At 64.5% G+C, this 115,343-nt stretch carries 98 protein-coding genes and 1 riboswitch (2 of these 99 cut by a window edge); of the genes, 46 read left to right on the plus strand and 52 right to left on the minus strand.

Annotated features, from left to right (window positions below; translation table 11 throughout):
- Nucleotides 1-332, plus strand: the 3' portion of a protein-coding gene (locus tag O4220_RS04020; RefSeq protein ID WP_269602317.1) for a CG0192-related protein. 235 nt of this gene lie to the left of the window's left edge; the window shows 332 of its 567 coding nt (coding positions 236-567); the start codon falls outside the window, past its left edge; its stop codon occupies nt 330-332.
- 53 nt (nt 333-385) lie between these two features.
- On the plus strand, nt 386-1,579 hold the full coding sequence (locus tag O4220_RS04025; protein ID WP_269602318.1) for an FAD-dependent monooxygenase: 1,194 nt from the start codon (nt 386-388) through the stop codon (nt 1,577-1,579).
- On the opposite strand, the gene O4220_RS04030 is transcribed toward O4220_RS04025, so the two are convergent.
- The 15 genes from O4220_RS04030 to O4220_RS04100 form a co-directional block, all read right to left on the minus strand.
- The gene (locus tag O4220_RS04030; RefSeq protein ID WP_269602319.1) at nt 1,576-2,469 is read right to left on the minus strand and encodes a siderophore-interacting protein; all 894 of its coding nucleotides are present in this window, start codon (nt 2,467-2,469) and stop codon (nt 1,576-1,578) included. The genes O4220_RS04025 and O4220_RS04030 overlap by 4 nt on opposite strands.
- A gap of 47 nt (nt 2,470-2,516) precedes the next feature.
- Entirely contained in the window at nt 2,517-4,334 is a 1,818-nt protein-coding gene (locus O4220_RS04035) for a siderophore-interacting protein (RefSeq protein WP_269602320.1), read from the minus strand.
- 51 nt (nt 4,335-4,385) lie between these two features.
- Nucleotides 4,386-5,426, minus strand: a complete 1,041-nt coding sequence (locus tag O4220_RS04040; RefSeq protein WP_052078010.1) for an ABC transporter substrate-binding protein — start codon at nt 5,424-5,426, stop codon at nt 4,386-4,388.
- A gap of 72 nt (nt 5,427-5,498) precedes the next feature.
- Nucleotides 5,499-6,326, minus strand: coding sequence for an ABC transporter ATP-binding protein (locus O4220_RS04045; RefSeq protein ID WP_269602322.1), 828 nt, complete (start codon nt 6,324-6,326; stop codon nt 5,499-5,501).
- Entirely contained in the window at nt 6,323-7,387 is a 1,065-nt protein-coding gene (locus O4220_RS04050) for a FecCD family ABC transporter permease (RefSeq protein ID WP_269602323.1), read from the minus strand. Before O4220_RS04050 ends, O4220_RS04045 begins: the two co-directional genes overlap by 4 nt.
- On the minus strand, nt 7,384-8,448 hold the full coding sequence (locus O4220_RS04055; RefSeq protein WP_269602324.1) for an iron chelate uptake ABC transporter family permease subunit: 1,065 nt from the start codon (nt 8,446-8,448) through the stop codon (nt 7,384-7,386). Before O4220_RS04055 ends, O4220_RS04050 begins: the two co-directional genes overlap by 4 nt.
- A 5-nt stretch (nt 8,449-8,453) precedes the next feature.
- The gene (locus O4220_RS04060; RefSeq protein ID WP_269602326.1) at nt 8,454-9,725 is read right to left on the minus strand and encodes a lysine N(6)-hydroxylase/L-ornithine N(5)-oxygenase family protein; all 1,272 of its coding nucleotides are present in this window, start codon (nt 9,723-9,725) and stop codon (nt 8,454-8,456) included.
- Complete coding sequence (panD, locus tag O4220_RS04065; protein WP_269602327.1) at nt 9,722-10,138, minus strand: aspartate 1-decarboxylase; 417 nt, start codon at nt 10,136-10,138, stop codon at nt 9,722-9,724. The genes O4220_RS04060 and panD overlap by 4 nt, the downstream gene beginning before the upstream one ends.
- Nucleotides 10,138-11,484, minus strand: a complete 1,347-nt coding sequence (locus O4220_RS04070; protein WP_269602328.1) for a salicylate synthase — start codon at nt 11,482-11,484, stop codon at nt 10,138-10,140. The genes panD and O4220_RS04070 overlap by 1 nt, the downstream gene beginning before the upstream one ends.
- A gap of 104 nt (nt 11,485-11,588) precedes the next feature.
- Complete coding sequence (locus O4220_RS04075) at nt 11,589-13,481, minus strand: siderophore-interacting protein (RefSeq protein ID WP_269602330.1); 1,893 nt, start codon at nt 13,479-13,481, stop codon at nt 11,589-11,591.
- A gap of 63 nt (nt 13,482-13,544) precedes the next feature.
- Nucleotides 13,545-14,615, minus strand: a complete 1,071-nt coding sequence (locus tag O4220_RS04080) for an ABC transporter substrate-binding protein (protein WP_269602331.1) — start codon at nt 14,613-14,615, stop codon at nt 13,545-13,547.
- 80 nt (nt 14,616-14,695) lie between these two features.
- Nucleotides 14,696-22,327, minus strand: coding sequence for a non-ribosomal peptide synthetase (locus O4220_RS04085; protein WP_269602333.1), 7,632 nt, complete (start codon nt 22,325-22,327; stop codon nt 14,696-14,698).
- Complete coding sequence (locus O4220_RS04090; RefSeq protein ID WP_269602335.1) at nt 22,328-25,690, minus strand: non-ribosomal peptide synthetase; 3,363 nt, start codon at nt 25,688-25,690, stop codon at nt 22,328-22,330.
- Entirely contained in the window at nt 25,687-27,339 is a 1,653-nt protein-coding gene (locus tag O4220_RS04095; RefSeq protein ID WP_269602336.1) for a (2,3-dihydroxybenzoyl)adenylate synthase, read from the minus strand. The genes O4220_RS04090 and O4220_RS04095 overlap by 4 nt, the downstream gene beginning before the upstream one ends.
- 38 nt (nt 27,340-27,377) lie before the next feature.
- A complete protein-coding gene (locus O4220_RS04100) occupies nt 27,378-30,905 on the minus strand; it encodes an amino acid adenylation domain-containing protein (protein ID WP_269602337.1) in 3,528 nt (1,175 codons plus the stop codon).
- Between the two features lie 250 nt (nt 30,906-31,155).
- Here O4220_RS04100 and O4220_RS04105 point away from each other — a divergent pair, with 250 nt between their 5' ends.
- Complete coding sequence (locus O4220_RS04105; RefSeq protein ID WP_269602338.1) at nt 31,156-32,223, plus strand: ABC transporter substrate-binding protein; 1,068 nt, start codon at nt 31,156-31,158, stop codon at nt 32,221-32,223.
- Here the strand turns inward: O4220_RS04105 and O4220_RS04110 are convergent.
- Nucleotides 32,210-32,635, minus strand: coding sequence for an HIT family protein (locus tag O4220_RS04110; RefSeq protein ID WP_269602339.1), 426 nt, complete (start codon nt 32,633-32,635; stop codon nt 32,210-32,212). The genes O4220_RS04105 and O4220_RS04110 overlap by 14 nt on opposite strands.
- 67 nt (nt 32,636-32,702) lie before the next feature.
- Here O4220_RS04110 and O4220_RS04115 point away from each other — a divergent pair, with 67 nt between their 5' ends.
- Nucleotides 32,703-33,509 (plus strand): HAD-IIA family hydrolase, encoded by an 807-nt coding sequence (locus O4220_RS04115; protein ID WP_269602340.1) that lies wholly within the window; start codon nt 32,703-32,705, stop codon nt 33,507-33,509.
- Here O4220_RS04115 and purB read toward each other — a convergent pair whose 3' ends face one another.
- Nucleotides 33,510-34,934: an adenylosuccinate lyase gene (gene purB, locus O4220_RS04120; protein WP_269602341.1), complete on the minus strand. Its 1,425-nt coding sequence runs from the start codon at nt 34,932-34,934 to the stop codon at nt 33,510-33,512.
- Nucleotides 34,935-35,034: 100 nt separating this feature from the next.
- Here purB and O4220_RS04125 point away from each other — a divergent pair, with 100 nt between their 5' ends.
- Nucleotides 35,035-35,685, plus strand: coding sequence for a DsbA family oxidoreductase (locus O4220_RS04125; RefSeq protein ID WP_269602342.1), 651 nt, complete (start codon nt 35,035-35,037; stop codon nt 35,683-35,685).
- A 107-nt stretch (nt 35,686-35,792) separates the two neighbouring features.
- Here the strand turns inward: O4220_RS04125 and O4220_RS04130 are convergent, their stop codons facing one another.
- Nucleotides 35,793-36,431: a TetR/AcrR family transcriptional regulator gene (locus O4220_RS04130; protein WP_052065041.1), complete on the minus strand. Its 639-nt coding sequence runs from the start codon at nt 36,429-36,431 to the stop codon at nt 35,793-35,795.
- A gap of 49 nt (nt 36,432-36,480) precedes the next feature.
- Between O4220_RS04130 and O4220_RS04135 the strand changes: the two genes are divergently transcribed.
- The gene (locus tag O4220_RS04135) at nt 36,481-37,512 is read left to right on the plus strand and encodes a GntG family PLP-dependent aldolase (protein ID WP_332112797.1); all 1,032 of its coding nucleotides are present in this window, start codon (nt 36,481-36,483) and stop codon (nt 37,510-37,512) included.
- Between the two features lie 65 nt (nt 37,513-37,577).
- Here the strand turns inward: O4220_RS04135 and O4220_RS04140 are convergent, their stop codons facing one another.
- The 5 genes from O4220_RS04140 to O4220_RS04160 form a co-directional block, all read right to left on the minus strand.
- A complete protein-coding gene (locus tag O4220_RS04140) occupies nt 37,578-38,726 on the minus strand; it encodes a pyridoxal phosphate-dependent aminotransferase (protein ID WP_269602346.1) in 1,149 nt (382 codons plus the stop codon).
- 103 nt (nt 38,727-38,829) lie between these two features.
- A complete protein-coding gene (locus O4220_RS04145) occupies nt 38,830-39,666 on the minus strand; it encodes a DUF559 domain-containing protein (RefSeq protein WP_269602347.1) in 837 nt (278 codons plus the stop codon).
- 175 nt (nt 39,667-39,841) lie between these two features.
- Entirely contained in the window at nt 39,842-41,092 is a 1,251-nt protein-coding gene (gene purD, locus O4220_RS04150) for a phosphoribosylamine--glycine ligase (protein ID WP_269602348.1), read from the minus strand.
- Nucleotides 41,093-41,170: 78 nt separating this feature from the next.
- The gene (locus O4220_RS04155; RefSeq protein WP_269602349.1) at nt 41,171-43,207 is read right to left on the minus strand and encodes a glycosyltransferase family 39 protein; all 2,037 of its coding nucleotides are present in this window, start codon (nt 43,205-43,207) and stop codon (nt 41,171-41,173) included.
- Nucleotides 43,204-44,460, minus strand: coding sequence for a bifunctional glycosyltransferase family 2/GtrA family protein (locus O4220_RS04160; RefSeq protein WP_269602351.1), 1,257 nt, complete (start codon nt 44,458-44,460; stop codon nt 43,204-43,206). Before O4220_RS04160 ends, O4220_RS04155 begins: the two co-directional genes overlap by 4 nt.
- A 158-nt stretch (nt 44,461-44,618) precedes the next feature.
- Here O4220_RS04160 and O4220_RS04165 point away from each other — a divergent pair, with 158 nt between their 5' ends.
- On the plus strand, nt 44,619-45,044 hold the full coding sequence (locus O4220_RS04165; protein ID WP_269602352.1) for an HIT family protein: 426 nt from the start codon (nt 44,619-44,621) through the stop codon (nt 45,042-45,044).
- Between the two features lie 10 nt (nt 45,045-45,054).
- Here O4220_RS04165 and O4220_RS04170 read toward each other — a convergent pair whose 3' ends face one another.
- Entirely contained in the window at nt 45,055-45,579 is a 525-nt protein-coding gene (locus tag O4220_RS04170) for a winged helix-turn-helix transcriptional regulator (RefSeq protein ID WP_269602353.1), read from the minus strand.
- Nucleotides 45,580-45,653: 74 nt separating this feature from the next.
- On the opposite strand from O4220_RS04170, the gene O4220_RS04175 reads away from it, so the two are divergent.
- Nucleotides 45,654-47,069: an MFS transporter gene (locus O4220_RS04175; RefSeq protein WP_269602354.1), complete on the plus strand. Its 1,416-nt coding sequence runs from the start codon at nt 45,654-45,656 to the stop codon at nt 47,067-47,069.
- Here the strand turns inward: O4220_RS04175 and O4220_RS04180 are convergent.
- Nucleotides 47,052-47,708, minus strand: coding sequence for a response regulator transcription factor (locus O4220_RS04180; RefSeq protein ID WP_269602355.1), 657 nt, complete (start codon nt 47,706-47,708; stop codon nt 47,052-47,054). The genes O4220_RS04175 and O4220_RS04180 overlap by 18 nt on opposite strands.
- Nucleotides 47,705-49,369 carry a sensor histidine kinase gene (locus O4220_RS04185; protein WP_269602356.1) on the minus strand — a complete coding sequence of 555 codons (1,665 nt, stop codon included), beginning with the start codon at nt 49,367-49,369 and terminating at the stop codon, nt 47,705-47,707. The genes O4220_RS04180 and O4220_RS04185 overlap by 4 nt, the downstream gene beginning before the upstream one ends.
- A 169-nt stretch (nt 49,370-49,538) precedes the next feature.
- On the opposite strand from O4220_RS04185, the gene O4220_RS04190 reads away from it, so the two are divergent.
- Genes O4220_RS04190 through O4220_RS04200 form a run of 3 tightly spaced genes read left to right on the plus strand, consistent with a single transcriptional unit; the run spans nt 49,539 to nt 52,502 of the window.
- The gene (locus O4220_RS04190) at nt 49,539-50,918 is read left to right on the plus strand and encodes a CitMHS family transporter (protein ID WP_269602357.1); all 1,380 of its coding nucleotides are present in this window, start codon (nt 49,539-49,541) and stop codon (nt 50,916-50,918) included.
- A gap of 34 nt (nt 50,919-50,952) precedes the next feature.
- Nucleotides 50,953-51,363: a universal stress protein gene (locus tag O4220_RS04195; RefSeq protein ID WP_269602358.1), complete on the plus strand. Its 411-nt coding sequence runs from the start codon at nt 50,953-50,955 to the stop codon at nt 51,361-51,363.
- Nucleotides 51,360-52,502 (plus strand): AbrB family transcriptional regulator, encoded by a 1,143-nt coding sequence (locus O4220_RS04200; protein WP_269602359.1) that lies wholly within the window; start codon nt 51,360-51,362, stop codon nt 52,500-52,502. The genes O4220_RS04195 and O4220_RS04200 overlap by 4 nt, the downstream gene beginning before the upstream one ends.
- Here the strand turns inward: O4220_RS04200 and O4220_RS04205 are convergent.
- Both O4220_RS04205 and O4220_RS04210 read right to left on the minus strand, forming a co-directional pair.
- Nucleotides 52,482-53,864, minus strand: a complete 1,383-nt coding sequence (locus O4220_RS04205; RefSeq protein WP_269602966.1) for a sensor histidine kinase — start codon at nt 53,862-53,864, stop codon at nt 52,482-52,484. The genes O4220_RS04200 and O4220_RS04205 overlap by 21 nt on opposite strands.
- A 26-nt stretch (nt 53,865-53,890) precedes the next feature.
- The gene (locus tag O4220_RS04210) at nt 53,891-54,598 is read right to left on the minus strand and encodes a response regulator transcription factor (protein WP_269602967.1); all 708 of its coding nucleotides are present in this window, start codon (nt 54,596-54,598) and stop codon (nt 53,891-53,893) included.
- An 84-nt stretch (nt 54,599-54,682) separates the two neighbouring features.
- Between O4220_RS04210 and O4220_RS04215 the strand changes: the two genes are divergently transcribed.
- From O4220_RS04215 to O4220_RS04250, 8 genes are all read left to right on the plus strand, one after another.
- Nucleotides 54,683-55,687 (plus strand): permease, encoded by a 1,005-nt coding sequence (locus O4220_RS04215; RefSeq protein WP_269602360.1) that lies wholly within the window; start codon nt 54,683-54,685, stop codon nt 55,685-55,687.
- Complete coding sequence (locus O4220_RS04220; RefSeq protein WP_269602361.1) at nt 55,684-56,424, plus strand: TIGR03943 family putative permease subunit; 741 nt, start codon at nt 55,684-55,686, stop codon at nt 56,422-56,424. Before O4220_RS04215 ends, O4220_RS04220 begins: the two co-directional genes overlap by 4 nt.
- Before the next feature lie 45 nt (nt 56,425-56,469).
- Nucleotides 56,470-56,532, plus strand: a riboswitch (guanidine-III (ykkC-III) riboswitch).
- A gap of 12 nt (nt 56,533-56,544) precedes the next feature.
- Entirely contained in the window at nt 56,545-56,859 is a 315-nt protein-coding gene (locus O4220_RS04225) for a DMT family transporter (RefSeq protein WP_269602363.1), read from the plus strand.
- 32 nt (nt 56,860-56,891) lie between these two features.
- Entirely contained in the window at nt 56,892-57,695 is an 804-nt protein-coding gene (locus O4220_RS04230) for an ABC transporter (RefSeq protein ID WP_269602364.1), read from the plus strand.
- Between the two features lie 195 nt (nt 57,696-57,890).
- Nucleotides 57,891-59,027, plus strand: coding sequence for a multiple monosaccharide ABC transporter substrate-binding protein (chvE, locus tag O4220_RS04235; RefSeq protein ID WP_032376324.1), 1,137 nt, complete (start codon nt 57,891-57,893; stop codon nt 59,025-59,027).
- Nucleotides 59,028-59,035: 8 nt separating this feature from the next.
- On the plus strand, nt 59,036-60,574 hold the full coding sequence (mmsA, locus tag O4220_RS04240; protein ID WP_269602365.1) for a multiple monosaccharide ABC transporter ATP-binding protein: 1,539 nt from the start codon (nt 59,036-59,038) through the stop codon (nt 60,572-60,574).
- Entirely contained in the window at nt 60,571-61,899 is a 1,329-nt protein-coding gene (gene mmsB, locus O4220_RS04245; protein ID WP_269602366.1) for a multiple monosaccharide ABC transporter permease, read from the plus strand. The genes mmsA and mmsB overlap by 4 nt, the downstream gene beginning before the upstream one ends.
- A 75-nt stretch (nt 61,900-61,974) precedes the next feature.
- Complete coding sequence (locus O4220_RS04250) at nt 61,975-62,997, plus strand: LacI family DNA-binding transcriptional regulator (protein ID WP_269602367.1); 1,023 nt, start codon at nt 61,975-61,977, stop codon at nt 62,995-62,997.
- Here the strand turns inward: O4220_RS04250 and O4220_RS04255 are convergent.
- On the minus strand, nt 62,991-63,644 hold the full coding sequence (locus O4220_RS04255; RefSeq protein WP_269602368.1) for a hypothetical protein: 654 nt from the start codon (nt 63,642-63,644) through the stop codon (nt 62,991-62,993). The genes O4220_RS04250 and O4220_RS04255 overlap by 7 nt on opposite strands.
- On the minus strand, nt 63,641-64,036 hold the full coding sequence (locus O4220_RS04260; RefSeq protein WP_269602370.1) for a hypothetical protein: 396 nt from the start codon (nt 64,034-64,036) through the stop codon (nt 63,641-63,643). The genes O4220_RS04255 and O4220_RS04260 overlap by 4 nt, the downstream gene beginning before the upstream one ends.
- A 58-nt stretch (nt 64,037-64,094) precedes the next feature.
- Between O4220_RS04260 and O4220_RS04265 the strand changes: the two genes are divergently transcribed.
- Nucleotides 64,095-65,291, plus strand: coding sequence for a PEP/pyruvate-binding domain-containing protein (locus O4220_RS04265; protein ID WP_269602371.1), 1,197 nt, complete (start codon nt 64,095-64,097; stop codon nt 65,289-65,291).
- Nucleotides 65,288-65,899 carry a histidine phosphatase family protein gene (locus O4220_RS04270; protein ID WP_269602372.1) on the plus strand — a complete coding sequence of 204 codons (612 nt, stop codon included), beginning with the start codon at nt 65,288-65,290 and terminating at the stop codon, nt 65,897-65,899. The genes O4220_RS04265 and O4220_RS04270 overlap by 4 nt, the downstream gene beginning before the upstream one ends.
- 42 nt (nt 65,900-65,941) lie before the next feature.
- Here the strand turns inward: O4220_RS04270 and O4220_RS04275 are convergent, their stop codons facing one another.
- On the minus strand, nt 65,942-67,513 hold the full coding sequence (locus O4220_RS04275) for a PucR family transcriptional regulator (protein WP_269602373.1): 1,572 nt from the start codon (nt 67,511-67,513) through the stop codon (nt 65,942-65,944).
- A gap of 99 nt (nt 67,514-67,612) precedes the next feature.
- On the opposite strand from O4220_RS04275, the gene pruA reads away from it, so the two are divergent.
- The 3 genes from pruA to O4220_RS04290 all read left to right on the plus strand — a co-directional run bounded on the left by pruA (nt 67,613) and on the right by O4220_RS04290 (nt 70,462).
- A complete protein-coding gene (gene pruA, locus O4220_RS04280; RefSeq protein WP_269602374.1) occupies nt 67,613-69,262 on the plus strand; it encodes an L-glutamate gamma-semialdehyde dehydrogenase in 1,650 nt (549 codons plus the stop codon).
- Nucleotides 69,259-70,203 carry a proline dehydrogenase family protein gene (locus O4220_RS04285; RefSeq protein WP_269602375.1) on the plus strand — a complete coding sequence of 315 codons (945 nt, stop codon included), beginning with the start codon at nt 69,259-69,261 and terminating at the stop codon, nt 70,201-70,203. The genes pruA and O4220_RS04285 overlap by 4 nt, the downstream gene beginning before the upstream one ends.
- 70 nt (nt 70,204-70,273) lie before the next feature.
- Nucleotides 70,274-70,462, plus strand: a complete 189-nt coding sequence (locus O4220_RS04290) for a hypothetical protein (RefSeq protein WP_032405716.1) — start codon at nt 70,274-70,276, stop codon at nt 70,460-70,462.
- A gap of 170 nt (nt 70,463-70,632) precedes the next feature.
- On the opposite strand, the gene O4220_RS04295 is transcribed toward O4220_RS04290, so the two are convergent.
- Both O4220_RS04295 and O4220_RS04300 read right to left on the minus strand, forming a co-directional pair.
- A complete protein-coding gene (locus tag O4220_RS04295; RefSeq protein WP_269602376.1) occupies nt 70,633-71,031 on the minus strand; it encodes an STAS domain-containing protein in 399 nt (132 codons plus the stop codon).
- 216 nt (nt 71,032-71,247) lie between these two features.
- On the minus strand, nt 71,248-71,727 hold the full coding sequence (locus O4220_RS04300) for a MarR family winged helix-turn-helix transcriptional regulator (RefSeq protein ID WP_037154039.1): 480 nt from the start codon (nt 71,725-71,727) through the stop codon (nt 71,248-71,250).
- A gap of 148 nt (nt 71,728-71,875) precedes the next feature.
- On the opposite strand from O4220_RS04300, the gene O4220_RS04305 reads away from it, so the two are divergent.
- On the plus strand, nt 71,876-73,942 hold the full coding sequence (locus O4220_RS04305) for an MMPL family transporter (protein ID WP_269602968.1): 2,067 nt from the start codon (nt 71,876-71,878) through the stop codon (nt 73,940-73,942).
- Nucleotides 73,939-74,568, plus strand: coding sequence for a lipocalin family protein (locus O4220_RS04310; RefSeq protein WP_269602378.1), 630 nt, complete (start codon nt 73,939-73,941; stop codon nt 74,566-74,568). The genes O4220_RS04305 and O4220_RS04310 overlap by 4 nt, the downstream gene beginning before the upstream one ends.
- Before the next feature lie 102 nt (nt 74,569-74,670).
- Here O4220_RS04310 and O4220_RS04315 read toward each other — a convergent pair whose 3' ends face one another.
- Nucleotides 74,671-75,291, minus strand: coding sequence for an FKBP-type peptidyl-prolyl cis-trans isomerase (locus O4220_RS04315; RefSeq protein ID WP_269602379.1), 621 nt, complete (start codon nt 75,289-75,291; stop codon nt 74,671-74,673).
- A gap of 34 nt (nt 75,292-75,325) precedes the next feature.
- Complete coding sequence (locus O4220_RS04320) at nt 75,326-76,180, minus strand: SDR family oxidoreductase (protein ID WP_269602380.1); 855 nt, start codon at nt 76,178-76,180, stop codon at nt 75,326-75,328.
- Nucleotides 76,181-76,300: 120 nt separating this feature from the next.
- Between O4220_RS04320 and O4220_RS04325 the strand changes: the two genes are divergently transcribed.
- Entirely contained in the window at nt 76,301-76,675 is a 375-nt protein-coding gene (locus O4220_RS04325) for a winged helix-turn-helix transcriptional regulator (RefSeq protein ID WP_269602381.1), read from the plus strand.
- On the opposite strand, the gene O4220_RS04330 is transcribed toward O4220_RS04325, so the two are convergent.
- Nucleotides 76,676-77,026, minus strand: a complete 351-nt coding sequence (locus O4220_RS04330) for a VOC family protein (protein ID WP_269602383.1) — start codon at nt 77,024-77,026, stop codon at nt 76,676-76,678. It abuts the gene before it with no gap.
- A 114-nt stretch (nt 77,027-77,140) separates the two neighbouring features.
- Here O4220_RS04330 and O4220_RS04335 point away from each other — a divergent pair, with 114 nt between their 5' ends.
- On the plus strand, nt 77,141-77,713 hold the full coding sequence (locus O4220_RS04335; protein ID WP_269602384.1) for a DUF6764 family protein: 573 nt from the start codon (nt 77,141-77,143) through the stop codon (nt 77,711-77,713).
- A gap of 312 nt (nt 77,714-78,025) precedes the next feature.
- On the opposite strand, the gene O4220_RS04340 is transcribed toward O4220_RS04335, so the two are convergent.
- The 3 genes from O4220_RS04340 to O4220_RS04350 form a co-directional block, all read right to left on the minus strand.
- Entirely contained in the window at nt 78,026-79,045 is a 1,020-nt protein-coding gene (locus O4220_RS04340; RefSeq protein ID WP_269602386.1) for a hemolysin family protein, read from the minus strand.
- The gene (locus tag O4220_RS04345) at nt 79,042-80,448 is read right to left on the minus strand and encodes a hemolysin family protein (RefSeq protein ID WP_269602387.1); all 1,407 of its coding nucleotides are present in this window, start codon (nt 80,446-80,448) and stop codon (nt 79,042-79,044) included. The genes O4220_RS04340 and O4220_RS04345 overlap by 4 nt, the downstream gene beginning before the upstream one ends.
- A 120-nt stretch (nt 80,449-80,568) precedes the next feature.
- A complete protein-coding gene (locus tag O4220_RS04350; RefSeq protein ID WP_269602388.1) occupies nt 80,569-80,976 on the minus strand; it encodes a universal stress protein in 408 nt (135 codons plus the stop codon).
- A 113-nt stretch (nt 80,977-81,089) separates the two neighbouring features.
- Here O4220_RS04350 and O4220_RS04355 point away from each other — a divergent pair, with 113 nt between their 5' ends.
- Genes O4220_RS04355 through O4220_RS04365 form a run of 3 tightly spaced genes read left to right on the plus strand, consistent with a single transcriptional unit; the run spans nt 81,090 to nt 84,131 of the window.
- The gene (locus O4220_RS04355; RefSeq protein WP_269602389.1) at nt 81,090-82,079 is read left to right on the plus strand and encodes a Bug family tripartite tricarboxylate transporter substrate binding protein; all 990 of its coding nucleotides are present in this window, start codon (nt 81,090-81,092) and stop codon (nt 82,077-82,079) included.
- Entirely contained in the window at nt 82,076-82,609 is a 534-nt protein-coding gene (locus tag O4220_RS04360; RefSeq protein WP_269602391.1) for a tripartite tricarboxylate transporter TctB family protein, read from the plus strand. The genes O4220_RS04355 and O4220_RS04360 overlap by 4 nt, the downstream gene beginning before the upstream one ends.
- A 16-nt stretch (nt 82,610-82,625) precedes the next feature.
- The gene (locus O4220_RS04365; protein ID WP_269602392.1) at nt 82,626-84,131 is read left to right on the plus strand and encodes a tripartite tricarboxylate transporter permease; all 1,506 of its coding nucleotides are present in this window, start codon (nt 82,626-82,628) and stop codon (nt 84,129-84,131) included.
- A gap of 66 nt (nt 84,132-84,197) precedes the next feature.
- On the opposite strand, the gene O4220_RS04370 is transcribed toward O4220_RS04365, so the two are convergent.
- Both O4220_RS04370 and O4220_RS04375 read right to left on the minus strand, forming a co-directional pair.
- Entirely contained in the window at nt 84,198-85,271 is a 1,074-nt protein-coding gene (locus O4220_RS04370) for an alkene reductase (RefSeq protein ID WP_269602393.1), read from the minus strand.
- A 112-nt stretch (nt 85,272-85,383) separates the two neighbouring features.
- A complete protein-coding gene (locus O4220_RS04375; RefSeq protein ID WP_269602394.1) occupies nt 85,384-87,564 on the minus strand; it encodes a glutamine synthetase III in 2,181 nt (726 codons plus the stop codon).
- A gap of 207 nt (nt 87,565-87,771) precedes the next feature.
- Here O4220_RS04375 and O4220_RS04380 point away from each other — a divergent pair, with 207 nt between their 5' ends.
- Nucleotides 87,772-88,239 (plus strand): polyketide cyclase, encoded by a 468-nt coding sequence (locus tag O4220_RS04380; RefSeq protein WP_269602395.1) that lies wholly within the window; start codon nt 87,772-87,774, stop codon nt 88,237-88,239.
- 25 nt (nt 88,240-88,264) lie between these two features.
- On the plus strand, nt 88,265-88,705 hold the full coding sequence (locus O4220_RS04385) for an SRPBCC family protein (RefSeq protein ID WP_269602396.1): 441 nt from the start codon (nt 88,265-88,267) through the stop codon (nt 88,703-88,705).
- Nucleotides 88,706-88,709: 4 nt separating this feature from the next.
- On the opposite strand, the gene O4220_RS04390 is transcribed toward O4220_RS04385, so the two are convergent.
- A complete protein-coding gene (locus O4220_RS04390) occupies nt 88,710-89,531 on the minus strand; it encodes a class I SAM-dependent methyltransferase (protein ID WP_269602397.1) in 822 nt (273 codons plus the stop codon).
- A gap of 136 nt (nt 89,532-89,667) precedes the next feature.
- Between O4220_RS04390 and O4220_RS04395 the strand changes: the two genes are divergently transcribed.
- Both O4220_RS04395 and O4220_RS04400 read left to right on the plus strand, forming a co-directional pair.
- Nucleotides 89,668-90,555: a DUF5996 family protein gene (locus tag O4220_RS04395; RefSeq protein ID WP_269602398.1), complete on the plus strand. Its 888-nt coding sequence runs from the start codon at nt 89,668-89,670 to the stop codon at nt 90,553-90,555.
- 128 nt (nt 90,556-90,683) lie between these two features.
- Nucleotides 90,684-92,036 carry an MFS transporter gene (locus tag O4220_RS04400; RefSeq protein ID WP_269602399.1) on the plus strand — a complete coding sequence of 451 codons (1,353 nt, stop codon included), beginning with the start codon at nt 90,684-90,686 and terminating at the stop codon, nt 92,034-92,036.
- A 90-nt stretch (nt 92,037-92,126) separates the two neighbouring features.
- On the opposite strand, the gene O4220_RS04405 is transcribed toward O4220_RS04400, so the two are convergent.
- The 4 genes from O4220_RS04405 to O4220_RS04420 all read right to left on the minus strand — a co-directional run bounded on the left by O4220_RS04405 (nt 92,127) and on the right by O4220_RS04420 (nt 97,230).
- Complete coding sequence (locus O4220_RS04405) at nt 92,127-93,569, minus strand: fatty acid desaturase family protein (RefSeq protein ID WP_269602400.1); 1,443 nt, start codon at nt 93,567-93,569, stop codon at nt 92,127-92,129.
- Nucleotides 93,570-93,593: 24 nt separating this feature from the next.
- A complete protein-coding gene (locus tag O4220_RS04410; protein ID WP_269602402.1) occupies nt 93,594-94,691 on the minus strand; it encodes a ferredoxin reductase in 1,098 nt (365 codons plus the stop codon).
- Nucleotides 94,692-94,789: 98 nt separating this feature from the next.
- Nucleotides 94,790-96,286, minus strand: a complete 1,497-nt coding sequence (locus O4220_RS04415; RefSeq protein ID WP_269602405.1) for an FAD-dependent oxidoreductase — start codon at nt 96,284-96,286, stop codon at nt 94,790-94,792.
- A 38-nt stretch (nt 96,287-96,324) separates the two neighbouring features.
- Entirely contained in the window at nt 96,325-97,230 is a 906-nt protein-coding gene (locus O4220_RS04420) for an AurF N-oxygenase family protein (protein ID WP_269602406.1), read from the minus strand.
- Between the two features lie 153 nt (nt 97,231-97,383).
- Between O4220_RS04420 and O4220_RS04425 the strand changes: the two genes are divergently transcribed.
- The 8 genes from O4220_RS04425 (at nt 97,384) to O4220_RS04460 (ending at nt 105,546) form a co-directional block, all read left to right on the plus strand.
- Entirely contained in the window at nt 97,384-98,907 is a 1,524-nt protein-coding gene (locus O4220_RS04425) for an adenylate/guanylate cyclase domain-containing protein (RefSeq protein ID WP_269602408.1), read from the plus strand.
- 115 nt (nt 98,908-99,022) lie between these two features.
- Nucleotides 99,023-99,688, plus strand: a complete 666-nt coding sequence (locus tag O4220_RS04430; protein WP_269602410.1) for an HAD-IA family hydrolase — start codon at nt 99,023-99,025, stop codon at nt 99,686-99,688.
- A gap of 25 nt (nt 99,689-99,713) precedes the next feature.
- Nucleotides 99,714-100,925, plus strand: a complete 1,212-nt coding sequence (locus O4220_RS04435; RefSeq protein ID WP_269602412.1) for a sedoheptulose 7-phosphate cyclase — start codon at nt 99,714-99,716, stop codon at nt 100,923-100,925.
- Nucleotides 100,922-101,716, plus strand: coding sequence for an O-methyltransferase (locus tag O4220_RS04440; RefSeq protein ID WP_269602413.1), 795 nt, complete (start codon nt 100,922-100,924; stop codon nt 101,714-101,716). The genes O4220_RS04435 and O4220_RS04440 overlap by 4 nt, the downstream gene beginning before the upstream one ends.
- Nucleotides 101,713-102,999 (plus strand): ATP-grasp enzyme, encoded by a 1,287-nt coding sequence (locus O4220_RS04445; protein ID WP_269602414.1) that lies wholly within the window; start codon nt 101,713-101,715, stop codon nt 102,997-102,999. The genes O4220_RS04440 and O4220_RS04445 overlap by 4 nt, the downstream gene beginning before the upstream one ends.
- Nucleotides 102,999-104,021, plus strand: a complete 1,023-nt coding sequence (locus O4220_RS04450; RefSeq protein ID WP_269602415.1) for a D-alanine--D-alanine ligase family protein — start codon at nt 102,999-103,001, stop codon at nt 104,019-104,021. The genes O4220_RS04445 and O4220_RS04450 overlap by 1 nt, the downstream gene beginning before the upstream one ends.
- Nucleotides 104,018-104,770 (plus strand): TauD/TfdA dioxygenase family protein, encoded by a 753-nt coding sequence (locus O4220_RS04455; RefSeq protein ID WP_269602417.1) that lies wholly within the window; start codon nt 104,018-104,020, stop codon nt 104,768-104,770. The genes O4220_RS04450 and O4220_RS04455 overlap by 4 nt, the downstream gene beginning before the upstream one ends.
- Nucleotides 104,767-105,546 carry a YoaK family protein gene (locus tag O4220_RS04460; RefSeq protein ID WP_420030310.1) on the plus strand — a complete coding sequence of 260 codons (780 nt, stop codon included), beginning with the start codon at nt 104,767-104,769 and terminating at the stop codon, nt 105,544-105,546. The genes O4220_RS04455 and O4220_RS04460 overlap by 4 nt, the downstream gene beginning before the upstream one ends.
- 12 nt (nt 105,547-105,558) lie before the next feature.
- Here O4220_RS04460 and O4220_RS04465 read toward each other — a convergent pair whose 3' ends face one another.
- Nucleotides 105,559-106,173: a TetR/AcrR family transcriptional regulator gene (locus O4220_RS04465; protein WP_269602419.1), complete on the minus strand. Its 615-nt coding sequence runs from the start codon at nt 106,171-106,173 to the stop codon at nt 105,559-105,561.
- An 80-nt stretch (nt 106,174-106,253) separates the two neighbouring features.
- Here O4220_RS04465 and O4220_RS04470 point away from each other — a divergent pair, with 80 nt between their 5' ends.
- Nucleotides 106,254-107,186 carry a DAPG hydrolase family protein gene (locus O4220_RS04470; RefSeq protein WP_269602420.1) on the plus strand — a complete coding sequence of 311 codons (933 nt, stop codon included), beginning with the start codon at nt 106,254-106,256 and terminating at the stop codon, nt 107,184-107,186.
- Here the strand turns inward: O4220_RS04470 and O4220_RS04475 are convergent.
- From O4220_RS04475 to O4220_RS04490, 4 genes are all read right to left on the minus strand, one after another.
- Entirely contained in the window at nt 107,183-107,758 is a 576-nt protein-coding gene (locus O4220_RS04475) for a hypothetical protein (protein WP_269602421.1), read from the minus strand. The genes O4220_RS04470 and O4220_RS04475 overlap by 4 nt on opposite strands.
- 28 nt (nt 107,759-107,786) lie before the next feature.
- Nucleotides 107,787-108,722, minus strand: coding sequence for a pirin family protein (locus tag O4220_RS04480; RefSeq protein ID WP_269602422.1), 936 nt, complete (start codon nt 108,720-108,722; stop codon nt 107,787-107,789).
- 80 nt (nt 108,723-108,802) lie between these two features.
- Nucleotides 108,803-109,144: a GNAT family N-acetyltransferase gene (locus tag O4220_RS04485; RefSeq protein WP_269602423.1), complete on the minus strand. Its 342-nt coding sequence runs from the start codon at nt 109,142-109,144 to the stop codon at nt 108,803-108,805.
- A gap of 55 nt (nt 109,145-109,199) precedes the next feature.
- On the minus strand, nt 109,200-110,462 hold the full coding sequence (locus O4220_RS04490; protein ID WP_269602424.1) for a ricin-type beta-trefoil lectin domain protein: 1,263 nt from the start codon (nt 110,460-110,462) through the stop codon (nt 109,200-109,202).
- Between the two features lie 421 nt (nt 110,463-110,883).
- On the opposite strand from O4220_RS04490, the gene O4220_RS04495 reads away from it, so the two are divergent.
- Nucleotides 110,884-112,125 carry an ATP-grasp domain-containing protein gene (locus tag O4220_RS04495; protein WP_269602426.1) on the plus strand — a complete coding sequence of 414 codons (1,242 nt, stop codon included), beginning with the start codon at nt 110,884-110,886 and terminating at the stop codon, nt 112,123-112,125.
- 41 nt (nt 112,126-112,166) lie between these two features.
- Nucleotides 112,167-114,191 carry a hypothetical protein gene (locus O4220_RS04500; RefSeq protein ID WP_269602969.1) on the plus strand — a complete coding sequence of 675 codons (2,025 nt, stop codon included), beginning with the start codon at nt 112,167-112,169 and terminating at the stop codon, nt 114,189-114,191.
- Here O4220_RS04500 and O4220_RS04505 read toward each other — a convergent pair.
- Nucleotides 114,173-115,343, minus strand: the 3' portion of a protein-coding gene (locus O4220_RS04505; protein ID WP_269602427.1) for a ricin-type beta-trefoil lectin domain protein. 80 nt of this gene lie beyond the right edge of the window; the window shows 1,171 of its 1,251 coding nt (coding positions 81-1,251); the start codon falls outside the window, past its right edge; the stop codon is at nt 114,173-114,175. The genes O4220_RS04500 and O4220_RS04505 overlap by 19 nt on opposite strands.

Raw genomic sequence — 115,343 nt, forward strand, 5'->3', positions numbered from 1 at the left:
CCGAGGCCTATCTCGTTGCCACGATGGACCATTCGGTGCTGGGCACGCGTTGGGTCTACGACGGCGTCGGAGACCCGGTGTACGTGACAGTGACCACCGCGGCCATCGTCGACGGCGCCGAACAGGCGGAACTGGTGGTGCACTCGCCCGATGGTTCTCGAACGGTACGCGAATCCACTACGCGGGTCCGGGGTACCGGTGGGCACCCGTCGACGTCACCGCGCCTGTATGTCCGCCGGGTGATCGACGCTACTGCCACCGAGCTGCCACACCTGTCCGGTACCTGGCCCGGCCAGGAGGCTCCGATCCCGCTCGTGGAGTTGCATCCCTGAGCAGTACCCGTCCGGGTGATTGAACGACCACCCGCCCGGGCATTACCGCCCTCATGACTTCTCGTGTTCTCGTCACCGGTGCCAGCATCGCCGGACCCACGGTGGCCTTCTGGCTCGACAAAGCCGGCTACGACGTCACCGTCGTCGAACGCGCTCCACACTTGCGGCACGGCGGCCAGAACATCGACGTTCGCGGATCGGGCCGTGAGGTGCTGCGCCGGATGGGCATGGACGCGACGTTGCTCGCCAACGGCACCACCGAGAAGGGCACCCGGTTCGTCGACGACAACGATGCCACCATCGCCGCTTTCCCGGCCGGCGACGGCTCCTACGACGGACCGACGGCGGAGTTGGAGATTCTGCGCGGCGAGTTCGCTCGGATTCTCGTGGAATCAGCCGGTCCGAGAACCGAGTACCGATACGGCGATCGCGTGGTCGGCGTGGCTCAGGATGCCGACGGCGTCGATGTCACGTTCGCGTCGAACGCATCGGAGAGGTTCGATGTCGTCCTATTTGCCGACGGGATCCGTTCCAGCAGCAGAGAATTGGCGTTTCCTGGCGAGGCCGAAACCACGCCGGTCGGCCTGTATACCGCCTACGGGGTGTTGCCGAAGGGGCCGAGCGACGACGGCTGGTGGCGTTGGTGCAACGCCCCCGGATCCAGAGTCGCCAATCTTCGCCCGGACAACCTCGGCACGACGCGTTTCAGCCTGTCCTGGGTGTCCGACGACGGCGGGTACGAAGGCGCGTCCACCGAAGAGGTCATTGCCGCCTTGCGCGCGAAGTTTGCCGACGTCGGCTGGGAAGTGCCCCGAATTCTCGACTCGCTCGGACCGGATTCGGAACTCTACGTCGACTACCTCGCGCAGGTGAAGGCCCCACGTTGGTCGAACGGCAGAATCGGGATGCTCGGCGACGCCGCCTGGTGCGCAACGCCGTTGAGCGGAATGGGCACCACGTTGTCGGTCACCGGTGCCTACGTCCTCGCCGGTGAACTCGCCCGGGCCGAGGACCATCGCGCCGGCTTCGAGGCCTTCGAGACGCGGATGCGGCCGTTCGTCGAGCAGGCTCAGAAGCTGCCGCCCGGCGTGCCTCGCGTCGCGCATCCGAAGACCGCTGCGGGAGTGGCCGCGTTCCGCGGGGTACTTCGCCTCGCCGGATCCAAGCCCGTGCAAGCGGTCACCAGCAAATTCCTCGGTCCCGACGCGGCGACGTTGGAATTGCCGCACTACGTATTCCAGGGTTAGAGCCCGACCCGCTCGAGCAGCGCGTCGAATGCCTCACTGGCTTCCTGCTCGGTGCGGCCGGATTCGATGACGCCGTTGTAGACCGCCAGCGCTTCTTCCTGGTACTGCTTGTACTTCTCGAGCCACTTCTCGGAATCTGCCCGCCAGTATCCGATGATGTCGAAATGCGCTATGTCGTAGCCCAATTCCTTACGGAAGTACTTGCGCACCCGACGCGAGGACGACGCCTCACCGGCGAACCACACGTAGCCGCGTCCTTCGGGTAATGGGTACGCCAACGCGGCGTCGTCGAGAACGCTTGCGCTGTCTCCGTTTCCGGAACCGATGCGCCAATCGAACGTGACGTCGGCCGCGGTTTCGATGGATTGGATGTCGCCGCGCTCGAGCACCTCGACGATGGCGTGAGCCTTGGCCCCGGCCGGCAACTGTTCGACGAGCCGCCCGAGTGCGGGCAACCCGGTCATGTCGGCCACCAGCAGCAGCCATTCGACGTCGGCGGGAGGCGAGTACCAGGATCGCGGACGCGTGAAAAGCACCGTCTGCCCCGGGGTGGCCTGCTGCGCCCAGGTTGCCGCGACCCCACCCTCGTGTGCGAAGAAGTCGATGGTCAATTCACCGCGTTCCTCGTCGAGACGGCGAATGGTGTAGTTGCGGCCCTCCGGTGCGTTCTCGAGACCGTGGAACCACCACACGCCGTCGACCTCGGTCATCGGCGGCGGCGTCGTTTCCCCCGCCCGAGGGAAATAGACACCGACACATTCGTCGGGCACCCCGAGTGTGCGGTAGCCGGCGACATGCTCGCCGCCGAACGTCACGCGCACCATGTGCACGGTCAGCCGTTCCACCGCAACGACGTCGGCGTAGTAGAAGCCAACCGATCCTTCACTCATCTTCGTCCTCGATACATATCTCGTCGTTTCTTCCGAGAACCCTCAGGCTAACCCCGGTAAGCATGTCCGCCGAACTCGGCGATGGTCGAGCCCCAACCCAACGATCCGAAACGGGGCGGCTCGAACCCCGACCCGACGACCAACTCCCGTACTTCCGCTGCAGTGCGACGACCCGAGCCGTACAGACACAGCCGCAACAGGTCGTCCTCTGTGTCGTGGTCATCGGTGGTGTCGGGATCGAGCAGGTCGGTGATCAGCACCACCCGCCGCCCCGAATTCCCCAGTGCCTTCAGCAGCACTCGGGCATCGGCGTCGGGGTGAGAATCGAGCACGTCGGCCGCGATCACCAGATCGACAGGCTCGGCCAACGGAACGAATTCACTGGCGTCGATGCGTTCGACCAGGTCCCGACGCGACGGAGCCACATCGGCTGCCGTGCGATCGCCCTGAGCGGGGAGTCCGACGAGACGTAGCGTCAGGTCGGGGTGCATGCGCGCCAGAGTATCCGCGTACACACCACCGCCCTCGCCGTAGATTGCGACGGTCCGCATTCCCTCCAGGTCGACTGCATCGGGCAGCGCGGGCGCTAGATACACGGCACCGAATGCTGCTTCTTCGTGAAAGTCAGCGGCGAACCCGTACTCGCTCATCTTGTCGACGAAGCCGTGCTGCCGCGCCGGTGCCCCGCTACGTACGGTGTCGAGAAGGCCGAGGAACGCCATGTCCAGTCGTGAATGAATCCTGTCGAAATTCAACGACCGAGTGACGAAGGCGTCCGGGTCGCTGAGAAGCGCACCCATCTCGGAGAGTCCGAAACGGGTGCCGTCGGTGGTCAACAGTCCCATCAGAACCAGATGCCGCAGTAGCTTGGCGCTGGCACCGGGATGCGTCGAACACTGGGCTGCGATGTCCGACGGCGTGCCCGCCCCGCCGTCGATCGCGGCGAAGATACCGACGGTGACGGCGGTACGAATGGCGAACGGCGGCAACAACTCCGACAATTCGTGCAGCTGGGCATCGGGATCCGACTCCGCCGATGATCCGACGGCTGCGATCTCGCGTCGCTTCCAGTACCCGGTGATCTCGACGAATTGCTTCGCAATTTCCTTGTCCACCTTGGCCCAGCGACGCAGGGGTTTGATCGTCGACGCCTCCCCCGCCACCCACAGGTATGGCTGTCCGGGACGCCACTGCGCACGCTGCACCGTCTCCACCAAGCGTGACTCGCCGCCACTGTCGGTCCGACAGAGCCAGGTGATATCCACCGGCGCAGCGCTTGTCAGCTCTTGCCGGTGTGCGTGCTCGGAAACCTCGATGACCACCGTGGCAGGTAGATCGGCGGGCAACTTCTCCAGACAGTGCGCGATTGCGGGCAACGCAGTCTCGTCGCCGGCGATCAACATCCAGTCGACGCCGACGGGCAGTCCGGCCGAATGCTTGGGTCCGGCAACGAGAATCTTCTCGCCGGGCCGGACCGTGTCGGCCCAGTCGGCTGCCAGTCCACCCTCGTGGGCGGCGAAGTCGAGAGCCATCTCGCGGCGCACGTCATCGAAACGGCGCACCGTGTAGGTCCGGCCGTACGGGAACGATCCCGGTGGCCAGTCGACCGTTCCGTCACCCGCGTTCTCGGGCACCGGAAACGGCAGCTTACCGGTGATCGGATCCACCGGAAGGACTTTGACGTCGTCATCGAATCCGGTGCTACACACCGGTGGCAGCTCGACGCCGTCACGCACATGCGCATCCATCGACGGACCGCCCACGACGACGCGCCGCATCCCGGGCGTCACGTCTTCCACGGCCAGTACGTCGAGTTCCCGCACACAGATCGGAAAAACTCGAAGCTCGCGGACGGTCCCCGCCATCGAGGGCTCTCCTTCGGTCGAACGAATACGGTTGTTTCGTAACGATGTCGGCTATCCGGCGAACATCTGCTGGACGAGATCGAGCGTGCCCATCACGCCGTCGTAGTCCGGGCGGTAGCTCGTGGCCGGAAGCTCGTACACCGTGCCGGACGTGAAAGCAGGTAGAGCGGCGTAGGCCGGATCTCCTTGCAGCTCGGCCAGACTGCGCCCGGCAACCGGAACCACGAACATCACCGGCGCACTCGCGATCGGCGCGAGCAGTTCGGGGCTGACCACAAATGAATCACCCGAGCCGTACAGCTCCGGGTTGTTCGCTTTGGTCATGACGTCGTCGGGCTCGAATCCGACCGACTCGAGCAACGTGGGCAATGCCGCGGTCTGCGGAATGAACGAGGGCTCGTTCGTGCTCAACGAGAGCAGGTACGACACCGGCGCGCCGGGAACGGCGATCGAATCCTTCACCTCGGAAACCCTGTCTTCGTACGCCGTCATCAGTGCCTCGACCTTGTCGGATTCACCGGCAGCCTCGGCGACCTCCTCGAGCTCGCCCTGCCAGGTAGTGACGCTCGACGGGACCAGGACGGTCGGTGCGATCTGGGTCAACTGCTCATATGATTGCTGCGCCAGAACAGCTGCGAAGCCTTGCCCTCCACCGATGATGAGATCGGGCGCGGCCTGTGCGATGGCTTCGAGGTCGAGCTGATCTCCGGCCGGCAACTCCAGAGTGCCTTGTGCCTGCGCCTTCTCGGCCCACTGCGGCGGAAAACCGCCGTCGAGATTGGTCACTCCGAGCAGCCGAGTGTCGGCGATGGTGACGGGAGCATCGAGAGTGAACAGGTAGCCCGCCAGGCCCGCGGACAGCACCGCAATGCGCTGGGGGTCCGCCGGAACGGTCACCTCGCCCTGGTCGGTCGAGATCACCCGGGTGTCACTCGTAGATGTTCCCGCTCCCTCGTTCGATGCGGGCTCGGAGCTGCAGGCGGCCGAGCCGAGGGCGACGAGTGCCGCCGAGGCGAGGGCAACGACGCGAAGGGCCCGTCGCTCGGTATGGGTACGGCGACGGCCTGCTTCGGGCTGCTTCCAACTCGGCACTGATGGATCCTTTCGAGATCTTCACTCGAACCCGAAGGTCCGTTTTGCCGAGTGTAAACCAAGGCTTACCTACTATGCGTCGGCGGTATCGCCGATCGTCGTCGTTCTCACCCGAGGAACCACCCGAGGAATCACCAACGGAGTGTGTGATTCCGGATCGTCGATGATGAGGCACGGCAGTCCGAACACCGACTCGACCAGCTCGGCGGTGACGATCTCCGCAGGCGAACCTTCGGTGACCACCGCGCCGTCCTTCATCGCGATGATGTGATCGGCGTACCGGCAGGCGTGGTTGAGGTCGTGCAGCACGGCGACCAGAGTGTTGCCGTTCTCACGTGGCAGTGTGGCCAACAAGTCGAGAAGCTCGATCTGGTGGGCAATGTCGAGGAACGTCGTCGGCTCGTCCAAGAGCAACAGCGGCGTCTGTTGCGCGAGAACCATTGCCACCCATACTCGTTGCTGCTGTCCACCCGACAGTTCGTCGACCTGCCGGGCCGACAGCGACGTCACGCCGGTGGCGTCCATGGCCTGGACCACCGAAGCCTCGTCTGCCGTCGACCACTGCCGGATCAACTTCTGATGCGGATATCGTCCTCGCGCAACGAGATCGGCTACCGAAATACCGTCGGGGGCGATCGAGGTCTGGGGTAACAGGCCGAGGCGTCGAGCCACTTCCTTCGCCGGATACGACGAAATCTCTTTGCCGTCCAGCAGAACGGCTCCTCGCGAGGGCTTCAGTAGCCGTGAGAGTGCCCGCAGCAGCGTCGATTTGCCGCAGGCATTGGGCCCGACGATGACGGTGAACTTGCCGTCGGGAATCGCAACGGTCACGTTCTCGATGATCACGCTCTTGTCGTATCCGACCGTGATCGTGTCGGCGTGCAGCCGACGCTCACTCACTGCTTTCTCCCTTCACGAGCCAGCAACCACACGAAATATGCGCCGCCCACCGACACGGTCACGACACCGACCGGCAGCTGAGTCGGGGCGAAGACGCGCTGTGCGACAACGTCGCTGACCACCAGAAGCAGCGCCCCCATACAGGCCGCGGGTACCATCGCCACTCCCGATGTGCCGGTGAGCCTGCGCGCGAGTTGGGGCGCAGCGAGCGCGACGAACGAGATGGGTCCCGCGGCCGCAGTGACCAGTGCGATCAACGCGACGCCCAGAAAAACCAGCATCAGACGCGTCGGTTCGGCGCGCACTCCGAGCGCTCGTGCCGCGTCGTCCCCCATCTCCAACATCGGCAGCCGACGTGACAGCACTGCCAGGCACGGGGCGATGACGGCCATCACCACCAGTGCAGGCACCACCTGCGCCCACCCCAGTCCGTTGAGACTGCCCGCGCCCCAGACGGCGGCCGCGATCGCGTCGGCCAGATCGGCCTTCACGACCAACCAGGTGTTGATCGAGGCCAGTATCGCGCTGACGCCGATCCCGACGATGATCAGCCGAAAGCCCTGGACCCCACGCTTGTATGCGAGGAGATACACCGCTGCGGCCGTGGCCAGTCCGCCCACGAGCGCGCCCGCTCCGGTCTGGTAGTAGCCGCCACCGAGAGTGAGGATGACCACGAGCGCGCCGGTGTACGCGCCGGTGGCGAATCCGATGATGTCGGGGCTGCCCAACGGATTGCGCGTCAACGATTGAAAGACCGCACCGGATACACCGAGGGCGGCTCCGAACAGGAAAGCCAAAACCACCCGCGGAAACCGCCACTCCATGACGATGATCTCGGTGATGCGCGAGGAGTGTCCGAACACCGCGGCGAGCACCTCGTTCGGCGGAATGTAGAAGTCACCCGTGCCGACCGCAACGACGGCGACCGCGACGGTCACCAGCAGCAGTGCAGCGCAGACCGCCACCGTTCGGAGGTCGATTCGGCCGTCCACCCGATCACGCAGTCGAACGATCCACAGTCGCCGTCCGAAGTCCACCTTGCCGCGCTGCCCTAGGGTCACAGTCCGCTCGCCTTCTTCCGGCGGACCAGCACGATCAGTACCGGAGCGCCGACGAATGCGGTGACTATGCCCACCTGCAGCTCGCCGGGGCGAATCACGATGCGCCCCACCACGTCGGACAGCAGTAGTAGCCCCGGTGCCGCGAACACCGTGTAGATCAGAATCCAGCGCTGATCCGGCCCGACGAACCACCGCACCATGTGCGGGATCATCAGACCGACGAACCCGATGGGCCCGGCCGCTGCGGTCGCGGCACCGGCGAGCAGAGTCACCGCGACCACACCGATGATGCGCGTGCGAATCACTCGCGCCCCCAACGACTGCGCCAGATCGTCGCCGAGTGCCATCGCGTTGAGCGGACGTGCGACGAGGGCGGCCAGGAACAGCCCGAGTGCGATGAAAGGACCAGTTGCCGTAGTGATGTCCAGGCCGCGTCCGGCCAATGATCCTGCGCTCCAGAACCGCATCCTGTCGAAGGCGTCCGGGTCGAGGAGCAGCATGCCCGAGGTGATGCCGCCGAGTACCGCGCCGAGCGCAATTCCGGACAGCGTCAGGCGAATCGGCGTTGCGCCCGCTCGCCCCATCGAGCCCAGGGCGTACACCGCGACCGCGGCGAGCGCGGCGCCGGCGAACGCGAACCAGATGTAGGAGTCGATACCGGTGAAGCCCAGCACGCCGACGGCGATCGCTACGAAGAATGCCGCTCCGGCGTTGACACCCAGGATGCCCGGATCGGCCAGAGGATTTCGCGTCATCGCCTGAATCAGTGCACCGGCAACCCCGAGCGCGGCTCCGACTAGAAGGCCGAGAACCGTTCTCGGCAGCCGTAGTTCGCGGACGATCACGGAGTCGGTCGAACCGTCGGGAAAGAACAGGCCGTGCCACACCGAACCGAGAGGGATGTATTCGGTACCCACCGCGATACTCACCAGGCACAGCGCGGCGAGGATTCCGATGACGACGAACAACCCCGCGGCCCGCCGCGCATTCGTGCGAGCGAGACCGACGACTTCGGCCGGAACGCCTCGCTGTTCCGGCTCGTCGCCCACGCTCGTCCGCACCCGATTCACACCACCGTTCGCACCCTCGTGCTCACGGCGGACTTCACGATCTCACCGCTGCGAACAGCGATGTTGGACAGCAGCGACGAGGTCAGACCGTGTGTGTGCTCGGTCCCGCCCTGCAGATAGATCGAACCTGCGCTCGGTTCACGCATGACGAGCCGATAGTCCCGCGTCACGCGCGGACCGCGAGTGTCGAACTCGACGCCGTCGAACAGCGGACCGAGGATCTCGGGGAGATCGAGGGACGTGAAGCCGGTGGCATAGACGACAGCGTCGCACAGTACGTCCTCGGTCAGCCCGGTAGGGCCGTGCTCGACAGCAGCCCGGACGCCGGACGGCTCCTCGACGGCGTCGACCAATCGAGATGCTCCGTGCACGAACAGCCGGCGCGCCCCGCTGACTCGTTCGGCGTACTCACGCGCGTACAGCTCTTCGATCAGCGGCAGATCGACCGCGGAATAGTTCGTGCCGCGGTGATAGTGCAGCAGCTGGTCACGCAGCGTGTGCGACGACGAATAGAAGTCGTCGACGGCCGTCGGATCGAAAATGCGATTGGCGTAGGGGCTGTCGTCGGCCGGGCTGTACCCGTACTTGCGGAGCACCGCGTGCACCGAGGAATCGCGGTAGGTCGAGTGCAGGTAGTCCACCACCTCGGCGGCGCTCTGCCCGGCACCGACGACGACGAACGTGCGATGCGTCCGCGACGGCAGTCGGTCCAAGTGCCCGAGCAGGTCGTGATTGTGGAATTGCCGTGCCGACGCGGTCACCCCGTCGGGCAGGGTCGCGGTCAAACCGCCGGCCAGCACGATGTTTCGGCCGCGCACGGTGCCGCTTCGTCGGCCCTCGGTGCGGACGCCGAAACCGTCACCGGTGTCGACGATGTCGACCGCTCGGGTGCCGTGGTGCACGGTCGCGTCGACCTTGCCTGCGGCCCAGGACAGGTAGTCGTGGAACTCGAGCCGGCTAGGGAAGAACGTCTGCAGATTGATGAAGTGGTTGAGTCGGCCTTGCTCGGACAGGTAGGCCAGGAACGTGTACTCGCTGCTGGCGTTGCGCTGGGTGGCCAGGTCCTTGAGGAACGAGATCTGCATCGTCGTCCCCGGCAACAGCATTCCGGGATGCCAGGCGAATTCGTCCTTGGACTCGATGAAGCACGAGGTCAGCCGCTCGGTCGGCGCGCACGTTCGGTTGTGTTCTTCGATTGCGATGGCCAGACCGAGATTGGACGGCCCGAATCCGACTCCGACGATGTCGTAGTTCTCGTGCGACGTCATCGAACGCTCGCCCCCGACATCTGATCGAGTGCGCCCGGAACCGGCTCGGACGGATCGACTCCGAGGGCCACGATCTCGTTGGCAGAGTCGACGTGCACCACCGAGGGACTGTGCGCCGACAGCTCCGAATCTTCCACCTGCCGGAACGACATGATGATCACCAGGTCGCCCGGGGAAACCAGATGCGCTGCGGCACCGTTGATTCCGATGACGCCGGAACCGGGGTGTCCTTCGATCACGTATGTCACCAGGCGCGCGCCGTTGGTGATGTCGACGACGTGGACCTGCTCGCCCTCGATCAGATCGGCGGCGTGCATCAGAGTGGAGTCGATGGTGATCGAGCCGACGTAGTGCAGATCGGCATGAGTGACCCTGGCGCGGTGGATCTTTCCACCCAACATGGTGCGATGCATCAGGCGTCTTCCTCCTTCTTGCGGACGAGATATGGGGCAACGCTGGCGAGCTTCTCGCAGGTTTCGTCGAATTCGCGATCGGGTGTCGACTGGCCGACGATGCCGGCGCCGGCACGCAACCATGCCGATCCGCGTTGCTCGTAGACTGCTCGAAGTACCAGCGCGGCTTCGAGTTCCCCCGAGGACGATGCCCTCAGGACGGCACCCGAGTACAGACCACGGGGCGGGTCGTCGAGCCTCCCGATTGCCTCTATGGCCTCCCGTTTGGGGATTCCCGACGCCGTGACGGCCGGGAACAGCGCCCCGAAGGCGTCCCAGCAGGACAGGTCCTCACGCAGGCGTGCACGCACGGTCGATGCGAGGTGTTGGACGCTTCCACGCTCGCGCACGCTCATGAAGTCCGAGACCGCGGTCGACCCAGGGCGCGCGATGGATTCGAGCTCCTCGAACGAGGTACGAACGGACACAGCATGTTCGGTGATCTCCTTGGGATCCTGCTCGAGATCGGTCTTCGCTGCGGAGTCGGCCTCGGACCCGAGACCGAAGGCCCGCGTGCCCGCCAGCGGTTCGGTGGTGACCACGCCGTGTGCGTCGACGGAGGCCACCAGCTCCGGGCTGAAGCCGGCTGCGCGCAGGTCGCCCAGGTGCAGCAGGAACGAGCGAGCCGGGGTGTTCGCCGCGCGCCCGGCCCGGTAGGTGCCCGGCATGTCCAGATCGAACGGAATGCGCACCGTGCGAGAGAGAATCACTTTGGCGTAGTCGCCGCGGTGAATTTCCGTGACGGCCTGCTGTACGCGAGCGCGATAGTCGTCGAGATCTCCGCCGACATCGAGCGAATGCATTGTCGGCGGCTCCTCGGCGGAGGCGTCCGCGAGTACGGCCAGCACCGCGGCGCGGTCCTCCTCGCTCCCGGTCACCTCGACGTCGTCATGGTCGGCACCGAATCGGACCTCGACGCGGGGCACGACCAGATGGCCGAGCACCTCGTCGGAGTCGCTGGAGCCCGTCACACCGTGCAGGTGGGCCGCGAACCCGAATCCGACGAACCCGTACGCATTCCAGGATTCTCGGGTCAGACCGTCGCAGGCCTCCCGCAGCGCCGTCGACGGATTGCCGGACCACCGACGCACCGTCGGCCCGCCGCTCCCCCACGTGGTCGTGACGACATCCGGTTGCAGGACGATGCGAGCGACCACGCCGCCTGCGAACACCCAGCGTCCTCTGTCCTCGTACACGACGTACTCGTCGAACAAGCCGGACTCGGCCAACGTGACCACCGTCTGCAAACCGTGCTGCAGGATGGTGGTCTCGGCCGTGCCCGACGCCGTCTCTTCGACAACGGTCATTGTGTGTGCACTCCTGACGGTGATTCGGTCCTGGACCGCGCATCGCGCGCAACCGACATGCCCTGGGCATTGCTGCGCGCCTTCGATAGGCAACGCTAACCTAACTAGTCCTGGCGCACAACGGCTTCGGGCGCACGCTGCAGATCGAGGACCGCGATACCCCAGCCGACGAGACGAGATGCGGTCACCACCAGGCCTGCTGCGGTTGCCACCGACTCGAACTCGGCTCTGGTTCGCACTCCACTGCCATGCATACAGAGCATCAACAGATCGAACTCGGCCTGATCCTCGTTGATCGCGCCGTCGTCCGACAGACGTTCCACCACAATCAGTTTCCCGCTCTCGGACAGGCCTGCCGCCGCGCTCGCCAGCAGCAACGCCAGATCGTCGTCGCGGTAGTGGCCGGTGACCTCGAGCAACAGGTACGCGTCGAACCCACCCGTGGGGTTGGTGCGCGGTTCGGACACGACACTCTGAGCGCATTCGATCACGCGCCCGTGCAGTTCCGGCCACTTCTGCAGATCTCGTCGGACGAGGTCGAGTTCACTGGGTAATCCGAGAACGGTTGCCGACATCGCGTCGTGGCCCGTCAGGATCGAGCCGAGCACCACCCCGGATGCGGCACCGGTCACCGCCAACGTGGACACGCCGCCGAACGAATAATCCTGGACCAGAGCAGGACCCAGGAACGCTGCCTCGTCCGCAATGTGGTTGTGGTGCAATTCCGTCAGCCGAGGCGAGCCGGCGAGGTCCTCGCTCAACGTCTTGCCGGTCAGCAGGCTCGCACTGGCAGCACCGGTGCGCAGGCTCTCGACGAGTCCGGTGATCGACAATTCCACTCGCGCCTCGATACCGTCGAAATCCAGCCAGTGCGAGATCCAGTCGTCACCGAGCATGGCTTCACCGATATCGGCGAGGATCACGCCGCCGTCCGAATCCTCGGTGAGCACGTCGACGGACCGCAGGTAGCGGACGAATTTCGCCAGGGCCCGCGCATCGGTGCCGGTAGCCGTGGCCAGTTCGTCGACGGTGCGTATGCCGCGGGAGACATGCAATGGGATACGCAACGTGTTGGCGGCCCTGATAGCAAAGGGGGAGAACATCTCCGCTCGTTCGGCGAGCCTGTCGAACGGTTCGGATTCGCGGGCGTTCAGATCGGGAACCTCCGGATCGTCCGCGCGGGTGAGAACCTCTGCGCGACGCCAGTAGCCGGTGACCTCGACCATCTCCGGCGGCATCGCCCGATCCTCGCGCAGGTATCGCCTGATGCCTTTGAGTGCTGTGGATTCGCCTGCTACCCAGGCGAACACAGTTCCCTCCCACCAGGGCGCATTACGTACGGCTGTTTCCAGCAGGTCTCCGGTGCCTGCAATCGCGCCGTCGCGGTGGACCCAGGTGATCTCGGCGTCGGCGGCCGTCGGCAGCGGTAGTTCTCGCTCGGCGTCGGCCACCTCGACGAACACCCGAATTCGCTCACCTGCTCCGGCTTCGTCGAGGTAGCGAGCAACAGCAGGCAACGCGGTCTCGTCGCCGACGAGCAACACCCAATCCACCTCGGCGGGTGCGTGACCCGAGCGCACCGGGCCCAGGAGTGGGATGGAATCACCCACGGCGCAGCGACGCCCCCACGTCGACGCGATTCCGGTGTCGTGAGTGACGAAATCGAGAGTCAGTTCGGCAGTCTCGGCATCGACGCTGCGCACGGTGTAGTTGCGGGTCAGTGGCCGCGGCTCCCGCGGCCACTCCACCGTGCGCTCGTGTTGCACCGGTAGAGCCATCGTGCCGTTGTCGTCGAGCGGGAAGAACAGGCGGACGAAGTCGTCGAATCCCTCGCTACGCAGCGCCGGAAAGTCGAAGCCGTCTCGCGAGAATTCCCGCAGCTGCGGCCCACCCAACACGATCCTGCGCATTCCCGAACTGAGTTGCTGCGTGTCGATCACGGTGGCCGTTCGGATGACTTCGGGAAAGACGACCTGAAGTCGATGAGACCTTGCCACTGTGAAACACGCTCCTTCGCGAAAATGCAGATGTGTGGTGCGTCGGGTGGGCCTGCGCTCGGATCAGCCCTGGACGTTCTCGGCGGCGGTGTTCAGCGCCGATGCCACGTCGTCGAGGATGTACGGAATGGTGAGCACCGTCAGGCCACCGAACGCGAAGTTCTTGTCGACGCTGAGACTTTCGGTGGATGCGGTACGACCCTGCGCCAGCACGGGCTGAGAGGCCACAGCCGGCTCGGCCAGAAAAGCACCGAGCGATTCTTTGTCGTAGGCGACGACGAACAGCACATCCGACTTCAGCAGAGAGGCCTGCTCGAGGCTGAGCTCGAAGTACACGGCATCGGGATCCTTGGTCGGGTCGGCCTCCTGAATGGTGGGCTCGTTCACCAGCCCGAGCTGTTCGAGGAACTCGACACGGACGTCGTCGTCCTTGCTGACGGCGAACGTACCGGGAGCATTGGGGAGTGCGATGGTGACCGTCTTGCCCTGCAGCGCCGGATACTTCGCGGCCGCGTCGGAGATGGAACCTTCGACTCCGGAGACCAGATCTGCGGCCTCCTTCTCCTTGCCGAGGGCCTTGCCCGCGATGGTGAGCTGGTCTTCCCACGAGGTCGTCCACTGCTCGTCCGGGTACGCGACGACCGGTGCGATGTCGGAAAGCTTGTCGAACTCTTCCTGGGTCAATCCCGAGTACGGGGCGAAGATCAGATCCGGGGCGGCGGCGGCGAACTGCTCGACCGGGACCGCTCCGGTTCCGTCACCGGTCAGCAGCGTCGGGGTCTCGCCACCCAGGTCGGCGAGCGCTTTCGCGTCCCACGGCAAGATGCCGCGGTCGTCCGCTCCGTACTGCGCGCCGTCGAAGGTCGGCATGGCGACGGGTACGACTCCGAGGGCGAGAACGGCGTCCTGGTTGGACCAACCCCAGGTGGCGATGCGCTTCGGAGCCTCGGGGATCGTCGCGGATCCGAGTGCGGAATCGATGGTGACCGGAAATGCAGATTCCGACGCAGCGGTGGTGGACTCGGTTGCAGGCGCTTCCTCGGTACTGCTGCAGCCGGCGGCGAGAGCGATGGTGAGCCCTCCGGCGAGCGCAATCGACGCGGCGCTCCTCATCCACTTCGTACGAACCTTCATCGTTGCTCGGCACCTCTCGACTCGACCACGCACTGCTGCGTCCCACACCCGACCGGGTGAGGCGACTGACAAGGTAGCACTTATGAGGTAACCCTTGCCTCACTAGGCGCATCGGAAGCGAGAATTCGACACGCTGCGGACACCGTGTCGTGCCACAGCGTCGCAAGCGTCTCGACGCCGTCGAGCACCTCCTCGGGCCAGGTCATCGTCACCCCCAGTACCGACGAGCCGTGCTCGTCGTGGATGTAGCTGTCCACGATCAGCGCATAGCTGCAGGGTGTCGCCACACCGGGGGTCGAGTCGAGACTGCTACGCAACCGGCTGGCACCGAACGGCCCGCCGGTCGACGCGTCGAAACGACCGAGGTAGTTGAATTCGATTGCTGCATCGGGGGTTCCACGCAGCACTTCCTCGGCATCGCCGCCCATCCACCGCAGCATTCCGTAGGTGGATCCATCCCCCGGCACGGACTCCCTCGACGCCCTCGCCGATTCGGCCAATTCACGCAGAACAACCTCCGCGGCAGCGGGATTCGCCTCGTGCGCGATCAGTGTGCGGTGATCCCCACTCTGCGCGGTGATGCGCAGCGGGAACACTGCCGTGAGCCAGCCGACCACCGAGGAACCGTCCACCCGATCCGACGCGACCCCCGTCCGGCCGTGGCCTTCGACGTCCACCAGGAACGACTGCGTGGTCGTGATCTCGCTGTCGATCCACTCCGCCGTCGCGGCTGCGAATGTGGCCAACAACAGGTGTTCGACAGAGACGCCGAGGCGAACTGTGGCGGCCGACAACAGGTTCGCGCTCTCGTCCTCCCGCAGCGCGAAGTCGACGGAGCGCACGCGGGCACCCGTATCGACCGCCGGGTCGAGCGGACGCGTCAGAGGGATCGATGTCGCTCCGTCGCCGATGCTCGCCCAGTAATCGAGGTCGGCGAGAACCCGAGGTGCGGTTGTGAGAGCGAGCACCTCGTGCGCCCACTGCCGCATCGACGGATTGATCGGGCGTCGCTCGGTGGCTGTCTGCTTCCACAGCGCTTTCCACTGCGCGACCAGATCGGGCAACAGGATCCGCCAGCTCACGCCATCGACCACGAGGTGATGCAACGTGATCAGCAGCTCACCGGACGATTCGGGGTCGGATCGGTGTCGCAGCCACACGATGTCGACCATCCTCGCGTCGGACGGGTTCAATCGGGCACGCGCAGCTCGTGATTCGACGCCGACACGGGTGGCCAGCTCGGACTCGGTCAGTCCGTCGACGTCCTCGATGCGGATCCACCGACGCACGTCGGCAGTGCCGTCGGGCAACACCGTGAAGATCGACTCGGAGCCGGGATTGCGTTCGAAGCACGAGTTCAGAATCGGATGCCGGTCGGTCAACAGCGAGACCAGCTCCGTCATCGAGTCTTCGGTGAGCGACGCCGGGGCCTCCAGCAACACCGCCTGCGAGATCTCGTCGATGGGCCCGTCGAGCGCGTCCATCCACCGCACTATGGGTGTCAACGGCACCATTCCGTACGGATCGATCGTGACGACCTCGGTCTGCGCCCCTGTCGAAACAATCTCTTCTGCAATACTTTCCGGTGTCCGGAGTGACACGATGTGCCGCGGCGACACCGGGAGGCCCGCCGACCGGAGCCTCGCCGCCAGCTCCATCGCCATGATGCTGTCGCCGCCCAGGTCGAAGAAGTCGTCGTCGGCACCGACCTCGGTCACGTGCAACACCGCGGCTGCGGCCACGGCGATCTGCCGCTCCGCATCGGTATTCGGGGGACGTCCGGAGCGCGCCGCGAGCTCGGGTTCGGGCAGTGCAGAAGCATCGAGCTTGCCGTTCGGCAGGACCGGAAACGCATCGAGCACGGTCAGCGACGCCGGCACCATGTACGACGGCAGCAGACCGCGCAGGCGGGCACGAACGACACTCGAATCCAGCGAATGTCCCTGTTCCGCCACCACATAGCCGATAAGCACGGCAGTCCCGTTCTCGGAACCTCGCACCACCACCCGCGCGTCGGCCACGGCGTCGAACTCGCGGAGCCGGACCTCGACCTCGCCCACTTCGACGCGGTGACCGCGAATTTTCACCTGATCGTCCGAGCGGCCCCCGTACCGCAGTGTGCCGTTCTCGGTCCACGCAACGAGGTCCCCGGTCCTGTAGAGCCGCGTGCCGTCTGCCGTGAAGGGATCGGCGACGAATCGGTGTGCCGTGCGCCCCGACGCATTCCGGTATCCCCGCACGACGCCGGGCCCGGCGAGGTAGAGCTCGCCGAACACGCCGGGCGGCACCAGTCGAAGACTTCTGTCCAGCACATAGGCCTGCATGTTGGTCACCGGCCGGCCTATCACCGGATCACTCGACAGTTCGGTGGAGGTGTACACCGCATCGACCGTCGCTTCGGTCGGCCCGTAGAAGTTGTACGCCACCAGGTTCTGCATGCTGCGCAACCGATTCCACAGCTCGGCGGACACCGCTTCTCCCCCGACCCCGACCGTCGAGAGTGTGTCGATCGAACCCGATCTCATCATCTGCTCGAGCAACGACGGCACGACCTCGATGAAGTCTGCCGACAGCGCAGTCAACCGAGCAGTCAGTTCCACCGGGTCGAGAACTGTCTCGGGATCGATCAAATGCAGTGTGTGGCCGCCGAACAGCCACAGCTGCGGCTGCCAGGACGCGTCGAAGGCCATCGACCATGCGTGCGCCACGTTCAGAGTCGACTTACCCGCGCGTCGGGCAGCCGGTTCGTGCACGTTCTCGCGATGCGAGTGGTACAGGTTCGTCAGGCCACGGTGTGGCACCAGAACGCCCTTGGGCACCCCGGTCGTGCCCGAGGTGTAGATCGAATACACGGGGTGGTCGGGATGCAACGGTGCCCGCCGTTCGGCATCGGTGATGCCTACCGAATCAGCGGGTGAAGCACCAAGCGATGCAACGGAATCCGTGGTCACCGTGACCACCGGCTGTGCGTCGTCGAGAATCTGGCTGGTGCGGTCGGCCGGCCAGTTCGGATCGATGGGCAGATATGCGGCCCCGGACTTCATCACGCCGAGGATGGCCGCCATCGTGATCACTGTGCGCGGGGCCAGAACGGCCACGAGGTCCTCGGCACCCACGCCGGCACCGATTAGCCAGCGTGCGGTTCTGTTGGACACGCAGTCCAACTCGGCGAACGTCAATGCCGTGGTGGCGTCCTGAACGGCAATCGCATCGGGCTGCAGTGCCACCTGTTCGGAAAAGAGTTCGACCAGCGTCTCGGACGGATAGTTGCGCGCGATGCCGGCCTGCTCGGCGGTGAGCCGGTACGCCGTTGCCGCGTCCACGAGGGGCACCGACGCAATGAGTGGATCCCCCGCCTCGGCAAACGTCCGAAGCACCGCCGTCATGGCCGACGCCACCGCACGTGCACGCTCGACCGATACGGCGTCGCTTCGGTATTCCACCACCAACCGCAGTTCCTCGCCCGGAAAAACCGTCAACGTCAACGGGTAGTGCGTCACCGTGTGGAACCCGGCGACCGAGACCGAGAAGTCCTCGGTATCGACACCCGAGGTATCGGCGGCAGCGAAGTTCTCGAACACCACGAGGGTGTCGAACAGCGTTCCCCCTCCCGGGGCCTTCTGGACGTCTGCGAGACCGACGTGATGATGTGCGGCCACGGCGACGGAGAAATCCCGGAGGCCCGCGAGAACCGACGACACGGTGGCGTCGGGCCCGATGTCGACGCGCACCGGGATGGTGTTGATGAACAACCCGACCATGTCGCCGACGCGGTTCAGGTCGGTCGGGCGTCCCGACACCGTGGATCCGAACACCACCGATCCGGAATCGGTGAACGCCGACAGCACTACGGCCCATGCCGCATTGATCAATTCGCTCGCCGTCACCGATCGACGACGAGCGGATGCGGCCAGGCGTGCAGAGTCCTGCGCATCCCACCGCATCTCGATCTCTCGAGCCTCGGATCGCTCCACGGACGGCGACGCGGTCGGGGCCAGGATTGTCGGCACCACGTCGGCACCGAGCGCTCGACGCCACACATCGATGGACGAGCCGTCCCGCCGCGACAGCCATCGAAGGTAGTCATCGAACGACGCCGGAGCCGGTAGATCCCGGCCACGGTAGAGCATGAACAACTCGGTACCGACGGTCCCCATCGACCAACCGTCGACAAGAAGGTGATGCACGGTCAGTACCACTCGATGCAGCTGTTCTCCGCAGTCCAGCAGGAGAACTCGCACCAGGGGGCCGTACTCGATGTCGAAGGTGCGTCGATCCTCGTCGATCAGAGCGCGCGCCGAGGGCGAATCCGGATCGTCGACCGTGTGCCTGCGCACGTGCACTCGTTCCGTATCGCGGACCGCGACGGTGGTCCCGGAATTCAGGGTGAGAAAGCGTGAGCGCAGAGCCGGGTGGCGGTCGGACACTGCGTCGAGCGCGTCTTCGAGTTTTCCGAGGTGCAGCTCGCCTCGTACCTCGAACTCGGTGGCGATGACGTAGATTTCCTCGAGTCCGTCCCCTGCAGCGACCGACTGGAATGCCAGCCCCTGCTGCAGCGGAGTCGCCGGACGTGCGAGCTCGGGATCGATACCGAGTGCGTTCAACTCGGTCAGGTCCTGTGCGTCCAGTAGCGGCGCAGCGGTCTCGGGTTCTGCTGTAGCGCTCTCAGTTTTGGCGTTTCGAGCTCGCTCGACCAGTCCAGCGACAGTGCGGCATTCGAAGACGTCGGCGGTCGAAATCACCAATCCGGCACCCCGTGCGTGATGAACCATGGTGATGGCGGTGATGCTGTCGCCACCCAGCGCGAAGAAGTCGTCGTCGACCCCGATCGACTCGGCACCAGCACGAGTCGCATCGGCGAACAGGTCGACGAGGCAACGCTCGTCGTCGGTGACAGCTGCTCGTGACCGGCTCGGTCCGTTCTCGGGAATCCCGCGCCGCGTCAGCGTCACCAGGTCCGTCTTGCCGTTGGGTGTACTCGGTAAGCGGTCGATCGCTACCCAGAACGCCGGCACCAGATATTCGGGCACCCGGCGCCGCAGGACATCGCGTAGTGCGGCGGCATCGACATCGCCGGGGGTCACGTACGCGACGAGCACGGTTGCGCCCGCGTCGTCGGTCACCGCGACCACGGCGCACGCATCCACGGATTCGATATCGGCAGTGAGGTTTTCGACCTCTCCCAGCTCGACGCGATGGCCCCGGACCTTGGCCTGCCGGTCGGCACGTCCCAGGAACTCGAGCGCACCGTCGTCGAGGATGCGGGCGCGGTCACCGGTGCGATACATCCGACCGCCGTCCCCGCCCGGGTCTGCGACGAACCGTGCGGCGGTCTCGGCCGGTTTACCGAAATATCCGCGGGCGAGCTGCACGCCCGAGACGTAGAGTTCACCGCCGATCCCTGTTCTCAGCGGACGCAGTCGGTCGTCGAGCACGCCGAGGACCGTGTTGTCCACCGCCGTTCCGATGACGGCCGGGTCGCCTGCGACCCTGTGCACGGCAACGTCGCCCGCCACCTCGGAGGAACCGTAGGAGTTGTGCACCGACGCTTCGGGGGTGGCGCGTCCGATCGCATCGATCGTGTTGCTGGTCAACGGCTCTCCGCTGAGGATCCAACTGGTGACCGAACCGCATTCCTGCGGCGCGGTTGTCGACAATACTGCAGCGAGTGACCCGACGGCGGTGATCTGCTGGGCCCCGGATCGAGCGAGAAGCTCGACCAAGGCACTCGCATCGGCATACTCGTGATCCTGCGCCAACACCAGACGTTGGCCCGCGAGAATTCCGGTCAGCAGTTCGGTTGCTCCGTCGATGAACGACAGCGAGCTCTTGGCAATCCGATTCGTGGGACCGCCCCACTTCAGCGTCGCCCAGTGCAGACGATTGGCCAGCGCGCTTCTGGTTCCCAGTACTCCCTTGGGCATACCGGTCGAACCCGAGGTGTACACCAGATAGGCCCCGCACTCGCCCGGGATGCTTCGAGCGAACGGTTCTTCCACCACCTCGATAGCCGAGCTCGAATCGATTCTCGTCGCGGTCTCGAGAGCGGTCAGCGCGGTAGGGGTGGCATCGTCGACCAACAGAATGTCGTGGCGGGAATCTGCGAGCACGTAGTCGATGCGCTCCCGCGGGTAGCGAATGTCGATGGGGACGAAGACCGCACCCACGTCGATGGTCGCCAACAGTGCGGCCACCATATCGACGCCCCTGCCGAGAGCGATAGCGACGCGGCTCTCGGTCCCGATACCCCGGCTGCGTAGCCGGGTCGACACCTCGGCCACCCGGGATCGAAGGTCGATGTATTTGATCGCGTCCCCGCCGACCGTCAACGCGATGTCCTCGCTCGACTGCGCGAACCTGTCCGCAAGGGCCGCCTCCAGCGTCGACACCTGCCGAGACGCTCCGACGCTGCACCCCTGGCCGTCGGGGGCCGAGAGGAGCTGCGGCACATCGACGTCCGGACGGCTCGTCATCCGGTCGAGCATCTCGACGAAAGTCTCGGCGCACAACGTGGCCGAACGATGATCGACGGCTGCGTCGTCGTGCAGCACGAAAGCCCACAGAGCAGGGTCGGGACCGACGATCAGAGCCATCGGGAAACTCATGTGAGCGCCCAGCACCGTGACCTCGTCGACGGCCGCGCTCGCTTCGGAGGGCAGTGTCGGATAGTTCTGATACACGACGATCGTGTCGAACAGCTCAGTGCCGCTCACGGTTCCGGCGATCTCGGACAGCCCGAGAAATCGGTGCTCCTCCAGGTCGAGGTGATCTGCCTGCAGGCGATCGACAACATCCGCGACGGATTCGCTCGTACCGAATCGAATCCGAACGGGCACGGTGTTGAGCAACAGACCGACCATCGCCTCGGCACCGTCGAGATCGAACGGCCTCAGTGACGCCGCCATTCCGAACGACACGTCGCCTGCTCCGGTCCGAGCCGCGAGCATCGACGCCCAGGCAACCTGCACCACCACGTTCGTCGTCGCACCACGGCTGCGCGCATAGCTCGCCACACGCAGCGCCAGAGTCTCGTCGATGTCCAGATCGATGCGTGAGCACGAATTCGATTGCGGTGCATCGCCGGCGATCAGTGTGGGGCGCTCGAAGCCGTCGAGGTGATCCGCCCAGTGCGCCCTGGCAGCGTCGCGGTCCTGACCTGCAGTCCAGACAAGGTAATTGCGGTAGTCCGGTGCCGACGGCAAGGCAGCCGACTCCCCGCCCTCGTAGAGAGCGACGAGCTCACGAACGAAGATCGCCTCGGACCATCCGTCCATCAGGGCGTGATGGTAGGTGATCAGCACCCGCGGCGACCGAGGATCGGTGGAGTACGCGAAGCGGATCAACGGCCCGTCGAAGAACGCGAATCCGGCGGACCTGTCGCGGGCCAGATGATCGTTCCAGTCACCTTCGACAGCTGTCGGTTCCGGTGTCGACGCGCGCGGAACCACCCACACCAGATCACCGTTGCGACGCTGACGCAGTAACGCTTTGATGTTCGGATGACGCTCGAGTAGGTGCTCGAGAGCGAGAGTGAGGCGGTCGAACCGAACCGAGGCGGTCAGGTCCAGCACTGTCTGAGAGAGATACGGATCCTGTTTCGCTGCAGCAAGACTCGACTGCAGATACATACCGACCTGCAGCGCCGTGAGCGGTAGAACCGCAGCGATCTTGGATTGCGGCGTTGCCGCGGACTCGGCCGTCGTGTTCGTCACTCACATACTGCTTTCGAATTCGTCGAGCTCGTCCTGGGACAGATCCACGCTGGCCGCCTCGGCAGATACCGCAGGGCGGTCAGTGTCCTCGGTGACGAGCTCCGCCCCGAACATCCGCACCGTTCGCTTTCGCATCACCTCGCGCGGTGCCAGCGGGATGGACGCCTTGCGCGCCCGGGACGCCACAGCGAGGGAGGTGATGCTGTCGCCGCCGAGGGCGAAGAAATCGTCGTCGATACCAACCCGGGTGACCCCGAGAACCGCCTCGACGATCTCGCACAGCATCGTCTCCACCGGAGTGCGCGGCGGCACGAACGTACCGCCTCCTGCCGCATCGACAGCCGGGAGAGCCCGTACATCGAGCTTGCCATTGATGGTCATCGGAATACGCTCCAACGCAGCGAACAACGTGGGAACCATGTACTCCGGCAACACTGCCGCCAGCTCGTCCCGAATCGATCCGAACAACTCGGAACGGTCCTCGGACGCTACGCCGTCCGTGGGGACCACGTACGCCGCGAGCGCACGAGTACCCGCGCCGATCTCCACCGCCCGAACCACCGCGCCCGCAACTGCATCGCAGTTCGCCACTGCCCGTTCGACTTCTGCTGTTTCGACTCGATACCCACGGATCTTCACCTGGTCGTCGGCGCGGCCCAGGTAGTCGAACAGGCCGTCGGGCCTGATCCGAACCAGATCGCCGGTGCGGTACATCCGCTCACCCGGCGCCCACGGATCTGCGACGAATCTGGTTGCCGTCTGGCCGTATCGGTGCAGATAGCCGCGGGCCAGACCCACACCGGACAAGTGCAGCTCACCCACGGATCCCACCGGAACGGGTCGCAGCCACTGGTCCAGTACGTATGCGCGCGTACCGAGGATCGGCCCACCGATCGACGGGCTGCTGCTCTGCCGCGTGCCGGCACCGAGCGCGTTGATCGTGTACTCGGTGGGGCCGTACAGGTTGTATCCGACGTCTCCCAGTTGCTGCCACAACGAATCGGGAACTGCCTCCCCGCCGAGGAGGACCAGTGGAATCCGATGCCCGTCGTGCTCGTTCAGCAGTCCCAGATCCAGCAGATGCCCGGCATACGTGGGCGTCACGTTCACCACGTCGATCAGGTTCTGCTCGCAGTATCGCGCCAATGCCTCACCGTCGCGACGCAATTCCTCGTCACAGACGTGGACCTCGTGGCCTTCGACGAGCCACAGCAGCTCTTCCCACGACATGTCGAAGGAGAACGAGACGGTGTGCGCGATCCGCAGCGTCCGATCCCCGGCCGCGGCAATGGTGGGGACGAAGATCTCGTCTCGGTGGTTGATCTGCATGTTCGTCAATCCCCGATACGGGGTGACGACGCCTTTGGGCGTGCCGGTCGAGCCCGAGGTGTAGATGACGTAAGCCGGGTGCTCGAGACGACCGGGTGTACCGGGTGCGAACGGACCGCGGGCGAACTGCGAGGGGTCGACGCGGATCGACAATTCCGTTACCACCGAGGGGTCGTCGACGATCATCACGGTGGCGTCGGTCGTCAGCTCACGCGACTGCGTTTCGGTGGTCGTCACCAGGATCGCCGGCTTCGCATCGGCCAACATGACGTCGAGTCGATCGTTCGGGTAGTCCAGTTCGAGGGGGAGGTAGGCCGAGCCGGTGCGCAGTACCGCGAACAACGCCACCACCATCTCTATCGACCGCGGGAGCGCGAGGGCGACAATACGCTCCGGGCCGGCACCGCGGCGCAGCAGAGCAACCGCACACGCACTGACCCGAGAGTCCAGTTCTCCGAACGTCACTCGTTCGTCTCCGAACACCAGCGCCGTCGTCTGTGGGACGGCCGCGGCGCGGTCGGCGAGCAACTCGGCGATCGTGGAATCGCGCAGCCGCTCGAGCCTGTCGCCGAAACCGTTGTCTGCGATGCTCGCCGACTCGGAGGCCGGTGCTGGCCACCGTGAGATCGGCAGATCGGATTGCTCGGCAACGGTGTTCAAGGCGTGCTCGAAAGAATCGAGCAGGTAGCTCGCTCTCTCGTCGTCCACCGACGCCGGCAGGTAGGTCACCGACAGGTTCAGTTCCCTCCCGGGGTCGACGGCAATCGACACCGGGAACTCCGAGCCGTCGACGGTCGAGATGTGCCGCACCTGCCGCTTCGGTGCGCCGGCCGGATCAGCTGCTGGACCGGCTGCGTTCCGCAGCACCAGCAGGGTGTCGAACAGCGCACCCGCACCGATCGCCTTCTGAATAACGCCGAGGCCGAGTGTGTCGTGCGGCATCAGATCCAGTCGCTGATCCTGCACCTGCGCAGCGATTTTTGCGGTTGTGTCCGATCCCTGCGCCGCGACTCGAATCGGCACGGTGCTGATGAACGCCCCGATCGCGCGCTCGGACCCCGGCACCTCCATCGGTCGGCCGGCGACGGCGGTGCCGAAAACCACGTCGGATCGACCGGATACTCGCATCAGCACACTTGCCCAGGCGGCAGCAAGCATTGTGAACAGTGTCGAGCCCGACTCGCGGGCAATGGTGTCGAGCCGGCCCGATGCCACCGCCGACAGTCGCCGTTCAATCCGCCGAGGAGGCTCGTCCTCGCCATCGGCCGCTCCGGCCACGAGTGTAGGGGTGTCGACATCGGCGAACCAGCGTTGCCATGCCTGCTCGGATTCGGAGCGGTCGCGAGAGATCAACCAGCGCAGGTACTCCCGATAGCCGTGATCGATGTGGGTGTCTGCGCCGTCGTGCAGCTCGAGAACACGAGAGACCAGCAACGCCGAGGATCCGCCGTCGAAACAGCCGAACCAGTAGGTCGTCAGCAGACGGTCGACGCCGCCGGGGAGGTGCACGAGAGTCAGCCTGAACAGTGGGGGTGCGTCGATGTCGAATGCCCGGTCACGGTCGTCGGCGAGTACCCGGTTCCACGCCGCGTCCACCTCGTTCGCAGAGCTGTCACCCAGGTCTATCACCGTCAGTGGTGCTTCGACGGACGACAAGACGACCTGGACCGGTGCCTCGCCCTCAGGGGTGACGAACGCCGTGCGCAGCGCCGCGGTGTTGTCGACCACCGATTGCAGAGCACGCCTTACCTTGTCGCCGTCCAGAACCCGATCGACCTCAACGACGGTCCGAACGGTGTAGAGCCCGGCAGCGTGTGCGTCGACGCCGACCTGATAGACCAACCCGAGCTGCAGCGCAGACAGCGGCCACACATCGTCGATGGATCCGAATCGTGCTCTCAGCGCATCGAATTCGGACGATTCCAGGTTCGCGAGAGGACCGCGTTCGACCTCGGCGGTCTCACTGCCCCGGGCGCGCCGCAGCCGATCCTGGAGCAGTCGACGCTTGACGTCGTCGAGATCCACCGGGTTCATCGGCTCGCCTGCCGCTCGGTGGACTGCCTGACGAGCAATGCCTTGTCCACTTTTCCGATTGCGGTGACCGGAAGCGACGTTCGTGCCACCACCCGGTCGGGTAGCTTGAACCCGGCGCAGCCTGCGTCGGTCAGGAATGCCCGCACCTCGGCAACGGTCGGAACGCTGTCGTTCCGGGCGCTGCCGTTCGGCACGATCACAGCGCAGATGCTCTCGCCCACAGCGGGATCGGGTACGCCTATCACCGCTACTCGGGCTACTCCGTGGTGTGTGAGCAAGAGATCCTCCAGCTCGTCCGCTGCGACGTTCTCACCGTTTCGGGTGATGACGTCCTTGATCCGACCGGTGACGACCAGGTGTCCCGACGGCAGCGCGCGAACCTGGTCTCCGCTGCGGTAGAAGCCGGCGGGGGTGATCGCCGTTGTATTGTGTTCCGCCGCAGCGTAGTAACCGTTGATGGTGTACGGACCGCGGGTGAGCAGCTCGCCTACGCCGCCGGCCGGGACGTCGTTGCCGTCGGCGTCGACGATTCTGATCTCGTCGAACTCGGACAACGGACGCCCTTGGGTGCCGATCACCACGTCCGGTCCGTCGCCTGGCCGCGTGTAATTCAACAGGCCCTCGGCCATCCCGAACACCTGCTGCAACCGGCACCCGAGGGCCGGCTCGACCAGCTTGGCGACCTCGGGGGTCAACTTCGCGCCACCGACCTGCAACAACCGCAGACTGGACAAGTTCGCCTCCTCCCATTCGGTGGCCTCACACCACAGATGCGTCAACGTCGGCACGAGGGCGGTCACCGAGACTCGATACTTCTCGATCAGCGCGAACACCTGATCGGGGCTGGCACTACGGGAGAAGACCACCGTCGCTCCGACCCCGAGCGCACCGAGCAGCCCCGGACACGCGAGCGGAAAGTTGTGGGCAGCGGGCAGAACCGCGAGATACACGTCCTCGGAGGTCAATTCGCAGACATCTGCGCTCGCCCGCGCGTTGAACTCGTAGTCGTTGTGGGTACGCGGAATCAACTTCGGCAGACCGGTCGTTCCGCCGGATACCAACAACACTGCAATATCCGCGGCAGATGCACGTGGAAATTCCCGTGGCGCACCGACGACGGCAGACAACAAACTGTGCGACCCGCTCGGGTCGCACGAACCATCGACGAAGACGTCCCGAATGCTCGGAACCGACTCCACTGTCTCGTCGGCGAGCGCTCGGTAATCGAAGTTTCCGTCCCGCTCCGTGATCACGTACGCCACAGCCTTCGATGTGGCTGCAAGATGAACGATTTCGCGGCGTCGGTGTGCGGGCAGAGTGAGCACGGGAATCGCGCCGCACTCGAGCAACGCGAACAACACAACTGCGAACGCCACCGAATTGGGTAGTTGCACCACAACCCGATCACCCGGCTCGATACCGCGGTCGGCAAACCCTGCAGCGGTCGCACGTACACGCGAATACAGCTCGTCGTACGTCAGCTCCTCGCGCTCGTCGACGACCGCGCGACGAGAGCCGAACCGGTCTACCCACGACGTGAACATGTCGGAAAGCGTTGTCTCGCGCCAGAGTCCGGCATCGAGGTACGTCTGGGCACGGCCCGAGTCGAACGGTACGAAGTCGGCATCGTTCTCGATGACTGTGTGCACTGTGGGTTCCCGATCGTGGAAGGGTAAGTGGTGTCGAGTCAGGGCGTGCGCTGCTGATCGAGTGCCGCCAGCAGTTGGTCCTCCGACATGGATTCGATCGACACGTACATCTCTGCCGTCGCCTCGAGCAGCTCGGTATCGCCTGCCGCGACGATCATCGACTCCGCCAACCCCGATACCGTCGGGGCAGCGAACAGCATCCTCACCGTGACGGACGTGATGTCGAAGGCCGCGCGGGTTCGGGCGACGATCGTGGTCGCGAGGACGGAGTCGCCGCCCAGCGCGAAGAGGGTGTCGGTGACCCCTATCTCGTCGACGCCGAGCACCGTCTGCCAGATCGAGGCGAGTGCGCGTTCGAGGTGGGTTCTTGGGGCTACTCGCGCCTGCACCCGCTCGGTATCACCTGCTGCGCGGCACCGTTCGACGATGGCCGCAGAATCGATCTTGCCGTTCACGGTGAGCGGCAAGGCTCGCAGTGCCACCGTCCGTTCCGGCACCATGTGTGCAGGCAGTCGCTCGGCAGCCCTGGCGATGATGCCCGCAACGGTCTCGTCCGGATCCGCGTCGCGATCGGCGAGCACCACTGCTGCCATCACCGCTGCAGCTCCGACCCGGTCGACGACCGCTGCGGCAGAGGCGACTTCGGCGTCGTCGCACAGGACGGACTCGATCTCGCCGAGCTCGATGCGGAATCCGTTGATCTTGATCTGATTGTCCACGCGGCCAACGAATTCGACCATGGACCCGGTCTCGACCATCGGGCCCGTGCCGTAGCGAACCAGATCACCGGTGCGGTACCAGCGGTAACCATCGGCGTCGACGAACCGCTCGTTCGTACGCTCGGGATCGCCCAGGTAGCCGTCGGCGAGACCCACGCCCGCGACCCACAGCTCACCGGGTACCCAGTCCGGCACCTGGTGCCCACGCGCATCGACCACCCGAAGCGCCATGGACCCGAGCGGCACACCGAACGGGACTGTGCGCCAGCTCGGATCGACGTCCAGGACCTCACAGATGCTGTTGTGGATCGCGGTTTCCGTAGCGCCACCTAGTCCGGCGAACCGACATCCAGGTACCGCCGCCGTCAGCCGGCGGTAGAGGTCGATACCCACCTTGTCGCCGCCGAGCATGACGACCTCGAGCGAACCGCCGAGATCCTCACCGGTGGACAGAATCATGTCCAGCAGCGGCGGTACGCAGCTGATCACCGTGACTCGATGCGCACGGATCAGAGTGGCCCAGCGCTGCGGATCCTTGCGCTCGTGTTCTTCGATGAGCACGGCCGTACCACCGGCCACGAACACCGAGAACAGGTCGAAGGTGCACAGGTCGAAGTCCAACTCGGACAGACACAACGGACGGTAGCCCTCGTCCAGCTCGAATCGTCCGATCAGGTCGCTGATCGTGTTCATCGCGGCACGATGCGAGACCACGACACCCTTCGGTTCGCCTGTCGAACCGGACGTGAAGATCATGTACGCGGGAGCGGTGTCGGGTCCGAGATGCGGTGCGGACAGCGGCTCCCCGAGGACGGCGTCGGAAATGGTCATTCCGCAGGCTCCACTCCCGGCCACAGTGAGGCCGTCGTCACCCGATCCCCCGATCGTCACCGCAAAGCCGGCTTTTCCAGCGATCAGCGCAGCCCGACTCGCCGGTTGGTCGACGCCGATCGGCACGTACACCCCACCTGCGGCAAGCACACCGAGCACTGCGATGACCTGGTCGGGCCCCTTCGGCAGCGTGACCCCTACGGTGTCACCCACTGCAACCCCGCGATCTGTCAGTGTCGCAGCCACTCTCAGCGCACGGTCGCACAATTCGCCGTAGGTCATCGACTCGTTCTCGCCCCACTCGAGAGCGATCGCGTCCGGTCTTCTGGCCGCCCGGTCGAAGAAGGCACGGTGCAGGGTGTCGGTCCCGGCTGCCGGCACGGCATCCGTGCGCGGTACGTCGGCGGCCGGGGTCCGCGAGAGAAGTTGACGCGACGGCGCCAGCTGACCCACCGGTTCGGTCCAGACGGCATCGTCGTCGCCGACTATGCCGCGAACGAGAGTCTCGAAGGCGTCGAACATCGCCTCGGGAACCCCTGGCAGGAACTCGTTCTCGCGAATGTCCCAATTGACCAGCACGCCGCCGTCGAGCTCGGTGATCTGTGCGTCCAGAACCACCTGCGGTCCCTGCGACATGATCCACACCGGGTCCCCGAACACCTCCCGCGCACGGCCGTCGAACAGCTCGCCCAATCCGAGCGCACTGGTGAAGACGACGGGCGCGAGTACCGGTTCCCCTCTGCGACGACCAAGGTCGCGAAGTACCTCCACACCGGAGTAGTCGACGTGCGAGGCGTCCTCGTGCAGGCGTACCCGCAGCTGCCGGGACCGCTCCGCGAACGAAAGGTCCTCGCTCAGATCGACATCCAACATGACCGAGGACGAGAAGTCGCCGACCAGTTCGCCGACGGCCGGGTGCGTCGGGGCACGGTCGAACATCGGAACGTTGAGCAGGAATCGCTGTTCACGTGACCACGCCCCGACCACCTCGGCGAAGGCCGCTGCCACCGCGACCGCCGGGGTGACACCGTGCGCACGAGCCTGCGACTGCAATTGTGAATATGCCTGCGTCTCGAGATGAAACGCCCGCCGTGTTGCCACGGGTGAGCCTGAATCACGTTCGAGCAGAGGAAGAGTGGGCGCTCCGGGCAGAGAATCGAGTCGGTCGGACCAGTACCGTTCGGCCTGCTCCCGAGCGTTGCGACGATCGTCCGGCCGGTCGGTGAGGTAACGCTCGTAGCTGTAGTCGATGGTGGGGAGTGCCCGACCGTCGTATGCCTGCGCCAGATCTGCGACCAGAATGCGAAAGCTGACGGCGTCGCCTGCGATCATGTCCATGTCGAGATGCAGCCGAGTTCGACCGTCCGGCAGCAGCGACAGGTCTGCCGAGAACACTTCTCCGGCTTCGATATCGAGCATGTGGTGGGTCAATCGAAGTCGGGTTCGTTCCAGTTCGGCTGCTGCGTCGTCCGCGCTCCGCAGATCGTGGACCGTCAACCCTCGCCACCCTGGGGTGGACTCGATCACTTGCTGTCCGTTGTCGGTGATCCGAGCCCGCAGCATGTCGTGCCTGCGGGTCACGGCGTCGAACGCGTTGCGCAGTCGATCGGGATCGACCCCTTCGCCGTCGAACTCGGTGTACAGGTGCGGAGCGACGCCGCCGAACCGCTGCTCTGCACTGCGGCCGATCCAGTAGGCATGCTGGAGCACGGCGAGGTCGAAGCTGCCGGTGTCGAGTCGGTTCGACTCCGATGCGCGGGCCGTGGGCGCGGGTACCGGTTCGTTTGCTGCACCGACCAGTTCGGACCAGGCCGAGACCGTGGGCCGCGCAGCAAGATCGGCGAAGGTCACCGCCCTACCCTCTTTGCGGAATCTGCCGACCAACCGCATCAGCACGATCGATTCCAGTCCCAACTCGAACAAATTCGCGTCGAGCGACACGGCCGCGGGCTCGGTGCCGATCAGTTCTGCGACCTGCGCCCGCAGTTCTTCGGTCCCGATTCCGTGCGGATCCATCCGGTGTGTCCCTTCGATCGGCTGCACTGCGTCGTACTGGGCGTGACCAGGAGTTTCGCCACCTGACGTCCATAAGGAAAGGCTACCCTCGCTTAGTCGACCCTGAGGAGGCTAACATCTGTCGGCACGGAGAAGTGGACTGCACCTGCACCACCGCACGCGGCTTCCGGCCGCCAGACCAAGACGAAAGCGACACATGATCTCTCATCGAATACGCAGCACCGGCCGGTTCGGGTCCCGCCCACGTGTCTTGACCGGGAGCATTGCGGTCCTCGTATTTTTCACTGCCGCAGCATGCAGCAGCGACACCACCGAACCGGAAGACCGCGGCGCACAGATCGTCGATCTGAACGCGAACCCCGCCGCGTGCGGCGAGAACGACCGCGTCGATGCAGTCGACCGCGCGTCCGGACCGTTCACGTACACCGACGGCCGCGGACGGACCATTTCGCTCGATACTCAGCCGACCAGAATCATCGCCGACGAAGAATCGGCAGCAGCGCTCATGTCGTATGGCATCAGGCCCATCGCCATCTGGTCGACGACCCCGATGTCCACCAGCCCCATTCTGAGCTGCTCCGATCTCGCCGGCATCGAATCGGTCGGCGAGAGCTGGGGCGCATTCGATTTCGAGAAAGCCGCCGGCCTCGAACCGGATCTTGTCATCGGTGAGTTCAACCCACGATTCGGCCAATTCGGCAAGCTGACCACCACGGCCGACTCGTCCAAAGCCGACACGATCGATCAGCTCGCTCCGACTCTCGGGGTCACCTTGGACACGACATCGACCGCGAAGACCATCGAGAACTACGCCGGACTCGCGTCCTCGCTCGGCGTCGACCTCGACACCCCGCAACTGGCAGACATCAAGGCCGACTACGACGCTGCCGTCGACAACTTCAAGAAGGTTGCCTCCGAACACCAGGACCTCACCGGAGTCGGAGTCTGGCCCCTCGACGTCGCGTACGTCCTCGATCCGTCTGCGGATCCGGACTTCAGCGACTACGAAAGCTGGGGCTTGAAGATGTACACCCCCGACGGCACCGACGACGGTTACTGGAAGAAGGTGTCCTGGGAGAACGTGTCGAGTGTCGACGCCGATGTCGCATTCGTCTACCACGACGTTGCCAACGCAGCTGATGTGAAGCTGGCCGACATTCCCAGCCGCTACCCCGGTTTCGACACCATCGCCGCCGTCGACAAGCAACAGATGGTGCTGTGGGACTACGGCGCCAACAAGAGCTACAGCCGCTACACCAACACGATCAACGTCTACGCGGACGCACTGTCCAAGGCGCAGAAGGTCACTGCCGAGTAATCGCGGCCGCGATCTCCGCAGCTCGTCGGTCGAGTTCGGAACGCTGCGGAGACGACGGTCGGGCACGGAGGCCGAAGCCGTCGCCGATCATGCGTGGGATGACGTGCAGGTGCACATGGAAAATTTCCTGGCCCGCCACCGTGCCGTCGGCGAGAAACAGGTTGACGCCGGCGACACGTGGATTGCTCGCTCGCACAGCGGCGGCCACTTTCTGCCCCACGACGAACAGGTGGGCACCGACTTCCGGCGGCAACTCCGCCAGCGTCCGGAACTGCTGCTTGGGCACCACGAGCACGTGCCCGGTGGTGAGCGGCCGAATGTCCATGAACGCGATCACTGTCTCGTCCTCGTGGACGCGAGAGGACTCGGCCGTCCCGGCGATGATCTCGGCGAAGATTGTGTATGGATTCACAGTCTCCGAGCCTAGGCGCTGGTCCACTGACGCTGCGGTGGCCGGACCCGGAGACTACTGTTTGCCGATGGGTATCGGCGGGGTTCTTTTCGACATCGACGGCGTTCTGGTGACGTCGTGGCAGGCGGTGCCCGGGGCCGCGGAGACGCTGAAGTTTCTGGACAGCAAGGACATTGCCCGCGCATTCTTGACCAACACCACGTCGAAGACGCGCGAGCAGATCGCCGGAGCGTTGCGCGATGTCGGACTGGACGTCCATTCCGACGAGATCGTCACGGCCGCGTCGCTCACCGCGGATCATCTGCGCGAGAACTATCCGGATGCGCGGGTGGTGCTGATCAACAACGGTGAGATCGCGGGCGACATGCCGGGAATCGAGTTCGTCGACGAGACGTCCGAGGATCCCGACGTCGTGGTGGTCGGCGGTGCCGGGCCGGAATTCACCCACGAACGCCTCAGTCGCGTCTACGACTGGCTGTGCCGCGGCATACCCGTCGTCGCAATGCACAGGTCGTTGATGTGGAGCACGGGAGCCGGTCTGCGCATCGACACCGGCATGTATCTGGCCGGAATGGAACAGGCGTCGGGGCACACCGCGAAGGCCATCGGGAAGCCGGCTCCGTTGGGCTTCCGGACGGCATCCGAGCGGATGGGCGTCGACCCGGACGACGTCGTCATGGTCGGCGACGACCTGGACAACGACGTTCTCGCCGCCCAGGTCGTCGGCATGACGGGAGTGCTGGTGCGCACCGGAAAGTTCCGTCAGGATGTTCTGGATCGTCGCAGCACGGACGAATTCGCGATGGAGCCCGACCACGTGATCGACTCGGTCGCCGACCTCCCCGAGGTCCTGAACCGACTGGTCCTCTCCTGACTACAGAATGGGCGACGGGCTGTAGGACGCTCCGCCCGGGAACTTCGCGATCAACCGCTCCACGGCCGAGACGACAGCACTGACCTGGGCGTCGGCCGCGCCGATGAAGGCAGTCTTGTCCGCCAGTGCAGCATCGAGGGCAGCCCGATCGAGTGGGAGTCGATCGTCGGCTGCCAGTCGGTCGAGCAAGTCCGGTTCCTGTCCCTGCTCACGCATCGCCAGTGCGACGGCGACGGCGTGTTCCTTGATCGCCTCGTGCGCGGTCTCGCGGCCGACGCCTGCGCGCACGGCGGCCATGAGCACCTTCGTCGTCGCGAGGAACGGCAGGTATCGGTCGAGTTCCTTGGCGATGACGGCCGGGTAGGCACCGAATTCGTCGAGCACCGTCAGGAACGTCTCGATGAGACCGTCGATGGCGAAGAACGCGTCGGGCAGGGCGACGCGACGGACGACGGAACAGAAGACGTCGCCCTCGTTCCATTGCGCGCCGGCGAGCTCGGCGGCCATCGATCCGTAGCCGCGCAGCACCACCTGCAGGCCGTTGACGCGCTCACACGAGCGGGTGTTCATCTTGTGCGGCATCGCCGACGAGCCGACCTGTCCCGGCTGGAAGCCTTCGGTGACGAGTTCGTGGCCGGCCATCAATCGGACGGTATGCGCGAACGACGACGGCCCGGCACCGATCTGGACCAACGCGGAGACGACCTCATGATCGAGCGAGCGGGGATAGACCTGGCCGACGCTGGTGAGCGTGTGCCGGAAACCGAGGTGATCGGCGACGATGCGCTCGAGTGCGACGAGCTTGGCGGAGTCGCCGCCGAAGAGATCGAGCATGTCCTGCGAGGTGCCCATCGGGCCCTTGATCCCGCGCAGTGGATAGCGCGCGATCAGTTCCTGAACCCGGGCCAGTGCCAGCAGCAGCTCGTCCGCTGCGGAGGCGAAACGCTTTCCCAGCGTCGTCGCCTGAGCAGCAACATTGTGGCTGCGCCCGGCCATGACGAGCGAGGAGTACTCGGCAGCTCGTTCGGCCAGCCGCTTCGCAACAGCGACGCCGTGCGCGTGCACGTGTTCGAGTGAGCGCAGGATCTGCAGCTGCTCGACGTTCTCGGTGAGGTCGCGACTGGTGAGGCCCTTGTGGATGTGCTCATGGCCGGCGAGGGCGTTGAACTCCTCGATGCGCGCCTTGACGTCGTGCCGGGTGACCCGCTCACGCTCGGCGATCGACGCGAGATCCACCTGGTCGACGACGGCTTCGTAGTCGTCGATCGCAGCGTTGGGGACGTCGACTCCGAGGGAGGACTGCGCGCGCAGCACGGCGATCCACAACTGGCGTTCCAGGGCGATCTTGTGCTCCGGCGACCACAGCTGCACCAGTTCGGGACTCGCGTAACGGGTGGCCAGGACATTCGGGATGCTCACGAGCATCCAGCTTACGTGGCGCAGTTGTCGGTCCCGGAAGACGACTGCACTGTTTCATCTTGCCGCCGCTGGAATACCGGCAGCGCATTCCGATGTTGCAGCCGTCGTGAGCCGAACAGTGAAGGTAGACATCTGGTCCGACATCGCGTGCCCGTGGTGCTTCGTCGGTAAGCGCCGTTTCGAAGCAGGCGCTGCGGAGTTCACCGCCGGGGGCGGAACGCTCGAGGTGGAGTTCCACTCGTTCGAGCTGGCGCCCGACACACCGGTCGACTTCGACGGCAGCGAAGTCGACTTTCTCGTCTCTCACAAAGGCATGCCGGCCGCCCAGGTCACGCAAATGTTGAAGCAGATGACCGAGCTGGCCGCAGGCGAGGGGCTCGCGTACGACTTCGACGCCCTGAAGCACACCAACACCGTCAAGGCGCACGAGCTGCTGCACTTCGCCAAGTCGAAAGGCAAGCAGGTCGAAATGAAGGAACGGCTCCTGGCGGCCTACTTCGAGGAGGGCCGCCACGTCGGCCGCACCGATGATCTCGCCGACCTGGCCGCGGAGGTCGGCCTCGACCGTGACGAGGTGGTCGAGGCCCTGAAGTCGGAGGAGTTCCTGCCAGCGGTGCGGGCGGACAAGGAACAGGCCATCGCCTACGGGATCAGCGGTGTGCCGTTCTTCGTGATCGACGGACGACTCGGTGTGTCGGGCGCGCAGGAACCGTCGGTGTTCGCCGACGTCCTGCAGAAGGCCGCTACCGGCTCATGAGCGGCCCATTGGAGATGGTCGGCGACGACCACGGACTCGTCTGCGAGGACGGTGTGTGCGAGGTGCCACCGATCCACGACGCAAACTCCGGCGAGACCGACTAGCAGTCAATCGGCCGGCACCTGCTCCGCCGGTGCCACGATGTCGATGACTGCCAGAAGCATGCTTCGCGCCATTTCACGAGGATCGGGATCCACTTCGCTGAGCGCGCCCACCACTGCTCCGTCGACCACCGCCACGAGTCGTCGAAGCTGCTCTTCCTGCACGGTTCGGCCCGATCTGCGCAGCACGTCGGTGAGCAGGTCGTCGATCTGGGCGCGCAGCCGCAGTTGCACTTCCCGCAGTTCGGGATGCCGGGCCGAGGCGATGAAGCGCTCGTATCGTGCGATCAGTTGCTCGTGGCCGTCCTGTGGCCCGATGAGCAGGTCGACGATGAGGTCGACCGTCGATTCCATTTCGTTCGAGCACTTGCCCTCGTCCTCGATACGACCACGCATGACGTCGATCTCACGGGTTCCGACGACGTCGACTGCCGCGGCTACCAGGTCTCCGAGAGACTCGAAATAGTAGGTGGTCGACGCCAGCGGAAGACCGGCTCGTGCGGCCACGGATCGGTGCCGAACCGCGTCGAAGCCACCCTCGACGAGGAGGTCCGCAGCGGCCGACGCCAGTGCCTGGCGGCGGCGCACTCCCTTCGGAGTCGCACCCGACACCTTGTGTTGCGACTCGGTCGGACCTGCGGACATTCAAGTCATCGTGCCAGCTCGAGGCCGTTCGTCGGACTGCTTTGGCGCTATGGAATTGTCGTTACTCGTGGCACACAGAACGATCGACCTCCGCTCCGACACCATCACCCGGCCCGATTCGGTCATGCGAAAAGCCATGGCAGACGCCGAAGTGGGCGACGACGTCCTCGATCACGACCCCACGATGGCGGCACTGGAAGAGGCAGTCGCGGGCATGCTCGGATTCGAGTCGGCATTGTGGGTCCCGTCGGGATCGATGGGCAACATCATCGCGCTGATGCTGCACCTGCAGCGCGGCGATCGGTTCCTGGCACCCGAGCACGCGCACGTGCTGGGATCCGAGCTCGGCACCGCGGCGTGGTTGGCAGGCGGGATGCCCGACGCCCTCCCCCACGACGCAGGCCCCGGCCGTCCCCTCGCGTCGACCGTGCGCGCCAAGGCCGGCGGCGCAGGGCCGTACTTCGCGCTGCGGACTACGCTGCTCTCGCTCGAGAACACCCACAACTTTGCCGGCGGTGCCGTGTTCGGACCGGATGAATGGTCCGAACTCGTTGCCGCGGCACGCGACTCGGGCCTTCGCATTCACCTCGATGGAGCGAGGCTGTGGAATGCCGCTGTGGCCCTTGATGTTCCGATCGCGTCGTTGACCACAGGAGCCGACACGGTGCAGGTGTGCCTGAGCAAGGGCCTCGGAGCGCCCGTCGGCTCGATGTTGGTCTCCGACGCCGCGCGAATCCACGAGGCCAGACGCGTCCGGAAGATGTTGGGCGGCGGAGTTCGTCAGGGTGGCGTTCTGGCTGCGGCAGGGCTCGTTGCGCTGGATCGAATCGATGATCTGGCCGAGGATCACGCCAACGCGGCGACCCTCGCCCGTGGACTGCGGGAGCAGGGCTGGGACGTGCCGAACCCGGAGACCAACATCGTGCTTGCATCGGTCACCGACCCCGTGCAGACGGTCGCGGAGCTGGCCGAGTTGGGTATCGCCGCGGTGACCGTCGCGGGCAAGGTGCGCTTCGTGACCCACCGTGACGTCGACTCCGCAGACATCGACGAGGTGCTGGAGCGGCTGCGCCGCATGTGAGCTCAGCGCCTTCCTGTCGTTCCGCATGCTCCACTCCAGCCTCGTAGCCTGCTACGAGGAAACACTCACATACGACGAAGTCGCTCCAATGCTTCTTCGACGTCCGCGGTGGTGCCTGCGAACGAGAACCGCACCGTGTGGTTGCCGCGGACGGTGTCGAAATCCACCCCCGGTGCCAGCGCAACACCGGTCTCGGAAAGGATTCGCGCACACCAACTCCGCGAATCATCGGTGAGATGCGCAATGTCGGCGTACACGTAGAACGCACCGTCGGCCGGTGCGACATCGGTGATGCCCATGTCCGGCACGCCGTCGAGCAGAATTCGGCGATTGACGGCGTAGCGCTCGACGTGCGAATCCAACTCGATGCGAGATTCTTCGGTGAACGCCGCAATGGCCGCAACCTGTGAGATCGCCGGCGGGCAGACCGTCATGTTCGACGCCAATCGTTCGACGGCCCTGCGCAATCGGGCGGGAAGCAACATCCACCCCAGCCGCCAACCCGTCATCGAGAAGTACTTCGATACCGATCCGATCACGACGGATTCTTTCGAGGTCTCCCATGCGCTGGACGTGTGCGCGTTGCCGTAGGAGATCCCGTGGTAGATCTCGTCCGAGATCAGCAGCGTGCCGTGCTCGTCGCACCAGCGCGCAATCGCGGCCAGCTCATCCGCGTCGATGATCGTGCCGGTGGGATTGGCGGGGCTCGCGATGATGAGCCCCGCGGGCGGCTCGGGCAGTTCCTCGAGCATCGCGACGGTCGGTTGGAACCGCGTCTCTTCGACGCAGTCCAGTTCGACAACCCGGCAGCCCAACGCCGCCAACGTGTTTCGATAGGCCGGATAACCGGGCCTGGCCATCACAACGGTATCTCCCGCGTCGAACGCAGCGAGGAACAGCAGAGTGAACGCGCCCGACGACCCGGTGGTGATCACCACGTCGTCGGCGTCGACGGTGATTCCGTACCGCGCGCTGTGGTACTCGGCGATTGCACGGCGCAGCGGCAGAATTCCAAGCGTCTCGGTATATCCGAGCAGATGCGCGTCCAGGGCCTCCCGGGCGGCACGCAACACGGGACCGGGTGCACGGGTGGATGGCTGACCTGCGGCGAGCGAGAGTACATCGCCGTGAGTGCGTGCCCGCTCGGCCGCTGCCGCGAACACGTCCATCACATGAAACGGCTCGACCTTCGATCGCTGCGATTCACTGTGCATATTTCGACACTACTGACGTCGATTCGCCCGGCGCAGGTGCACTGAGTGTCCACTATTTCGCGGCAGCCACGGGATCCCGTCTGACAGCACAAATTGTGGACACTCACGTCAGTGCCTTCCGGCGACGTCGTACGGTGTCGACGATCTGCCGCACCACATAATCCAGGTCGGTCAGCACCATCGCCGCCGAATAGCGCAACACCAGCCAGCCGTCGAGTTGCAGAGCATTCTGGCGCACGCGGTCGTTGGTGAACACACCCGGTGCGCTGTGGAATTCACGTCCATCGATTTCGACGATCACCCGAGCGCGACGGTCCATCAGATCCGCGTAGTAGGGCCCCACCTCCGCGTTGATCTCGAGGAAGTAGCCCGCGGCCGTGAGTGCCCGAGCCACCAAGCGTTCGGGTTCGGACAGAGTGCGCGGGCAACACAGTCGCAGCTGCCTTCTCACCTCGGTGATGCCGGCCATCCCGGCCGACTTCTCGCATTGCCTCGCGACCCCGCGCCAGCTCACCGCGCGGCTCAGCGCAGAGTCGAAGAACTGCTCCAATTCGGGCCGGGTCAGCGACACAGCGACGTCGACGATGGACTGCTCGATGGTCACCACCGGCAGACCGTCCGCGAAGCTCGACTCGGTGAGACTGCGTCGGTACGCCCGCAGCCACTTCGGACCGCGTGTTCTCGACGTGCGAGGAACTGTGATGTCCACGTGATCGGGTTCGTGCTCGAGCAGGTTCCACCACCACGCCGCAGCGAGATGGCTGAGCACTGCGTGCGGTTGCCAGAGCGTGGCAGCGACGCAACGGTCACGGTACGTCGGTTCGCCGGTGCAGTAGATGCTCGGAAGCAGCCGGGTCAGCGTGCCGACTCTCGTCCGATACGCAATTGTGCCCTCGCTGACGCCGGTGTCCAACAGCTGCTGCCTCGTGTATACCCCCATGGACTACAGCCTGGCGTCGGAAATCCACTCGTGGCCTAGCGATTCGAGAAATGTGGATAACGCTGCTACCTGTGGACAACTGACGTGAGTGTCCACTTTTCGGGGCTTCGCACGGGATCCCGTGTGCTAAGTGAAATTGTGGACACTCAGCGCACCTGCGAGTCACCCAGGTCACCTACAACGAGATGCGACCCTCCACTGCAGCCAGTCCGATGTCTGTGCGGAAGTGACTGCCCGGCAAGCGGATTCCAGCGATTCGGGAGTATGCATCGTCGCGGGCTGCGGTGAGGTCGAATCCGGTGCCGACCACGCTCAACACGCGTCCGCCCGCAGACACCACCACTCCGTCCTTGACCGCAGTGCCGGCATGCAGGACGCCTGCACCATCGGAGCCGAGGATCTCGTCCCCGGTACGGGGTCGACCGGGGTAGTTCTCGGCAGCGATGACGACGGTGACGGCTGCTCCGTCCTTCCAGCGCAGGGGCGGCAGCGCCGCGAGAGTGCCGGTTGCCGTCGCGTTCAGCGCCTCACCGAGGGGTGAATCGAGCAGCGCGAGCACTGCCTGAGTCTCGGGATCGCCGAAGCGACAGTTGAATTCGACGACGGCCGGGCCGTCGGACCCCATCGCCAGGCCGGCGTACAGCAGTCCGGAGAACGGCACGCCGCGCTTCACCATCTCGGCGGCAACGGGTTTCACCACATCGTGCACGATCTGCTCGACCGCGCCCTCGGGCAACCACGGGAGCGGGGTGTACGCACCCATGCCGCCGGTGTTGGGCCCGGTGTCTCCGTCGCCGACGCGTTTGTGGTCCTGCGCGGGCAGCAGCGGCACCACGGTCTCACCGTCGACGAGGCAGAAGAGGGAGACCTCGGGTCCGTCGAGGAACGATTCCAGCAGCACCGGGTGACCGTTCTCGAGGAGCTCGGCGGCATGATCGCGAGCGATGAGGCGATCCGTGGTGACGACGACGCCTTTGCCCGCGGCCAACCCGTCGTCCTTGACCACCCAGTGCGGACCGAAGCGGTCGAGAGCTGCGTCCAGCAAAGCGGGTGAGTCGACTATTTCACTGTGCGCAGTGCGTACACCCGCTGCTGCCATCACGTCCTTGGCGAACGCCTTGGACCCCTCGATGCGCGCGGCGTCGGCGGAGGGGCCGAACGCGGCGATGCCTGCCTCGCGGAGCGCGTCGGCGACCCCGAGAACCAAGGGCACCTCGGGTCCGATGACCACGAGATTGGCCTCGAGTTTCTTCGCCAGCGCGGTCACCGCCTCGCCGGAGGCAACGTCGACCGCGTGCTGCTCGGCGAGCTTCGCGGTACCTGCGTTGCCGGGAGCCACGAAGAGCTTCTCGACCGACGGATCGGCTTTCAACGCAAGTAGAAGGGCGTGCTCACGAGCACCGGAACCAATGACTAGTACGCGCACAGTGCATCAGACTATCTGCTCGACGCGAGAGCGCCCCGCACCTGTCACGGTGCGGGGCTCTTTCGTGATGGTTCGTCGTTATTGCGTGAGGTCGTAGAACGTCACGTTGTCGACCGTGGTCGCGGTGAAGTTATCGGTGACCCAGGCCGAGATCGCGGCCGAGGTACCCGACTCCATCCCCGGCATCCCGCCGCCGCCGATGAAGTAGTGGATCTGTCCGTCGGCGACGTACTGCTGGAACTCGGCGAGGGTCGGCGACGGGTCGGTGCCGTTGAACCCGCCGACGGGCATGACGGGGTCTTCGGTGGCCAATTGGTAGCCTGCCGCGGTGTTGGATCCGATAGCCGCTGCCACCCAGGTGTAGGAGCCTGCGTCCTGCTCGAGCATCGCAGTGATCGCCGCGGTCGGAGTGCTGCCTTCGAGCAGACCACCCATACCGCCGCCCATACCTCGTCCGGTACCGCCCGTCTCGGAACCACCGTCGGTACCGGGCAACTGCCCGGCCTGACCGGGGAATCCCGCCGGTAACTGCATCCCTGCGGGCAACTGCATTCCACCCGGTAGACCACCCTGACCGCGGCGACCCTCACCCATACCGCCGAATCCGCGCATCCCGGTGTTCGGACCGGCCGAGACGATGGACCCCGAGTGCGGTGTCCCGATCGTGTCGACTGCGTAGGCCGTCGGCCCGGCAAGTCCGGCGAACATCACCGCCAGGATCGACGCCGCCGCCAGCCTGCCTCGGGTCAGCGCGGGAACGAGCAGCGCCACGGCCGCCAGAATTCCCACGACGACAATCGCCCACTTCAGCCACGGCAGAAAACTCTCACTGCGGCGCAGCAGCACCCACGCCATCGCCACGGTCGACGCCACCGCGACGGCCATCGCGATCCGTACCCAGTACGTGTCGCGTCGCCGCCACAACATCACACTGCCGATGCCGACGACAGCAGCGATCGCGGGCGAGAGCGCAACGGTGTAGTACGAGTGGAAGATTCCGGCCATGAAGCTGAACGTCAGCCCGGTGACGAGCAACCAGGACCCACAGACGATCAGCGAGGCTCGTTGCCCGTCGGTGCGAGGTGCTCTGCCGCGCAACACGAGTCCGACAACCAGCAGAATCAGCGCAGCCGGGATGAGCCAGGCGATCTGGCCGCCCTGGGAGGCATCGAACATTCGGAAGATGCCGGTCTCTCCCCAAATTCCGCCGGGCATCCCGCCGGCCATGCCGCCGGGCATGTCCGCTCCCATCCCGCCTCGCCCAGGGGTGACGCTTCCGGTCTCGTCGCCGCTGAGGCGACCGAATCCGTTGTAGCCGAGCGTGAGTTCGAGGATCGAATTGTTCTGTGAACCGCCGACCCACGGCCGAGACGACGCCGGCCAGAATTCCACGATCAGCAGCCACCATCCGGCCGAGACGATCATCGCGCCGAGTGCACCGAAGAGCTGAAGCACTCGGGTCAGGAATTTCGGTGGCCCGGCAATCAGGTAGGTCAGCGCCAGTGGTGGCACGACGAGCATCACCTGGAGCTGCTTGGTGAGGAAGCCGAATCCGACGAACATGCCGGTGATCAACAGCCACTTGGTCTTTCCGGTCTCGACGCCTCGCAGCAGCGCCCAGACCGATGCGATCATCAGCAGCACAAGCAACGCATCGGGGTTGTTGAACCGGAACATCAGTGCGGCAACCGGAGTCACAGCCAGCACCAAGCCTGCGAGCAGACCGGCCGCTCCGCCGAAGCGTCTCTTGACGGTGGCACGGAGCAGTGCCACCGAGGCTATTCCGAGGAGTGCTTGCGGCACCAGCATCGCCCAGGAGTTGAGCCCGAAGATGCGCACCGACAACGACATCAACCACAGAGACATCGGGGGCTTGTCGACCGTGATCGAGTTGGCGGCGTCGGAGGATCCGAAGAAGAAGGCTTTCCACGATACCGAACCGGCCTGTATCGCAGCGGAATAGAACGAGTTGGCCCAACCGGAGGCACCGAGGCCCCAGATGTAGGCGACGCCGGTTCCGACGAGCAACGCAACCAGCCCGGCCCATTCCCACCGCGGGGACGTCACGGGGGCCGACGGCGCAGCCTCGGAGGGCCGCTCGATCGTCGTCGTCACCGGCTGTTCTCCGATGCTGTCGACTGCGCGACGACAGACTCGGAGCTACCGAAGACCCACCGCAAAGCGACGAATCGGCACACGGTGGCTACGAGATTGGCGACAACGAGGACCGCCAGTTCGACGTGCCGGGACACATCGGGAACCCAGGCGTGCAACACGGCCAGCGACCCACTGGTCACCAGCAGCGCGAAGCCGAAGATCACCAATCCCTGGAGTTGATGCTTACCGGCACCCTCGGACCCCCGGACGCCGAAGGTGAAGGCGCGGTTGGCCGCTGTGTTGAGTACGGCTGTGATCAACAGCCCGAAGAAGTTCGCTGCCTGTGCGCCGATCAGCGAGTGCAGCATGAGATAGAGCAGTGCGTAGGCGATGGTGCTGGCGACGCCGATGATGCCGAATCGCACCATCTGGCTGATCATTCCGTGCGGCACACCGGGCACGAGCGGCTCCCGTCCCAGGCTTCGACGTAGTTCGGCGACCGGCAGCACACCGGTTGCGAGGGCGCGGCCGACGCGCCAGCATCCCTGCAGGTCCTTGACTGCGGTGTCGACGATGTTGACGCTGCTGTTCGGATCGTCGACCCAGTCGACGGGCACCTCGTGAATGCGCAGGCCCACTTTCTCTGCGATGACGAGCAATTCGGTGTCGAAGAACCATCCGGTGTCTTCGACCAGCGGGAGCAACTGCCGCGCGACATCGGCACGCATGGCCTTGAAGCCACACTGCGCGTCCGAAAATCGTGTGCGCAGCGAGGTGCGCAGGATGAGATTGTAACTGCGCGAGATGAATTCACGTTTGGCACCACGGACCACCCGGGACGATCGGTTCAGCCGCGATCCGATGGCGAGGTCCGAGTGGCCGGACATCAGGGGTGCGATGAGCGGCATCAGAGCGTTGAGGTCGGTCGAGAGATCGACGTCCATGTAGGCCACGACATCGGCGTCCGAGGCCAGCCACACGGCTTTGAGCGCCCGACCGCGTCCCTTCTCGTCCAGGTGATGGACCTGAACTCCGTCGATCTCGTCGGCGAGTCGATGCGCGACGGCGAGGGTTCCGTCGGTGCTGGCATTGTCGGCAATCGTGATTCGAGACCGGAACGGGATTCGGTCCTCGAGGTGCTCGTGCAGACGACGAATGCACTGTTCGAGATCGGCTTCTTCGTTGTAGACCGGAATGACCACCTCGAGAGTGGCAGTGGCGTTCGAGCCGGGCCGCTGGCCTGCTGCTCGTGCGAGGGAATTCGTTGTCATGTGGACCAGAATCGAGCCCGGAGCTGCACCCACCCTGCGACGAACCTGGCAATCGGCTGGGAGATGTGGCCGGGAGCGGAGCCTGCGGAGTGACCAATGTCCGGGAGCGGAGCCTGCGGAGCGACCTGTGTTCGGGAGCAGTAAGGCATCCTGTTCCCATGGCTTCCATTTTCAGCAAGATCATCGCCGGCGAGATTCCGGGACGGTTCGTCTGGCAGGACGACGACGTGGTCGCGTTTCTGACGATTGCGCCGGTCACGCAGGGCCACACATTGGTGGTTCCGCGCGAGGAGATCGACCAGTGGCAGGACGTCGACGGTGCCGCGTTCGCCAAGGTCACTGCCGTCGCGCAGATCATCGGTCAGGCCGTCAGGACTGCGTTCGACGCTCCCCGAGCCGGCCTACTCATCGCCGGGCTCGAAGTACCGCACCTGCACCTGCATGTGTTCCCGGCGTACGACATGGGCAACTTCGACATCTCGGGTGCCGACCCTGATCCGTCGGCCGAGTCACAGGACGAGGCCGCGGCCAAGCTCCGAACGGCACTGCGCAACCTCGGCCACGAGGCTCACGTCCCGAACTGACGCACCTCGCTCAGCGCAGAGGCGTCAGCAAGCGTCGACGCGTTCGCAGCTGCATCGACACGTCGTCGGATCGCGTGTCGGGGTCGTACCCGGGCCCGATGTCGGTGTCGATGTCGCGGGGCTCGGGCGCCACCCCGCATTCGGGGCACATACCCAGTTGCCCGAGATCGGTTCCGCAGTGCGCATGGAGAAATCGTCGACGCTTTCCCGCGGGTTTCGCGGTCTGTGCCTCACCCCAATAGCTCAGGGCGAAGACGGCCGGCCACAGTGCTTCGAGGGCGGCCGTAGGAACGTAGTCGTCGTGTCCGCCTTCGAGGGCTCGGGCTTGCCGTTCGAGCAGCCCCGCGTCGACCAGCGCACCGAGGCGTTGGGCGAGAACTGCCTTGGAAATGTCGAGGTGAACCTGGAAATCGCCGAAGCGTCGGACGCCGAAGAAACAGTCGCGCACGATGAGCATGGTCCAGCGCTCGCCGACCAGCTCGAGAGCGCGAGCCAGGGAACAGTCCTGGCGGGCGTAGTCGATTCCTAGAGCCATGAGGCAATCGTACAGTCTGTTGACCGAACCAAGTTGGGCGTTTACAGTTCGATCACCAGACCAAAGGGACAACGATGACCGACAGCGCACTTTCGCCCACCAGCACCACGAACAGCACCCGAGCACTCTCCATCGCGGCCCTCGGCACTCTGCTCACTCTGATGGCGTTCACCGCCCCGCTCGCGACGATCAACAGCACCGCGGCAGATCTGATGTCCGACGCAGCGGGGCGCACCTGGATTCTCAGCTCGATGAGCATCGGTCTCGCCGCCGCACTGCTCACCACCGGGACCATCGCCGACGACTTCGGCCGTCGCCGCACCTTCGCACTCGGAGCCGCGGTATTGGCAGTCGGCACCCTGATCAGTGCCGTGTCTCCGAATACGCTGATCTTCGTACTGGCCCGCATCCTCCAGGGCCTCGGCGGCGCCGCAGTCATCGCATCGAGCCTGGGCATCATCGCCCACACTCACCCCGCAGGCCCCGTGCGCGCCAAGGCGAGCGGAGTCTGGGGCGCGAGCGTCGGTGCCGGCATTGCGCTCGGCCCGCTGCTGGCCGCCGTACTCGATCGCTGGGCGAGCTGGCGTGAGGCCTATGTGGTCCTCGCGATCGCCACGGTCGCACTGGCGGTCGCCGCGCACCTACTCGTCGAAGAATCCAGGTCCGACGCCCCGCGCGGGCTCGATCCGGTCGGCGCGCTGCTGTTGGCAACGGGCATCGCCGCGTTGCTGGCCGCGTTGGTCGAGGGCAGACAGGGCTGGACCGCCGTCACTCCCATCGTTCTCTTCGCCCTCGCCGCACTGTTGCTGGCCGCGTTCACGATCCTCGAATTGCGCAGTGCAACGGCGATGCTGGATCTGACGCTCTTCAGGCATCCACCTTTCCTCGCAGCGACGGTCGCGGCACTGGCCACCGGTGGCGGGATCATCGCATTGATGTCGTATATGCCCGGATTCGTCGGCACCGCACTGGGAATCGATGCTCTCGGGGCAGCCCTGCTGCTGTTCGGATGGTCCGGTACGTCGGTCGTCACTGCCCTGCTGGCCCGCAGGATCCCTGCGTCGGTGAGCGGTCGGACGCAACTCGCCGTCGGTCTGGTGGGTGTCGCGATAGGAATGGTGATGGTATCGGGGTTGTCCGACAACGCATCCTGGTCCCGATTGCTTCCCGGCTTGCTCGTAGCGGGCATTGCCAGCGGAATACTCAATGCCGCTCTCGGTCGCGAGGCGGTGGCAAGCGTTCCCGCCGGCCGCGGCGGAATGGGCAGCGGAGCCAACAACACCGCGCGCTACGTCGGCTCCGCAATCGGCGTCACGGTGGTTGCGGTGGTGGCTGTTCCGGCCGGGAGTGGAGCCCGCGGAATGACCCAATCGATAAGCAATCACAGCGCAGCGGCATTGACGACGGGCTGGAACACAGCGGCCCTGGTGACTGCCGCGATCTCGGTTCTCGGGGCCGTGGTGGTGGCGTTCTCACGCACCCGGCGCTGACGAGTACTCCTGCTCCGGCCTCCCGGTCGACCCGTAGCGCAGCTGCATCCGCAACCGTCCTTTGGAGACCAGGGTGGCCAGATAGCGTTGCGCGGTCGCCCGCGAAATCCCGATTGCCGCCGCGACTTCTCCGGCCGACATCGGCTCCGCCGTACCGCGCACCGCGTCGAGCACCAGATCACGGGTGACCGACTGCGACGTCGGCAACGGTGCCGCAGCACGCGGGCGAAGGGCGTCGAGTCCTCCGTCGATGTCCGCCTGAGTCAGTTCTTCCGAGCGATCCAGCGCCCCGCGGTAAGTCAGGTATCCGGTGAGCCGGTCGACCAATGCCGACCGCGGAAACGGTTTGATCAGATACGTCCATGCGCCCGCGGTCATCGCCGATCGGACCGTCTGTTGATCCGCCGCGGCCGACAGCACCACCGCGTCGCACGGGAGTTCGCGGACCAGCTCGATACCGGACCCGTCCGGCAGATAGACGTCCACCAGAGCGAGGTCGAACGACTGTGCCGTCAGCAGCTCACGCGCTTGGGCGACACTGGTCGCCACCGCGGCCACCTCATAGTTGTCGAGCGAATTCACCAGTGCCGCATGCAGATCCGCCACCCTGAAATCGTCGTCGACGACGAGAACTCTCATTGCGTCACTTCCTGAATCAGTAGAGCGTCGGCAATCGTGGCGATGAACACCGCGCCCCCACGGTCGTTGTCCGCCGTGATCCGCCCACCGACGTCGGCCAGTGTCACGTCGCCGCCACGGGTACGCGCGATCTGTCGACTCAGTGCCAGTCCCACACCTCGACCACCGGGCGTGTCCGCTGTCGACTTGGTCGAGACACCCTCGACGAACACCTGCTCGGGTGTCAACGAAACGCCGTCACCCGAATCGACGACCACGATGTGTAGTGTCGAATCCTCTTGCACCAGTTCCACTTCCACCTCGGCAGGTCGCCGTGCCCCGAGCCGGGCCGCGTCGATCGCATTGTCGATCAGGTTTCCCAGCACAGTGGTGACATCCACCGGTCCGACCAGTTCGCCGCCGACCCAGGTGTTCTCCCCCAGTACCAGGCGCACACCACTTTCGCGGGCATGCGCGGCCTTGGCAGTGAGGAAGGAACGCAGATAGGCGTCGGACACGGCATCGATCCCCTCGACTGCTTCCGATCTCGGTCCCACACCCAGAATCTCGTCGATGTACTGCGACGCGCGGTCCGGGTGGCCTTCGTGCAGCAGTCCACTGACCAGATGCATGCGGTTCGCGAACTCGTGCCGCTGCGCGCGCAGCACTGCAGACATCGACTGCACGGCGTCGAGTTGGCGCGTCAGTGTCTCCACATCGGTTCGGTCACGCACGGTCAGCACCGTACCGAGATCTCGATTGTCGCGCAGTACTTTTCGGGCGGCCGCAATCACCACGACCTCGTTCACGGCAGCCAGCACCGGTTCCGCCGTCGGCGATTCGATGACCTCGAGCAACCTGGGCGTCAGGCCGATGTCTTCGACACGCATCCCGGGCTTGCCGTCGATCGACAGCAGCGTGCGCGCCTCGTCGTTGACAACCGTGACGACGCCGTCGGGGTCGACGGCCACCACGCCTTCGCCGATGCCGTGCAGCACGGCCTCCTGCTCGCGTACGAGCTCGGCCAGTTCCTCGGGTTCGAGCCCGAGGGTGAGCCGCTTCCATCTGCGCGCCAACAGGATCGAGCCGAGCACACCCAACAGCAGCACGGCTCCGGTCACCAATGCGCCGTTGATCAGATCCTTCACCAGTTCGGTGCGCACGGCCGTCGTGGAGATGCCGACACTGACTTCGCCGATCACCACGTCACTCGAACCGAGCGCCAGCACAGGAACTTTGGCACGAACGGAGTCACCCAGCGTGCCGCGCTCCTGCTCGACCACCTCGTTGCCCGCCAAAGCACCCGACGGATCGGTGCTCACCCGTTGCCCCAGGACGGTCGGATCGGGGTGCGCCAAACGTAGACCCCGATCGTCGGTGATCACGACGAACAGGGCATCGGTGCGTTCCCGCGCGCTTTCGCCCGCCCGTTGCAGCGCGCCGCCGGCCAACACGCCGGCCGGTGCAGCGTCGGTACCTGCGGTGTCTGCGGCCGAGAACTGCTCGACCAGCGAACGCACCTGCGGATCGGACGCCACCGTCCGCGCAACGGCCAACGCACGTTCGCCGTATTCCTCGCTCGCCTGTTCACCGCTGCTGATCGCGAACACCCCGAAGGCCACTGCCAGCGCTACCGCAACCAACGCAGCCTGCAGCAACAGCACTTGAGTCCTCAATCGCACGTGCCAAGGCTAGAGCGCGAGCCGCTCGAGCACAATGCGCAAAAGGCTCTTTACGTTGCTTGCGCGGGTAGTGCGCACAACAGCGAACATGTGATGCCGGTTACGTAACTTCAGTCACAACACGTAGTCCAACCGGACCCACCTCACACATTTCGAGAAGGAGTGCACGATGTTGGTGATACTCGGCTTCCTCATGGTAGCCGCCTTCATGTTCTTGATCTTGACCAAGAGAGCCACGCCCGTCGTCGCGCTCACCCTCGTTCCCGTCATCTTCGGCCTGTTGGCCGGTGCCGGGCTCGGCATCGGTGACATGATCACCGACGGCATCAAGTCCCTGGCCCCCACCGCGGCCCTGCTGTTCTTCGCCATCATCTTCTTCGGAATCATGATCGACGTCGGACTGTTCGACCCACTGGTGCGCGGCATCCTGCGTCTCGTGCGCAACGACCCGATGAAACTGGTTGTCGGAACTGCCATTCTGGCCATGGTCGTCTCGCTCGACGGTGACGGCTCGACGACATTCATCATCGTCACGTCCGCGCTGCTACCGCTGTACCTCAAACTCGGTGTCAGCCCGGTGATTCTGACTGTTGTCGCCGGCCTCGCCAACGGCACGATGAACATCATCCCGTGGGGCGGCCCGACGGTTCGCGCCGCATCCGCTCTCGGAATCTCACCCTCCGACGTCTTCGTTCCGATGGTTCCGTCCATGATCGTCGGCCTGATCATCGTGCTGCTGTTCGCCGTGCACCTGGGCATCATGGAGCGTCGCCGTATCGGCAAGCTCATCTACGAGCCCGAGCTGGTCGCCTCCGGCGGCGGAAGTCTTCGCAAGGGCGGCAAGGGCGGCGGCGGAGCAGGAACAGGTGGATCGGCCGAGGGCGAATCGGGTCAGTTCTTCGACGGCCTCGATCCCAACCGCGACACCCTGCGCCCGAAGCTGCTGTGGTTCAACGCTGCTCTGACGGTCATCCTGCTCGTCATCCTGGTCATGGACATCCTGCCGATTCCGGTTCTGTTCATGATCGCTGCTTCCATCGCCCTGACGGTCAACTTCCCCAAGGTCAAGGAGCAGGGCGACGCGATCGCACGGCACTCGTCCTCCATCGTCTCCGTGGTCGCCATGGTGCTCGCCGCGGCAATCCTCACCGGCGTCTTCCAGGGCACCGGCATGGTCGAGGCCATGGCCGAGTGGCTGCTCAACGTCATCCCGTCCGGCATGGGCCCGTACCTGGCCGTCATCACCGGAATCCTGAGCATCCCGCTGACGTTCTTCATGACCAACGACGCCTTCTACTTCGGCATCCTGCCGGTCCTGACCGAGACCGCGAGCAAGTACGGCATCGATCCGGTCGAGATGGCACGTGCCTCGATCACCGGCCAGCCCGTCCACCTGCAGAGTCCGCTGGTTCCGGCCATCCTGCTGCTGGTCACCCTTGCCGGAGTGTCGCTGGCCGATCACCACAAGAAGGTGCTGTGGCGAGCGGTGGTCGTCTCCCTCGCCATGCTGGCCGTCGGAATCGTTCTCGGCCAGATCCCCTTCGGCTGATCCTCCACCCCACCTTCCTGAAGGAGAAACCGTCATGACTGTTGGCGTACTGCACAACAATTCACCCGAGGGCCGCGCAGCACTGGCCGCCGCAGTTCGAGAAGCACGCATCCGAGAGACCGACCTCGTCGTTCTGCACGCACTGTCGGGATCGGCCGAGCCCTCCGCCGAGGCAGCCGAAACTGCTGCGGTCTCCACCGCAGTGGACACTGCCCTCGTCGACATCGAGAACGCCGACTCCGTCTCCTGGACCGTGGCCGTGGGCAGGCCCGATCCCGACGCCGTCAACACCCTGCTGACATTGGTCGAAGAGCAGAAGTCCGAGATCCTGGTGGTCGGCTCACGCCACCGCTCGGCAGTCGGCAAGTTCCTGATGGGGCAGACCATTCAGCGTCTGCTGCTCGAGATCCCGGTTCCGGTTCTGCTCGTCAAGTCCGGAGCGTGAGAGCTCGACACCGCGTGACCCAGGTGCTCGGTCACAGCCTCCGATGGATCGGCCTCGCGGCCGTATCCGTCGGGGGCTGGGCCCTTTTCGAAGCCCTGGGCCTGACGGCACCGTCGCTGTTCGCCGCCCTCGTCGTCGCCGTGATCTTCGCTTTGACCGGTCTTGGCCCTGCTGCGGTGCCCCGGCCCGCATCGATGGCAGCGCAGGGCACACTGGCGGTGACCATCGGCCTGATGCTCGACACCGAGACGCTCGGGGCGTTGGGCGAGAACTGGATTCCCGCCGTTCTCGTCGGCGCGGGCACGCTGGTCGTCAGCGCCGGTTGCGGCGCGCTGTTGGCACTGCATCGCGACATCGACCCTGTCACCGGGGCCCTGTCCCTGATTGCCGGTGGCGCAACGGGTCTGGTGTCCATTGCTCGTGAACTGGGCGGTGACGAGCGGATCGTTGCCGTGGTCCAGTACCTCCGTGTCGCACTCGTGGTCGTCACGATGCCCCTGATCGTCACCTTCGCGTTCCACACCGACACCGATGGCGGGGCAGGCACTCAGGACCAGTCGACGACGCCGTGGTACATCGGCACGGTCTTTCTGATCGGTGCCGTCATCACCGGAATCCTGCTCGCACGGCTGATCCGACTGCCCGCGCCCGCCACCCTCGGGCCACTGGTGGTCGCGGGTGCCTGCGAACTACTCGGGTGGCCCGTCGACATCTCGGTGCCCGCCGTGTTGCTGCCGGTGGCATTCATCGTCATCGGATGGCAAGCGGGCCTTGCCTTCACCGTCGCGAGCCTGCGCGCCATCGGACGGATCTTTCCGTGGGCTGCACTGTTGGTCGTCTCGATCGGGGTTGTCTGCGCACTGTTCGGCTGGGTGCTGTCGGCGGTCACCGGAGTCAGCATGCTGACCGGCTACCTGGCGACCACACCCGGCGGTCTGGCGGCGGTGCTGGCCGTGTCTGCGACGACAGGGTCCGACGTCACCTTCGTTGCGTGCGTGCAGGTGATCCGTCTGGTGTCGATGCTCGTCGCTGCGCCGCTCGCTGCCGCCGCATACACCAAGCTCGCCGAGCGAAGGAAGGCACGAGCCGACGAGGAGCCCTCCCGCGAAGCCGACGAATCAGCCTGTCGGCCTGGGTAATTCGACGCGGAACGTTGCGCCCGTTCCGGGAGCGCTCCGCACCTCGACGGTACCGTTGTGCGCTGCCACCAACGCCGCGACGATCGACAGTCCGAGCCCGCTGCCGCCGCTCTCGCGCGTCCGTGACGAGTCTGCTCGATAGAAGCGTTCGAAGACGTGCGCGGCCTCGGCCTCTGCCAGACCGGGCCCGGTGTCCTGAACTTCGAGCAGCACCGACGACTGGGTCGTCCCGACGCACACCGTGATGGATGCGGATTCGGGGGTGTGCCGAACGGCGTTCCCGACGAGGTTCGCGAGCACCTGACGCAGCCGAGCATCGTCACCGACCACTTCGGGAATTCCCGGTCCAGACAGCACTTTCAGAGAGATGTCGCGCGCCGGCGAGACCGCCTTGGCGTCGTGTACGGCATCGGCGGCGATGGTCAGTACGTCGACGCGGCGCATGTCGAGGGGCCGCTGAGCGTCGAGACGCGCGAGCATGAGCAGATCTTCGACGAGCAGGCCCATTCGCGCCGACTCGCCTTCGATTCTCGTCATCAGCAACGAGATGTCGCTCATCGCGCCCTGCCGGTACAGCTCGGCGAAACCGCGGATGGTGGTCAGCGGTGTGCGCAGCTCGTGGCTGGCATCGGCGACGAACCGGCGCATTCGGTCTTCGGACGCACGGGCCGCCTCCTCCGAGGCCGCGGTTGCCGCGAATGCGCGTTGAATCTGCGAGAGCATCCCGTTCAGGGCCGCCGACAATCGGCCCACCTCGGTCTTCTCACTCCATTCGGGGACTCGACGGTGCAGGTCTCCGGCAGCGATGGCCGCGGCCGTCGTCTCCACCTCGCGCAGCGGGCGAAGACTGCGCCGCACCACGAAGTAGGCAATCACGGCGAGGGCCAGCAACACGGCCGCACCGATGTAGAACTGGAGTGCCACGAGCCTGCTGACGGTCTGCTGGTTGGCGCTGAGCGACATCCCCACGGTGGTGGAACCCTCGCTGTTGGTCACCGTGATCACCCGCCACTCCTTCGACGGGTCGCCCTCGGAACCGACGGTCTTCGGGACCGACGACGGTGAGCCCGAAAGGTCGGGAACACTCTCCGCTACATCGTTGATCGGCCCGCGAACGGTGCCGTCGTCGGCCACGGAGCGAACGAAGAAGTTCGACGGTGGGCGACCGGGATTCGGCTCGTCCACGGGTGGCAGCGGGCGAGCGTCGGGTTGCGCCCAACCACGGGACGCTTCGACCAGTTGGCTGTCCAGGCGACGCATCAACGACGTCTCGAGCGACGACGTCACAGCCACCCCCGACGCCAGCAAGCCCAGCCCGACCAACAGCAGCAACGCTGCGACCAACGTGAATCGCAGCGGCAGATTCCGCAGCCGAGCTCGAGCGCCCGTCACCGTGGCCGGCGCATGACGTAGCCGACTCCCCGCAGCGTGTGGATCAAACGGGTGTCTCCGGTATCGACCTTGCGACGCAGATACGACACGTAGGACTCCACCACTCCCACTTCACCACCGAAATCGTAGTGCCACACGTGATCGAGGATCCTCGGCTTGCTCAGCACCGTTCCAGCGTTGACCATGAAGTACCGCAACAGCGTGAACTCGGTGGGAGAGAGCGAGATCGGCTCGCCTGCCTTCCACACCTCGTGGGTGTCGTCGTCGAGTTCGATGTCTGCGAACGCAACTCGCGACGGCTGCGCGTCCTCGCTCTTGCCCGACCGGCGCAGGATCACTCTGAGCCGGGCCACTACTTCCTCGAGCGAGAACGGCTTGGTGACGTAGTCGTCCGCACCGAGGGTCAGCCCGGTCACCTTGTCGTCGACCGAATCACGTGCCGTCAAGAACAGCGCGGGCGCGTCGATTCCGTCGGCGCGCAGCCGGCGCAACAAACCGAACCCGTCCATGCCGGGCATCATCACGTCGAGAACGAGCGCCTCGGGCCGAAAGTTACGCGCCTTGTCGAGAGCCTCGGGGCCGGATGACGCCGTCGCCACCTCGAATCCCTGAAACCTCAGACTGACCGACAGAAGTTCGACGATGGTCGGTTCGTCGTCGACGATCAGTACTCGGGCCTCGGGTGTCTCGCTCACGGTGTCCATCATCGCGCGAGAAGCTGCACGTCCGCTGGACTCCTGCTGTGAGGTTGCTGTGAGCCACTCCGAAAGGGGCATGATGGCGGGGACATGCGCGACGCGAACGCCGGCCCCCGCACCAGCACTCGGCCCGCGGTCTCATCCATGCACGTATTCGCAACTCTGCTCGTGTTGGGCATCGTATTCGGACCCGACCTCGCCCGATGGGTCGATTCGTCCCCGACTCTGCGTACCGGTGCGACGGTGTTCACCGGGATCTTCGTGCAGGCAACGCCGTTTCTGGTGCTCGGAGTCCTCGTGAGCGGAGGAATTGCAGCGTTCGTCTCGCCCGCGGTGCTGCAGAAAGTGGTGCCGAAGAACGAAACCGCCGCGGTCGGGGTGAGCGGACTCGCGGGAATGGCGCTGCCCGGCTGCGAGTGCGGTGCCGTCCCGGTCTCGCGTCGGCTGATGGATCAGGGTGTCCCGACGTCCGCGGCCCTGGCGTTTCTGCTGTCCGCGCCGGCAATCAATCCCGTCGTCCTGGTTTCGACCGCCGTCGCCTTTCCCGGCGAACCGGAGATGGTTCTCGCCCGGTTCCTCGGCTCTCTCGCCACCGCCCTGGTGATGGGTTGGCTGTGGACAAGGTTCGGCAAGGCGGAGTGGATCACCGCGCGACTGGCCGACCGTGGACACGATCACGGAACTTCGACCTGGGCGACGTTCCGCGAATCCGCACGCGCGGATCTGCTGCAGGCCGGGGCCTTCCTGGTGTTCGGAGCGGCCGCCGCCGCACTGCTGCACCTGGTGATTCCGGACTGGGTGTTCGAGCATCTCGCCGGGCAGGTGATGCTGTCGATTCTGGTGATGGCGGTCCTGGCGGTGGTACTCGCGCTGTGCTCGGAGGCCGATGCGTTCGTCGCCGCCAGCATGTCGATGCTGCCTTTGCTGCCGCGTCTGGTCTTCCTCGTGGTCGGACCTGCTGTCGACGTGAAGCTGATGGCGATGCAGGCAGGCAGTTTCGGACGCGGCTTCGTCGCACGCTTCGCGCCGCTGACCTTCGTCGTCGCGATCGTGTGCGCCTCGGTGTGCGGCTACCTCGTCGTGGGCCCGCGATGAAGCGCGAAGTGCAGAACCTTCTGCTCCTGCTCCTCGGCGGAGCCATGGTGAAGATCTCGCTGGACGGCAGCTTTGTGCGATACGTCAAACCCGCGCTGCATCCGTTCCTGCTGACCGCCGGGGTGTTGATCGTGGTCCTGGCGGCCGCATCGATCGTTGCCGACATCCGGCGCGGCGGGCCCGACGGCGGTGACGGGCACGATCACGATGCGCGCCCGTACTGGCTACTGCTGGTGCCGGTCGCGGTCATCCTGTTGGTAGCACCTCCCGCGCTGGGAGTCTCGGCAGTCGGCGATCGTCCGGTCACCTCTGCGGCCGATGAACCCAGGACGGCATTCCCACCCCTGCCGGGCGAGCCTGCACCCGAGGTTGCACTGCTCGATGTAGTACAACGCGCGGTCAGGGACTCCGAACGCAGTCTCGACGGCCGGGAGATTCGCGTCACCGGATTCGCTGTCGCCACCGCGAACGGAGGCTCGCCGCGCGTCGACGGTACGAGAAACGGCCTCGACCTGGCCCGCATTCTGATCATCTGCTGCGCGGCGGACGCCAGGTCGGTTCGCATCCATCTCGACGCTGGTAGTGGCGCTGTCGACGACATTCCGGACGGCACCTGGCTACGGATTCAGGGGACCGTCGACGCGGCCACGGCGACCGAGGACACCGCATTCACGCCCACGATGACGGTGTCGAAAATCGAACGAATCGAGGCACCGGCGAACACGTACGCATACTGAGTCCCCGAAACCCTTGGCCACCACCCGCGAAGATTGGTACGATCGTACAAGTCACTTCCGACAATCGGACGAGCGCACCGTACCCGAACAGCGACAAGACGGTGCAAGGAGTGATTTCTCATGGCTTGGCTCATTCTCGTCGTCTCCGGTGTTCTCGAAGCGATCTGGGCAACCGCGCTCGGCAAGTCCGAGGGCTTCACCAAACTGGGTCCGTCCGTCGTCTTCGGAGTCGCGGTGGTGCTCAGCATGATCGGTCTCGCAATCGCGATGCGGTCGTTGCCCACCGGAACCGCTTACGCCGTCTGGGTAGGAATCGGTGCCACCCTCACCGTCGCATACGCCATGATCACCGGCGAAGAAGCTGCATCGTTGCTCAAAATTGCACTTCTGGTCGGCATCGTCGGCTGCGTCGTGGGACTGAAGGTTCTTCACTGATTTTCCGAGCTACGAGCAGTTACAGTAAAACGATGAACTGGGTGTCAGCGATCACACTGCCCGCGCGCGCCGGGATTGCCATTGCCGAACAGGCGATCGGCGTTGCGGAGGTCGCGCTGGCAACCACCCGCATGGCGCTGGCCACCGGTGCGTCCGGCACCGCAGGAGTGGCCTCGCTCGCCAACCCCCGCGGCGGCACGATGCAACTGCTCGCACAGCTCGGTCAGCTCACCTCCGACGACCGCGCCCTCGGCAACGCACTCAAGGAGGGCGGTCCACTCGATCGCCTGCTCGCCCAGGGCGGCGTCGTCGATCGCCTCACGTCCGAGGACGGCACCCTCGAGCGGTTGTTGTCCCCGGGCGGCCCGGTCGAACGAATCCTCGCACCCGGCGGGCCCCTCGATCGACTGCTGGCCGAAGACGGACCACTCGAACGTCTCTTGGCCGAGGGCGGCTTGCTCGACCGCATCACCGCCACCAACGGTCCCCTCGAACGACTGACGGCCAAGGATGGTCCGCTCGAGGTGCTGACGCGTCAGGACGGCCTCATCGAGAGGGCCATCGCCGAGAACGGCATTCTCGAGACGATGCTGGCCGAGGACGGTGCCGTCGAGCGCCTCACGGCCAAGGGCGGGCCGCTGGACCAGTTGGTGAAGCTCTCCGAGACATTGACGTCCGTTGCTCCCAACATCGAGCGCATGAGCATTTCGATCGACATCCTGCAGGATTCCGTCGAGATCCTGTCGGCGGCGGTGCACCCGCTCGGCGAGCTGGTCGGCCGGCTGCCGGGGCGTTGGCTCAAGAGCGGTAAGCAGTCGGTACACGAACTGCACTGACCTGTCCGACGGGCACTCGCGGACAATTTTCGCCCCACGGATGTTAGCGCTCACACCGCGTCAGCGGGTGCGGAAAAGAAATCTTTGACAATGCCGATGTTATCGCTCACACTTTCGTTTTGATGTGATGCGAACCACACGGGACCACCCGACGGCCTCCGCTTCACGGTCTACCTCACAACACAGGGAGAAACGATGAAGTTTCGAAAGCTATCCATGGCTACGGCCGCGGTGGCCCTCACCCTCACGCTCGGCGCGTGTGGGTCGAGCACCAAGACCGCAGACGAGGCTCCGGCCGAAGGCGGCAGCACCGCCGGAGCCCTGATCGGCGTCACGATGCCGACGAAGTCCTCCGCTCGCTGGATCGCCGACGGCGACAACCTCAAGAGCGCACTCGAAGGTCAGGGCTACAAAGTCGATCTCCAGTACGCCGAGAACGACATTCCCACTCAGGTGAATCAGATCGAGAACCAGATCACCCAGGGCGCAAAGCTTCTCATCGTGGCTTCCGTGGACGGCACCGCCATCACCACCCAGCTGCAAGAAGCCAAGGACAACGGCATCGGCGTCATCGCCTACGACCGCCTCATCCGTAACTCGCCCAATGTCGACTACTACGCGACATTCGACAACTACAAGGTCGGCGTCGACCAGGCCACGTCTCTTCTCGTCGGTCTCGGTCTGAAGAACGAGGACGGCACCGACAAGGCCGACGCGCCCGCAGGCCCGTTGAACATCGAGGTCTTCGCCGGTTCGCCGGACGACAACAACGCCACCTTCTTCTTCGACGGTGCCATGGAAACCCTGAAGCCGTACCTGGACAAGGGAACTCTGAAGATCGGCAGTGGCGAGTCCGATTTCGAGACGGCTGCGACACTGCGCTGGGATCCGGCCACCGCCCAGAAGCGTATGGAGGACCTGCTCACCAAGACGTACTCCTCGGGCCAGAAGGTTCAGGGCGTGCTCTCACCGTACGACGGCCTGTCCATCGGCATCCTTTCCGCACTCAAGAGCAACGGATACGGCACGGCAGGTCAGCCCTACCCGATCGTCACCGGCCAGGACGCCGAGGTGCCGTCCGTGAAGTCCATCATCGCCGACGAGCAGTACTCCACGATCTACAAGGACACCCGCCAACTGGCCGAGGTCACCATCCAGATGGCTCAGGCGATGCTCAACGGTCAGACTCCCGAGACCAACAACACCACCGATTACGACAACGGCGACAAGGTCGTTCCCGCGTACCTGCTGCAGCCCGAGATCGTCTACAAGGACAACTACGAGAAGCTGCTCGTCGAGGGTGGCTACTACACCGAGGATCAGTTGAAGTGAGTTCGGCGATGACGAGCCCGATTCTGGAGATGCGCGGCATCACCAAAACATTTCCCGGCGTCAAGGCGCTGCAGGATGTCACTCTCTCGGTGAATCGCGGGGAAATCCACGCGATCTGCGGTGAGAACGGAGCAGGCAAGTCGACGCTCATGAAGGTGTTGTCGGGTGTGTATCCACACGACACGTTCGACGGCGACATCGTGTTCGACGGTCGAGAGTGCACGTTCTCCGACATCCGAAGCAGCGAAGCCGAGGGCATCGTCATCATCCATCAGGAACTCGCACTGAGTCCGCATCTCTCCATCGCCGAGAACATCTTTCTCGGAAACGAGCGGTCCAAGCGCGGGTTCATCGACTGGAACCGAACCAACTCCGAGGCCGCAGCCCTGCTGAACCGGGTAGGGCTGCGGGAGAACCCCGTCAGTGTCGTGAGCGACCTCGGTGTCGGCAAGCAGCAACTCGTCGAGATCGCCAAGGCACTGTCCAAGGACGTAACCCTGCTGATTCTCGACGAACCCACTGCGGCACTCAACGATTCCGACTCCGCACACCTGCTGGATCTGTTGCGCGGTCTACGGGACGAGGGCATCACGTGCGTGATCATCTCGCACAAGCTCAACGAGATCGCGGCCATTGCCGACCGGACCACGATCATTCGGGACGGCAAGACCATCAAGACGCTGGACATGCGAGACCCCGACGTCACCGAGGATCGCATCATCTCGCTGATGGTCGGCCGCGATCTCGAGCACCGGTTTCCGCCCCACGAATCGACTGTGGGAGAGGAAGTTCTGCGCATCGAGGACTGGACCGTGCACAGTCCGACCCAGCAGGGCCGAACCGTCGTCGACAAGGCGAACCTCACACTGCGGCGCGGTGAGATCGTCGGTCTCGCCGGGTTGATGGGTGCCGGGCGCACCGAATTGGCCATGAGCGTCTTCGGCCGAAGCTACGGGATCGACATCTCGGGGCGGCTCTACAAGTACGGCAAGGAAATTCACGTCAAGTCCGTCAACGATGCCATCCATCACGGCATCGCCTACGCCACCGAGGACCGGAAACGGTACGGGCTCAACCTGATCGACGACATAAAGCGCAACATCTCCACCGCGGCGCTGGACAAACTGGTGACGGGAGGCTTCGTCGACGACAACCAGGAATACAAAGTCGCCGAGGGCTTCCGCAAGAGCATGAACATCAAGGCACCGAACGTCTCCGCCGTGGTCGGAAAACTCTCCGGTGGCAATCAGCAGAAAGTCGTGCTGAGCAAATGGATCTTCAGTGATCCGGATGTGCTCATTCTCGATGAACCGACCCGAGGAATCGACGTCGGCGCGAAGTTCGAAATCTATTCGATCATCAACGATCTCGCCGACGCCGGAAAGGCAGTGCTGGTGATCTCCTCCGAGCTCCCGGAGCTGCTCGGGCTGTGCGATCGGATCTACGCACTGTCCGCGGGCCACATCACCGGTGAGGTCACTCGCGAGGACGCGACCCAGGAATCGCTCATGCATCTCATGACCCGTGGAACAGGAGTACTTCGATGAATCAGCTGTCGACCGTGCGGGGGTTGCTCACGCGCAACCTCCGCCAGAGCGGAATCTTCATCGCCTTCGCGCTGATCATCGTGCTCTTCACAGTGCTGACGGGCGGTCAGCTTCTGGTGCCGCAGAACATCAGCAACATGGTGGTGCAGAACTCGTACATTCTCATTCTGGCCATCGGCATGGTCGTCATCATCATCGCCGGCCATATCGACCTGTCCGTCGGATCGGTCGTTGCGGCCACCGGCGCCATTGCCGGTGTCCTCATGGTTCAACAGAACGTGCCGTGGCCACTGGCGGTGTTGATCACGTTGATCGTCGGCGGCCTGATCGGTGCCTGGCAGGGCTACTGGGTCGCGTACTTCGGTATTCCTGCGTTCATCGTCACCCTCGCAGGCATGCTCGTCTTCCGCGCCGTTACTCTCATCGTTCTCGGCAACCAGGGCATCGGGCCGTTCCCCGGACCGGTACGCACACTGTCCAACGGCTTCCTACCCGGTTTCATGGGCAATGTGGGACTCGGACCACTGGGCGGGGCAGACATCTTCACGTTGCTCGTCGCAATCCTGGCCGTTGCCGGAATCGTGTTCAGCCAGTGGCGTTCTCGAACGGGTCGGCAGAAGTACGGCCAGACCGTGGACGCCTTTCCGCTGTTCCTGACCAAGATGGCGTTCGCCGCCGTTCTCGTACTCGCCATCGCGGTGCAGCTGGCTCGCTTCAAGAACCTGCCGTACGTGCTCATCCTCCTGGCAGTCCTGGTGATGGGTTACTCCACCCTCGCGGGTAAGACGGTGTTCGGTCGGCACGTCTACGCCATCGGCGGAAACATCCATGCCGCGTCGCTGTCCGGCATCAAGGTCAAGCCGGTGACGTTCTGGATCTTCGTCAACATGGGCGTGCTCTCGGCCCTGGCCGGAATCATCTTCGCCGGTCGACTCAATCAGGCGGGCCCCACCGCAGGCAACGGCTTCGAGCTCGACGCCATCGCGGCGGCATTCATCGGTGGCGCAGCAGTGCAAGGCGGCGTGGGCCGCATCGTCGGCGCGCTCACCGGCGGGCTGATCATCGCCGTGATCAACAGCGGAATGTCGCTCATCGGCTCGCCCAGCGAGCGGGTACAGCTGGTCAAGGGCTTGGTACTTCTCGCCGCGGTGGCCTTCGACATCTGGACCAAGCGCCGGGCGGCCAGCGGTAAGGGCAACAAGGGTGACTTGGCCAAGTCACCCACCAGTTATCTGGGCGTCCCCGTGCCGGCCGAGATGTTCTCCCCCGGCCAACCGGGGGAGACCGCACCACCGACGTCGGCGTCGATGACGAAGACGACGTGATCGGCACGGTCTCGAGCGGTGCGAGACCGGACGTGCTGTGATTGTCCTCCACGACGCCAGAGGAGCTGCGCAAAGATGACACCCACCCGCGGACCGGCCATGACCGATGTCGCCCGGCTCGCCGGGGTGTCGCATCAGACCGTCTCTCGCGTCATCAACGGTCACCCCAACGTGACCGAGGCAACGAGAACCAGGGTGCATCAAGCGATCTCGGAGCTCGGCTATCGCCCCAACACTGCCGCTCGCGCTCTGGTGACCGGTCGCAGTAGCACCATCGGAATCGTCGGAACCGGTAACGCTCTCTACGGCCCGGTGTCGACGCTCTACAGCATCGAATCCGCCGCGAGACAGGCAGGCTACTCCGTCGTGGTCGGCGTTCCCACGTCGTTCGACGAGTCGGCGATCATCACCTGTGTCCGCCGGTTGCAGAAGCAGGGCGTGGACGGCGTCGTTGTCATCGCACCACTGCGAACCGATGGCGGCGACATTGCCGAGTTGGCCCGCGAACTTCCGCTGGTGGCCGTCGAAGGTTCTCCCGCAGGCGATCTGGCAGTGGTCTCGGTCGATCAGATTGCCGGAGCGCGGGCTGCAACCGCACATCTGCTCGACCTCGGGCACAGTGCGGTGTGGCACGTTGCAGGACCGCTCGGATGGTACGAGGCCGCCGACCGCGTGACCGGATGGCGGTTGGCCCACGAGGATGCCGGCATCGAACCGCCTCCCACCCTCAGCGGAGATTGGACTGCGAAATCGGGGTTCTCCGCCGGAAGCGATCTGGCCCGAACCGCAGGCGTGACCGCAGTATTCGCCGCCAACGACGCCATGGCGCTCGGGATACTTCGGGCGCTCGAGGTACAGGGCAAACGAGTACCGCAGGACGTCAGCGTGATCGGATTCGACGACGTTCCCGACGCGGAGTTCTTCTCCCCGCCGTTGACGACGATCCGCCAGGAATTCAGCGAGGTGGGCGTCCGAAGCGTCGAAATACTGCTGGACCAGATCGATACAGGAAACCGAAGCACGCGACGCTCGAGTATCGAGCCGAGTCTGGTGATCAGGTCCAGCACCGGTCCCCCGCATGCACATACGGATCAATAGCTGTCGTCGATGCCTGCTTCCGATCGGCGATCCATCCCGAGTGTCGCAATGAGGTCTTCGTGTAGCTCGAACCAGACCTTGTGGCACGAGTCGACATCGGTGCGGTCGACCCAACCATGTTCCCCGGCGCGCGCGAGTCTCGATGCCGCACCGAATCGACTGTCGTAACCGGCAAATCGCGCGAGAACCGAACTCAGTTGGCCGACAAGCGGACTCAGAGCATCGCCGATGGAGGCCAACTCGTCGAGGATCCTCTGATCCCATCCCAGGTCGCTATGGTCGTTGACGGTGAGTCTGTTCGTGTCCGTGGGCCGCAGCTGCCAATCGGTAGATGCTCGCAACAGCCGTCCGTTCAGCGGCAGGAAGCTCCGGTAGACGCTCCGCACCACGTCGGTCCGGCCCGTCGCCTCGCGCTCCTCGCGAAGTTGGTGTTCGTTCGCCGTCCGCCCCAACTCCGTCAGCGACCAACCACACAGGTCCGCGAACTCGCCGCGTTGGATCCATCCGCACGCCTGCGCGTCGAGGAGGAGTTCTTCCGCCTGCGCGGTGTCGACACCGGAACGATGTGCAATCACACTGGTGTCGGCGAACCCGAGTATGCGGACAGAATGCAAGACCAGAAGCTCGGAAGACGAAGTGGCGGTCATGAATCGGCAGCATCGCGTGCAGTGAGTCGACTGTAGTACTGCTGACACGCTTGCTTCGAGTTGAATCCCATTGCTTCTGCGATCTGCGCCCACGTCAGACCGGCGCTGCGGGCAGCGAACAGCAGACCCGATTCGAGGCCCTCGACTTCCGCTCGGGCGGCGGGCAGAAGGGTCAGGGCGCTGATGACGGCGTCCGGGGCGAGCTCGGCCGAGCGCCAGAGAGCGAAGTTCGCCAGGTCGACCGCAGTCGGCGGCGCAGGCACAGGACGCCAAGGCCGGGCGTCCAGATCGCCCGCACCGAGACCCAGCAGGTGCTTGGTCGCCTGCTGTTCGCGCTCGGCTTCCACGTGTACTCGATGCGACGATGTCGCGACTTCGCGCTTGCGTTCCATGATCGAAGCCTGCAATATCGAGACAAAGCTGTCAACATTTTGTTGAAGGGTAGTCGAGATGCTCGTGAAAATCGGAGATGCAACGTTCTCCAGCTGCGGAGGGAAAGCGCATGCACTGGGAATCCTCCTTCGGGCGAATTACCCTGTGCCGGACGGCGTTGTGGTTCCGTTCCATACGTACCGGGCAGCGACAAGCGATCGCCCCGGAGTGACGATGTCGTTGCGCAACGACATCGCGCACTGGCTCGAAGGATTCGGCGATGCCCCTCTGGCGGTGCGTTCATCGGCCGACAGCGAGGACGGTTCGGCGGCATCGGCTGCGGGCCAGCACGACAGCATCCTGGGGGTGCAGGGCATCGACCCGATCATGAACGCGGTGCAGTCTTGCTGGACGTCTTTGGACTCCGAGCGCGCCGTCGGCTACCGCGACAATCTATCCCGAAGCCGGGCAGCCTCGCCTCGGCACGGCGCAATGGCGGTCATCGTCCAACGGCTCGTCGACGCCGACGTCTCAGGCGTCATGTTCACCCCGTCGACACCGGGCGGAGTCACCGAGATCGAGGCTTCGTGGGGACTCGGTCTGTCGGTCGTCGGCGGAACTGTCACCCCCGACCGGTATCGCATCGGTGATGACGGGACCATCGCTTCGACCATCGCGGACAAAGGAATTCGAACCGATCGCCGCCGGACGACATTGATCACCAGCGACGTCGCGTCTTCGGACCGCACCAGGTCGACACTCGACGACCAGACCGCGTTTCGGCTCACCCGACTCGGAGGAGAGATCGCCGCCCGTCTCGGCGGACCGCAGGACATCGAATGGTCCATCGCAGAAGGTCGAATCTGGATTCTGCAAGCCAGGCCGATCACAGCTGCGCTACCGAGTCACCACACGATGACCCATACCACCACTGCCGATGGACGATCGGATTCCTCCACAATTCTCACCGGCACACCGGGCAGCGACGGACACGCGACGGGAACCGCACGAATTGTCCGTGGCCCGAGCGACTTCGTCCGAGTACGTCGCGGCGACATCCTGGTGTGCCCTTACACCGATCCCGCCTGGACACCTCTGCTGCGAGCAGCGAAGGGCGTTGTGACCGAAACAGGGGGCGTACTGTCCCATGCCGCGATCGTCGCCCGCGAATTGCGAATCCCGGCGGTCCTCGGAGTTGCGAACGCAACGGATCGATTGCGCGACAACGACATCGTCCGAATCGACGGACAGAAAGGAACGATCACCACCACATGACAACTCGATACGTGTACTTGGCTCGTCACGGCGACGCCGACGCCTTCGGAAGACTCACCGATGTCGGTCGCGAACAAGCCGGTCTCCTCGGTGAGCGCCTCGGACGCATCCCGCTCGACGTCGTCTGGCATTCCCCACTGCCACGTGCGGTGGACACAGTCCAGGAGATCGTGAGACGTCGCCGGTCTCGGCCCCCCGTCATCGAATCCGACGAACTCGTCGACAACGTCCCCTACGTGCCGCCGCCGAACGAGACACCCCCGTCCTGGATCCCGTTCTTCGACGGCTGGAACGACGACGACGCGTCGCGCGGTGCACAGACCGCCGAGGACATGATCGAGCGCTTCGCGTCGACGCCCGATTCAGCCGAGTCGAGGAACGACACTCACGAGCTTCTCGTCACCCACGCGTACCCGATTGCGTGGTTCATCCGGCACGCTCTCGACGCGCCACCCGTTCGGTGGCTCGGCATCGACAGCGCAAACACCGCACTGACCGTTATCGAATACCGGACAGGACTACCGCCGAGCGTCGTGATGTTCAACGATATGAGCCACCTGCCACGGCAATTACAGTGGACCGGGTTCCCGACGTCCATCCGCCCCTGAATCGAACTCGTTGTCCCGCAGTATCACTCCGCATCCTCTCACTCACATACGCAGCTGTATTTCCACCAACAGACGCGCATCGGAATCGGCCAGATCGAGATCCAGGATCTGCTCGATGCGGCGGACGCGGTAGCGCAGGGTGTTCGGGTGGACGTGCAGGCGATCGGCCGCGGACCGAACGTCACCGAAGCATGTCAGGTACGTTTCGAGGCTCTCGCGCATCCGGGAGTCGTTGGATGCGTCGTATCGGTCGAGCTCGGCAAGACGCGGGTCCCGGAGTTGTTCGTGATTGCCGATCAGTTCGAGGATTTCTCCCAGCAGCACCGAGGTTCTCGATTCTTCGAGCGTGGTGACGCGAACCTCGCCGGTGGTGCCGTCGAGCACCCGATCCACCTCGAATCTGGCGACGGCCACCGCTTCGAGGTCGGCAATCGGTGCCGCCACCGCCGCGCGCAAGGCCAGCGAGGTTCGCCTCTCGATGCGCCCCACGGCGTCGGCGGCCCACCCCGAAATCCCCGTGCCCGACGCCACCCCTGGAAACAGTGCGTAGATTCTCTCGCCGATAGTGGTGACCAGAGAATCGCGTCGAAAGGCGCTGGCGTGCAACCTGATCGCCGGTGCCAGTGCGCCTGTGTCGAATTCTCCGCACGACGCGAATCCGACGACCGCCGACGATCCGGTGGCGGGGATCGACAGCGCAGATGCCAGCGACGGGACGTCCACTCCGCCGCCTCTGGCCCCGAGCAGTCGTTGGATCTGCAGAGTCTCGTTGGTCGGGGCGTTCGCGATGCGAGTGATCAACCGTGCCGCGACAGCCGAAGCTCCCCGGAGCACACCGTCGGCCTCGTCGGCGAGCGGAATGGCACCCTCCTGCACCCAGATGGTTCCGAGAGTTGTCGGGCTACCGGATATTCGGCGTATCCCCACGGCGAGGCGTCGTCGAATTCCGAGTTCGTGATCGGCGGGTACGTCGATGACGTCGTCGGTGCGCCGGAGGCGATCGAACACACCACGCTCGTGCAGCCCGCGTAGGTAGTCGGCCGGGCCTTCGCGCCCGAGGATCGACAGCGTTCTCAACTCGTCGGCCGCGTCGTCCGATGCCGAATACGCCAACACGTGTGAGCGCTCGTCCTCGATGCTCACCATGCCCTTCGTCAGCGACGCCACCGTCTGCGCGAGTTCGTACAGATCGGTGTCGGCTCCGAATGTCCCGTCGTCCGGACTGTGCGACCGCACCTGGTCGAGAACTCCTCGCGTCATCGACAACAGCAGCTCCCAGCGCGTCTGTCGGTGTACGGCAACCAAGGCGATACCGGTCTCGCGCGCACCATGGGTCAGGGCAGCCGAGTCGGCCACCTTGGTCAACACCGCACGCGGCCTGTCGGCGGCGGCACGCAGAGCAAGATCGTCGAACCACCGCACCACGTCGGCCTCGGTCACCCCCACCAACAGCGTCAGATCGGCGGACGCCCCCGGCGGCAGACGCAGGTCGTCGGCGTCGAGCAACGCAACGGACTCGACGGTCATGTCGATCCCTGCGGGCGCGACCACGAGTTCGACGACAGCGCTGTGCAGAGATGTCAGTAGCGATCGCAGCGACACGGCATTGGCCATACGGACAAGTACACCACAGATTCTTTGGCCGATGAGCTGATTGAACGGCCCCGGAATCGGACTTCAATGGCCACCACACAGCGAAGACGAGGAGCAGCTATGGACGCCGTCACATCAGTTCCCACCCCCACCAACGAGCCGGTCAACACCTACGCGCCGGGGAGCGCCGAACGTGCCCGCCTACGGACCCACCTGACCGAGCTCCGGACATCGCCCGTCGAGATCCACCAGGTCATCGGCGGTGTTCATCGTGTTGCCGACGGCGCTGTCGAGAATGTCGTCGAACCCCACCGGCATGCGTCGATCATCGGCAGCTTCACCGGTGCCGGCCATCAGGATGTTCGCGACGCCATCGATGCCGCCAGTGCTGCAGCCCCGATGTGGCGCGATCTCCCGTTCGACGAGCGCGCCGCCGTCTTCCTGCGAGCAGCCGATCTACTGTCCGGGCCATGGCGCGAAAAGATAGCTGCTGCAACGATGCTCGGCCAGTCCAAGTCGGCCTACCAGGCCGAGATAGACGCACCGTGCGAGTTGATCGACTTCTGGCGATTCAACGTGACCTTCGCCCGGCAGATACTCGCCGAGCAGCCGGTATCGGCACCGGGAGTGTGGAATCGCGTCGAATACCGGCCGCTCGAAGGCTTCGTTTATGCCATCACCCCGTTCAATTTCACCGCCATTGCGGGCAACCTGCCCACCGCGCCCGCGCTGATGGGCAATACCGTGCTGTGGAAGCCCTCCCCCACCCAGGCCGTGGCCGCATACCTGACGCTGCAGCTCCTCGAAGCCGCCGGTCTGCCACCGGGTGTGATCAACCTGGTCCTGGGCGACGGACCGATGGTGTCCGAAGTGGCCCTTGCCGATCCACGACTGGCGGGCATCCACTTCACCGGATCCACCGCGACGTTCCAAACGCTGTGGCGCGAGGTGGGAAACAACATCTCGAACTACCACTCGTACCCCCGGCTGGTCGGCGAGACCGGCGGCAAGGACTTCATCGTCGCGCACAGCTCCGCTGATCCGGACGTGTTGACCACGGCCATGATTCGTGGCGCCTTCGACTTCCAGGGACAGAAGTGCTCGGCCGCGTCTCGGGCCTTCGTTCCGAAATCGTTGTGGGCAACGATGGGCGAGACGTTCATCGAACAAGTGTCGGCGTTGAAGTACGGCGACGTGACCGACCTTTCGAGCTACGGCGGGGCCGTCATCGACCGAAAGGCGTTCGACCGCAACGCAGCTGCACTCGATCGAGCGAAATCCGTGCCCAGCCTGACCATCGCCGCCGGTGGAACCTGCGACGATTCCGAGGGCTACTTCGTCTCCCCCACCGTTCTCCTCGGCGACGACCCGACCGACGAGGCCTTCACCACCGAGTACTTCGGGCCGATCCTGGCCGTGCACGTCTACGACGACAGCAAGCCCGATGCCTACGCCGACACTCTGCGCACCGTCGACACCGGATCGAAGTACGCACTGACCGGTGCGGTCATCGCCACCGACCGCATTGCCGTCGAACAGGCCCATGCCGCACTGAGATTCGCAGCCGGGAACTTCTACGTCAACGACAAGCCGACCGGTGCGGTGGTGGGCCAGCAACCGTTCGGCGGGGCCCGGGCCTCGGGAACGAACGACAAAGCCGGCTCACCGCAGAACCTGCTGCGCTGGACCTCGGCCCGCACCGTGAAGGAAACGTTCGTCCCGCCGACCACCCACGGCTACCCACATCAGGAAGGTGAGGGCACGCGATGACCACCCTGCTGAACAATCCCCTCCGGCCTGCGCTGCTGGCGGCCGCACGATCGCCCAAACTGCAGGCGACGGTGACGCGAATGCGCGCCACCCGCGCTCTCGTCGACCGCTTCGTGGCGGGGGAATCGGAGCCCGCGGCCGTCACCGCTGTGGACTCCCTGCTGGCCTCGGGTCGGTTCGTGTCCGTGGACTATCTCGGCGAGGACACCACCGACCGAGCCCAGGCGAACGCGACCGTCGAGTCTTATCTGTCTCTGATAGAGCGCTTTTCGTCCCGGCGGAGCAACACCAACGCGCTGGAGGTCTCGCTCAAACTCTCGGCACTCGGTCAAGGAATCGATCGAGATCTCGCACTCGAGAACGCGAGGAGGATCTGCCTCGCGGCCGAAGCAGCCGGAGTATGGGTGACGGTCGATGCCGAGGACCACACGACCACCGATTCGACACTGTCGATCGTGCGTGAACTCCGCGTCGATTTTCCCGATCTGGGCACGGTGTTGCAGGCGTACCTGAGGCGAACCGAAGCGGACTGCGCGGAATTGTCGGGGCCGAGATCTCGAATCCGACTGTGCAAGGGCGCGTACAACGAACCGTCGTCGGTCGCGTTTCAGGGTGCACGGGAGGTGTCCGACTCCTACCTCCGGTGCCTGAAGATCCTGATGGACGGCCGCGGCTATCCGATGGTCGCCTCGCACGACCCGGAGATGATCGAGGCTGCCGAGACATTCGCGTCGGCCGCGGGCAGGTCGTCCGAGGATTTCGAGTTCCAGATGCTCTACGGCATCCGCGATCAGGAGCAAGTGCGGCTCGTCGACGCCGATCGACGCGTTCGGGTGTACGTGCCGTACGGAGAGCAGTGGTACGGCTACTTCATGCGCAGGTTGGCCGAGCGCCCGGCCAACCTGATGTTCTTCGCGCGATCGTTGATCTCGCGCAAGTAGAGGGTTCGCCGAAGTACTCGATCGCCACACACGTGGATTAGGTTGCGCGGCATCGGGGCATCCCGACGTCATGGCAAACTACAGAGTTATCGATCCGCACGGAACCGTCGTCGACACCAAGGACATTTCCAGTTCCGAGGATGCGCACGCCTGGTTCAAGGACAGCCGCGCAGACAACGAAGAGTTGGGCTGGCGACTGGAAGTGGAGCACGACGGCGAATGGGCGTTCTTCAGCGACTCAGAAGGAACCAAAGACTAGTTCGCCTGGGCTTGAACACATTCGGACGATCCTGCGCCTCGGCCATGCCGTCGGTCAGGGTCGTCCGTTCTGTGAATCGAGGTTGTGCAATCGAGGGCAGAACCAACAGTGGGCAGCCCCTGTACAGGAGCTGCCCACCTCTTGTCGCGGCGATTATCGCCGGAGTACTTCTAGTCGCTCGACGGACGAGACGTCGGAACAGTGGCCTCGAGGTCTGCTACCCGGAGCAGACGCGAGACCGATCGTCCTGCGACGACCGACCAGGACGCACCGATACCGGCCGTGTAGCCGCGGACTGCGTCGAAAACTGTGAGACCGGCGATGCCGAAGAAATCGACATCGGACAGGTCGAGGGTGACGTGCCGTTTGCTGGACACGCGGCTGCAGACGAAATCGGAAAACATCGGCGCGCTGCGCATGTCGATGTCGCCGTGGACGGCGACGACGAGCGAGCCGTCGGGGCCGTCGTGCGCGGTGAAGATTGCTCCGGTTGCTGCGACGGACACGGACTTCTCCGCGACAGTCACCGGGGTGATTCGAACTTTGTTGCCTGAAGATTCAACACTCATGGCAGATCCCATCGATCGGTCGAACTGAGGGGGAAACCGATTGACGCAGCGGGAGCAGAATAATGCCTGACCCGGACGCCGACTTCGCTGCGTTTCCCCGTGACCGGCTGTTAGCTCAACCTCGGCCAACCTTACGGCACTCGCAGGCTCGGAGTCCAGCATCGGCTCGAGCAGGCCGCCCACCAGCGGTTCGAACATCGCACCCGGGCACGCGCCCTACGCTCGACTGCTGTTACCCAGGTCGGCGTGGTGTTCACGCATGGCACCGATGAGCGATTCGAACACCCGATGCGCGGCGGCCAGATCGGCATCGGGAAGGTCTGCCAGTGCGGCGCTGGTCCGCATTCCGAGGGGTCCGAAGAAGCCGCGAGCGACCTCCATCCCGTGCTCGTCGTACCGCAGAATCACTTTGCGTCTGTCGGATGCGTCCGATTCGCGTCGTATGTGACCCGAAGCGATCATGCGCTCGACGAGGTAGGTCATCGCCGCAGACGAGAGCCCCAACATCGTGCCGAGTTCACCTGCAGTGAGCGGTGCGCCCTCCACGTCCGCGACCATCACATGCAGCAGGGCACGAAAGTCGTTGGGCCGCAGGCTGTGCAGGGCCCCGAAAACCTGACCGATCTGCTCGGAGACCGAAGAAAGCGCTCGGAGATCCGCGGATATTGCGGATTCGAGGTGGTTTCGGTCGGTCATGTCGGTGGTAACTCCTTCGCCGCGGTCATCGTCAGACTACTGCCCGCAACAGGTTCAGTTGCTTAATATCTAAGTAAATGAGATTGTTTTGAGCGTGGACAGCACACGAACCGAGAACAACGCCGCGTGGGATCGCATCGCCGCAGCGGTGACGCACCGTCGATCATGGGCGATTGCGCTCGCGATCCTCGTACTGTCGGCCGCCGTCATGGGGCTCGTCGGAAGCAACGATTCGGCCGGCCAGTCACCGAATTCGCTGCCGACCTCCGCCGAGTCCTACCAGGTGGACCAGCTTCTGGCCGAGTTTCCGGACTCCGATACCGCCCCCGTGATCCTGGTTCTGAGCCGTACCGACGGCACAGACCTGACCCCGGCCGATATCGAGGCCGCTGCGGCCGCACAGACCCGACTGCTCGCCGTCGACCGTTCCGTGCCCGACGCGCCGGGACCCCCTCCGATCGTGGCACCCGACGGCAAGGCCGCGATCGCGCTCGTTCAGGTCGACTCCCAGCTGTCGGGCTTCACGCTGAACGAACTGATCACCGAGCTGCGGTCCGCCGCGACCGACGGCCTCGCACCGGACCTGCGCGCGCAGGTCACCGGCGGACCTGCCTTCGGTGCCGACATCGCGAACTCGTTCTCCGGAGCCAATTTCACTCTGCTCGCCGTCACCGCGCTCGTGGTGGCTGTCCTTCTCATCGTCACGTACCGATCACCGATCCTGTGGTTGGTGCCGCTGGCGGTCATCGGTTTCGCAGACCGGTTCGCCACTACCGTCGGCACGGCCCTGGCCGAGGTCACCGGCCTCTCGTTCGACGGTTCGACCTCGGGAATCACCAGCGTGCTGGTGTTCGGTGCCGGCACCAACTATGCGCTGCTGCTGATCTCCCGGTACCGCGAGGAATTGCGTCACGAGTCCGACCACCGCCTCGCCCTTCGTCAGGCCGTCCGGCAAGCCGGACCCGCGATCATCGCCAGCAATGCCACCGTGGTGCTCGCTCTGCTCACCCTCCTGTTGGCAATACTGCCGAGCACCCGCAGTCTGGGAGCGCTGGCCGCAGCCGGACTGGTCGTCGCAGCGGTGTTCGTCCTGTTCGTGCTGCCGCCACTGCTGGCGCTGTGCGGCCCGAAGCTGTTCTGGCCGTTCGTCCCCAAGCAATCGGATCGCGACACCACCACCGAAGGCGTGTGGCATTCGATCGCAGCAGGTGTCTCGCGGCGGCCGGTGGCAACGGCCTCGGTCACCATCGTCGCGCTACTGGCGTGCTGTGCAGCACTGTTCGGCGCTCGGATCGGACTCTCGCAAACCGAACAGTTCCGTGTCACCGCCGAATCCGTCGAAGGATTCGACACTCTCTCGCAACACTTTCCGGCCGGCTCGGCCGATCCGACGACAATTCTCGCGCCCACCACGAGCATCGATGAGGTAACAGGCATCGCCGAGGGCACGGACGGGGTCGTGTCGGTCGATCGTGTCGCCGATTCCGATACCGGACTGACCCGCCTGTCCGTAGTCACCGATGCAGCTCCCGCGTCCGACGCGTCGTTCACCGTGGTCGAAAGCCTCCGCTCTGCACTCGCCGGGGTGGACGACGCTCGAGTAGGCGGCAGTGACGCCAAGGCACTCGACACCACCGACGCCGCCGCTCGTGACCGTCTGGTGGTGATTCCCGCGATCCTCGCGGTGGTGCTCGCCGTACTTCTGATACTGCTACGAGCGGTGGTCGCACCGCTGATCCTGGTCGCGACAACGGTATTGAGTGCAGTGGCCGCCATCGGTATCGGTAGCTGGGTGAGCCTGCACATCTTCGGATTCCCTGCGCTCGACGACAACACCCCGCTGTTCGCGTTCCTGTTCCTCGTTGCCCTGGGAGTGGACTACACGATCTTCCTGGTCACGCGTACCCGCGAGGAAACGCCGCGGCACGGCACCAGGGCTGCCATCGTGCGGGCGGTGTCGGCCACCGGCGGAGTCATCACCAGTGCGGGAATCGTCCTGGCAGCCGTATTCTGCGTACTCGGCGTCCTGCCGCTCATCACACTCACCCAGCTGGGCATCATCGTCGGTCTCGGCATTCTGCTCGATACCTTCGTGGTGCGCACCGTCGTCATCCCCGCCCTGTTCACCCTCATCGGCCCGAGAATCTGGTGGCCGAACAGAATCGATTCCAGCGAGACCGCAACCACAACCGCAACACAAGGAGCGAATAGATGAACATCCGTACCGCACTGGGACGCACCGCAATTGCCGGAGTGTTCGCCGCAGGTGCCCTGCTCGCCGCTGCCCCGGCGCAGGCGCAGCCGGTCGGCCCGCTGGGATCGGTCGGCCTCGAACCGCTGGCTCCGATCCCGTCACTCGATGTCGAGCGTTACCTGGGCACTTGGAACCAGGTTGCCGCGGTGCCGCAGCCGTTCAACTTGATCTGCGCCCGCGACACCCAGGCGAACTACCAGATGATCGACGAATCCAACATTCGCGTCGAGAACACGTGCACCACCTGGACGGGCCAGGAGAACCGCATCGTCGGCAACGCTCGGGTCAACGACACGGTCACCAAAGCCCAACTGCACGTGAGCTTCCCGGGAGTTCCCACGCAGGAAAGCCAGGAAGGGCCGACCAACTACATCGTGGCCTACATCGCCGACGACTACTCGTGGGCGTTCGTCGGAAGCCCCACCCGCACGTCCGGATTCGTGCTCAAGCGCACGCCCGACGTCAGCGTCGAGCAGTTCCGCGAGATCCGCAGCGTCGTCGAATCGCTGGGCTACGACTCGAACTTCATCACCACGACGCCCACGCCGGGCGGCGCAACGACGATTCAGCAGCTCTCGACCGTGTAGTGCGGCGGAGCCGCAGTGGCGTGGTTATGTGCCGCAGAGGGCACGCGGGAGTGGAGCCCGCGGAACGACCCAGAGACAGAACCACGCCACTGCCGCAGGCACTCAGCTCGCGGACAGGATCGCAATCGCGAAGATCAAGCTGTCTCCCGGTTCGATTCCTGCCTGCGGCTGGCCGCTCGGGTAGCCGTCGGCCGACGTGACCGCAACGGCGACTGTCGAGCCGACGGTCTGCCCGGCGATTGCTTTCTGGAAGCCCGCCACCACACCGTTCAGCGGGAAGTCGACCGGAGCCCCGGTGCCCTCGTAGCTGCTGTCGAATGTCTCCCCGTCGCGTCCGTTGACGCCCAGGTAGCACACGGATACCTCGGCGTCGTCCGCGATGACCGGACCGTCCCCGACCGTCAGTGTCTTCACCTGTGTCTCGGCGACGCTGAACGGGGCCTCGACCGTGACCGCCGGTGCCGCCGTGTCCGTGGATCCGACGACGGCGATGCTGCCGGTGTCTCCGGCCAGCGTCCACTCGGGGGTTGCCGCCGAGTCGGGGGCTGCCGTGGGGCAGGTTCCGGTCGATGCTGCCTCGGCCGAGGCGGACGCAGAGGCGGACGTCGTCGTCGCCGGGGACGAGCTGTCCGAATCCGAACTGCACGCACCCGTCAGGAGAACGAGCGATGCGGAGGCGGCCAGGAACAGGGTGCGGGTCTTCGTCTGATTCACCGCGCTCACGCTACAAGTAGCGGCGCAGTCCCCGGCACACCCATCACATCGCGGCGCGGAGCACCTCGGCCACGGGAGTGGATGCTCGACCGGTCAAGGTCTGCAGGTCACCGGAGTCGGTGTCGAGTTCGCCTCGCGAGATGCCGGCGTCGGCACTGGCGAGCATGGTCGCCACGAAATCGGGCAGACCGGCACCCTCGAGAATTGCGGCGTACTCGGACTCCGGCACATCCTTGTAGACCACCGGCTTGCCGGAGACCTCACCGATGACGGCCGCCAGATCGGCGTAGGTCAGGCGCTCGTCGCCACCGAGCTCGTAGATCTTGCCGCCCTGATCGTCCTGGGTCAGCACGGCGGCAGCAGCTTCTGCGTAGTCCGCTCGCGATGCTGCCGCGATCTTGCCGTTCCCCGCTGCGCCGAGCAGAACCCCACCCTCGACGGTCTGGGCGAGCGAGCCGAGGTAGTTCTCCCAGTACCAACCGTTGCGCAGGAAGACCGCGGGGATCGCCGACGCGGTGAGGCGCTCCTCGGTCGCCTTGTGTTCGGGGGCCAGGCTCACTCCGGACGTGTCTGCGGCGAGCAAGCTGGTGTACGCGATGAGGCTTACCCCCGCCGCTTCTGCGGCGTCGATCACGTTGTTGTGCTGCGCGATTCGCTGCCCCACCTCGGATCCCGAAATCAGCAGCACCTTGTCCACGCCTGCGAATGCAGATGTCAGGGCAGCAGTGTCGCTGTAGTCGGCAACCCGAATTACGACGCCGCGTTCGGCCAGCTGCGCGGCCTTGTCCGCGTCACGGACGACGGCCACGATATCGCCGGGTGCGACGCCGCGTGTGATGAGTGCGTCGACGACGAGTCCGCCGAGGTTGCCCGTTGCTCCGGTTACTGCTGTGGTCATGCCGACTCCTGCGTGTCTCGGGGTTGAGGTTTCAAGTTCCAACTCATCATGCACTTACTTTTTGTGCAGTGCAACCGCGATGGTAATCACTGACGTTTCGGCATGCGCTAGCATTGCCATATGCCCGATTCCGCCGACTCCCTCGAAGCGTCCGTCTTCGCGCGGGACTGCGCGTCGCGACAGACCCTGCAGAATGCCACGAGCAGGTGGGGAGTCCTGGCCCTGGCGGCACTCACCGAAGGCGACTATCGCTTCAACGCATTGCGCCGACGCGTCGACGGCGTCAGTGAACGCATGCTGTCGCAGACCCTGCAGACGCTCAAGCGTGACGGCCTCGTGGTGCGCACAGTGCGGGGGACCATCCCACCCAAAGTGGAGTACAGCCTCACCCCGCTGGGACGCGACGTCGGCACCCGCTTGAGCGACCTCATCGAACTCATCGAGGGCAACATGCCGCTCGTCCTCGAATCACGCACCCAGCACGACGCACGCTGATCAGCTGGGCGGAGTCACCAAACACCACTCGTTGCCCTCGGGGTCGAGGAGTACCTGAAAGGATCCGGCCGCGTCGGAGTGCCGGTCGCCGAGCACTGTCGCACCCAGGGCTACCGCCTGCTCGACGGCACTGTCGATGCTCGGTACGTCGACGTCGAGATGAAGTCGGTTCTTGCCGACTTTGCCCTCGGATACTCGCTGGAACGCCAGTCGGGTGAACCCGGGAACGTCCACGAAGTGCCATGCGTCGTCGCGCGCCGCCGGCATCCCGCCGAGCACCCCCGCCCAGAATTGCGCCAGCAATGCCGGCTCTGCGCAGTCGAAAACGACCTCGTCGATGCGTCCGATCATGAGGCAATCGTAGGGACCGACCGCGCTCCACGTTGCGTTACCTCAGCGTTATTTCACCGAGACGTTTTCGAGATGTCGACGAACCCGCACCGCGCCCGAGCAGGTCGAGACTCGATGTCAGGGAGTCGGGTCCCCAGCAACAATGGCCCAGCGACCATCACGCTCGGCGCACCGGTGCCGACGCATCGATCTCGGGAGGCATTCACCATGTTCCACATCAAGAGAATTCTCGGCGGAGCGGCAGCACTCGGATTCGCCTGTACCTTCGCGGCCCTGGTGCCCGGCACGGCATCGGCTGCACCGGTCGCCTGCACCACAGCCCCAGGAGGTGGCGACATCGCTGCGCTCGTCGAAGGATCACAGTGCGACAGCTCCGCAGACGGTGCCAGCGCGGCCGCAGGATTCGGCCTCGAGGGTTGGGGCTCGGCGGAGGCCATGAACAATGCGGCCGCTCTGGCGCTCGGACTGAACGGCGGAACTGCCGTCAGCAACGGCAGTTTCGGCGGCGCGCCCGCGGCGATCGCCTTCGGCCCCGGCGCGGTTGCACAGAACACTGCCGCGGGCCTCGGACTCTCCATCGCGGTGGCCGCACCGGGCTCCACCATCACGCTCACCCCTGACGGCGCAGTATGCAACGGTGCCGGAATCGCGGGTAGCTTCACCACGCTTCAGGGCTGCATCGGCTGACACGTTCCGAGCAACGCACGCGAGTAGGCGATATGGATGCCGCCGAAGGCCGGGTCATCTACAGTCTCAATGACCTACAAGTCTCGGTATGCGAGTCGGCAACGACCCGCTGAACAAGGAGTTCGACGGCAATGATGTCCTACCTGCTCTACGACGTGCTGCTCCCCCAGCTCGGCCACGACGTCGCGTCGTACTGGGCACACCTGTTGGTCGTCGCCCCGATCTGAGTACTCGGGCTCGATACGACAGAGATATCCCCGATCGGCCGTGTAGGCCGGTCGGGGATATCTCGTTTCGAAAGCCGGAACCGAGTCAGACGGGTTCGGGCAGAAGCCGCGTCAGCACATCCGACAGCGTCACCACGCCGATAGTCCGCTCGGTGTCACCTACCCCCACCGAAGCATCCACCACCAGTGCCAGATGGTGCCGCGTCTCGCGCATCGACGCGAGCGCCACGTACACCGGCGTGGTGGACTCCAGCGTGTACGCCGGACGCGTGATCTCGGCCAGATTCTCGGGATCGGTCAACGTGTCTCGCACGTGTACAACACCTTTCACCACGTCCTTGTCGCTGACGAGGATGCGAAGATGTCCACTGATCCGTGACGCCTCCCGCACGTCGTCGATCGAGGCCGACGACGACACCGAGGTCGGTGTTCCGCTCCCGACAACCAGATCGCCGACGGTGAGATCCTGCAGTTCCAGCGCTCCCGAAATCTGCGCCTGGTAGCTGGCGTCGAGTGCACCGACGTTGACCGAGTGCTCGACGAGCTGACGGAGATCGTCCGCGTTCTGCCCGGACCCCACCTGGTCGGCCGGCTCCACGCCGACTTTGCGTAGGCACCAGTTGGCCATGTTGTTCAAGATCGTGAGAACCGGCCGCGTGACGAACATGAATCCACGCATGGGAAGCGCGAGCATCGTGGCCGACTTCTCCGGATGCGCGATGGCCCACGACTTGGGAGCCATCTCGCCGACAACCAAGTGCAGGAACGTGACGACGATCAGCGCGAGGACGAATCCCAGTACGTCGGCGAACCAATACGGCAGGCCGATGCCCTCGAAAAGCGGTGTGAGCCAGTAGTGCACCGCCGGTTTGGTCGTCGCACCGAGGGCGAGGGTGCACACAGTGATACCGAGCTGCGATCCGGCGAGCAGCACCGTCAGCTCCGAGGAACTGCGCAGCGCGGCCCGAGCGGATCGCGAGTTCGGTGCAGCATCTTCGAGGCGATGCCGCTTGGCCGCGAGCAGAGCGAACTCGACAGCGACGAAGAAGGCGCTCGCAGCGATGAGACCGATGGTGACGGCCAGAAAGACCCAGAGGTTGCTCATCGGTGTGCTCCTGCAATGTCGGACTCGGCCGAATTCTCGTCGCGCTCGGTTGCCCGCTCGTCGATGGTGAGGGTGAGTAGTGACGGCACGTGACTGTCGATCTCCTGCACCTCGATCGTGACGAATCGAATCGGCGTCTCGTCGTCGTTGGCCAGATCTGCGTTGTCCGGTGGGAGATCCACCTCGATGCGGGTACCGACGTCGGGCAGCGAACCATGATGCGCGATGGCGAATCCGGCGATGGTCTCGTAGTCCCCGTCGGGCAGATCCACCCCGATCGCGCGCTCGACCTCGTCGACGTGCACCTCCCCTGCCATCGTCCAGCTGCCGTCGTCGCCGCTGACCGGGCTCGGGTCGAGTACGCCGTCGTCGTGCTCGTCGGTGATTTCACCGACGAGTTCCTCGGCCAGGTCCTCGATGGTGATCACGCCGGTGAGGCCGCCGTATTCGTCTATGACACAGGCCAATTGGTTCCGTGTCGCCCGCAGCTCGCGCATCGCGTCGGGCAGGCTCTGCATCTCGGGCAGAATCAGTGCATCGCGGGTGAGACCGGAGATCGGCGTCGAATCGGGCTCGACGGAGCCCAGCACGTCGTGCAGGTGCACGACGCCGACTATTCCGTCGTCCTCGTCGAGCACCGGATACCGGGAATGCTCCTGTCCCATCAGCGCTTTCACCTCACCGAGGGTGTCGGTGTCGCGCACCGTTGCGGCTCGTGAACGCGGGATCATGGCATGTTCGACGTTGCGCGTCGGGAAGTCGAGAATGCGATCGAGAAGAGTCGACAACTCCTCGGGCAGGTCGCCGGTTTCACGGGAATCCGAGACGATGTGTTCGAGGTCGCGCGGATTCGCCGAGTGCTCCACGTCGTGCACGGGTTCGATCTTCAGCGCCTTGAGCAGCAGATTCGACGACTGATCGAAGATGGTGATCAACCAGCCGAAGAGCTTGAGGTAGATGGTCGTCGAGAGCGAGAGCCATCGGGCCACCGGCTCCGGGCGGGCGATGGCGAAGTTCTTCGGGAACAGTTCGCCGAAGAGCATCTGTACGAACGTCGCGAACGTGATCGCAAGAACGGCACCCAGTCCGACACCGACAGCTGTCGGAACACCGACGCCGCCCAGTATCGCGCCGAACGACTGGCCGATCAGCGGTTCGGCGACGTAGCCGACCAGCAGTCCGGTGACCGTGATGCCCAGCTGCGCACCCGAGAGCATGAACGACGTGCGCTTGGTGACGGTCAACGTACGAGCCGCGACGGCGTCGCCGGCCTCGGCACGCGCCTTGAGCCGGGACCGGTCGACGGTCATGTACGCGAATTCCTGAGCTACGAAGTAGCCGGTTGCGACGGTGATGAGAAAAACGACGAGCAGGCCGAGCAGAAGAGTGAGCAGAACGCTCATTCGCCGGACACCGCCTCGCACGTAGTAGCTGTGGTGCGGGGAGCCGTGTCCGGCCCGGGTTTATCGCTGTCCATGATTCCTCGGGGTCGTGTGATGTGAAGTTTGTCCGATACTACCGGGTCACGGTGCCTTCACGACGAGGACGGGAACCGGGCAGTCCAGCAACACTCGCTGAACCGTGCTGCCCATCAGGAACTTGCCCACAGCGGATCGACGCTTGGAGCCGATGACGACCATGCCCGCACCGACGTCGGCAACGAGATCGACCAGAGCGCCGGCCGGGTCTCCACCATCGGGTTCGACGCGCACGGTCGTGGCCGCTCCCGGCAGCGTCCGCTCCACCTCGGCCTGCGCCGCGCTGCGGTCCTCCGCCGACACGGAATCGCGGTCCACCACGGACAACACGATCAGCTGGGCCTGACGGAGCTCGGCCTCTGCGGCACCACGTCGCAGCGCCTCCTGCCCCTCAGGGGTGTTGCTCATCGCTACTGCCACTGCACTCGCTACCGCTGTGTTCGCTGAAGACACGGTCTCTCCCGTTGCTCGAATCCACCGAGGATTGCCCTCGACGTTGTGAACTGGACTAATCGGACAAACTGTATCTAACCTGACGCTGTGACACACCACACGAAAGGTCTCTGATGGCGATACCGCCCACATTGTTTAGAACAGTCGGCGCCCTGGCGGTGGTGGGAGCGGTGACCGTGGCGGGTATCGATGCCGCTCGCAGTGCCAGCGGCTCCGATGCCCGAGCCAAACTGACACTGATCGCTCCGGCTGCTGCGGGCGGCGGCTGGGATCTGGTCGCCCGCGAGTCGCAGCAAGCGCTGCGCAGCGATGGCATCGTCAACAACGCCCAGGTCGTCAACGTCCCCGGTGCAGGCGGCACCATCGGTCTGAGCCAACTCGAGAACCTCAGCGGTCAGCCCACCACCGTCATGATCACCGGCACCGTGATGCTGGGCGGCATCGCGATCAACAACTCCGAGACCACCCTCGCCGACACCGTTCCGATCGCCAAACTCGCCGAGGACTTCGAGGTGTTCGTCGTCCCGAAGGACTCGCCGATCCAGAATCTCGAGGACATGATCGAGGCCTGGCGAGCGAACCCCGGTGGCCTGCCGATCGGCGGCGGGTCGCTCGGCGGCATCGATCACATCGTGGCGGGTCAATTGGCCCAGGAAGCCGACATCGATCCGGCCGCAATCAATTACATCGCCTACTCCGGCGGCGGCGAGGTGCTGACGTCGCTGCTGTCGAACACCGTCGGCGTCGCGGTCAGTGGGTTCAACGACTTCCGCGACCAGATCGAGGCAGGCAACGTGCGTGCACTCGCGGTGGCCGCGCCCGAGCCGCTCGAGGGATTCGACGTGGACACGTTCATCGAACAGGGTTACAACGTCGACCTCGTGAACTGGCGCGGAATCGTTGCGCCGCCTGGAATCTCGGACGAGGACCGACAGACTCTCGTCGACATCGTCACCGAGATGGTCGACACCGAGCAGTGGGCAACGGCCGTCGAACGCAACCGTTGGAAAGAGTCGGTGGTGACGGGAGACGAGTTCGGAGAGTTCCTCGACGTCGAACAGGCACGCATCACCGGAATTCTCGAGGAGTTGGGGCTGGTATGACAACAACAACGACCACCGACACCGACACGTCCCGGTCTTTCTGGACCGGCCGTAGCGGATTGATCGTTCCGGCGCTGCTCGTCGCACTTGGAGTGTTCCTGGTCTACGGAACCGTCACGATGCAGGTTCCGCCGACCGCCACTTCACCTGGCCCGCAGGTCTTTCCGGCCATCGTCGCCGGCGGCTGCTTCGTGGTCGCGCTGTTGATCACCATCCAACTGATGGTCAAGCCCGACGTGATCGACCGCGGGGTCGACGCCGACGGTAAGCCGCACACCGGCACCGTGAGCAATTGGCGCACCCTGTCGATCACCGTCGGATCGGTGGCCTTGTTCATCGCCCTGCTCGACCCGCTCGGCTGGGTACTCGCCGGAGCGTTGCTGTTCTGGGGCGTCTCGATCGGATTGGGTGGTCGCCGTTACGTGTTCGACGCGGCAGTCGCACTGCTGGTCTCGAGCGCCGTTCAGATCGTATTCTCCGCGGGCCTCGGCCTGACCTTGCCCGGCGGCGTCCTCGCCCAGATCTTCTGACGGAGCTGAATTTCCGATGGATTCATTGAGCAATCTTCTCGACGGGTTCGGCACCGCGCTGACTCCGATGAACCTGGTGTGGGTGTTCGTCGGCGCGTTGCTCGGCACCGCCGTGGGCGTCCTGCCCGGTCTCGGCTCTGCCATGGCGGTGGCCCTGCTGCTGCCGGTCACCTTCACCCTCGACCCCACCGCTGCCCTGATCATGTTCGCCGGAGTGTATTTCGGCGGCCTGTTCGGCGATTCGATCTCGGGCATTCTGATGAACACCCCCGGCAACAGCACCGCCATCGCCGGTACGTTCGAGGGGCATCGAATGGCCAAGAACGGCCGCGCCCCACAGGCTTTGGCGACCTCGGCCATCGCGTCGTTCATCGGTGGCATGATCGCCACGACCCTGGTCGTGTTCTTTGCCCCGACACTTGCGGCATTGGCGACCAACTTCGGACCCGCCGAATATCTCGCCCTGGCGGTGTTCGCGTTCATCGCGACGTCGGCAGTGGTGTCGGACTCGGCCCTCAAGGGTCTGACCGCCCTGCTCATCGGCCTCACCCTGGCCGTGATCGGTATCGACGGACCCTCGGGCGCTTCACGATTCACCTTCGAGGTGCCGGCCCTGTTCGACGGCATCCACATCGTCGTCATCACCGTGGCGATGCTCGCCCTCGGTGAAGTGATCCACATCGCGTCGAAGATCGGGCGGCCCGAGGATCGGTCGTTGATCAAGTCGCAGGGGCGACCGTGGCTGAGTAAGGCCGAATTCCGCGAAGCACTCCCGGCCTGGCTGCGCGGCACGGCATTCGGTGTGCCGTTCGGCGTCATACCGGCGGGCGGTGCCGAGGTGCCGAGCTTCCTGGCCTACGGTACCGAACGCAGGCTCGATCGTAAACGCGAGAAGCCGATGTTCGGCAAGGGTGCCATTCGTGGCGTGGCAGGGCCCGAGGCAGCTGGAAACTCCACAGCCGGAACAGCAATGGGCGCGCTACTGGCCTTGGGGCTGCCGACGTCGGCGACGGCCGCGATCATGCTGGCGGCCTTCCAGCAGTACGGCATGCAACCCGGACCGCTCCTGTTCGAGCGCAGCGGAGACATCGTCTGGGCTCTGCTGGCCAGCCTCTTCCTGGCGATGATCGTGCTGCTGATCCTCAACCTGCCGTTCGCACCGTTGTGGGCCCAGCTGCTGAAGATCCCCAAGAACTACCTCTACGCCGGAATCTCGGTGTTCGCTGCCCTCGGCGTCTACGCGTCCAGTGCGTCGATCGTGGATCTGATCTTCATGCTCGGGCTCGGCATCGTCGGATTCATGATGCGTCGCTACGAGATTCCACTCGCACCGGTGTTGATCGCGGTGATCCTGGGCCCGCTCGCCGAGGAATCCCTCAGACGTGCACTGGCCGTCAGCGAGGGCGACCCGTCGATCCTGGTCAGCAGCGGCATCACCATCGTGCTCTACGCACTGATGGTCATCGCCGTGGTGTTCTCGATCGTCAGCAAGATCAGGGCCCGCAAGACCGCCGACTTCTGAGCGCGCTCCGCGCAGTGGTGTGGTTGAGTGCCCTCTGGGGCACTCAATCACACCACTGCGAAGCACTTAGTGCTGCAGGGCCGGGTAGTCCGTGTAGCCCGTGGCACCATCGGTGTAGAAGGTGCTCGGATCCGGCTCGTTCAGGGGCAGATTCTCGCGCCAGCGGTAGGCGAGGTCGGGGTTGGCGATCGCCGGACGGCCGACGACGATGGCGTCACCGATGCCGTTGTCGAGCAGCGACAGAGCCTCGTCACGGCTGGTGATCTCACCGAAGCCACTGTTGACCAGCACGGAGCCGCCGAAGGCCTGCCGCAGATCCTGAACCAGCTCACCGGCCGGATCCTTGTGCAGCACACTGAGATACGCCAGACCCAACGGTGCGATTCGGTCGACCAACGCGCGGTAGGTGGCACGCACGTCGTCGGCGTCCGTCTCGAGGGCATCCTGAATGTTGTGCTCGGGTGAGATACGAATTCCCACCTTGCCTGCGCCCAGGGCTGCGACCACTGCCTCGACGACCTCGGCGACGAAGCGCGCACGGTTCTCGGGTGAGCCGCCGTACTTGTCGTCTCGCTGGTTCGATGCCGGCGAGAGGAATTCGTGCAACAGGTATCCGTTGGCACCGTGAATCTCCACGCCGTCCATTCCGGCCGCGATCGCGTTCTTCGACGCCTGCACGAAGTCCTCGATCACCGACGGCAGCTCGTCCTCACGCAACGCGCGCGGGGTGGGGTACGACTTCTTGCCCTCGTACGTGTGAGTCTCGCCCTCGATAGCGATGGCGCTGGGCCCGACGACCTCACGGCCACCCGTCGTCGCCTCGTGGGTAACCCGACCGGCATGCATCACCTGAGCGACGATCGATCCGCCCTCGGCGTGCACTGCGTCGGCAACGTTGCGCCAACCCTCGATCTGCTCGTCCGTGACAAGACCGGGCTGGCCTGGGAAGCCCTGGCCTGCATGGCTCGGGTAGGTGCCTTCGCTGACGATGAGCCCCAAAGACGCCCGCTGCTTGTAGTGCTCGACCACCATCGGGCCCGGCACGCCGTCCTTACCGGACCGAACCCGCGTGAGCGGGGCCATCACCAGCCGGTTGCCGAGCTTCAGGTCACCGAGGGTCAACGGGGAAAACAACTTCATGGATCTCTCTCCTCACGAGTGCGTGCACAGTCTTTGCCACTGATCACTCGAACGATCGAGATCCATGAAGCTATTCCGATCCGAGAGATTGCTCACGCCGGAAACAGCGCACTTACAGGATGTACAGCATCTCCTGGTACGTCGGCAGCGGCCAGAGATCGTCGGCCACCATTGCCTCGAGCGTGTCCGCCGCCGAGCGGACCGCCGCCATCGCGGGCAGCAGTTCGTCCTTGGCGTGCACGGCCTCGGCCAGAGCGTCGCCGCCCGGGTCGGCTTCCAGCGCGCCCTTCAACGTCGCCAACGCTGTGCGCAGCTCCGACAGCGGAGCCGAGACTGCGTGCAGCGCAGTCATGTCCACGTCCTCGACGCCTGCACCCTTGAGCGCGCTGACGTTTTGCGCCAGTTCCGTCTGGTAGCGCACTGCAGCGGGCAGGATGGACGTCTGGCCCATTTCCAGCGTCAACCGCGCTTCTACGAACACCGTCAGCGCATACTGCTCGAGTCCGATCTCGTAGCGCGAGTGCATCTCTCGGTGATTGAACACCTTGTACTTCTCGAACAGTTCCATCGCCGACTCGGAGATCAACTCCGGCAATGCGTCGAGGGTGGTACGCAGATTCGGTAGTCCTCGTGCTTCGGCCTCGACCTGCCAGTTGTCGGAGTAACCGTCACCGTTGAACACCACTGCACCGTGTTCGGTGATGATCTCCGTCAGCAGGTTCTGCACGGCGGTGTCGAAATCGGTGCCGTCGGCGACGGCGGCCTCGAGATTGGTCGCCATGTAATCGAGCGCCTCGGCCATGATCGTATTGATCGTGACCATCGGGCCGTTGACGGTCTGCATGGAGCCGGGAGCGCGGAACTCGAACCTGTTGCCCGTGAACGCGAATGGGCTCGTCCGGTTGCGGTCGCCGGGATCGGTCGGCAGAACGGGCAGGGTGTCGGCACCGATCATCATGGTGCCCTTGCCCTTCGAGGACGTGGCTGCACCCTTGGCGATCTGATCGAACACGTCTGCCAGCTGATCACCGAGGAAGATCGAGATGATCGCGGGCGGAGCCTCGTTGGCCCCGAGACGGTGATCGTTGGTCGCCGACGCCACCGAGGCGCGCAGCAGACCACCGTACTTGTGCACCGCACGGATGACGGCGGCGCAGAAGACCAGGAACTGCGCGTTGTCGTGCGGGTTGTCGCCGGGAACGAGCAGCGATCCGAGCTCGGAGTTACCGAGCGAGAAGTTGACGTGCTTGCCCGAGCCGTTGACACCCTCGAAGGGCTTCTCGTGGAACAGACACTCCATACCGTGCTTCTTGGCGATCGTCTTGAACGTCGTCATCAGCAGCTGCTGGTGATCGGCTGCGATGTTGCCGCGCTCGAACATCGGCGCGATCTCGAACTGCCCGGGGGCGACTTCGTTGTGCCTGGTCTTGGCCGGAATACCGAGCTTGAACAGCTCACGCTCGGTATCCATCATGAAGCCGAGCACGCGCTCGGGGATGGCTCCGAAGTAGTGGTCGTCGAATTCCTGCCCCTTGGGTGGCTTCGATCCGAACAGGGTACGACCGGCGTTGAGCAGGTCGGGGCGGGCCAGGAAGAAGTGCCGGTCGACGAGGAAGTACTCCTGCTCAGGACCACAGAACGAGACGATGTTCTCGATGTTCTCGTGTCCGAACAACTTCAGGATGCGCTCGGCATGTCCGCCCATCGCCTGCTGCGAACGCAACAACGGCGTCTTGTGGTCGAGGGCCTCACCGGTCATCGAGACGAACACCGTCGGGATGCACAGGGTATTGCCGTTCGGGTTCTCGAGCACGTACGCCGGGCTGGTGACGTCCCAGCCGGTGTACCCACGAGCCTCGAACGTGTTGCGCAGACCGCCGTTGGGGAAGCTCGACGCGTCGGGCTCGCCCTGGATCAGCGTCTTGCCTGCGAATTCGGCGAGCGCACTGCCGTCACCGACGGGATCGAAGAAGCTGTCGTGCTTCTCGGCCGTCAACCCGGTGAGCGGGTAGAAGACGTGGGCGTAGTGCGTCGCGCCCTTCTCCAGGGCCCAGTCCTTCATCGCCGACGCCACCGCGTCGGCGACCATGGGGTCGAGCTTCTTACCCTTGTCGATCGTCGCCATCACGGACTTGAAGACCGATTTGGGCAGACGCTTCTGCATCACGACCTTGCTGAAGACGTTCTCACCGAATATCTCGCCCGGCTTCTCATCTCCCACGAAGCTGACCGCAGGCGGCACATACGCCTCGACGTCTTTGATCGCCTGCAGGCGTACGGTATTTCCACTCATGGCTACCCCTTGACAAGGTGCTGCTCCACAGCTGGATTTTGCGGAGTCCGACCCGGCGACTGTACGAATGCGACGTGGCGGTCGTGTTTCGTCGTTGTGTCCACTGCGATGCAAAACAGACGGGGAGGCAAAAACGGCAATCGGAGTTTCTTTCCGCGCACACGGGGTAACTCCATAGCCAGCGTAAACAACTGAAAGGCGTGTTCCATGACCGACGAGTTGACCGTCCGGCGCGTGATCGACGCTCCCCCCGCCTCAGTGTTCACCGCGCTCGCCAATCCCGAGGTTCAGGCTGCGGTCGACGGCTCGGACATGCTGCGCGGCGCGATCGACCCGACCCCGCTGCGCGCGGTGGGCGACACCTTCGCGATGGATATGTACCAGCCGGAACTGGGCGAGTACGTCATGGAGAACACCTTGTTCGTGTTCGAGCAGGACCGGCGCATCGGTTGGATCCCCAATCGCCAGGGTATGGAACCCCGTGGCACGCGCTGGTCCTGGGAACTCGAGGAGGTCGCCGACGACCGGACAGCCCTGACCCAGGTGTACGACTGGTCGCGTGTCACCGACCCGGAGTTCCGCAAGATGGCCGGGTTTCCGCGGGTGACCGAAGACCAGATCGTCGGCACCATGCGCCGGCTCGCCGAACATCTCGGCGTCCCGCTCGAAGACTGATCCCCAACAACAGGAAAGAAACCCCATGGTCGACGTCACCCGCACATTCACCGCCGCTGTTCCGCTGGAGAAGGCGGCCGCATTTCTTCGCGACTTCTCCAATGCGCCGTCGTGGGATCCCGGAACCCAGAGCTGCACGCAGATTACGGACGGGCCGGTCGCCGTCGGAACACAGTGGCACAACGTCTCGAAGCTGTTCGGTATCACCACGGAGTTGACCTACACCTTGGTCACGGACGAGCCGAATCACATCGTTCTCGAAGGCGAGAACAAGACAGCCACCAGCGTCGACGACATCACGCTGACGGCGGAAGGCGACCGATCGACGCGGATCGACTACCACGCGCAGGTCGAGTTCAACGGTGCCGCAAAGGTTGCCGGTCCGTTCCTGAAGGCGGGTTTCGAGGCGAAGGTCGCGCCGGACACCGTGGAGAAGATGACCGAGGCGCTCGAGCGGCTGAACTGACGGCTTACCTGCGCGCGACGATCGTGAAGTTGTCGGCCGCGCTCGTCTCGACCTCGGCTGCCACGATCGAACCGTCGTCGGCGAAGATCTCCACGATCGTGAACCCGGCACCCATCACCAGCGACCGCACATCCGACACCGTGGTGAAATGCATGAACGGCGCAAAATCGTGTGCAGCGAGCGGAGCGATGGCCCATGATCCCCGATCGTCGATGCGAGATCTGGCCGACCACCAATTACGCACGCTGCGAACAACACCGGTAGGATCGAGCAGTCTCCGCCCGATTGCCGTCACGGCCCGTTTCGGCGAGAATCTGAACCGCTGCGTTGGCCTGCTCAGCTGAAACGGCTTCTCCCCGAACGACGGTCCGTTGCGGTTGAGGGTGGAGAACACCAACACCCCGGAACCCGCAAGAAGTCGAAAGAATTCGGCGAGTACCCGGCCGCGCTCCTCGTGGGTGACGGTGTCTATCCCGTTGTTGCTGAACACGATCAGGCCGAACTCGCCGTCGGCGAAAGCCGTCAGACTGCGCGCATCGGCCACGTGCGCTTGCAGGTCCGGGAAATTCCGTCGGAACGCGTCGATCATGTTGGGCGCGTAGTCGATCGCCACGTACTGATCGCTCATGAGCCGCAGCAGGGCTGTGGTTCGGCCACTGCCGACGCCGACGTCCAACACCGGCGTTCCGCGAGCAATCGAGGCCGCAGCGACCAGCGCCGCCGCTTCGCCACGGTCGAGAAATCCGTCTGTGGGGCCGGCGTACTCCACATAGGCCGCGGCCACCCGAGCACTGTCGAACACATCCCGGTTGTGGTCTGTGGACACGCTGATCACCTCTTCTTCCCTGACCGCTGCCACACGCGTCTCGCCCCTGGCATCAGACCGTACCGGCGAACCCTGAGGTGCGCCTGAGGTAACACGGCTATGGTCATCCACCGGGGTATGTGTGCATCATCGACACATGACAACTTCCTACGACGCGTGGCCGGCACTCCCGATCGAGAGCTGGGCAGACACTCGCGACACGGTGCATCTCTGGACCCAGATCGTCGGCAAGACCCGAATGGCACTGTCACCGGCACTCAACCATTGGTGGGGAGTAGCGCTGTACGTCGATGCGTCCGGACTGACGACGTCGCTGATACCACTCGGCGACCGCGGTCTCGAAATTCGTTTCGACTTCCTCGCCCACCGACTGGTACTGGCCACCACCGATGGCCAGAGCCGGACCATGAAGCTCGAACCCCGCACCGTCGCAGACTTCTTCGCCGAATACACCGACCTGCTCACGCAACTCGGAGTCGACTCGACGATCGTGGGACGGCCTGTCGAACTTCCACACGCCACCCCGTTCGCGGAGGACGTCGAACACGCCTCCTACGACGCGGACGCGATGGAGAGGTTCTGGCGCGCCCTCGTCAGCGCACATCGAGTGTTCTCCGAGTTTCGCGCCGACTTTCGCGGGAAGTCCAGCCCTGTCCATTTCTTCTGGGGCGCTTTCGATCTCGCCGTCACGCGCTTCTCGGGTAGGTCGGCCCCCCAGCATCCCGGTGGTGTTCCGAACTGCCCGGACTGGGTGATGCACGAGGCGTACAGCGACGAGGTCTCGAGTGCCGGCTTCTGGCCGGGCGGGGCCGCGGAGGGCGCGTTCTACGCTTACGCCTACCCGAATCCGGACGGCTACGACAGCCATCCGGCCGTCACCGCTCCCGCGTACTTCGATCGCGATCTCGGCGAGTACGTCCTCCCCTACGAGGCCGTACGCACTGCCGAGGACCCCGACGCGCTTCTGCTCGCCTTCCTCGACAGCACCTACCGTGCCGCTGTCGAGACTGCCCACTGGCGGTAGCTCGGAGGGAGGCGGTTGCCGTTCCCCCCCCCCCCCATCTGGGGGTATTCGACGGGTGACCCGGATCACTACCGTTCGTCGCATTCGGTATCGCACATTCGCCCGATACCCGACAAAACGGAGGAACCATGACCACTGTCTCACCCGACGACCCGGGTGTGTCCGCATCGACGCGGCCGCCGGTGCAGACCAAGACCAGTGTTCGGCGGGTCGCCGTCGCCAGTGGTATCGGTACGACGATCGAGTTCTACGACTTCTTCATCTACGGAACCGCTGCCGCCTTGGTCTTCCCGACCATCTTCTTCCCGGCGCTCGGATCGACAGCAGGCACCGTGGCCTCGTTCGCCACCTTCGCCGTCGCGTTCATCGCCAGGCCCGTCGGTGCGGTGCTGTTCGGGCACTTCGGCGACCGCATCGGTCGTAAGAAGACGTTGATCTCGACGCTGCTGCTGATGGGAGTATCCACGTTCGCCATCGGCTTGCTGCCCGGTGCCGAAACCATCGGCGTGGCTGCTCCGATCATTCTGGTGCTGCTCAGGTTCGGACAAGGCTTCGCAGTGGGCGGAGAATGGGCCGGCGCGACACTGCTCACGGCCGAGTACGCCCCGCCGGGAAAACGTGGCTTCTATGCGATGTTCCCCCAGTTGGGACCGTCCGCCGCCTTCATCTTCTCGAGCGCTACCTTCCTCGCTACCGGCTTGCTGCTCGGCGACACCAACGAGACGTTCCTGAACTACGGCTGGCGAATCCCGTTCCTGCTCAGCGCAGTTCTGGTGCTTATCGGCCTGTACATGCGGTTGGCCATCGAGGAGACCCCGGTCTTTCGCGCCAACAAGCTCGCCGAAGAGCAGGCCCCGGCGACCGCCGCGCCCACCAAGCTGCCCATCTTCGACGCATGGCGCATCCAGAAGCGCGAAATCATTACCGCCGCAGGAGCATTGGCGTCCCTGTTCGCGTTCTTCTACATGGGCACCGCGTACCTGACGAGTTACGGCACCAAGACCCTCGGATTCGACCGCCCGTTCGTGTTGATCACCGGAATCGGAGCGGCGGTGATCTTCGGAGTCGCGATCGCGGTCTCGGCGACCTACTCCGATCGTGTCGGCCGACGCCGAGTGATCATGGGAGCGTGCATCATTGCGATACCCTGGTCGATCGCACTGTTCCCCGTTCTCGACACAGGATCACCGGCAGCATTCGTGATCGGCATGTGCGTCACGCTCGCGATCTTCGGAGTTGCGTACGGACCGACCGGAGCATTGCTGCCTGAGCTGTTCCAGACCCGATTCCGTTACACCGGAGCAGGTTTGGGCTACAACCTCGCGGGAGTTCTCGGTGGCGCAATTCCGCCGATGCTGGCCGCACCACTCACGGCCGCGTTCGGCAGCATCTCGATCGGCGTCATGCTGGCCCTGCTGTCGGTGCTGAGTCTGGTCTGCACCAAGCGATTGATCGAAACCAAGGACGTCGACATGGCCTGAGGGCCGACAACCCGACCGCGCACAACGCAGAACCGCGGCCACCCGAAAGTCGGGTGGCCGCGGTTCTTGTCAGCTGTGCGGGGACTGAACTCAGTCGTCGCCACGGGGCGGCGGCTGAACATCGACGCCGCCGGAGTTGTGCTCCGGTCCTGCTGCAGGATGCTCTGCCGGAACGCGACCGCGAGTCTTGGCGGCCTCGCTGTCCTTGGTGGCACCCTCGGCGAACTTACGACGCCAGCTCTCCTCGGGACGGTAGGGGCCCGGCTTCGGCCGAACCTTGCCACCCGGGAAGGCCAATCGCGCGATGGTCCGCTGGACCATGCCCCATTGTTGGAAGAACGGTCCGGTGTTGTATGGCAACTCGTAACGCTCGCAGATGTCCTTGATCTTCGGCGCGACGTCCGAGTACCGGGTGCTGGGCATGTCCGGGTACAGGTGGTGTTCCACCTGGTAGCTCAGGTTGCCACTCATCAGGTGGAACAGTGGTCCGCCGTCGATGTTGGCGGCACCGACGAGCTGACGGACGTACCAGCCACCGCGAGTCTCGTTCTCCACCTCTTCCTGGCTGAAGGTGTAGGCCTGATCCGGGAAGTGACCGCAGAAGATGATGGCATTCGACCAGACATTACGAATGATGTTGGCGGTGAAGTTCGCTGCCACTGTCGACAGGAACGTGCTCTCGACACCGCTGAGGCGACTGTCCAACAGGGCGGCCGTACGGCGGTTCTTGCCGAAACGCGCGGATCCCCGCAGCTTGGACGCCAGGCGAGACCTCTTGCTCTCGGGAACTCGACCACCCGAGGCGAGCTGAGCCAGGGCGAACGCACCCGCGCTGATCAGCGGCCAGCCCACGTAATCCTTGACGAACTGCTTGCGTGCCTTGACGCCGATGCCCTTGAGGTCCTCGACGAGTTCTCTGACGGGCTTCTCACCCCGACGAATTGCCTCGATGTCCAGATCGTGCAGGGCGACGCCCCACTCGAAGAAGGCCATCAGCAAAACGTTGTAGAACGGCTGGGCCAGGTAGACGGGACTCCACTTCTGACGTGGGTCGATACGCATGATCTCGTACCCGAGATCCTTGTCCTTGCCGCGAATGTTCGTGTACGTGTGGTGCACGTAGTTGTGCGAGTGCTTCCACGAGTTGGCGGTGGACGCGGTGTCCCAGTCCCACACGGACGAGTGGATTTCCGGGTCGTTCATCCAGTCCCACTGGCCGTGCATGACGTTGTGGCCGATCTCCATGTTCTCGAGGATCTTCGCGATCCCGAGGCATGCAGTACCGGCCAGCCATGCGGGCTTGCTGGTGGAACCGAGCAACAGCACGCGGCCGGCGACCAGCAGCTGACGCTGCGCAGCGATCACCGAGGTGATGTACTTGCGGTCCTTCTCACCGAGGCTGGCGTACACCTCGTCGTGGATGGCGTCGAATTCTTTGGCGAGTTCGGCGATGGTCTCGTCGCTCAGGTGCGCCAGCGGGTTCACCGGCTCATCGGTATCCGTGACGCGCCTGGTGGTTTCGTCGATAGACATACATTCCCCTGTTCGAATGGAAGATCAGAGTTCGATTTCGATGTCGCCCTCAGCAGTGTTGACACAGATCCGAACCGCTTGCCCCGTAGGTTCGGAGATATCCCCGTTACGTAGGTCACGTAAACGCCCCTTCTTCAGGGTACCTACACAGGTGTGGCAGATGCCGATTCGGCAGCCGTACGTCAGCTCCAGGCCGGCTTCCTCACCGGCGGCGAGAATTGTTGTGCCGCCGTCGCATTCGACGTCCTTCTTGCTGTTGATGAAGCGGACGGTACCGCCTTCACCTGCATCGTCTCCGCCGCCGATGACGGGCTGGAAACTCTCGTAGTGGAATCGATCCGACTCTCCCTGGTCCTTCCAGTACGAGCGCAGATCGTCCAGATGTTCACCAGGACCGGAGCAGAACGACTCTCGTTCACGCCAATCCGGGACCAGTTCGTCCAGTTCCGACGCCTTCATTCGACCTTCGTCGCTGGTGATACGTAGCTTCACCGTCAGCCCGTCGTGCTTGGCTTCCAGTTCCTCGAGCGTGTCCGCGAACATCAACTGTTCACGGTTGTGCACCGAGTGCACCACGACCACGTCGCGAACCTGATCGTGATGATCCAGGGCGCGCAACATGCTGATGATCGGAGTGATGCCACTGCCTGCACTGATGAAGACCATCTTGTCCGGAACCGGACTCGGCAGAGTGAACTCACCCTCGACCTCGCTGAGCCGGACGATGTCGCCGGTTCTGATGGTGCCCACCAGATACGGCGAGACCGTGCCCGACGGCACCAGCTTGGGGCTGACGCTGACGAGACCGTCGACAGGGTCGGGATCGGACGTCAGCGAATACGCCCGCCAGTGATATCGACCGTCGATCAGCACTCCGAGTCGGACGTACTGCCCGGGTGTGTGGCCCTGCCACTCGAAACCTGGACGGATGTACACCGAGACGGCTTCCGACCCCTCGGGAACCACCCGCTCGACCTTCCCCCGAAGTTCGCGAGTGGTCCACAGCGGATTGATCATCGACAGATAGTCGTCAGGCCGGAGCGGATTGAACAACGATCGGACTGCGCGCAGCATCGTCCGTCTTACAAAAGAAACCTGGGGCTTGGCCCCCCGTTCAGCCATACTCAACGGTAACTCCGTGAAGCTCGCCGTGCGTACGAATCGCGCAGACTCGAATCAGACTGCTACACAAAGTGAACAGAACGTGGAGTTACCGCCGGTCAGCGAGCCCGCGAGACCCGATCGCCGAGAGCGGCGCTCACTTTGCCGTACCAGCCGATCGGACGCGCCGAACCCCGTGTGGGGACGTCGGCGAGCAAGGCCTCGGCCGTCTCCTCTGCGTCGATCTTGTTGTCGCCGATGCCGCCCGTGGCACCCCGCTTGGCCCATCCGACCACGTAGCTGCCCGGAACCGGAGTGCCGTCGGCAGCGGTGATCCGCCCGCCGTCGTTGCGAATGGTGCCGGTGATGTCGTCGAACGGGACGCCCGGTGACGGAGTTCCGCGATAACCGATGGCGAGCAGAACCAGCTCCGTCGACAGAGTGACCGCGTGTTCACCCACCCCCACCTCGATGGACTCCACCGAGCCCTGCCCCTGCAGAGCGGATGGTGCCCGCCCGAACGCGAAGACGATGCGACGACCTCGGGCACGGGAACCGAGATCGACGCGCGCGGCCCCGGCCAGAGCAGACGCCGAGGCAGACAGCGGCAATCGGTCGATGGCGTCGACGATTCCGTCCGGTCCCGCCACCACGACGTCGACGTCCGGGCGATCGACCAACGCCTTGCATTCCGAACGCGTGAAGGCCGCGAACTCGGGGCCACGACGCGCGAGAACAACGACCTCGGTGACACGGTGTCGACGCAGTTCGGCCAGGGCATGCGGGGCGATCTCGGTACCGTCGAGAGAGTCGGGATCGGCCGTGAGAATGCGAGCCGCATCCAGCGCGACGTTGCCGTTGCCGATGATGGTCACACGATCGACGCCGGCGAGGGTGATGGCATCCGCGGGAACGTCGGGATGCCCGGTGTACCAGCCCACCAGGGTGCGCGCGCTGACCGAATTGTCGAGATCGATGCCGGGAATGTCGAGCGCTCGGTCCTTGTCGGCACCGACGGCGTAGACGACGGAGTCGAATTTTCGAGCCAACTCCACGTGATCGACGTCCTTACCGACCTCGACGCCGAGCTTCATCGTCACCCGAGGATGCGCGAAGATCCCCCGGAAGTGCTCGCTGATGCGTCGGGTGCCGAGGTGATCGGGTGCGACGCCATAGCGCGCGAGACCACCCGCGGTACGCAATCGTTCGTAGAACGTGATCTTGGTACCCGGCACCCGCAACAGGGCTTGCGCCGTGTAGCAGGCGGCCGGTCCGGTTCCGACGATGGCGATGCTGACCGGCGGCAGTTCGTTGACCGCCGACACCGGGAATCTCGGCTCACCCCACTCCGCTACGGCAGGCTTGTCGCGGTAGTAGTCGGCATTGATATCGGCGTAGATCTGTTGATCCGGCGTCAAGCGGGACACTCGTGTGATCGCGTCCACCGGGCACGCGTCTGCGCACGCTCCGCAATCGATGCACGAGCGCGGATCGATGTAGAGCAGCTCGGTCTTCCCGAAATCCGGCTCGTCGGGCGTCGGGTGAATGCAGTTGACCGGGCACACCGACAGGCAGGATGCGTCGTTGCAACAGTTCTGCGTGATCGCGAACGGCATGGGTTATCTGATGTCCTTCACGGCCTCGAAAAGAGTGGTCAGAGCATGTGCAGACGACGGTAGATCATCTCGGCCGGCTTGGTGATCAATCCGCAATCGAGAAGAAATGCCATCAGATGCTCGCTCGAGGTGCGCATCATCGTGTGGTGGTGGGCGTTGTTCTTCGCTTCCTTCATCGCACGGTCGACGTCGAGGCCTGCGGCGGCGTACACCTCTTTGTTGACCATGTTGGACACGATCAGGCGAGCGGCGATCGCGACGACGAGCGCGCTGGCCTTGCGGCGAGCCGGACTCTTGCCTTCGATGTCTTCACGCATCTGCGCACGTGCGAACGTCATGTGCCGCGATTCCTCGACGACGTGGATCTTGCTGGTGGTACGCACGAGCGGCAACACGTTCTCGCCGCGCATCCAGTCGCGCTGCATGACGTCGAGAACTTCTTCGGCGACGAGAATGCCGCCGTAGGCCACCTCGGCCGATGCGAGAGCCTTGAAGCCACGGCCGAGCTCGATGCTCGATCGACGCGGCAGGTACGCCTTGATGCCCATCTTCTGGCAGGCGCGGGCGAACATGATCGAGTGACGGCATTCGTCGGCGATCTCGGTGAGGGCGAACTGGAAGTCCGAGTTAGAGGAGTCCTTGCAGTACTGATCACGAAGAACCATCTGCTGCAGGATCATCTCGAACCAGATGCCGGTGCTCATGATCGAGCAGACCTCGTGGCGAGTGAGCGTGATGCGCTGCTCCTCGCTCATCTCGTCCCACAACTTCGTGCCGTAGAGGGTGCTCCACTCCGGATTGAGGCCGTAGAGGGAGGGATCGAGATCGGCTTCCCAGTCGACCTCCTCGGCCGGGTCGTACGAAAGCTGGGCGGCAGAGTCGAGCAAACGCGCCGAAACATCCTCGGGCTCGAGAACGTCGTTCCTGGAGAGTGTGCTGGTCATCGCCGTCGTTCCTTTCATCGTCGAACAGGAGTGGTTAGCTGTTACGGAGATTACCAGGTACTTGGCGACACAGATAGTCACTCACGCAGAATCGCCCAGATTCTTTTCGCCGGACACCTAGAGTTCGAGCGTGCAGAGAACGAAGAAGCACCAGTGATCGCGGCTCTACGGTCCGCCCTCGCCCGCACCCCGATGCGCCTCTACGCGGCGGGAATGGTGTCGGCCAACGCCATCGGGGCGGTGATCGTATTCGTGTTGGCCCGCTTCATCCTGCCGTTGCCGGTCGGCTCCGAGGAGATCCTGTCCGACCGGAACTACCTGGCATTCTTCGTGTACCTACCTGTCGCGATCGGCATCGGGATCGCCCTCGGGCTTCGCGTGGCACAACCGCTCGTACTGTGGCTGCACAGCGGCGGCACCCCGTCGGACGACACCGCGATCGCCGTCGTGCGACTGCCCCTGCGGCAGCTCGGCGTCCATGTTCTGTTGTGGGCCCTGGGCGTCGCCGTGTTCGTGGCGGTCAATGCGTCGGCCGGCGCAGCGTTGTCGATCATCGTCGCCATCGCCGTCAGCTTCGGCGGCTTGGCGACATGCTCGTTGGGCTATCTGGTCGCCGAACGCACGCTCCGGCCGATCACCGCCGCAGTGATGGACGTCAGCGAGGTCACCGACAACGTCGCGCTCGGCGTGAAGCTGCGTGTCGTCCTCATCTGGGTACTGAGCACAGCCATCCCCATCCTGGGTCTCGGTCTCATCGGTCTCGGCAGACTGATCGACACGGTCATCCCGCCCGAGGTCGACCTGTCTCCCGCGATGGTGTCGCTGTCCGCGATCGCCCTGGTCGTCGGATTCGGCGGTATGTTTCTGGTCGGACGCTCCGTATCGGACCCGCTACAGCAGGTCAGCTCCGCCATGCAACGCGTCGAAGCCGGGGCGACGGACACCCGCGTCGACGTCTACGACGCGTCCGAGATCGGCCGATTGCAGAACGGGTTCAACAAGATGGTGGTCGGCCTCGACGAGCGCGAGCGACTGCGTTCTCTGTTCGGCAGACACGTGGGCCACGACGTGGCGCAGCGTGCACTGGCGAGTGCTCCACGCCTCGGCGGCGAGAACAGGACGGTCGCCGTGCTGTTCATCGACCTGGTGGGTTCGACGGCGATGGCCGAGCGAGAGTCCGCGGAGGCGGTGGTCGATCTTCTCAATCGGTTCTTCGCAGTGGTGGTCGAGCACGGCGAACGGCACGGCGGCTTCGTCAACAAGTTCGAGGGCGACGCCGCATTGCTGATCTTCGGCGCTCCGGTCGATCACCCCGATCCCGCCACGGCGGCGCTACGCACCGCCCGCACCCTGGCCGTCGCCCTCGCTTCCGACGGCGGCTTCGAGATCGGCATCGGCGTGACCTACGGGCCGGTCATCGCGGGCAATATCGGAGCCGAATCTCGCTTCGAGTACACGGTCATCGGCGACACCGTCAATCAAGCGGCCCGGCTCACCGATCTCGCCAAGGACGACCCGAACACCGATGTGCTCACGTCGTCGATCGTGCTCGATCACGCAACCGCAGGTGAGAGGAAGCACTGGACAACAGGTGAGTCCGTGACGCTGCGCGGACGGTCCACGGCTACCGTGCTGGCCGCACCCGTCCATCGGAACGGACCGCCCACCACACCGTAGAAAATTCGAAGGTTTCCCGTTCGGTGCCGATGGGGCATACCCCCCGAACCAACTCACCCATCGCGCATGCGCGAGACATTGACTGGTACAACGTCTCTCGCTCCGAAAGGCACCCATGTCCGCAATTCTGTTCGGCTCGATCAGCACGCTCGTCGACACGTCCGAACTGCAACGTCGCTCGTTCAACGAGGCCTTCGCAGCCCACGATCTGAACTGGAACTGGTCTCGGGAGGACTACCGCTCCATGCTCGGGTCGAACGGTGGTGCCGATCGGATCAGCGAGTACGCATCCGATACAGGCACCGAGGTCGACGCCGCTGCGGTGCACGCCACCAAATCGGAGATCTTCCAACGGTTGATCGGTGAATCCGACGTGAAAACGCGTCCCGGCGTTGCCGATACGATCGACTCCGCCAAGGCGAACGGCGTGAAGGTCGGCTTCGTGACCACCACGTCCCGCGACAACATCGACGCATTGCTGGCGGCCCTGAGCCCGGAGTTGACCGCCGACTCGTTCGACGTCATCGTCGACGCTTCCTCGGTGGACGCAGGAAAGCCCGATCCCGCGTCGTACGAGTTCGCCCTGAAGACGTTGGGCGAGACCGCATCCGACAGTGTGGCCATCGAGGACAACGCCGGCGGCGCGGCGGCGGCAGCGGCCGCAGGCATCACGTGCGTCGCATTCCCGAACGAGAACACCGTAGGCACCGAGTTCGGCTCGGCCACCGACACCGTCGATGCACTCGATCCCGAGCGCGTCCGCGCTCTGATCTCCGCCTGACCCTTCATTCACCCCAGGAGTAATTGTGAGCAATCTTCAGGCCCAGGTCGTCGCCGGGGACAGGTCTTTTCGTGTCGAGGGATACGAGCGCATCGAGTACGACCTGATCTACGTCGACGGTGTCTTCGCGTTCGAGAACACCGAACTGGCCGACAGCTACCGTCCGTACGGACGCGCGCTGATGGTGGTCGACGAGTCGGTTCACGAGATCTACGGGGACCGGATCCGCGCGTACTTCGATCATCACGACATCGCGTTGACGGTGGTCCCGGTACAGATCAGGGAAACCGCGAAGTCGCTCGAGACCTTCGAGCGCATCGTCGGCGAATTCGACGCCTTCGGTCTGGTCCGCACCGAGCCGGTACTGGTGGTCGGTGGTGGATTGACCACGGACGTAGCAGGTTACGCATGCGCCAGCTATCGACGCAACACCCCGTACATTCGCATTCCCACTACGTTGATCGGGCTGATCGACGCAAGCGTGTCGATCAAGGTTGCCGTGAACTACGGCAAGCACAAGAACCGCCTCGGTGCATACCACGCATCGCAGAAGGTGCTGCTCGACTTCTCGTTTCTCGGCACGCTGCCCGAGGACCAGGTGCGCAACGGAATGGCGGAACTGATCAAGATCTCCGTCGTCGGCAACCTGGAAATCTTCGAGTTGCTGGAGCAATACGGCCCGGAGTTGCTACGTACCCGCTTCGGCCACCTCGACGGGACACCCGAATTGCGTTCGGTGGCAGATCGATTGACGTACTCGGCGATTGCGACGATGCTCGAGCTCGAGGCTCCCAATCTGCACGAGATCGACCTCGATCGCGTCATCGCCTTCGGCCACACCTGGAGCCCGACGCTCGAGCTGACGCCACCCGCTCCGTTCTTTCACGGCCATGCGATCAACATCGACATGGCACTGTCGACAACCGTCGCCGAACAGCGAGGCCACCTGTCCACGGCGGACCGTGATCGAGTGCTGGGCGTCATGAGCAGCATAGGGCTGGCCCTGGACAGCCCCTACCTGACACCCGAGTTGCTCTCCGAGGCAACGGCATCGATCCTCAAGACCCGTGACGGAATTCTGCGTGCCGCAGTACCCGACCCGATCGGCACCTGCCGTTTCCTCAACGATCTGGATGCAAACGAGCTGGCCGACGTGCTGACCCTGCACAAGAAGATCTGCCTGGACTTTCCGCGCGCCGGTGAAGGCCTCGACATGTTCACCGCACCGACACCGTGACTGCGCAGCCGCGCCCGGTCACCCCGACGACCATCCTGGCGCGCGAGCTCGGCGAGATAGCCGCGCTGCTCGACGCCGGGGTGACCGACGAGCTGACCACCCGTGTTCATCGGGCCCGCGATCTCGCCGCGGGACTCGACCCGTATCTCGACTCCTGCACCACCTCCGAATCCGCAGCACTGGCCACGTTGGCGTCGCGGACCCGCTCGGCGGACTGGAGATCACGTGAAGTGGTCTCCGGTTCCGGGCCTCTGGAGATGGAAATGCTCTCCGGCCATGTGGAGGGACGCTTCCTCGCGTTCCTCGTGCACATGACCCGGGCGACGCGGGTGCTCGAAATCGGCATGTTCACCGGCTACTCAGCGCTGGCGATGGCCGAGGCGCTGCCCGCAGGCGGCGAGGTCGTCGCCTGCGAGGTGGATCCGTACGTGGCCGAGTTCGCGCAGTCCTGCTTCGCGGAATCGACTGCAGGATCTGCTATCTCGGTGCAGGTAGGGCCGGCGCTCGACACTCTTCGCCGGCTCGACGGGAAGTTCGACCTGGTGTTCATCGACGCCGACAAGACCGGATATCGCGGGTACGTGGAGTATCTGCTCGAGAGCGATCTGCTCTCCGACGGTGCCGTGATAGCCGTCGACAACACCCTGCTGCAGGGTCAGCCCTACGCACCGCAACCGAGCGAGAACGGCCGGGCCATCGCAGAATTCAACGATTACGTCGCCGACGACCCTCGCGTGCAACAGGTGTTGATCCCTCTGCGCGACGGCGTGACGCTGATTCGGCGCACATGATCCGTACTATTGCAGCACTGATCGGCCTCACGGTCACCCTCCCCGTCGACCTCGCGGCGGTGGGGGTGGCGGCGCTGCGCGGTACCCGGCCCGTCACCGATCGAACCCATTCACCCAGAACGATTCTGATCAGTGGCGGGAAGATGACCAAGGCCCTGCAACTCGCACGGTCGTTCCATCTCGCCGGCCACCGGGTGATTCTGGTGGAGTCCACGAAATACCGCTGGACCGGACATCGTTTCTCCCGCGCCGTCGACCGCTTCCATTGCATTCCCGACCCGGGAGATCCGGGATACGCTCAGGCCCTGCTGGACATCGTTCGCCGCGAGGGGGTCGACGTCTTCGTGCCCGTGGCCAGCCCGGCCGCGAGCATTCACGACGCCGACGCACGTACGCTCCTCGATGCGCACTGCGAGGTGATCCACGGCGATGCGGACATCGTGCGAATGGTGGACGACAAGTCCCGATTCTCCGAGCACGCAGCGTCATTGGGACTACGTGTTCCCCACTTCGAACGCATCACCGACCCCGCCCAGATCGACGAGTTCGAGTTTGCGCCGGGTCGTGAGTACATCCTCAAGCGGATCTCGTACAACCCTGTCGGTCGAATGGATCTGACGCGACTGACGGCGCACACGCCGGAGCGCAACTCCTCGTTCGCCCGGAGCCTGCACATCACCGAGGACGACCCGTGGATTCTGCAGGAATTCATCGCCGGACAGGAGTACTGCACGCACGGCACTGTGCGCGATGGTCGCTTGCAGGTGTACGGCTGCTGCGTGTCGTCTGCCTTCCAGGTCAACTACGCCATGGTCGACAAGCCCGAAATCCTCAGCTGGGTACACACATTCGTCTCCTCGCTCGACACCACCGGGCAGCTGTCGTTCGACTTCATCGAGTCCGCTGCCGACGGCCGGATCTACGCCATCGAATGCAATCCACGCACCCACTCGGCCATCACGATGTTCTACGACCACCCCGATCTGGCTGCGGCGTACCTCGACGACGATCATCCGATGATCGTGCCGCGTCCGACGGCCCGGCCGACGTACTGGATCTACCACGAGCTGTGGCGACTTCTCACCGAAGGCAATCGAGTGGCCCGGCTCCGCACCGTTTTCCGGGGCAAGGACGCAATCCTGACCGGATGGGATCCGCTGCCGTACCTGCTGGTGCACCATCTGCAGATTCCATCCCTGCTGTTGCGCAATCTCGCGGCGCGCCGCGGCTGGTCTCGTATCGACTTCAATATCGGCAAGCTCGTGGAGAACGGAGGCGACTGATGGCACTGTCGGTCCTGGTACTCGTCGGATCCTCGGTGGACGAATTCCACTGCGATCTGTCCCGGGTGTACGCGGGGGGATTTCTCGACGCGCTCGGGAGCGATCCGGCGTACCGGGTCGAGGTAGCGTTCGTCTCGCCCGGTGGGATGTGGAGCTTCCCCGACGGCATCGATACCGCCAGTGTGGCTGCGGCGCAGCAGATGCACCTGGCACAGGCAGTGGACATCATGTCCGCGTGGCACTTCGACGTCATGGTGCCGCAGATGTTCTGCCTGCCCGGCATGACGACCTACCGCAGCCTGTTCGATCTGATGGACGTGCCGTACGTGGGCAACACCCCGGACGTCATGTCCATGACAGCGGACAAGGCACTGGCCCGTGCCGTCGTCGCCGCTGCCGGAGTCGCCGTCCCTGCCGGCGTGGTGGTGCGCAGTTCCAGGACGGTCGATCTCGAATTGCCCGTCGTAGTCAAGCCCGTCGACTCGGACAACTCGATGGGAGTCACGCTGGTCGAGGACGACGACTCTCTGGCACCCGCGATCCACGACGCGCTGGCGTATTCGTCTGCCGCACTGGTGGAGTCGTACATCCCGCTCGGGCGTGAGGTTCGCTGCGGCATCATCGCGATGGACGGTGAGCTGGTGTGTCTTCCCCTGGAGGAGTACGCGGTCGACTCCGTGCGGACGAGTGCCGACAAGTTGAATCGGACAGCGGACGGGGATCTGTACCTTGTCGCGAAGCAGCAGACCAAGGCGTGGATGGTCGACACCTCGGATCCGATCACCGAGAAGGTCTGGGCGGCAGCGCGATCGTGCTATCGATCGCTCGGCTGCCGGCACTACGGGCTGTTCGATTTTCGCATCGATCCGGACGGGGAACCCTGGTTCCTCGAGGCCGGTCTCTACTGCTCGTACTCGCCCTCGAGTGTGCTTGCGGTGATGGCCGCGGCAGCGGACATCACGATCGACCGCTTGTTCGCGCACTCGCTCGCGGAACTATCGGTGAAGGAGTCGGCGTCATGACGCTGGGAATGGAACTCCGCAGTCTGGATCTGGACTCGACTTCGGTCGACGAATTGCGAACGCTGTTGGCCGAACACGGTGTACTGATCCTGCGAGAACAGCCCATGGACGACGAGCGCTTCCTGACGTTTCTGCGTCGGTTCGGCGATCCGATGTTCACCGAGGGCGAGACTCCGGTCCCGGGATTTCCCGACCTGAACGTCGTCAGCAATATCGGCCGCAGCACGCCGCCGAAGTCGACGTTCCACGTCGATACGACGTATGTGCCGAATCCTCCCGCTTACACCGCATTACGAGCTGTGTCCGTACCGACCGCCGGCGGCAGCACCCAGTTCAGCGACCAGTACACGGCGTACGAGACGCTGCCTGCGGCAGTGAAGGAGGACCTGGCGGGACGCATGGTGACGCATCGGGTGACCGGGGTGGCGTCGGACACCGATTCCTCTGCCGAACATCCCTTGTTCGCAGTACATCCCGTGTCCGGCCGCACTGCTCTCGCGCTCTCTGCACCCGCCCGATGCGTCGCGATCACCGGAATGAACTCCGAGGAGGCGAGCGAGACCATCCGATACCTGTTCGAGCACTCCACTCGAGCAGAGAACGTCGTGCAGCACTCGTGGGCCCCCGACGATCTGGTGATGTGGGACAACCGATGTGTGATGCATCGGGCAGACCACAGCGGGGTGGTCGGAAACAGGGTGATGCACCGCGGAATGATCGCGAATGCGGAGAACGCGTCGGTTATGTGACCGACGACTCAAAGAGTTGCCGGCTCGCCTCCGGCCCGGACAATCGAGTCATGACCTCCCCCCTGTCGATCAGCCGCGACACAGCCATCGGTGCCGAAGCTCGTCTGTCCTGGATCCTTTCCGGACTCGCGGGGATGGTGGGCGCAGTGGCGTTCCTGCACTCCGCCGGCTATTTCGTGACCTTCATGACCGGTAACACCGAACGTGCGGTCGTCGGCCACTTCGGACACCCGGAAGGCAAAGAGGTTGCACCAGGCGCTTCGCCGTGGGCGGCGCTGGCCCTGATGGGGTCGTTTCTCGCGGGTGTGGTGATCTCGTCGATCTGCCGGCGGCGCTACTGGTCGAACCATCCGCATGGAGCGACCGTGCTGACCACCATTGCACTCGCCGCAGCAGGGCTGATCGACATCGCCATCTCCGGCTGGTCTTCGGCAAACGTGAACTTCTACCCGATTCTGTTGGTGGCCTTCGCCCTCGGCGCTCTCAACACCGCGTTCACGAAGAAGGAAGAGACGTACATCCCACTCAGCTACGTCACCGGAACGTTGGTCAAACTCGGCCAAGGCATAGAGCGCCATCTGTTCGGGGGCGGAACGCACTACGACTGGCTTTGCTACACAGCCCTTCTCGGGTCGTTCGCACTGGGTGGGGTAGTCGGCGCTTTCATCGGCGTCGTCATCACCGGACCGCAGGTATTGCTTCTCACGGCACTGATCAGCTTCGGCGCGACGATCTTCACGTTCACCCACACCGAGCGTAAGTCCCTGCTGGGCTGACCCTGTGCGCCGCTAATCCGCGATCAGCGGTGAAGTTTCTACGACTGTGCGCAGCATCTGCTCCACCAGCGACCGGGGCAGGCGTGATCCGATCAGCACTTGACGCTGAATCAGACCCTCGATCATGACGACCAATGTCTCGGCTTCCGCCTGCGGGTCCTGGGAGTCCAGCGAGGCGACGATCCATTGGGTGTAGGTGACGAATGCGCCGCGCTGAGTGTCGAACAACTCCCTGACTTCGCGATCATGCTGAGCCTCCCCGAGCATGATGGCCCTGGCAATCACCCGCTTGGCTGCGTCGCCCGTCGTCATCGCTTGGATGAAATCGACGATTCGGGTCACCACAACGTCCACGGTCAGTGGTTTGACGTCGACCAGACTGCCGAACGTCGCCCCGGCAATCTCGAAGTCGCGGGCGAACAGTTGCCCCAGCGCCAGGTGCAGCAGGCGGCTTCGAGTGGGCGCGTGATAGTTCACCGATCCTGGGCCGAGGCCTGCCGCTTCGTCCACGGCCCGATGCGTCAGCCCACGAAATCCTTTGGTGGCCAGCACTTCGATCGCGGCTGTCGCGATCTCGTCGCGCCGCCGCACTCTGGATGCGTCGTCCTTGGGAGTGGCGGGACTCATACCGGGCACTCTACTGCCAGGTCGTTGACATTCTCCGAGCCCTCGACCTACTCTCAACAAACGTTGAGCATGGGGGAGAAATGAACCGGAAACCGACACGGCGTCAGGTCGTCGTGGGTACCGCAGCAGCGGTGACCGCGGCCGTCCTCGGGTCTGCATCGAGGGCAGCCGCGGCACCAGCACTGGGGTCTGCAGACGAATGCGGTGAGCGTTACCAGGGCTATCGCGACGCCGATCGACATCGGCCGTACGCCCACTACATGGCAGCGCGAACGACTCCGGCACCGACCGTGGTGGCCGATACCTACGCGGGCCCCCCGATCTCATCCAACGCGGTACCCGGATTCGACTCCATCACAACCGATCTCGCCCCTACCGGGTACTCCGGAATCGAGACCGGATACGGGCAGCGAGCCGACGGGGTGACGTTCGTGGCGGTGCGCACCGTGATGCCTCGGGTGACCGCGGCGATGTGGGACTGGTGGTTCGGATGGCATTCCTCCGAACCCGCCCGCTACAAGCTGTGGCATCCCGATGCTCACCTGTACGCCGCTCTCGCGGAGGATCGGACTGCACTCGACATACCCGACAAGGCCAAGTACGTCGGCAACACGACGTTCGTGGACGAGTACGTCGGCCCGAAACTGCAGCAACTGGGGATCGGTTTTCGTGATCCGATTGCGCACGGCTTCGACGTTCCCTCGGATCAGACGATCGTGTTCGGCCGAGTGGGAAGCTCCATCGCACCGGTGGACCTGGGTTGGCTGGCCCATCAGGTCAGACCCGTCGACGGTGGTGCCGAAATGCGCAGTCGCTTCTACCTGAACCTGCGCGGGTTGCACGTACCGGACGTGAAGCAGGCGGCGTGCGCCGTCCGCCGGGGACCGTCGGTGGATCCGACCGACCTCGTACTCGGGCTCGATCTCGCCCGAGATCTGATGCTGCACTGCGGACAGGAGATGAACCACCTCGCCGGCTTCCTACCGGAGCTGTACGCGGAGTTCCGCAGCTAGTGCCCCAGAAACACCTTGGCCAACACGATCAGCGCAGCAACCGTAGCCGTGACCAGTCCACCGAGGAGTGCACGGAAGGTCAACGGGTTGCCGCGAATTCGCTCCGTGACCATCTGGATCGTAGCGATGCGCACCACGATGACACCACCGGCCAGTAGTTCCGACCACTGTGCCGGAATCACCGACAGCCAGCCGAGGGCAAGCATCAGCGCGGGGACGGTGCCGGAACTCAGGATGGGGACGGCATCCCGAAGTTCCTCGACGGCCTTGAACTTGCGTTGGTCGTCGGTGGCATCTCCGTGCGCCTCGGGTATCTGGCTACTGGCCACGAAATCGGCGAACACGTGCGCCAGAAACGTCGTCCCTGCCGTAGCCAGCACCAAGACCGCAGCTGTTCCGTGTTCGATCGAACCGGGCGTGGACGCCGCGACCGCCGCGAGGATGAGGATGTTTCCGTAGACGTAGGCAGAGAGCCTCCTGGCTGCCCGCGCGGGCTCGAGGGGACCACCCGCACGGGTCACCAACCGGCGGTACAACCGGGTTCTGCGAATACGGGGCTCGGCGTCGGTCATGCACCGAATCGTCGCACGGCCGCTGTCTTCACTCCACAGGAACGCCGAGCCTACCCGCCTGGTAGTCCTCGAACGCCTGCAGCACTTCGGATTTGGTGTTCATGACGAACGGGCCGGCCATTGCAACCGGTTCCCGGATCGGCCTGCCACCGAGAACGAACACCTCCAGCGACTCCCCCACCCCCGAGGCGGACATCTCTATGGTGTCGCCGCGACCGAACAGCGCCGTCTGCCCCATCCGGATCGGACGCTTCTCTGCACCCACGGTGCCCTCGCCTGCGAGAACATAGACCACAGCGTTGTAATCCGGGTTCCACGGCAGCGTCAGTGCCGCGCCCGGGGCAACGGTACTGTGCGAGAGCGCAATCGGGGTGTAGGTCGAACCCGGCCCCTGCATGCCCGCGATCTCGCCGGCAATGACGCGCACCAGTGCACCGCCGTCCGGACTCGACGCCAGGGCCACCTTGCTACCGGTGATGTCCTGGTAGCGCGGGTGCGCCATCTTGTTCTCCCGCGGCAGGTTGACCCAGAGCTGAACACCGTGAAACAGCCCGCCCGACAAAACCAGATGCTCCGGCGGGGCCTCGATGTGCAGAATCCCCCCACCTGCCGTCATCCATTGAGTGTCGCCGCCGCTGATGATGCCGCCGCCGCCGTGAGAGTCCTTGTGCTCCATGATCCCATCGATCATGTAGGTCACGGTCTCGAATCCGCGGTGCGGATGCCACGGCGTGCCCTTCGGTTCACCGGGCGCGTAGTTCACCTCGCCCATCTGATCCATGTGGATGAACGGGTCGAGGGACGACATGTCCAGCCCTGCAAAAGCGCGGCGGACCGGAAAACCCTCCCCTTCGTACCCCGTCGGAGCCGTCGTGACGGACCGGACCGGCCGGGGTACGGCGGTGGCGTCGGGCATGGGGATTCGGGGCAACGTGAGGATGTTGTCGACCGTCACTGCGGGCATGGCTTCCCTTTCGGCTTGGTAGTTGACTCTGCAACTACTAGTCGAGCTCAACCTACCGATGCACCACGGTATTCCCGCCGTCAGCGCTGCTGGTCGGCCAGCCACTGCCGGATCTCGTCGGTGGGCTGCTCGACGATGTCGTCGAATTCCGAGTGCTTGCCCACGAACGCCTCCACCAAGGGACAGATCGGGACGATGCGCTTGGCGTCGGCCCTGGTGGCGTCGAGTGCCTGCTGCACGAGAATCGTTGCCAGACCACGTCCGCCGAATGCCGCGTCCACCTCGGTGTGGAAGAAGATGCGTCGCGCATGCTCGTCGTCGACGAACTCGGTGAAGCCGACCTGCGTGCCGTCGACCGAGACGGTGAAACGATCCGCCTGCTGGGTGATCTCTACCTCGGCACCGGTTTTGTCGACCGTCATTGCGCGCTCCTCGCTCCTCGTGAACGCGCATCCCCGGCTGCGGTGCGCGGCTGGATCAGCCTACCCAGCTGTACACCGATACCCAGTCGAGGAGCAGATGTCCATTGCTGTTGCCGCTCCCGTTGGTCTCGGTCTGCAACTCCCACCTCATCGGGGTCGACGGAACCCATTTGGTGCTGTCCAGCAGTACGGCGTCGTCGAGGATGTATCGCACCCGACCCGGTGACCATTCGATCGTGTACGTGTGCCAGCCAGTGAACGTCGCGGACGTCCTCGCGGCCTGGTCCTGACAACCGCCCACACAGGAGCCGGCACCCGAGTAATGATGGAAGCCACCTGGGCTACCCGACAAACTGCCTTCCGGAAAGTCCATTTCCCCGTCGGCCGGCCACCTCTCGGATTGCGGCCACAACAGCCACGCAACGTAATACTCGCGCAAATTCGGAGTATCGACTTTGAACCTCGCTGTGTATCGGCCGTAAGTCTGATTCTGCCCGGCGGAATTTATAACCGGAGAAATACTCGCCCCTGCGGGTATTCCATCCACCTGTCGCAACCAATAGTCCGCCACGCCGTCGTGTGTCGACATCACTGCATCGGATCGATAAGGGCGCTTCTGATATGTGTCTTTATAGCACTTGGGGTATGTACGCCATTTTGTCCCCTCGGTACCCGTATAGACGATTTTCGCCGGATCGCAATCACTGGCCCAGCTACCCGTCGCGGACGGTTTGCCGAATTCGTCGACGAAGATCTGTTTCCACCCGGGCAAGTCGCCCCGCGGTGCCGCGACGCCACTCGGATTACCCGAAGCGGGCGGGGTGGAGGGCGTCGTGACGGGAGGGGCCGTGCTCGGCACCGTCGGCGCGGGGAAACCGTTGACGACAACCAACCACCGCTGCGCGTCGGACGCGTTGCACGTGTAGAGCTGCACCGTATTGCCCGGAGTTTTGGAATTGTTCGGATTATCCAGGCACACAGTAGAATCGCGTATCGACAGTGTTCCGTTGCTTCGCAGCGTCCAGGTCTGGGCCTGACCGCCGTTGCACCGGGCCGTGACGACCGGAACGTTGGCTCTGACGATGCCTCCGTAGGGCGTCAGGCACTGGCCCTGCACTTGAATGCTGCCGTTGTCGGCACCTGTCCACGTCTGCTGCGCACCTCCGTTGCACGTCCAGATCAACACTGGGTTGTTCTGGGCCGTCACCGCGCCCTTGTTGTCCAAACACAGCCCAGCGGGCGTCTTGAGCTGACCGACCGTCACGGCCTCGGCCTGCGGTGCCGACACGACCGAGACCACCACGAGAGTCGACGCCACGGCAAACAACGAAACGGCTCGAATACCGAAGAGAACTGACCGGTACCTTTTGAGGTTTGAAATACGCACTGCACACCTTCCGCATGGGTGAACGACGGCGATCGCGGCGGTGGAGAACCCACCATTCTCGTTCACTCGACTCTATCCAGGGAATACCGGAATTCAGTAGTGTAATAATTCCGGAGTTTTCGCCTTTTGAAAGGCTCCAATTCTCTCGGAAGCAATTCATAAGAGCCTGAATCAGCCGATGAATCCACAAACCCACTCCGAGGCGTGCGCCGCGTCCGATCCAGCGCTCCGATACCGTCCGACTCCTCGATACGGGACCTACGGGGACACCACCCGCCGGTATGGCGTTCGGCTGCCTCTGTACGGTGGAGGGAAGGACCTCAACCGTGTACCACTAAGGGGAAGGAACTTCATGGCTCAGCCAGACAGGCTGGAGAAAGACCCGAACAAAGGCTTCGTCGCCCTGCTGGGCTGGAGTTTGGCGGCAGTCGAAGCACTCGACAAATTCGATCGGCGCTACGTCGTGGTTGCCCCAGAATGGGCCGAGGCGTACTGCACCGAGCACGATATTCCCTATTTGCCGTGGAACTTCGAACGACTCAACGATCGTTCGCTCGAGATCGCCGAAACTCTGCAGAGCGAAGGCGTCGACGTCGCGATCCCGCTCTACGAGGAGACGGTCGAGTGGGCCGGTGCCATCAACTCGGTACTACTCGGCAACCCTCGACTGTTCGGTCAGGCCATGCTGTTGCGGGACAAGGCGCTGATGAAGCGTCGCGCCCAACTGGGCGGCATTCGCGTCGGTATCTTCGAAGAAGCCCACGACCGCGAGGATGTCATCCGATTCCTCCGCCGCGTCAATCAGACGTTGCTCAAGCTCGACGGCGATCCGAACGACCCCATTCACCTCAAGGCCTTCGACAAGGCAGGATGCTTGGGCCACCGCGTCATTCGCACGCCGGACGAGGTCGACTCCATCCCGGACGAGGAATTTCCGGTTCTGATGGAATCGCACCTGGACGGATGGGAATTCGCCGTCGAAGCGTGGATCCACAACGGCAAGATCAAGTTCCTCAACATCTCCGAGTACGTCACGCTCGGCTACTCCGTATTCGTCCCTGCGACACCGGAGTTGGAGAAGTACCGCGAGCAGATCACCGTGCAGATCGAAAAGCTGATCAAGGCCTTCGACATCGAGTTCGGGTTCATCCACCCCGAGTACTTCGTCACCAGCGACGGCGAGATGTACTTCGGTGAAGTCGCTTATCGTCCACCAGGTTTCAAAGTGTTCGAGCTGTTGGAACGGGCCTACGGGTTCAACGCCTACCAGGGCTTGGCGCTGGCGTTCGACCCGAAGACCACCGAGGAGGAGATCGACGCCTTCTTCCCGACGGAAGTGGTCGACGCCACCGGTCACGCCGGATGCTTCGGCGTCTACCCGCGCCGACGCGTCGTCAGCGATCTCGTCATCCCCGAGGTCACCGCGGACGACGACTACTACGAGACCAATGACCTGTCGGCTCCGGTCGAGGAAACCGTCACCAAGAGAACGGCATTCGGCACGCACTGGGGTCTGCTGTACTTCTTCGGCGACGATCCCTACCGTATGCGTGATCTGCTCAAGCAACAGGAAGAACTGGACTTCTACGTGTGAAGCAGCAACTCGGGGACGACAACAACCCACCGTCACAGACGATGCACGAGCCGGCGCCGACGAACGCGACCACCGCGGTGGACAGAGCGTTGGCATCACGGTTGGCGCAACTCGACCATGCGGTGCATGCCTTGGCCGATGCACCTGAGTTCAGCAAGAACACCAAGGTGCGACGAGTTCTGGACGGTCTGCATCGAGTCTTGTTGCAGCCCGGCGGTTGCGGTGCCATTCGCGAACGCGCCGAGGTGCTCGAGAATGCGGGTCTGTTCGCGGGCACCGATTGGGCGCAGCCGGACATTCTCGTTCCAGGGTTCGTGGGACCCAGCTTGCGCAGCGGCAACGATGACACCTTCGTGCTCGAAGCGACCAGCGAACTGCGCATGATCGCAATCGTCGCGGGCGAGTACGAGCATGCTGCGGTGACCGCCGAGGATGCCCGCCGGTTCCTCTCTCAGGTTCTCGCGGTGAATCTCGACGTTCTGTTCACGCCCCCGTCCGAGTCGGAGCGAGTTCGCTTGGGTCGTACCGCGCATCTGATCCGTGATCTGTTCGGGTACGTGGCCGGGCAGATCGGCTACGACAGTGTGCTCGACGAGTTGGTCGAGGAAATCTGGCGGATTCTGCGGCAGCGTCCGATTCAGGTGGACACCATCAAGGACATGGTCACCCGCATCGCGATCTATCGTGACGACCCGACCGTCGACCTCGGCACCTCCGGGCAGGGCCTGGATAGGTTGATCACGGCCCTGTTCGGCACCACCGATGCGTGCCGAGAGGATCCGGGCGTGGAGGTGTACCGGTCGCGGCTCGAGGCCATGGATGTCGAGGCGCTGCAGTTCGAGGCCCGCGGGTTCGCACGAGCCATGCACGACACCGGACTCGTCTCGCCGTACCACGCGACGCTGACGCAGTACCTCGTCGATCACTACTCGTATGTTCTTCCCGAGGCCCTGGGCCTGTCCGACACCGGACGCACCTGTCTGACGCGCTATCCGGAATTGGTCCATCGCCTCATCGAGGAGACGGTGTACCCCGAAACAGCGCAGTGCCTCTACGGATTGGCGTTGCTTCTCGATCGCGGAATTCTGCACCAGCCGCCGATCGTACCGTCGCTGTGGCGGCAGATCTCGCTCAAACTCGCTCCTGCGGTGCGGGAACGACTGATCACCACGTTCGGGCCGGTGCCCGCCCCGGAGTCACGCTTGCTCGGAGGTTTGCTCTCGATGCTCGGGCAGCCCCTGGGTGTGGGACAGGGCGACAACCCGACGTGTCAGTCGGCGCGGGCATTGTCGATGTGGGCATACAACGACCCCGATTACCTCCTGCAGATGGTGGTGTGGGCCGCACGTGACGAGGAGATCGTCATGCACTTCGAGGGTCAGTCGATCTCGTCGACCGAGAGTGTCAGCGGCGTCGCCACGTCCGATCCGGTGGACCTCGATCCCGCGTCGCTGCTGCTGGTTCCGCACCTCGATCGCATCTACGCCGAGATGGTCCGGCGCTGCGCCGATCGTCCCGGCGACCCGCACCGCTGGGTCAACCCAGAGTTCCACGGGTGGTGGTCGGCACGCGAGTTCCATATCGATGTGGATGTCGCCACCGGAAACATCGTCGATCTGGACGCGTTCCTGCGCCAGTTCTACGCGGCGTATCACCCGGAGTACAACGGGCATCAACCGTTGATTCACCCACAGCCGGCAGGTGTGGCCGTAACCGACAGCGCTGCACGGTATGTGGGATGGCACGCCATCACAATTCTGCGCGTGACCGCCGACCCCGACGGCGTCATGCGGGTCTATTTCTTCAACCCGAACAACGACAGTGGGCAGGACTGGGGCGACGGCGTCGTGGTGGGAACGGCAGGTAACGGCGAACGCGCCGGCGAAGGTTCGCTGCCGTTCGACCAATTCGCATCGCGGCTGTACATCTTCCACACCGATCCGCTCGAGAACGGTGAGCCGGAGAAGATTCCGGTCGAAGACATCGAAACCATCGTGGGCTTCATCGAACGCAGTTGGGGCGCAGGGCGATCGGTTCGCGCTGCCGATCAGCCGTTCCAGGAGTAGACCGAAGCCCAATCCAGGATCAGATTGCCCTCACTGTTCCCGGAACCCTTCGTCTCGGTCTGCAGCTCCCAACGCATCGGTGTGGACGGCACGAAGTCCGTGGTGTCCAGGACGACCGTGTCATCGAGGATGTAGCGAATTCTGCCTGGCGACCATTCCATGGTGTAGGTGTGCCAGTCGGTGAACCTCGCGCCGACATCGGTAGCGGCCAATTTGCATCCGTTTGCACAGGATCCTTCGCCTGCGAAGTGGTGGAACCCTCCGACGTTGCCGGCCAACGAACCCTCGGGGAAGTCGAATTCGCCGTCTTCAGGCCACTTCTCGGACTGAGGCCACAGTAGCCATGCTACGTAGTACTCGTCCAGGTCAGGCGAATCGACCTTGAAACGTGCGGTGTATCGACCGTAGGTCTGGTACTGGCTGTCCACATCGATGACCGGTGAGATACTCGCCCCGGCCGGCATTCCGTCGACCTGCCGAAGGTGGTACTCGAGTGCACCGTTGTCGGTGGACAGCACGGCGTCGGGTCGGTACGGACGCTTGTCGTACGTGTCGGGGAAGCACGTCGGGTAGGTCCGCCATTGCTGACCTTCGTTTCCGGTGTACACGATTTCCGAGGGATCGCAGTCGTTGGCCCAACTTCCGGGAGCGGACGGCTTGGTGAACTCGTCGACGAAGATCTGCTTCCACCCCGGGAGGTCCCCCTGGGGCGCGGCGACACCACCAGGGTTGTCCGCTGCGGATGGTGCGGGGACAACCGGAACCCACGTCTGCGCGTCGGATCCGTCGCAGGTGGCCAACCGGACATCGGACTCGTCGACTCCGCTGTTCGCTCGGAGTGCCATGCACCAGGTCGTACCTGCTACCTCGATCGAACCCGAGTCGCCTGCGGTCCAATTCTGGCTCGCCTCGTCGGTGCATCGGCCGAGAACGACGTCAGCGCCGTCGTCCAATGAGCCGCTTCGGGGACCGAGGCAACGTGACTGCATGCGGACGGTGCCGTCGGTTTCGGCGACCCAGAGTTGCGTATTCGTTCCGTTGCACGAGGTGAGTCGCACCGGGGTCTCCCCGTTGGCATCGGAACTGTCGGCTTGAAGACACAGGCCCTCGGTGGTTTCGATCTGCCCGGTGAAACTGGCCGACGGCGTCTTG

The organism is Rhodococcus ruber (genome assembly GCF_027270735.1).
In the GTDB taxonomy this organism is placed as follows: Bacteria; Actinomycetota; Actinomycetes; order Mycobacteriales; family Mycobacteriaceae; genus Rhodococcoides; species Rhodococcoides rubrum_A.

Bases quoted from the DNA above. Each gene is read 5' to 3' on its own strand.
- O4220_RS04400 (WP_269602399.1), top strand. From the start codon at position 90,684: ATGACCACTGTCTCACCCGACGACCCGGGTGTGTCCGCATCGACGCGG.
- O4220_RS04360 (WP_269602391.1), top strand. From the start codon at position 82,076: ATGACAACAACAACGACCACCGACACCGACACGTCCCGGTCTTTCTGG.
- O4220_RS04380 (WP_269602395.1), top strand. From the start codon at position 87,772: ATGACCGACGAGTTGACCGTCCGGCGCGTGATCGACGCTCCCCCCGCC.
- O4220_RS04215 (WP_269602360.1), top strand. From the start codon at position 54,683: ATGCGCGACGCGAACGCCGGCCCCCGCACCAGCACTCGGCCCGCGGTC.
- O4220_RS04365 (WP_269602392.1), top strand. From the start codon at position 82,626: ATGGATTCATTGAGCAATCTTCTCGACGGGTTCGGCACCGCGCTGACT.
- O4220_RS04445 (WP_269602414.1), top strand. From the start codon at position 101,713: ATGATCCGTACTATTGCAGCACTGATCGGCCTCACGGTCACCCTCCCC.
- O4220_RS04335 (WP_269602384.1), top strand. From the start codon at position 77,141: ATGTCAGGGAGTCGGGTCCCCAGCAACAATGGCCCAGCGACCATCACG.
- O4220_RS04175 (WP_269602354.1), top strand. From the start codon at position 45,654: ATGACCGACAGCGCACTTTCGCCCACCAGCACCACGAACAGCACCCGA.
- O4220_RS04285 (WP_269602375.1), top strand. From the start codon at position 69,259: ATGACCACCCTGCTGAACAATCCCCTCCGGCCTGCGCTGCTGGCGGCC.
- mmsA (WP_269602365.1), top strand. From the start codon at position 59,036: ATGACGAGCCCGATTCTGGAGATGCGCGGCATCACCAAAACATTTCCC.
- O4220_RS04255 (WP_269602368.1), bottom strand. From the start codon at position 63,644: ATGACCGCCACTTCGTCTTCCGAGCTTCTGGTCTTGCATTCTGTCCGC.
- O4220_RS04225 (WP_269602363.1), top strand. From the start codon at position 56,545: ATGGCTTGGCTCATTCTCGTCGTCTCCGGTGTTCTCGAAGCGATCTGG.
- O4220_RS04395 (WP_269602398.1), top strand. From the start codon at position 89,668: ATGACAACTTCCTACGACGCGTGGCCGGCACTCCCGATCGAGAGCTGG.
- O4220_RS04495 (WP_269602426.1), top strand. From the start codon at position 110,884: ATGGCTCAGCCAGACAGGCTGGAGAAAGACCCGAACAAAGGCTTCGTC.
- O4220_RS04265 (WP_269602371.1), top strand. From the start codon at position 64,095: ATGCTCGTGAAAATCGGAGATGCAACGTTCTCCAGCTGCGGAGGGAAA.
- O4220_RS04465 (WP_269602419.1), bottom strand. From the start codon at position 106,173: ATGAGTCCCGCCACTCCCAAGGACGACGCATCCAGAGTGCGGCGGCGC.
- purB (WP_269602341.1), bottom strand. From the start codon at position 34,934: ATGCTCGTGAGCATCCCGAATGTCCTGGCCACCCGTTACGCGAGTCCC.
- O4220_RS04100 (WP_269602337.1), bottom strand. From the start codon at position 30,905: ATGGATCCGCACGGAATCGGGACCGAAGAACTGCGGGCGCAGGTCGCA.
- O4220_RS04310 (WP_269602378.1), top strand. From the start codon at position 73,939: ATGAACATCCGTACCGCACTGGGACGCACCGCAATTGCCGGAGTGTTC.
- chvE (WP_032376324.1), top strand. From the start codon at position 57,891: ATGAAGTTTCGAAAGCTATCCATGGCTACGGCCGCGGTGGCCCTCACC.
- O4220_RS04210 (WP_269602967.1), bottom strand. From the start codon at position 54,598: ATGGACACCGTGAGCGAGACACCCGAGGCCCGAGTACTGATCGTCGAC.
- O4220_RS04420 (WP_269602406.1), bottom strand. From the start codon at position 97,230: ATGACCAGCACACTCTCCAGGAACGACGTTCTCGAGCCCGAGGATGTT.
- O4220_RS04345 (WP_269602387.1), bottom strand. From the start codon at position 80,448: ATGAGCGTTCTGCTCACTCTTCTGCTCGGCCTGCTCGTCGTTTTTCTC.
- O4220_RS04340 (WP_269602386.1), bottom strand. From the start codon at position 79,045: ATGAGCAACCTCTGGGTCTTTCTGGCCGTCACCATCGGTCTCATCGCT.
- O4220_RS04290 (WP_032405716.1), top strand. From the start codon at position 70,274: ATGGCAAACTACAGAGTTATCGATCCGCACGGAACCGTCGTCGACACC.
- O4220_RS04430 (WP_269602410.1), top strand. From the start codon at position 99,023: ATGTCCGCAATTCTGTTCGGCTCGATCAGCACGCTCGTCGACACGTCC.
- O4220_RS04410 (WP_269602402.1), bottom strand. From the start codon at position 94,691: ATGGCTGAACGGGGGGCCAAGCCCCAGGTTTCTTTTGTAAGACGGACG.
- O4220_RS04300 (WP_037154039.1), bottom strand. From the start codon at position 71,727: ATGACCGACCGAAACCACCTCGAATCCGCAATATCCGCGGATCTCCGA.
- O4220_RS04165 (WP_269602352.1), top strand. From the start codon at position 44,619: ATGGCTTCCATTTTCAGCAAGATCATCGCCGGCGAGATTCCGGGACGG.
- O4220_RS04230 (WP_269602364.1), top strand. From the start codon at position 56,892: ATGAACTGGGTGTCAGCGATCACACTGCCCGCGCGCGCCGGGATTGCC.
- O4220_RS04180 (WP_269602355.1), bottom strand. From the start codon at position 47,708: ATGAGAGTTCTCGTCGTCGACGACGATTTCAGGGTGGCGGATCTGCAT.
- O4220_RS04195 (WP_269602358.1), top strand. From the start codon at position 50,953: ATGACTGTTGGCGTACTGCACAACAATTCACCCGAGGGCCGCGCAGCA.
- O4220_RS04220 (WP_269602361.1), top strand. From the start codon at position 55,684: ATGAAGCGCGAAGTGCAGAACCTTCTGCTCCTGCTCCTCGGCGGAGCC.
- O4220_RS04130 (WP_052065041.1), bottom strand. From the start codon at position 36,431: ATGTCCGCAGGTCCGACCGAGTCGCAACACAAGGTGTCGGGTGCGACT.
- O4220_RS04385 (WP_269602396.1), top strand. From the start codon at position 88,265: ATGGTCGACGTCACCCGCACATTCACCGCCGCTGTTCCGCTGGAGAAG.
- O4220_RS04035 (WP_269602320.1), bottom strand. From the start codon at position 4,334: ATGGCGGGGACCGTCCGCGAGCTTCGAGTTTTTCCGATCTGTGTGCGG.
- O4220_RS04415 (WP_269602405.1), bottom strand. From the start codon at position 96,286: ATGCCGTTCGCGATCACGCAGAACTGTTGCAACGACGCATCCTGCCTG.
- O4220_RS04060 (WP_269602326.1), bottom strand. From the start codon at position 9,725: ATGACGTCGCACGAGAACTACGACATCGTCGGAGTCGGATTCGGGCCG.
- O4220_RS04160 (WP_269602351.1), bottom strand. From the start codon at position 44,460: ATGACAACGAATTCCCTCGCACGAGCAGCAGGCCAGCGGCCCGGCTCG.
- O4220_RS04320 (WP_269602380.1), bottom strand. From the start codon at position 76,180: ATGACCACAGCAGTAACCGGAGCAACGGGCAACCTCGGCGGACTCGTC.
- O4220_RS04145 (WP_269602347.1), bottom strand. From the start codon at position 39,666: ATGGGGGTATACACGAGGCAGCAGCTGTTGGACACCGGCGTCAGCGAG.
- O4220_RS04275 (WP_269602373.1), bottom strand. From the start codon at position 67,513: ATGGCCAATGCCGTGTCGCTGCGATCGCTACTGACATCTCTGCACAGC.
- pruA (WP_269602374.1), top strand. From the start codon at position 67,613: ATGGACGCCGTCACATCAGTTCCCACCCCCACCAACGAGCCGGTCAAC.
- O4220_RS04295 (WP_269602376.1), bottom strand. From the start codon at position 71,031: ATGAGTGTTGAATCTTCAGGCAACAAAGTTCGAATCACCCCGGTGACT.
- O4220_RS04115 (WP_269602340.1), top strand. From the start codon at position 32,703: ATGGGTATCGGCGGGGTTCTTTTCGACATCGACGGCGTTCTGGTGACG.
- O4220_RS04450 (WP_269602415.1), top strand. From the start codon at position 102,999: ATGGCACTGTCGGTCCTGGTACTCGTCGGATCCTCGGTGGACGAATTC.
- O4220_RS04480 (WP_269602422.1), bottom strand. From the start codon at position 108,722: ATGCCCGCAGTGACGGTCGACAACATCCTCACGTTGCCCCGAATCCCC.
- O4220_RS04170 (WP_269602353.1), bottom strand. From the start codon at position 45,579: ATGGCTCTAGGAATCGACTACGCCCGCCAGGACTGTTCCCTGGCTCGC.
- O4220_RS04470 (WP_269602420.1), top strand. From the start codon at position 106,254: ATGAACCGGAAACCGACACGGCGTCAGGTCGTCGTGGGTACCGCAGCA.
- O4220_RS04500 (WP_269602969.1), top strand. From the start codon at position 112,167: ATGCACGAGCCGGCGCCGACGAACGCGACCACCGCGGTGGACAGAGCG.
- O4220_RS04135 (WP_332112797.1), top strand. From the start codon at position 36,481: ATGGAATTGTCGTTACTCGTGGCACACAGAACGATCGACCTCCGCTCC.
- O4220_RS04355 (WP_269602389.1), top strand. From the start codon at position 81,090: ATGGCGATACCGCCCACATTGTTTAGAACAGTCGGCGCCCTGGCGGTG.
- O4220_RS04250 (WP_269602367.1), top strand. From the start codon at position 61,975: ATGACACCCACCCGCGGACCGGCCATGACCGATGTCGCCCGGCTCGCC.
- O4220_RS04190 (WP_269602357.1), top strand. From the start codon at position 49,539: ATGTTGGTGATACTCGGCTTCCTCATGGTAGCCGCCTTCATGTTCTTG.
- O4220_RS04475 (WP_269602421.1), bottom strand. From the start codon at position 107,758: ATGACCGACGCCGAGCCCCGTATTCGCAGAACCCGGTTGTACCGCCGG.
- O4220_RS04025 (WP_269602318.1), top strand. From the start codon at position 386: ATGACTTCTCGTGTTCTCGTCACCGGTGCCAGCATCGCCGGACCCACG.
- O4220_RS04080 (WP_269602331.1), bottom strand. From the start codon at position 14,615: ATGAAGGTTCGTACGAAGTGGATGAGGAGCGCCGCGTCGATTGCGCTC.
- O4220_RS04405 (WP_269602400.1), bottom strand. From the start codon at position 93,569: ATGTCTATCGACGAAACCACCAGGCGCGTCACGGATACCGATGAGCCG.
- O4220_RS04070 (WP_269602328.1), bottom strand. From the start codon at position 11,484: ATGACCGTTGTCGAAGAGACGGCGTCGGGCACGGCCGAGACCACCATC.
- O4220_RS04485 (WP_269602423.1), bottom strand. From the start codon at position 109,144: ATGACGGTCGACAAAACCGGTGCCGAGGTAGAGATCACCCAGCAGGCG.
- O4220_RS04455 (WP_269602417.1), top strand. From the start codon at position 104,018: ATGACGCTGGGAATGGAACTCCGCAGTCTGGATCTGGACTCGACTTCG.
- O4220_RS04030 (WP_269602319.1), bottom strand. From the start codon at position 2,469: ATGAGTGAAGGATCGGTTGGCTTCTACTACGCCGACGTCGTTGCGGTG.
- mmsB (WP_269602366.1), top strand. From the start codon at position 60,571: ATGAATCAGCTGTCGACCGTGCGGGGGTTGCTCACGCGCAACCTCCGC.
- O4220_RS04330 (WP_269602383.1), bottom strand. From the start codon at position 77,026: ATGATCGGACGCATCGACGAGGTCGTTTTCGACTGCGCAGAGCCGGCA.
- O4220_RS04270 (WP_269602372.1), top strand. From the start codon at position 65,288: ATGACAACTCGATACGTGTACTTGGCTCGTCACGGCGACGCCGACGCC.
- O4220_RS04325 (WP_269602381.1), top strand. From the start codon at position 76,301: ATGCCCGATTCCGCCGACTCCCTCGAAGCGTCCGTCTTCGCGCGGGAC.
- O4220_RS04375 (WP_269602394.1), bottom strand. From the start codon at position 87,564: ATGAGTGGAAATACCGTACGCCTGCAGGCGATCAAAGACGTCGAGGCG.
- O4220_RS04260 (WP_269602370.1), bottom strand. From the start codon at position 64,036: ATGGAACGCAAGCGCGAAGTCGCGACATCGTCGCATCGAGTACACGTG.
- O4220_RS04140 (WP_269602346.1), bottom strand. From the start codon at position 38,726: ATGCACAGTGAATCGCAGCGATCGAAGGTCGAGCCGTTTCATGTGATG.
- O4220_RS04370 (WP_269602393.1), bottom strand. From the start codon at position 85,271: ATGAAGTTGTTTTCCCCGTTGACCCTCGGTGACCTGAAGCTCGGCAAC.
- panD (WP_269602327.1), bottom strand. From the start codon at position 10,138: ATGCATCGCACCATGTTGGGTGGAAAGATCCACCGCGCCAGGGTCACT.
- O4220_RS04090 (WP_269602335.1), bottom strand. From the start codon at position 25,690: ATGAACCCGGTGGATCTCGACGACGTCAAGCGTCGACTGCTCCAGGAT.